General features: G+C 60.7%; 106 protein-coding genes, 1 tRNA gene and 6 pseudogenes. 59 read left to right on the top strand and 54 right to left on the bottom strand.

What is annotated here, in order from left to right; all coding sequences use genetic code 11:
* Positions 1-244: 244 nt before the first annotated feature.
* The 4 genes and pseudogenes from ACMGE0_RS06595 to ACMGE0_RS06580 form a co-directional block, all read left to right on the top strand.
* A pseudogene (locus tag ACMGE0_RS06595) lies at positions 245-361 on the top strand (IS110 family transposase); the annotation flags it as partial.
* Between the two features lie 109 nt (positions 362-470).
* Positions 471-926: a MerR family transcriptional regulator gene (locus tag ACMGE0_RS06590; RefSeq protein WP_436815050.1), complete on the top strand. Its 456-nt coding sequence runs from the start codon at positions 471-473 to the stop codon at positions 924-926.
* A 34-nt stretch (positions 927-960) separates the two neighbouring features.
* Positions 961-4041, top strand: coding sequence for an Eco57I restriction-modification methylase domain-containing protein (locus tag ACMGE0_RS06585; RefSeq protein ID WP_436815049.1), 3081 nt, complete (start codon positions 961-963; stop codon positions 4039-4041).
* Positions 4038-4733 (top strand): hypothetical protein, encoded by a 696-nt coding sequence (locus ACMGE0_RS06580; RefSeq protein ID WP_436815048.1) that lies wholly within the window; start codon positions 4038-4040, stop codon positions 4731-4733. Before ACMGE0_RS06585 ends, ACMGE0_RS06580 begins: the two co-directional genes overlap by 4 nt.
* A gap of 541 nt (positions 4734-5274) precedes the next feature.
* On the opposite strand, the gene ACMGE0_RS06575 is transcribed toward ACMGE0_RS06580, so the two are convergent.
* Together ACMGE0_RS06575 and ACMGE0_RS06570 are read right to left on the bottom strand one after the other, a co-directional pair.
* A complete protein-coding gene (locus ACMGE0_RS06575; protein WP_436815047.1) occupies positions 5275-6627 on the bottom strand; it encodes a sensor histidine kinase in 1353 nt (450 codons plus the stop codon).
* Complete coding sequence (locus ACMGE0_RS06570) at positions 6627-7349, bottom strand: response regulator (RefSeq protein ID WP_436815046.1); 723 nt, start codon at positions 7347-7349, stop codon at positions 6627-6629. The genes ACMGE0_RS06575 and ACMGE0_RS06570 overlap by 1 nt, the downstream gene beginning before the upstream one ends.
* Positions 7350-7543: 194 nt before the next feature.
* Between ACMGE0_RS06570 and ACMGE0_RS06565 the strand changes: the two genes are divergently transcribed.
* The 8 genes from ACMGE0_RS06565 (at position 7544) to ACMGE0_RS06530 (ending at position 15891) form a co-directional block, all read left to right on the top strand.
* The gene (locus tag ACMGE0_RS06565) at positions 7544-7846 is read left to right on the top strand and encodes a hypothetical protein (protein WP_436815045.1); all 303 of its coding nucleotides are present in this window, start codon (positions 7544-7546) and stop codon (positions 7844-7846) included.
* 46 nt (positions 7847-7892) lie between these two features.
* A complete protein-coding gene (locus ACMGE0_RS06560) occupies positions 7893-8570 on the top strand; it encodes an SH3 domain-containing protein (RefSeq protein WP_436815044.1) in 678 nt (225 codons plus the stop codon).
* Positions 8571-8820: 250 nt separating this feature from the next.
* Positions 8821-10038, top strand: a complete 1218-nt coding sequence (locus ACMGE0_RS06555; protein WP_436815043.1) for an efflux RND transporter periplasmic adaptor subunit — start codon at positions 8821-8823, stop codon at positions 10036-10038.
* A 13-nt stretch (positions 10039-10051) separates the two neighbouring features.
* Positions 10052-13195, top strand: a complete 3144-nt coding sequence (locus ACMGE0_RS06550; RefSeq protein ID WP_436815042.1) for an efflux RND transporter permease subunit — start codon at positions 10052-10054, stop codon at positions 13193-13195.
* A gap of 193 nt (positions 13196-13388) precedes the next feature.
* Positions 13389-13742 (top strand): hypothetical protein, encoded by a 354-nt coding sequence (locus ACMGE0_RS06545; RefSeq protein ID WP_436815041.1) that lies wholly within the window; start codon positions 13389-13391, stop codon positions 13740-13742.
* Between the two features lie 42 nt (positions 13743-13784).
* The gene (locus tag ACMGE0_RS06540; RefSeq protein ID WP_436815040.1) at positions 13785-14435 is read left to right on the top strand and encodes a DUF4410 domain-containing protein; all 651 of its coding nucleotides are present in this window, start codon (positions 13785-13787) and stop codon (positions 14433-14435) included.
* Between the two features lie 388 nt (positions 14436-14823).
* Positions 14824-15492: a hypothetical protein gene (locus tag ACMGE0_RS06535; RefSeq protein ID WP_436815039.1), complete on the top strand. Its 669-nt coding sequence runs from the start codon at positions 14824-14826 to the stop codon at positions 15490-15492.
* A 156-nt stretch (positions 15493-15648) separates the two neighbouring features.
* Positions 15649-15891, top strand: coding sequence for a cysteine rich repeat-containing protein (locus ACMGE0_RS06530; RefSeq protein WP_436815038.1), 243 nt, complete (start codon positions 15649-15651; stop codon positions 15889-15891).
* Positions 15892-16569: 678 nt separating this feature from the next.
* On the opposite strand, the gene ACMGE0_RS06525 is transcribed toward ACMGE0_RS06530, so the two are convergent.
* From ACMGE0_RS06525 to ACMGE0_RS06510, 4 genes are all read right to left on the bottom strand, one after another.
* The gene (locus ACMGE0_RS06525) at positions 16570-16932 is read right to left on the bottom strand and encodes an ArsR/SmtB family transcription factor (protein ID WP_436815037.1); all 363 of its coding nucleotides are present in this window, start codon (positions 16930-16932) and stop codon (positions 16570-16572) included.
* Positions 16844-17440 (bottom strand): class I SAM-dependent methyltransferase, encoded by a 597-nt coding sequence (locus tag ACMGE0_RS06520; protein ID WP_436815036.1) that lies wholly within the window; start codon positions 17438-17440, stop codon positions 16844-16846. Before ACMGE0_RS06520 ends, ACMGE0_RS06525 begins: the two co-directional genes overlap by 89 nt.
* An 8-nt stretch (positions 17441-17448) precedes the next feature.
* Positions 17449-17871 carry a prolyl-tRNA synthetase associated domain-containing protein gene (locus ACMGE0_RS06515; protein WP_436815035.1) on the bottom strand — a complete coding sequence of 141 codons (423 nt, stop codon included), beginning with the start codon at positions 17869-17871 and terminating at the stop codon, positions 17449-17451.
* 131 nt (positions 17872-18002) lie between these two features.
* Positions 18003-19202, bottom strand: a complete 1200-nt coding sequence (locus ACMGE0_RS06510) for an MFS transporter (RefSeq protein ID WP_436815034.1) — start codon at positions 19200-19202, stop codon at positions 18003-18005.
* A 76-nt stretch (positions 19203-19278) separates the two neighbouring features.
* On the opposite strand from ACMGE0_RS06510, the gene ACMGE0_RS06505 reads away from it, so the two are divergent.
* Positions 19279-19938 carry an ArsR/SmtB family transcription factor gene (locus tag ACMGE0_RS06505; protein WP_436815033.1) on the top strand — a complete coding sequence of 220 codons (660 nt, stop codon included), beginning with the start codon at positions 19279-19281 and terminating at the stop codon, positions 19936-19938.
* 315 nt (positions 19939-20253) lie between these two features.
* Here the strand turns inward: ACMGE0_RS06505 and ACMGE0_RS06500 are convergent, their stop codons facing one another.
* The 7 genes and pseudogenes from ACMGE0_RS06500 to ACMGE0_RS06465 all read right to left on the bottom strand — a co-directional run bounded on the left by ACMGE0_RS06500 (position 20254) and on the right by ACMGE0_RS06465 (position 25639).
* The gene (locus tag ACMGE0_RS06500; RefSeq protein WP_436815032.1) at positions 20254-21285 is read right to left on the bottom strand and encodes a chromate transporter; all 1032 of its coding nucleotides are present in this window, start codon (positions 21283-21285) and stop codon (positions 20254-20256) included.
* An 82-nt stretch (positions 21286-21367) separates the two neighbouring features.
* Positions 21368-21514, bottom strand: a pseudogene (locus tag ACMGE0_RS06495) (chromate transporter); the annotation flags it as partial.
* A gap of 387 nt (positions 21515-21901) precedes the next feature.
* Complete coding sequence (locus ACMGE0_RS06490) at positions 21902-22624, bottom strand: hypothetical protein (RefSeq protein ID WP_436815031.1); 723 nt, start codon at positions 22622-22624, stop codon at positions 21902-21904.
* Positions 22625-22964: 340 nt separating this feature from the next.
* Positions 22965-23774, bottom strand: a complete 810-nt coding sequence (locus ACMGE0_RS33710) for a hypothetical protein (protein WP_495885020.1) — start codon at positions 23772-23774, stop codon at positions 22965-22967.
* Between the two features lie 262 nt (positions 23775-24036).
* Positions 24037-24273, bottom strand: a pseudogene (locus ACMGE0_RS06475) (hypothetical protein); the annotation flags it as partial.
* A 283-nt stretch (positions 24274-24556) separates the two neighbouring features.
* A complete protein-coding gene (locus tag ACMGE0_RS06470; RefSeq protein ID WP_436815028.1) occupies positions 24557-25066 on the bottom strand; it encodes an Hsp20/alpha crystallin family protein in 510 nt (169 codons plus the stop codon).
* Positions 25067-25162: 96 nt separating this feature from the next.
* Complete coding sequence (locus tag ACMGE0_RS06465) at positions 25163-25639, bottom strand: Hsp20 family protein (RefSeq protein ID WP_436815027.1); 477 nt, start codon at positions 25637-25639, stop codon at positions 25163-25165.
* A 212-nt stretch (positions 25640-25851) separates the two neighbouring features.
* On the opposite strand from ACMGE0_RS06465, the gene ACMGE0_RS06460 reads away from it, so the two are divergent.
* Entirely contained in the window at positions 25852-26076 is a 225-nt protein-coding gene (locus ACMGE0_RS06460) for a hypothetical protein (RefSeq protein ID WP_436815026.1), read from the top strand.
* Positions 26077-26118: 42 nt separating this feature from the next.
* Here the strand turns inward: ACMGE0_RS06460 and ACMGE0_RS06455 are convergent, their stop codons facing one another.
* From ACMGE0_RS06455 to groES, 5 genes are all read right to left on the bottom strand, one after another.
* Complete coding sequence (locus ACMGE0_RS06455; protein WP_436815025.1) at positions 26119-28329, bottom strand: amylo-alpha-1,6-glucosidase; 2211 nt, start codon at positions 28327-28329, stop codon at positions 26119-26121.
* Between the two features lie 15 nt (positions 28330-28344).
* Positions 28345-29439, bottom strand: coding sequence for a glycosyltransferase family 4 protein (locus tag ACMGE0_RS06450; protein ID WP_436815024.1), 1095 nt, complete (start codon positions 29437-29439; stop codon positions 28345-28347).
* Between the two features lie 42 nt (positions 29440-29481).
* Complete coding sequence (locus ACMGE0_RS06445; RefSeq protein WP_436815023.1) at positions 29482-29949, bottom strand: hypothetical protein; 468 nt, start codon at positions 29947-29949, stop codon at positions 29482-29484.
* A 94-nt stretch (positions 29950-30043) separates the two neighbouring features.
* Positions 30044-31672 (bottom strand): chaperonin GroEL, encoded by a 1629-nt coding sequence (gene groL / locus ACMGE0_RS06440; RefSeq protein ID WP_436815022.1) that lies wholly within the window; start codon positions 31670-31672, stop codon positions 30044-30046.
* Positions 31673-31727: 55 nt separating this feature from the next.
* Positions 31728-32042 carry a co-chaperone GroES gene (groES, locus tag ACMGE0_RS06435; protein ID WP_436815021.1) on the bottom strand — a complete coding sequence of 105 codons (315 nt, stop codon included), beginning with the start codon at positions 32040-32042 and terminating at the stop codon, positions 31728-31730.
* Positions 32043-32322: 280 nt separating this feature from the next.
* Between groES and ACMGE0_RS06430 the strand changes: the two genes are divergently transcribed.
* Together ACMGE0_RS06430 and ACMGE0_RS06425 are read left to right on the top strand one after the other, a co-directional pair.
* Positions 32323-32595, top strand: coding sequence for an usg protein (locus ACMGE0_RS06430; RefSeq protein WP_436815020.1), 273 nt, complete (start codon positions 32323-32325; stop codon positions 32593-32595).
* A 94-nt stretch (positions 32596-32689) separates the two neighbouring features.
* Complete coding sequence (locus ACMGE0_RS06425; protein ID WP_436815019.1) at positions 32690-32980, top strand: hypothetical protein; 291 nt, start codon at positions 32690-32692, stop codon at positions 32978-32980.
* A gap of 271 nt (positions 32981-33251) precedes the next feature.
* Here the strand turns inward: ACMGE0_RS06425 and ACMGE0_RS06420 are convergent, their stop codons facing one another.
* The 6 genes and pseudogenes from ACMGE0_RS06420 to ACMGE0_RS06395 all read right to left on the bottom strand — a co-directional run bounded on the left by ACMGE0_RS06420 (position 33252) and on the right by ACMGE0_RS06395 (position 38644).
* Positions 33252-33731, bottom strand: coding sequence for a hypothetical protein (locus tag ACMGE0_RS06420; RefSeq protein ID WP_436815018.1), 480 nt, complete (start codon positions 33729-33731; stop codon positions 33252-33254).
* Positions 33728-34178: pseudogene (locus ACMGE0_RS06415) on the bottom strand (arginase family protein); the annotation flags it as partial. The gene ACMGE0_RS06420 and the pseudogene ACMGE0_RS06415, both read right to left, overlap by 4 nt.
* Before the next feature lie 28 nt (positions 34179-34206).
* Positions 34207-36354 carry a peptidase domain-containing ABC transporter gene (locus ACMGE0_RS06410; RefSeq protein ID WP_436815017.1) on the bottom strand — a complete coding sequence of 716 codons (2148 nt, stop codon included), beginning with the start codon at positions 36352-36354 and terminating at the stop codon, positions 34207-34209.
* Positions 36355-36357: 3 nt separating this feature from the next.
* On the bottom strand, positions 36358-37521 hold the full coding sequence (locus ACMGE0_RS06405; protein WP_436815016.1) for a beta-barrel domain-containing protein: 1164 nt from the start codon (positions 37519-37521) through the stop codon (positions 36358-36360).
* Between the two features lie 132 nt (positions 37522-37653).
* The gene (locus ACMGE0_RS06400; protein WP_436815015.1) at positions 37654-37899 is read right to left on the bottom strand and encodes a Blp family class II bacteriocin; all 246 of its coding nucleotides are present in this window, start codon (positions 37897-37899) and stop codon (positions 37654-37656) included.
* Between the two features lie 253 nt (positions 37900-38152).
* A complete protein-coding gene (locus ACMGE0_RS06395; protein WP_436815014.1) occupies positions 38153-38644 on the bottom strand; it encodes a hypothetical protein in 492 nt (163 codons plus the stop codon).
* Between ACMGE0_RS06395 and ACMGE0_RS06390 the strand changes: the two genes are divergently transcribed.
* The gene (locus tag ACMGE0_RS06390; protein ID WP_436815013.1) at positions 38634-40235 is read left to right on the top strand and encodes a cation:proton antiporter; all 1602 of its coding nucleotides are present in this window, start codon (positions 38634-38636) and stop codon (positions 40233-40235) included. The two genes, ACMGE0_RS06395 and ACMGE0_RS06390, sit on opposite strands and share 11 nt — an antisense overlap.
* Before the next feature lie 54 nt (positions 40236-40289).
* Here ACMGE0_RS06390 and ACMGE0_RS06385 read toward each other — a convergent pair whose 3' ends face one another.
* The 4 genes from ACMGE0_RS06385 to ACMGE0_RS06370 all read right to left on the bottom strand — a co-directional run bounded on the left by ACMGE0_RS06385 (position 40290) and on the right by ACMGE0_RS06370 (position 41358).
* The gene (locus ACMGE0_RS06385; RefSeq protein WP_436815079.1) at positions 40290-40505 is read right to left on the bottom strand and encodes a DUF982 domain-containing protein; all 216 of its coding nucleotides are present in this window, start codon (positions 40503-40505) and stop codon (positions 40290-40292) included.
* A gap of 92 nt (positions 40506-40597) precedes the next feature.
* Positions 40598-40777 (bottom strand): hypothetical protein, encoded by a 180-nt coding sequence (locus ACMGE0_RS06380; protein WP_436815012.1) that lies wholly within the window; start codon positions 40775-40777, stop codon positions 40598-40600.
* A gap of 28 nt (positions 40778-40805) precedes the next feature.
* Positions 40806-40994: a DUF1488 family protein gene (locus ACMGE0_RS06375; protein WP_436815011.1), complete on the bottom strand. Its 189-nt coding sequence runs from the start codon at positions 40992-40994 to the stop codon at positions 40806-40808.
* 76 nt (positions 40995-41070) lie between these two features.
* Positions 41071-41358, bottom strand: coding sequence for a hypothetical protein (locus tag ACMGE0_RS06370; protein WP_436815010.1), 288 nt, complete (start codon positions 41356-41358; stop codon positions 41071-41073).
* A gap of 449 nt (positions 41359-41807) precedes the next feature.
* Here ACMGE0_RS06370 and ACMGE0_RS06365 point away from each other — a divergent pair, with 449 nt between their 5' ends.
* The 3 genes from ACMGE0_RS06365 to ACMGE0_RS06355 are packed head-to-tail and all read left to right on the top strand — an operon-like array spanning position 41808 to position 46396.
* Positions 41808-42773, top strand: coding sequence for a class I mannose-6-phosphate isomerase (locus tag ACMGE0_RS06365; RefSeq protein WP_436815009.1), 966 nt, complete (start codon positions 41808-41810; stop codon positions 42771-42773).
* On the top strand, positions 42770-45058 hold the full coding sequence (locus tag ACMGE0_RS06360) for a glycosyltransferase family 4 protein (RefSeq protein ID WP_436815008.1): 2289 nt from the start codon (positions 42770-42772) through the stop codon (positions 45056-45058). Before ACMGE0_RS06365 ends, ACMGE0_RS06360 begins: the two co-directional genes overlap by 4 nt.
* A gap of 39 nt (positions 45059-45097) precedes the next feature.
* Positions 45098-46396: a glycoside hydrolase family 130 protein gene (locus ACMGE0_RS06355; protein WP_436815007.1), complete on the top strand. Its 1299-nt coding sequence runs from the start codon at positions 45098-45100 to the stop codon at positions 46394-46396.
* A gap of 82 nt (positions 46397-46478) precedes the next feature.
* Here ACMGE0_RS06355 and ACMGE0_RS06350 read toward each other — a convergent pair whose 3' ends face one another.
* From ACMGE0_RS06350 to ACMGE0_RS06330, 5 genes are all read right to left on the bottom strand, one after another.
* Positions 46479-46646 carry a hypothetical protein gene (locus ACMGE0_RS06350; RefSeq protein ID WP_436815006.1) on the bottom strand — a complete coding sequence of 56 codons (168 nt, stop codon included), beginning with the start codon at positions 46644-46646 and terminating at the stop codon, positions 46479-46481.
* Between the two features lie 83 nt (positions 46647-46729).
* Positions 46730-47122, bottom strand: coding sequence for a hypothetical protein (locus tag ACMGE0_RS06345; RefSeq protein ID WP_436815005.1), 393 nt, complete (start codon positions 47120-47122; stop codon positions 46730-46732).
* A gap of 73 nt (positions 47123-47195) precedes the next feature.
* On the bottom strand, positions 47196-48830 hold the full coding sequence (groL, locus tag ACMGE0_RS06340; protein WP_436815004.1) for a chaperonin GroEL: 1635 nt from the start codon (positions 48828-48830) through the stop codon (positions 47196-47198).
* Positions 48831-48880: 50 nt separating this feature from the next.
* Entirely contained in the window at positions 48881-49198 is a 318-nt protein-coding gene (locus tag ACMGE0_RS06335) for a co-chaperone GroES (protein WP_436815003.1), read from the bottom strand.
* Positions 49199-50365: 1167 nt separating this feature from the next.
* Positions 50366-50494 carry a hypothetical protein gene (locus tag ACMGE0_RS06330; RefSeq protein ID WP_436815081.1) on the bottom strand — a complete coding sequence of 43 codons (129 nt, stop codon included), beginning with the start codon at positions 50492-50494 and terminating at the stop codon, positions 50366-50368.
* Positions 50495-51114: 620 nt separating this feature from the next.
* Here ACMGE0_RS06330 and ACMGE0_RS06325 point away from each other — a divergent pair.
* From ACMGE0_RS06325 to ACMGE0_RS06280, 10 genes and pseudogenes are all read left to right on the top strand, one after another.
* A complete protein-coding gene (locus ACMGE0_RS06325; RefSeq protein ID WP_436815002.1) occupies positions 51115-52158 on the top strand; it encodes a helix-turn-helix domain-containing protein in 1044 nt (347 codons plus the stop codon).
* A 532-nt stretch (positions 52159-52690) separates the two neighbouring features.
* Positions 52691-53320, top strand: a complete 630-nt coding sequence (locus tag ACMGE0_RS06320; protein WP_436815001.1) for an outer membrane protein — start codon at positions 52691-52693, stop codon at positions 53318-53320.
* A 249-nt stretch (positions 53321-53569) separates the two neighbouring features.
* Positions 53570-57436 carry an autotransporter domain-containing protein gene (locus ACMGE0_RS06315; RefSeq protein WP_436815000.1) on the top strand — a complete coding sequence of 1289 codons (3867 nt, stop codon included), beginning with the start codon at positions 53570-53572 and terminating at the stop codon, positions 57434-57436.
* Positions 57437-57679: 243 nt separating this feature from the next.
* The gene (locus tag ACMGE0_RS06310) at positions 57680-58609 is read left to right on the top strand and encodes a DUF3363 domain-containing protein (protein WP_436814999.1); all 930 of its coding nucleotides are present in this window, start codon (positions 57680-57682) and stop codon (positions 58607-58609) included.
* Complete coding sequence (locus ACMGE0_RS06305) at positions 58537-59523, top strand: DUF3363 domain-containing protein (protein ID WP_436814998.1); 987 nt, start codon at positions 58537-58539, stop codon at positions 59521-59523. The genes ACMGE0_RS06310 and ACMGE0_RS06305 overlap by 73 nt, the downstream gene beginning before the upstream one ends.
* A 306-nt stretch (positions 59524-59829) precedes the next feature.
* A complete protein-coding gene (locus ACMGE0_RS06300) occupies positions 59830-60438 on the top strand; it encodes a hypothetical protein (RefSeq protein WP_436814997.1) in 609 nt (202 codons plus the stop codon).
* Positions 60439-60943: 505 nt separating this feature from the next.
* Positions 60944-62074: a TRAP transporter substrate-binding protein gene (locus ACMGE0_RS06295; protein WP_436814996.1), complete on the top strand. Its 1131-nt coding sequence runs from the start codon at positions 60944-60946 to the stop codon at positions 62072-62074.
* 59 nt (positions 62075-62133) lie between these two features.
* Positions 62134-62781 (top strand): TRAP transporter small permease subunit, encoded by a 648-nt coding sequence (locus tag ACMGE0_RS06290; RefSeq protein WP_436814995.1) that lies wholly within the window; start codon positions 62134-62136, stop codon positions 62779-62781.
* Positions 62778-64205, top strand: a complete 1428-nt coding sequence (locus ACMGE0_RS06285) for a TRAP transporter large permease (RefSeq protein WP_436814994.1) — start codon at positions 62778-62780, stop codon at positions 64203-64205. Before ACMGE0_RS06290 ends, ACMGE0_RS06285 begins: the two co-directional genes overlap by 4 nt.
* A 592-nt stretch (positions 64206-64797) precedes the next feature.
* Positions 64798-65171: pseudogene (locus ACMGE0_RS06280) on the top strand (transposase); the annotation flags it as partial.
* Positions 65172-65515: 344 nt separating this feature from the next.
* Here the strand turns inward: ACMGE0_RS06280 and ACMGE0_RS06275 are convergent.
* The 4 genes from ACMGE0_RS06275 to xylF all read right to left on the bottom strand — a co-directional run bounded on the left by ACMGE0_RS06275 (position 65516) and on the right by xylF (position 69160).
* Positions 65516-65592, bottom strand: a tRNA-Arg gene (locus tag ACMGE0_RS06275).
* 210 nt (positions 65593-65802) lie between these two features.
* Positions 65803-66588 carry an ATP-binding cassette domain-containing protein gene (locus ACMGE0_RS06270; RefSeq protein ID WP_436814993.1) on the bottom strand — a complete coding sequence of 262 codons (786 nt, stop codon included), beginning with the start codon at positions 66586-66588 and terminating at the stop codon, positions 65803-65805.
* Positions 66589-66602: 14 nt separating this feature from the next.
* Positions 66603-67946: a sugar ABC transporter permease gene (locus ACMGE0_RS06265; RefSeq protein ID WP_436814992.1), complete on the bottom strand. Its 1344-nt coding sequence runs from the start codon at positions 67944-67946 to the stop codon at positions 66603-66605.
* Positions 67947-68119: 173 nt separating this feature from the next.
* Entirely contained in the window at positions 68120-69160 is a 1041-nt protein-coding gene (gene xylF, locus ACMGE0_RS06260; RefSeq protein WP_436814991.1) for a D-xylose ABC transporter substrate-binding protein, read from the bottom strand.
* A 204-nt stretch (positions 69161-69364) separates the two neighbouring features.
* On the opposite strand from xylF, the gene ACMGE0_RS06255 reads away from it, so the two are divergent.
* Both ACMGE0_RS06255 and ACMGE0_RS06250 read left to right on the top strand, forming a co-directional pair.
* Entirely contained in the window at positions 69365-70591 is a 1227-nt protein-coding gene (locus tag ACMGE0_RS06255) for an ROK family transcriptional regulator (protein ID WP_436814990.1), read from the top strand.
* A gap of 4 nt (positions 70592-70595) precedes the next feature.
* Positions 70596-70808 (top strand): DUF3329 domain-containing protein, encoded by a 213-nt coding sequence (locus ACMGE0_RS06250; RefSeq protein WP_436814989.1) that lies wholly within the window; start codon positions 70596-70598, stop codon positions 70806-70808.
* Positions 70809-70868: 60 nt separating this feature from the next.
* Here ACMGE0_RS06250 and ACMGE0_RS06245 read toward each other — a convergent pair whose 3' ends face one another.
* Positions 70869-71336 (bottom strand): hypothetical protein, encoded by a 468-nt coding sequence (locus ACMGE0_RS06245; RefSeq protein WP_436814988.1) that lies wholly within the window; start codon positions 71334-71336, stop codon positions 70869-70871.
* Positions 71337-71454: 118 nt separating this feature from the next.
* Between ACMGE0_RS06245 and ACMGE0_RS06240 the strand changes: the two genes are divergently transcribed.
* Together ACMGE0_RS06240 and ACMGE0_RS06235 are read left to right on the top strand one after the other, a co-directional pair.
* The gene (locus ACMGE0_RS06240; protein WP_436814987.1) at positions 71455-71700 is read left to right on the top strand and encodes a type II toxin-antitoxin system Phd/YefM family antitoxin; all 246 of its coding nucleotides are present in this window, start codon (positions 71455-71457) and stop codon (positions 71698-71700) included.
* Positions 71697-72107, top strand: coding sequence for a type II toxin-antitoxin system VapC family toxin (locus tag ACMGE0_RS06235; protein WP_436814986.1), 411 nt, complete (start codon positions 71697-71699; stop codon positions 72105-72107). The genes ACMGE0_RS06240 and ACMGE0_RS06235 overlap by 4 nt, the downstream gene beginning before the upstream one ends.
* Before the next feature lie 6 nt (positions 72108-72113).
* On the opposite strand, the gene ACMGE0_RS06230 is transcribed toward ACMGE0_RS06235, so the two are convergent.
* The 4 genes from ACMGE0_RS06230 to ACMGE0_RS06215 are packed head-to-tail and all read right to left on the bottom strand — an operon-like array spanning position 72114 to position 75665.
* The gene (locus ACMGE0_RS06230) at positions 72114-72962 is read right to left on the bottom strand and encodes a transglutaminase family protein (RefSeq protein ID WP_436814985.1); all 849 of its coding nucleotides are present in this window, start codon (positions 72960-72962) and stop codon (positions 72114-72116) included.
* Positions 72963-72987: 25 nt separating this feature from the next.
* Positions 72988-73929: an alpha-E domain-containing protein gene (locus tag ACMGE0_RS06225; RefSeq protein WP_436814984.1), complete on the bottom strand. Its 942-nt coding sequence runs from the start codon at positions 73927-73929 to the stop codon at positions 72988-72990.
* Positions 73930-73941: 12 nt separating this feature from the next.
* The gene (locus ACMGE0_RS06220; RefSeq protein ID WP_436814983.1) at positions 73942-75351 is read right to left on the bottom strand and encodes a circularly permuted type 2 ATP-grasp protein; all 1410 of its coding nucleotides are present in this window, start codon (positions 75349-75351) and stop codon (positions 73942-73944) included.
* Complete coding sequence (locus ACMGE0_RS06215; RefSeq protein ID WP_436814982.1) at positions 75330-75665, bottom strand: hypothetical protein; 336 nt, start codon at positions 75663-75665, stop codon at positions 75330-75332. Before ACMGE0_RS06215 ends, ACMGE0_RS06220 begins: the two co-directional genes overlap by 22 nt.
* Between ACMGE0_RS06215 and ACMGE0_RS06210 the strand changes: the two genes are divergently transcribed.
* Both ACMGE0_RS06210 and ACMGE0_RS06205 read left to right on the top strand, forming a co-directional pair.
* Positions 75664-76554 (top strand): DMT family transporter, encoded by an 891-nt coding sequence (locus tag ACMGE0_RS06210; protein WP_436814981.1) that lies wholly within the window; start codon positions 75664-75666, stop codon positions 76552-76554. The genes ACMGE0_RS06215 and ACMGE0_RS06210 overlap by 2 nt on opposite strands.
* Positions 76555-76597: 43 nt before the next feature.
* A complete protein-coding gene (locus ACMGE0_RS06205; RefSeq protein WP_436814980.1) occupies positions 76598-77236 on the top strand; it encodes a nucleotidyltransferase domain-containing protein in 639 nt (212 codons plus the stop codon).
* Between the two features lie 199 nt (positions 77237-77435).
* On the opposite strand, the gene ACMGE0_RS06200 is transcribed toward ACMGE0_RS06205, so the two are convergent.
* Positions 77436-79229, bottom strand: a complete 1794-nt coding sequence (locus ACMGE0_RS06200; protein WP_436814979.1) for a DEAD/DEAH box helicase — start codon at positions 79227-79229, stop codon at positions 77436-77438.
* A gap of 310 nt (positions 79230-79539) precedes the next feature.
* Here ACMGE0_RS06200 and ACMGE0_RS06195 point away from each other — a divergent pair, with 310 nt between their 5' ends.
* On the top strand, positions 79540-79851 hold the full coding sequence (locus tag ACMGE0_RS06195) for a hypothetical protein (RefSeq protein WP_436814978.1): 312 nt from the start codon (positions 79540-79542) through the stop codon (positions 79849-79851).
* A 64-nt stretch (positions 79852-79915) separates the two neighbouring features.
* Positions 79916-80401 carry a type II toxin-antitoxin system VapC family toxin gene (locus tag ACMGE0_RS06190; RefSeq protein ID WP_436814977.1) on the top strand — a complete coding sequence of 162 codons (486 nt, stop codon included), beginning with the start codon at positions 79916-79918 and terminating at the stop codon, positions 80399-80401.
* Positions 80402-80467: 66 nt separating this feature from the next.
* Here ACMGE0_RS06190 and ACMGE0_RS06185 read toward each other — a convergent pair whose 3' ends face one another.
* A complete protein-coding gene (locus tag ACMGE0_RS06185) occupies positions 80468-80806 on the bottom strand; it encodes a hypothetical protein (protein ID WP_436814976.1) in 339 nt (112 codons plus the stop codon).
* Positions 80807-81254: 448 nt separating this feature from the next.
* Between ACMGE0_RS06185 and ACMGE0_RS06180 the strand changes: the two genes are divergently transcribed.
* Entirely contained in the window at positions 81255-84977 is a 3723-nt protein-coding gene (locus tag ACMGE0_RS06180) for a response regulator (protein ID WP_436814975.1), read from the top strand.
* A 69-nt stretch (positions 84978-85046) separates the two neighbouring features.
* Here ACMGE0_RS06180 and mnmC2 read toward each other — a convergent pair whose 3' ends face one another.
* Positions 85047-85790 carry a tRNA (5-methylaminomethyl-2-thiouridine)(34)-methyltransferase MnmC2 gene (mnmC2, locus tag ACMGE0_RS06175; protein WP_436814974.1) on the bottom strand — a complete coding sequence of 248 codons (744 nt, stop codon included), beginning with the start codon at positions 85788-85790 and terminating at the stop codon, positions 85047-85049.
* On the opposite strand from mnmC2, the gene ACMGE0_RS06170 reads away from it, so the two are divergent.
* The 15 genes from ACMGE0_RS06170 to ACMGE0_RS06100 all read left to right on the top strand — a co-directional run bounded on the left by ACMGE0_RS06170 (position 85789) and on the right by ACMGE0_RS06100 (position 95446).
* Complete coding sequence (locus ACMGE0_RS06170; protein WP_436814973.1) at positions 85789-86976, top strand: NAD(P)/FAD-dependent oxidoreductase; 1188 nt, start codon at positions 85789-85791, stop codon at positions 86974-86976. The genes mnmC2 and ACMGE0_RS06170 overlap by 2 nt on opposite strands.
* Before the next feature lie 122 nt (positions 86977-87098).
* A complete protein-coding gene (locus ACMGE0_RS06165; RefSeq protein WP_436814972.1) occupies positions 87099-87806 on the top strand; it encodes a DUF1045 domain-containing protein in 708 nt (235 codons plus the stop codon).
* A 109-nt stretch (positions 87807-87915) separates the two neighbouring features.
* Entirely contained in the window at positions 87916-88773 is an 858-nt protein-coding gene (locus ACMGE0_RS06160) for an AraC family transcriptional regulator (RefSeq protein WP_436814971.1), read from the top strand.
* A gap of 153 nt (positions 88774-88926) precedes the next feature.
* A complete protein-coding gene (locus ACMGE0_RS06155) occupies positions 88927-89595 on the top strand; it encodes an AzlC family ABC transporter permease (RefSeq protein WP_436815078.1) in 669 nt (222 codons plus the stop codon).
* A complete protein-coding gene (locus ACMGE0_RS06150; RefSeq protein WP_436814970.1) occupies positions 89592-89894 on the top strand; it encodes an AzlD family protein in 303 nt (100 codons plus the stop codon). The genes ACMGE0_RS06155 and ACMGE0_RS06150 overlap by 4 nt, the downstream gene beginning before the upstream one ends.
* A gap of 70 nt (positions 89895-89964) precedes the next feature.
* Positions 89965-90891 (top strand): allantoinase PuuE, encoded by a 927-nt coding sequence (gene puuE, locus ACMGE0_RS06145; RefSeq protein WP_436815077.1) that lies wholly within the window; start codon positions 89965-89967, stop codon positions 90889-90891.
* The gene (uraD, locus tag ACMGE0_RS06140; protein ID WP_436814969.1) at positions 90888-91385 is read left to right on the top strand and encodes a 2-oxo-4-hydroxy-4-carboxy-5-ureidoimidazoline decarboxylase; all 498 of its coding nucleotides are present in this window, start codon (positions 90888-90890) and stop codon (positions 91383-91385) included. The genes puuE and uraD overlap by 4 nt, the downstream gene beginning before the upstream one ends.
* Positions 91386-92408 (top strand): allantoicase, encoded by a 1023-nt coding sequence (gene alc, locus ACMGE0_RS06135; RefSeq protein ID WP_436814968.1) that lies wholly within the window; start codon positions 91386-91388, stop codon positions 92406-92408. It begins immediately after the preceding gene.
* Positions 92409-92465: 57 nt separating this feature from the next.
* A complete protein-coding gene (locus tag ACMGE0_RS06130) occupies positions 92466-92756 on the top strand; it encodes a nucleotidyltransferase family protein (protein WP_436814967.1) in 291 nt (96 codons plus the stop codon).
* 56 nt (positions 92757-92812) lie between these two features.
* A complete protein-coding gene (locus ACMGE0_RS06125; protein WP_436814966.1) occupies positions 92813-93097 on the top strand; it encodes a HepT-like ribonuclease domain-containing protein in 285 nt (94 codons plus the stop codon).
* 65 nt (positions 93098-93162) lie between these two features.
* On the top strand, positions 93163-93456 hold the full coding sequence (locus ACMGE0_RS06120; RefSeq protein WP_436814965.1) for a nucleotidyltransferase family protein: 294 nt from the start codon (positions 93163-93165) through the stop codon (positions 93454-93456).
* Positions 93453-93815 carry a HepT-like ribonuclease domain-containing protein gene (locus ACMGE0_RS06115; RefSeq protein ID WP_436814964.1) on the top strand — a complete coding sequence of 121 codons (363 nt, stop codon included), beginning with the start codon at positions 93453-93455 and terminating at the stop codon, positions 93813-93815. The genes ACMGE0_RS06120 and ACMGE0_RS06115 overlap by 4 nt, the downstream gene beginning before the upstream one ends.
* 10 nt (positions 93816-93825) lie before the next feature.
* On the top strand, positions 93826-94344 hold the full coding sequence (locus ACMGE0_RS06110) for an ureidoglycolate lyase (RefSeq protein ID WP_436814963.1): 519 nt from the start codon (positions 93826-93828) through the stop codon (positions 94342-94344).
* A complete protein-coding gene (uraH, locus tag ACMGE0_RS06105; RefSeq protein WP_436814962.1) occupies positions 94341-94697 on the top strand; it encodes a hydroxyisourate hydrolase in 357 nt (118 codons plus the stop codon). The genes ACMGE0_RS06110 and uraH overlap by 4 nt, the downstream gene beginning before the upstream one ends.
* Positions 94697-95446 carry a metallophosphoesterase family protein gene (locus tag ACMGE0_RS06100; RefSeq protein ID WP_436814961.1) on the top strand — a complete coding sequence of 250 codons (750 nt, stop codon included), beginning with the start codon at positions 94697-94699 and terminating at the stop codon, positions 95444-95446. The genes uraH and ACMGE0_RS06100 overlap by 1 nt, the downstream gene beginning before the upstream one ends.
* On the opposite strand, the gene ACMGE0_RS06095 is transcribed toward ACMGE0_RS06100, so the two are convergent.
* On the bottom strand, positions 95443-95850 hold the full coding sequence (locus ACMGE0_RS06095) for a type II toxin-antitoxin system HicB family antitoxin (protein ID WP_436814960.1): 408 nt from the start codon (positions 95848-95850) through the stop codon (positions 95443-95445). The genes ACMGE0_RS06100 and ACMGE0_RS06095 overlap by 4 nt on opposite strands.
* A 2-nt stretch (positions 95851-95852) precedes the next feature.
* A pseudogene (locus ACMGE0_RS06090) lies at positions 95853-96042 on the bottom strand (type II toxin-antitoxin system HicA family toxin).
* A gap of 113 nt (positions 96043-96155) precedes the next feature.
* Between ACMGE0_RS06090 and ACMGE0_RS06085 the strand changes: the two are divergent.
* Positions 96156-96908, top strand: a complete 753-nt coding sequence (locus ACMGE0_RS06085; RefSeq protein WP_436814959.1) for a hypothetical protein — start codon at positions 96156-96158, stop codon at positions 96906-96908.
* Between the two features lie 21 nt (positions 96909-96929).
* Here the strand turns inward: ACMGE0_RS06085 and ACMGE0_RS06080 are convergent, their stop codons facing one another.
* Positions 96930-98075 carry an alpha-hydroxy acid oxidase gene (locus tag ACMGE0_RS06080; protein ID WP_436814958.1) on the bottom strand — a complete coding sequence of 382 codons (1146 nt, stop codon included), beginning with the start codon at positions 98073-98075 and terminating at the stop codon, positions 96930-96932.
* Between the two features lie 307 nt (positions 98076-98382).
* On the opposite strand from ACMGE0_RS06080, the gene ACMGE0_RS06075 reads away from it, so the two are divergent.
* Together ACMGE0_RS06075 and ACMGE0_RS06070 are read left to right on the top strand one after the other, a co-directional pair.
* Positions 98383-98628 (top strand): type II toxin-antitoxin system Phd/YefM family antitoxin, encoded by a 246-nt coding sequence (locus tag ACMGE0_RS06075; RefSeq protein WP_436814957.1) that lies wholly within the window; start codon positions 98383-98385, stop codon positions 98626-98628.
* Complete coding sequence (locus ACMGE0_RS06070) at positions 98618-98899, top strand: type II toxin-antitoxin system RelE family toxin (protein WP_436814956.1); 282 nt, start codon at positions 98618-98620, stop codon at positions 98897-98899. The genes ACMGE0_RS06075 and ACMGE0_RS06070 overlap by 11 nt, the downstream gene beginning before the upstream one ends.
* Before the next feature lie 30 nt (positions 98900-98929).
* Here the strand turns inward: ACMGE0_RS06070 and ACMGE0_RS06065 are convergent, their stop codons facing one another.
* Genes ACMGE0_RS06065 through puuD form a run of 4 tightly spaced genes read right to left on the bottom strand, consistent with a single transcriptional unit; the run spans position 98930 to position 102199 of the window.
* Complete coding sequence (locus ACMGE0_RS06065; RefSeq protein WP_436814955.1) at positions 98930-99310, bottom strand: helix-turn-helix domain-containing protein; 381 nt, start codon at positions 99308-99310, stop codon at positions 98930-98932.
* Positions 99303-99599: a type II toxin-antitoxin system HigB family toxin gene (locus ACMGE0_RS06060; RefSeq protein WP_436814954.1), complete on the bottom strand. Its 297-nt coding sequence runs from the start codon at positions 99597-99599 to the stop codon at positions 99303-99305. The genes ACMGE0_RS06065 and ACMGE0_RS06060 overlap by 8 nt, the downstream gene beginning before the upstream one ends.
* A 33-nt stretch (positions 99600-99632) precedes the next feature.
* Complete coding sequence (gene guaD / locus ACMGE0_RS06055; RefSeq protein ID WP_436814953.1) at positions 99633-100976, bottom strand: guanine deaminase; 1344 nt, start codon at positions 100974-100976, stop codon at positions 99633-99635.
* Positions 100973-102199 carry a urate hydroxylase PuuD gene (gene puuD / locus ACMGE0_RS06050; RefSeq protein ID WP_436814952.1) on the bottom strand — a complete coding sequence of 409 codons (1227 nt, stop codon included), beginning with the start codon at positions 102197-102199 and terminating at the stop codon, positions 100973-100975. Before puuD ends, guaD begins: the two co-directional genes overlap by 4 nt.
* A 301-nt stretch (positions 102200-102500) precedes the next feature.
* Here puuD and ACMGE0_RS06045 point away from each other — a divergent pair, with 301 nt between their 5' ends.
* Complete coding sequence (locus ACMGE0_RS06045) at positions 102501-102860, top strand: hypothetical protein (RefSeq protein WP_436815076.1); 360 nt, start codon at positions 102501-102503, stop codon at positions 102858-102860.
* A gap of 66 nt (positions 102861-102926) precedes the next feature.
* Here ACMGE0_RS06045 and ACMGE0_RS06040 read toward each other — a convergent pair whose 3' ends face one another.
* Positions 102927-103814, bottom strand: coding sequence for a LysR substrate-binding domain-containing protein (locus ACMGE0_RS06040; protein WP_436814951.1), 888 nt, complete (start codon positions 103812-103814; stop codon positions 102927-102929).
* Between the two features lie 115 nt (positions 103815-103929).
* Between ACMGE0_RS06040 and ACMGE0_RS06035 the strand changes: the two genes are divergently transcribed.
* A complete protein-coding gene (locus ACMGE0_RS06035) occupies positions 103930-104157 on the top strand; it encodes a hypothetical protein (protein WP_436814950.1) in 228 nt (75 codons plus the stop codon).
* A gap of 17 nt (positions 104158-104174) precedes the next feature.
* Here ACMGE0_RS06035 and ACMGE0_RS06030 read toward each other — a convergent pair whose 3' ends face one another.
* On the bottom strand, positions 104175-105101 hold the full coding sequence (locus tag ACMGE0_RS06030) for a LysR substrate-binding domain-containing protein (RefSeq protein ID WP_436814949.1): 927 nt from the start codon (positions 105099-105101) through the stop codon (positions 104175-104177).
* Between the last annotated feature and the right edge of the window lie 282 nt (positions 105102-105383).

The following is a 105383-nucleotide window of genomic DNA, read 5'->3' as shown; positions in this document are numbered from 1 at the left end:
AGCGCCGGATACTGCTGCGAGGGCAGCAGCGGAGCCGAGAAGAAGGCTCTTGATGTTCATATTTGACCTCCAGTCAACGGAGGCCTATCTTCACACTGGCGGGCGGCGAGCCCTTCCCGCTGGCAAAATCCTTCCGGCTGCGCGTCTGCTGTTCACAAGAGTTGCCTTCCGCACCATCGGCGTGACGCTACATGAGCCTACAGTAAATTTCTAGGATGGCTTCCTCGAAGCCGACGTGCGGTGGCGGAAGTTCCTCGATCTGGAGAACGCCATCCGCCACTCGCTGAAGAGTTTTGGCATCAAGCTCGGCGGCTCCTCGCGCGGCAGGTTCGATCAGGCGGTGCGCGCGGCGGTGGCGGAAGGCTTTCCGGTAACGCTCAGCCGCTGAGATCCCCATCGTCAGACACTTTACCCATGCAAGTGGGTATGATACCCACTTGCATTAACGGGAAATTTTCGGATGAGATATTGTGCGACTGGTGAAAGCAAGCGAGGTGCAAAGGTTGACCGGACTTACGGCCGATCAACTACGCGAGTGGACCGCCCGGCGCGGACTTATCCAGCCAGATGCCAAGCCTCATGGACCGGGTTCGCGTGCGCTATATTCTTGGCAAACCGTCTTGCTGCTTCGCCTTGCGGTAGTCTTAAAGGAAGCGTTCCACGTCGAGCTGCATTCGCAACGCTCCCTATTCCTGGCCCTTTCGCAGCGCTTGGAAAAGACTTCGTTTCCGGCACTGCGCGGCGCGGCAATCGCGATCAACGCCGAGGGCAGCTTCGACATCGTGGATCCACGCCGGCTGGAGGCCGCTTCGAACGATCTGTTGGTGCTCCAACTCGACTCACACTTGGAAATCCTCTCGCGGGAATTCGGCCTGGTCGAGCCCATACGGCAGCTCCCCTTGTTTCCAGCGCGGGCGGTGATATGACAGCGCCGCTTTGTATCTCGCGAGAGACGCTCCGATGACGTCGTTCGAGGATTGGCTGAGCGATCTCGCCTACACGGACTTCCCAGAAGAGCTGTTTCGCCTCGGCGCGAGCGCCGGCGTGCGCCCTTATGCCTCGGAGATCGAGGAAATGCTCGCGCCGGATCGCGGCATTGGCGCGTCGGCCGTTTTTTGTGTCGGCGAACAGCCGGCCATTTGCTTCATCGACAATGCAACTCTCGAAGGGGATCGATACCAGAGGATTGAGCAGATCCGACAGAAGGTCTGGAATCAGAACCTGGCCTCGATCGTGCTCGTTCTCGGGACGGAAGAGCTCACTGCCTATTCTGTCAACGATCGCGAGGCCGAGCCAGACACGTTGGCACGAAGCGAGATCGCCGCGCGTGGCGCTTGGTCAGCTTATGAGGTGCAGTCGGGCTTCATCAAGGATCGCCTCTCGGAGTGGTTTGAACCCGAAGCACGCGTCGATCAGCGCCTGCTCGCCAATCTGCGTGAGGTCGTCAAAGCGCTAGTCAAGGCGAATTTGAATGCAACCGAAGCCGAAGCGCTCATGGCTCAGGTGATATTCCTGTGCTATCTGGAGCAAAGGGGGATTGTTGGTCCCGTCTATCGCGAAGCTCATGGGCTGGATGTCCTCGAAGCCTATGTGTCGAAGCAGGACGGGGCAGGGATCGATTCTTACCTCAAGCGGCTCGGCACCGATTTCAACGGTGATTTTCTCAGTTCGAGTGACGGCGGCGCACCCGCGTGGTCAAAACTTGGGAAATCTGCTTTTCGTGCGGTCAAACTGTTCCTTGAAGCCGTGGACTTCGAGACAGGACAAGGCTCGCTCTGGCGGTACGATTTCAGCCATATTCCGGTGGAGCTGATCTCCGGCATTTACGAAACGCTCCTAAAAGAAAGGCAGGGCGCACTCGGCGCCTATTACACGCCTCGCCACCTGGCGAACCTTGTTGCTGAACAGGCGTTTGAGGGGTTCGCGGATCCATCACGCTGCACTGTTTACGATGGTGCCTGCGGCTCGGGCATTCTGTTGACCACCGCCTTCCGCAAAATGCTTCGGCATGCCGAGGTCGTTCGTGGCAGCAAGCTTCGATTCGACGAGCGGGTCAGATTGATGCAGTCAAACCTGTTCGGTAACGATCTCGACGAGACGGCTTGTTGGATCACCGCCTTCAGCCTCTATCTGTCACTACTTGAAGGTCTCGATCCAGCGGACATCTCGCTTTTGCAATCAGATGCCGATCAGAAGCTCCCGAACCTCGTCGGACCGGGGCGCAACATCCAGAAGGGCACAGAACGGGGCGACTTCTTTTCGCCTGCCAATCCATTCGCCGGCAAGGCCAAATACGACATTTTCCTCTGCAACCCACCTTGGCGGGAGTCAGATGACGATGAGACGCCAACTTGGGAGGCGTGGTGCCGCGAGCAAAGCCCACCATATCCGATTGGCCGACGTCAGATTGCCGCGGGCTTTGCGTTTCGCGCGACAAGCTGTGTCAAGCCCGAAGGTGTGATCACCTTGATAATGCCGCTCAACCTCGTCGCAGGTGCGACGTCGCAATCCTGCGATTTCCGCCAGCGCTGGCTGGAAGACGCCCAATTCGAGCGAATTATAAACTTTGCCGACGTGAGGCGGCTGCTTTTCCCAGCGGCCAAGCACCCGTGCGCCGTAGTGCGTGTGCGACCGCGTCCGTCGGTCGAAGGTGTCATCGAACTGGCTGAAGAGCAGGTCGAATATTGGACGCCCAAAACAGACATCAGCTTGGCCCTTGGACGGCTGGCGCTGCACCCCATCGACCGCAAGCTCCTGACCGCCCGTGACATCTACGCGAAGCCATATCTGCTTATCTCTGCTTATTGGGGCGAGCAGGGCGACCTTAATCTCCTTCGCCGCCTGCAGAAATTCGGATCACTTGCGCAGACGATGACGCGGCGGTCGGAGCCTTGGCTTTCGGGCAAAGGATTCCACGCGCCTAACCAGAGTAATCCGAGCCGTTCACTTGGGCCTCTTGAGCCGCTAGCGTTCCTAGCGGCAGATCGCATACCGCGTGATTATCCGGTCATCGCAAGCGACGTTCAGCTCGACAAGGTTAGAGATCATTTCCAGGTCGTCGCCAGCCCGGGCGGTCGAAATGCGCGCCTCTATCATGGTCCACGCGTTATTCTGCCCGACGGGCTCACCGATGATTATACGATTCGGGTTGCATACACCGACCAGCCGTTTGCCTTCACCTCATCGATCGGCGCGATCGGCGGCGGTAATGACGACGCTGCGCTATTGAAGTTCCTGGCCGCGTATCTGCGTTCTCCGATCGCAACATTTCTTTTAATTATGACGGGTTATTCGGTGATCGGCGAGCGTCCGCGCGTCGCTATTGAGGACCTCAAGACATTCCCATTCTGCGCGCCCGACCGACACCCTGACCAGAACGCGGCGCACGAGATTGTCGCTAAGGTAGCAGAAAGCTTCGACGGTTTGGCTGTGGTCGACGAATGGCAGCGCGAACATGCCTATGCGACAGTGAAAACCACATTAGATGAGTTGGTGTTCGATTATTTCCAACTGTCGGCCAGCGATCGCCTGCTCATTCGTGACATCGTCGGAGTGGTAGCCGCCTCGATCCAACCGCAGGACTATGCGCGCCTGACCACGCCGCTGCTCCATAGGCCGGCAGCGTCAGAGATAACCGCCTATATCGATGTTCTTCTGGGCGAACTCGAAGCGTCGCGTCGCCGCTCCGGCGGGCGGGGGGCACTCAAGGTAGATGCGGTCGTTGACGGCACAAAAGGCTTTTTCGGCGCTGTACGAATTGGACTCAGCGGAGCCAGGGGGGACCACGTAAGCACCATCCGCTCGGACGATGCCTTCCGCACCTTGCTGACAGAGATCGAGGTCGCGCTCAGCAACCAGCTCGACAGAACCAATCGCGACGACCTCTTCAAAATGCCGAACGCGATGGTCGTCGGCGGCGACGCATTCTATTTCATCAAGCCTATGCGGCGTCGCTTTTGGCTGGCGCGGACAGCAATTGCGGACGCCTATTTGATTGCGCGTACAGTACAGGCCGCGGCGTGGGAAAAGCAGGCTTCATGAGTGCTACACCATCGGACGCCTGGTTCAGCGTCTTTCCCCCACCCCGAATTCCAGATGTGCTGGTTTATGTCACGCAGACTTGGGAATGGTTGCGGTTGAGCTACGCGGATGCAGTCGGATTCGACAAGGACGAGCCAGCACTCACTGACAATCTGTGCGAAGCGCTGGCCGATCAGGATCGACGCCTCAGTCATCGGATGGACTGTGACTTCCAGGCCGAGACATGGGAGTTACGTCGTGCTGCAGATGGGACAACATCACGGCTGGCACGCGCCGATATCAGAGTAATTCTAGGCGCGCCAGGGACGCCTCATTTCGTGATCGAATTCAAGAAGCTCGATGGATCGGCGAACGCGCGCTGGCGGTATTGCCATGATGGGGTCAACCGCTTCGTGGAGGGCAAGTACGCGGTGGGCCATGCGTTCGGTGCCATGTGCGGCTTCACATGTGCGCCCGTTGTGGCTGAGGCTACCGCTATGGCTGCCTATATTTCTGAGCCAAGCCGCGCCAGCGCGCTCATCTGCATCCCCAACGATTCGGGTGCGCTGACCACAACTCCCTCCGCCACCGATCCAGTTAGTGCAGCATTCGACACCCGGCATGGCCGGCCCACACTCGTACCCAGCGAACCCATCAGCTTGCTTCACGTTTTTCTGCCTTGCGATGCGGAAGGTGACGCACCGACAACGTAGCAACTGCTAGATGCCTGACCTAACGACTGCTTTGGAGAATTTGGACATGAGCAATTGATGTCCGAGAACAGGCGTAGAGCAGTCGTGGGCTTATGCCGCCCCACAGCAAACTTGAGGTCGAATAGCGGAAATGATTGCCGCTCGGCCGTACTGTTCACTGATGCCCAAACCCAGGACACAAAGGTGGCATCCACGGTCGCTCCCAGATTCCCTGGCAAGCCAATTTGGACCTGTTCCATTTCAGCAGTTGCAATTCCCTACCAGAAAACCCGGCGCATTTTTCAGCTATACGGCGAGATCTCGCGTGGCGCATGACGTTCTCCAGATCCCAAGGATGCTCAATACTCTCTAAGGGACGGCTGGGGCCCCCTGTTCGAGTGCCCCTTGGGCCCGGCGAGCCTCTGGCGATAGCCTTACCTGCCGATGAAGGCGGCCAGTTGACCTCCTAGACTTCGATCTTTGACCCGAACGAAGCTTTTCGTCACCGCTTTGCCATTGATGATGATCAGGACGTTCTTCCCGAATGGCAGATGAAACACGCCTACATTTGAAACCGTGGAATCTGAAACGTGACCCGCGATCCGCGACCTGATCGGCTTTCAAATTTCAAGATCCCACCGTGTGCCTCGACGAGATTTCGAACGACCGCGAGGCCGAGCCCGGCTCCTCCGGTATCGCGGCTGCGCGAAACCTCGGCGCGGACGAAGGGTTCCGTGAGAACCTCCCTTATTTCCTCGGGAATCCCCGGTCCCACGTCGTCAACGGACAGAACGGCATATTGTGGGGAGGCCGAGACGGTGAGGTGAGCGCTTTCGCCGTATTTGATCGCATTTTCGATCAGGTTTGCGATGACCCGGCGTAACGCCAGGCGATCTCCGAGGATTGTGATACCTTCAGCCTCCGAGGTAACGAGCAGGTCTACCGGCGCACCGGCGGAGCGGCGATCTTCAACTTCGTTACGGGCAACTTCGTCGAATTCCAAGAGCTCTTCCGACAGATCGCCTGCGCCCACACGCGACGCCAAAAGCGCGTCATCCAGCAGACGGATCATGTCCGCGATGTCGGCGATGGCGCGACGACGTTGCTGCTCGTCGGGTATCGAATCCACCCGCAAGCGCAACCTTGTCGCAAATGTCCGCACGTCATGCGAAATGCCTCCCAGCATCGCCATCCGTGCGCGCAGGAGCTGGGAGAGTCTGGTCTGCAGACGATCGAAGGCCACGACGAGCGCCCGGATCTCCGCCGATTGCCGCTTGACGTTCGGCAAAGCGATCGGGTTGCCATCCAGGTCCATGTGGTCGACGGCACGAGCAAGCTGCGTCAGCGGCCTGATCTCGCGAAAAAGGATGATCAATGCTATGAGCGCAGCGCCTGTTCCGATAAGCCCCGCTCCAATGCCTGTCGGAAGACCGAAAGGGGTAACGAGTAGGGGAGGGGTGCTCTCGATCACCAGAGTGTTCCCTGTTTCCAGTCCGATCCTGACTTCCAGAGCTTGGCGCGCCCGCGACCAGATGCGGAAAACGTTGGGCCTGTCGAGGCGCACAGAATGTTGAGATACGGTAAACGCTCGGTCGCGAAGATCCTCTGCGTACTTCCTGATAAGCTCCTCATCAACCACTTTGGCGGGATCAGCAAAGGGGCGCCGATTCGGGGTATCTTCTACCCGCACAGTCAGCGTCCGCGTATTCAAGGCAGCAAGGATATCGGAGCGCTGCTCCGGTGAAGCTGCTTCAACAGCCGATACGATCGCTGCGACCCGCCCAGGCGTCGGCCAGAAATTCTCTTCCTCCCAGTCGCGCCCGGCGTAGAAGCTGACGACCAATGCCAGCCAAACCGCGAGGAGTGAAACGACGACAATGGCCGTCAGCCGGCTGGCGAGCGTCAAGGAGCGCATCAGGGCACCTGACGGACGAGAGCGGTGAAAAGATAACCGCCATTGCGTATCGTGCTGATCAGGTTGGAACCCGGGCTCGCCGCATCAAACTTCTTGCGCATGCGCGATATCAGCACGTCGACGGTGCGGTCGAAGGGTTCGGCGGCACGCCCGTGCACCCAGTCGAGAATCTGGTCCCGGGTGAGAACCCGGCGTGGGCGGCCGACGAAGCAGGCGAGCAGGTCGAACTCGGCGCTGGTCAGCGCAAGTGGAATACCTTCGGCATCAACAAGCAAACGGGCATCCAGGTCGATGACAAAACGGTCGAAGGCGAAACGACGCATTGTCGAAGACATCGGAGCGGAGACGGCGCTTGCGCGCCGCAGGAGTGCCCGCACACGCGCGAGAAGCTCCCGCGGGCCGAATGGTTTGACGAGATAATCGTCCGCTCCCATCTCAAGCCCGACCACACGATCAATCACGTCTCCCTTCGCCGTCAGCATCAAGATCGGAATGTTGTTTGCGGCCCTGATCCGCCGGCAGATCGATAGTCCGTCTTCTCCAGGCAGCATGATATCGAGAACAAGCAGATCGGGCCTCATCCGCGCGAGCAACTCGTCCATTGCTACCGCATTGGCCGCCTCGCGCACGATAAATCCCTCTCGCCCAAGTAGATCCGCGACAAGGCTGCGGATCTCGGCGTCATCTTCCACGATCAGAACCGTCGGGCTTGCTTTTTCCATGACCAGTATTGTTGCCGTTCAACTCACGCAGGCGCAAGGGCCAGCTTCCCATTTTTACAAACGAACTCACCCCGTTAACAAACTGAAACAAAACGATATGACCCGTTCAAAGCGGGTTTACACGCGCACCCTAGCTTGCCTCTCACAGTCCGGCAGAGGCTGTGAGCTGACCACGACGCAAAGGAAAGTGGATCATGAAAAAACTCGCAAGCCTGACCCTGATGGCGACGGTGATGTCCGCTGCGATGATGGCGGAGGCCAATGCCTGGACCCGTGACGCTCACATCTACGGATGGCGCGGTCAGTCTTCCGTTCACGCCTCCGGCAGTTGCGGCAATCAAAATTGCTCCCGTTCGATCACCGGTACGGGACCCTACGGAAATAGCGTGACACGCCAAGGCTCGGCCTCTTGCGCAAATGGCACCTGCACCGGCACCCGCACAACGACCGGCCCGCAAGGCCGCTCGGTCACCCGCAATGCAACCGTATCGCGCTGATCGTCGATAGCAATTCGCGCATTGCGCCCCAATCAGGAGAAACCACATGAAATGCGTCAACTTTCTGGCAGCCGCGATGGTTGCCGGCTTGTCGGTCTTGTTGTCCGCAATAACCCCCACCAGCGCGGCCGCTGCCACGTCGGCTGTGGCGGTCACCAACGTGAACATGCGCGCCGGTCCAAGCACCCGCTATCCGGTCGTCATCACGCTGCCCGCGCGGGCCGCATTGACGGTCTACGGCTGCACGGCGAATACCTCCTGGTGCGATGTCAGTTGGGGCCGGGATCGTGGCTGGGTCGCCGCAAACTACGTGCAGGTGTTCTATCGCGGGAGCACCGTCGTCGTCACGCCTACGGTCGCCCCTGCCATCGGCCTCACGGTCGTCACCTTCAATCAGGCCTATTGGAACACCTATTATGCCGGGCGTCCCTGGTATGGCGAGTGGAACGTCTACTACGGCGGCTCAAGATCGGTGACGACGGGATGCAACGGCAATGGCTGCGGCGCGGCTGCCGTGACGCGCGGCCCCTACGGCGGCGGAAGAGCAGCCGCCGGCGGCTGCAATGACGACGGTTGCGGCGGAGCGGCGGTGACGCGTGGTCCCTATGGCGGCGGAAGAGCTGCCATCGGCGGCTGCAATGACGAGAAATGCGCCGGCGCGGCCGTAACACGAGGCCCCGCTGGAAACGTCCGGGTTCGGCACGGGTCCGTCACGCTGGATTGAGCAATCCAGAACCAGAGAAGGTCCAATGTGTGAGGGCTACGATCCGAAGATCAAGCGGTCGCGCTCAAGCACGATAGCCAACTGGTAATCCAAAAACGGGACTACACTTCGCTGGGGCCACCGCCCCCACCGCCCTCGGCTCCAGCGCAGCAGGCGTCCACGACGGTACCGCACCGTTGGGGCGCCTGCTGGCGGAGGCCCGATACGGGCCCGGGTCCCGGACGATCGCGCAATCAGGAAGATGTGTTAAATGCAAGGATATCGACACCATCGTGTCACACGATCGCGTCTGGTGGTCACGCTCGGTCTGGCGTTGATGGCAGCATTGCTTGCTGCCTGCGATGATGGCGGGAGTGGTAATGGGCAGACCGCGCCGCGCCGGACCGCAGTTGTGGCGCAACCGAAAACGGCGACCGTCACGCGTTATCTTTACGCGACGGGCACGACCAAGGCTCTCAACAGCGTCGATCTCGTTGCCAGGGTTTCGGGAACTCTCACATCCATCGACTACAAGGATGGCACGGAGGTCAAGGCAGGTCAGCGCCTTTTCCTGATCGAGCCTGATCAGTACCATGCCCAGCTGCAACAGGCCGAGGCAAGCGTTGAACAGGCACAGGCAACGCTCGACAATGCACAGCGTCAACTCAATCGCCAGGATCAACTCGCCCGGACGAGTGTGACGACCGAGGCCAATGTCGACAATGCCCGCGCGAGCAGGGATACGGCGAAGGCGCAACTCGATGCCGCCAAGGCCTCGCTCGTGCAGGCACGGCTCAATCTGGGCTACACAACGGTTTCGGCCCCATTCGACGGCTTCGTCACCGAACATCAGGCGGATGTCGGAGCCCTGGTGGGCACAGGCGGCGCGACGACGCTTGCCACGATCGTCCAGCTCGATCCCATCCATGTCTCCTTTTCGATATCCGATACGGAGATGTTGGAGATCCGCCAACAGGTCCGCAGGCGGGGACTGACACTGAAGGATGTCGGCAATGTCGACGTCGAAGCGGGCACGCAGATCGACAACGGCTTTCCGTACAAAGGCAAGCTCGATTATGTGGCGCCTCAGACTGTCTCCGATACCGGAACACTGTCGGTGCGGGCCGTTTTCGACAACAAGGACCGTGCTTTTCTTCCGGGCCTGTTCGTGCGCATCCGCATTCCTGTCGAAACGACCAAGGATGCTCTCCTCGTGTCCCCTTCGGCAGTCGGAACGGACCAGGAGGGGCGCTTCGTACTGGTCGTGAACAACAGCGGCGTGGTGGAACGGAAGTCCGTGACGTTGCTGGAGCGCAGCGGGGACCTTCAGCAGATCGAAGGATCGCTTTCAGCCGGCGACTGGGTCGTGACGAACGCTCTGTCCGGCGTGCGAGCGGGCGAGGTCGTGAGGACGCGGCAAACGTCCTTGCGAACCTCTCAGGATGAAATCCAGCAGGTGCAGGGCACAGCCGCCTTTGCCACCGATTGATCGGGCAGTCCTCATGTTTTCAAAGTTCTTCATCGAGCGGCCGGTCCTGGCCAACGTCATTGCCCTGCTGACGATCCTGATCGGCGCGATCGCCTTCTTTACCCTTCCGATCGCGCAATATCCTGACATCGTGCCGCCAACCATTCAGGTGACGGCTCGCTATCCGGGTGCGAGTGCCAAAACGCTGATGGACACCGTCGCCCTGCCGATCGAGCAGCAGGTCAACGGTGTCCCCGGGATGATCTACATGCAGTCGACCAGCTCGAGCGACGGCTCCTATTCGCTGACCGTCACCTTCGATATCGGAACGAATGCGGACGAGGCGCAAATTCTCGTACAGAACCGCGTCGATGCCGCTACTTCCCAACTCCCGAGCTCCGTCCAGTCCCAAGGCGTTACGGTGCGGAAACGCTCCACGTCCATTCTTGCATTTGTGACGCTGAGCGCTTCCGATCCTCGTTACGACAGCCTGTTTCTCGCCAACTATGCGAACATCAACCTGCGGGATGAACTCGCCCGAGTACCGGGTGTCGGTGACGTTTCCGTCTTCGGTGCCGGCGACTATGCGATGCGCATCTGGCTGGACGCCGATCGTTTGCAGGCCCGAGGTTTGCAGCCGTCGGATATTGTCAGCGCCGTCCAAACGCAGAGCCAGACCGTGTCCGGCGGGCAGATCGGCATGCCCCCGGTCGCGACCGGCCAAGGGTTTCAGACGGTCATCGATATCTCGGGCAGGCTCGATCAGGTCGAGCAGTTCGAAGACGTCATCGTCAAGACCGATACTGGGACGGGCGCCATCACCCGCGTGGGGGATGTCGCGCGGGTCGAGCTCGGCTCAAGATCCTACGGCCAGATCTTTCGCGTGAACGGACGGGCGTCCGCCGCACTCGCCATCAGCCAGCTTCCCGAGGCCAACGCCCTCGATGTGGCAAAGGCGGTCGAGGACCGGATGACCGAGCTGGCGAACGCCTTTCCGACAGGGCTCAGCTATTCCGTGCCGTTCAACACGACAACGTTCGTCAACGCGGCCGTCGATGAGGTCTACAAGACACTGATCGAGGCTTGTGTCATCGTGCTGGCTGTCATCCTGCTGTTCCTGCAGGATTGGCGCGCCATGCTGGTGCCTGCAACCACCGTGCCGGTGACCATCATCGGTGCGTTCGCGGCGATGAGCGCGCTCGGCTTTACCATCAACATGTCGACGCTCTTTGCCCTGGTGCTGGCAATCGGCATCGTCGTCGACGATGCGATCGTCATCGTGGAAGGTGCTGCACGCCACATGTCTGATGGTCTCTCCGGCCCCAAGGCCGCCGAGAAGGCTATGGAGGAATTGTTCGGGCCGGTGATCGGCATCACCCTGGTTCTCGTCTCGGTATTCCTGCCTGCCGCCTTCCTTCCTGGCCTGACCGGTCGGCTCTACCAGCAGTTCGCCCTCGTGATTGCGGCCACCGCGGTCATCAGCGCGATCAATGCCATCACGTTGAAGCCGGTTCAGGCGGCGTTGTGGATGCGGCCGATCAAGCCATTGGAGGAGCGCAATATTGTTTTTCGGCTTTTCGATCGTGGGTTCACCCGCCTGGAAAACGGTTACACCAGATTGCTGTCGAAGGTCTTGCGCTTTCGCCACCTCGTTACGGCTGCGACGGCGGTCATGGTCGCGCTCGCCTTCTTGGGACTGTCCCGCATTCCGACCGGCTTTCTGCCGATAGAGGACCAGGGCTATCTCGTGGCCGCCGTCCAGCTTCCGGCTGGAGCGTCCCTAGAGCGGACCGACAAGACGCTGACAGAGGTGGAGCGGCGGCTTCGCGAACAGCCCGGCGTCGCCAACGTCATCACCGTCGCAGGGGTTTCCCTGCTCGACAACAATGCGCCGCTCTCGAATGCCGGCATGGCCTATATCGTGCTGGAGCCATGGGATGAACGCGGCAAGGAGGAAAGCCTTCTGCCGATCTACAACGCGATCTCATCAAAGCTCGCCAATCTCGATGACGGCTTTGCCATTGCGGTTCCACCGCCCTCGATCCAGGGCATCGGCAACACCGGCGGTTTCACCATGATGGTCGAGCTGACCGATGGCAGCGGCGATTTCGAGCGGCTTTCCAATATCGCACACCAGGTGGCGAACCGCGCCCTCGATGATCTGCGGCTGCAGGCCGCACAGGTCAATGCCAACTTCAGTGCGCCTCAGCTCGGTGTCACGATCGATCGTACGAAGGCGGCCACGTTCGGTGTCGCGATCGGCGATATCTTCAATACGCTGTCCGGATATCTCGGGTCGTCCTATGTCAACCAGTTCACCCGGTTCGGCCATACGTTTCAGGTTTACGTCCAGGCCGAGGGCTCATATCGAAGCGTGGCGGAAGGCATCGCGCGGCTGAAGGTTCCGAACGCCTCGGGATCACTGGTTCCAGTCAGCAGCATGCTGACCGTCGAGGAAAAGGTCGGTCCCTCGCTCATCTCGCTCTACAACCTGCATCCGGCAACCTCTATCGTTGGGCGCCCGCAGCCCAATATCAGCTCCGGCGAAGCGATGGGCATTCTTGAGAATGCGGCCGCAGAAGTGCTTCCCATTGGCGCGGCAACCGACTGGACGGGGATTTCCTATCAGGAGAAACTTGCCGGCAGTCAGATCTATATCGCCTTCGGTCTGGCTCTCGTGCTTGTCTATTTCGTGCTCGCTGGTCAGTACGAAAGCTGGCTCGGGCCGCTTCCGGTCATTTTCTCCGTGCCGCTTGCGCTCTGCGGTACCGTGGCCGTTCTGTTGGCGCTCGGTCTGCAGAACACACTCTACACGCAGATCGGTCTTGTGTTGCTGATCGCTCTTGCGGCCAAGAATGCCATCCTGATCGTCGAATACGCCCGCGAGCTGCGGATCAAGGAGGGAAAGTCCCTGATGGAGGCGGCGGTCACCGCCGGGCGGTTGCGCTTTCGGCCGATTCTGATGACGTCGATCGCCTTCATCCTCGGCATGGTTCCGCTCGTTCTTGCCAGTGATGCCGGCGCGAATGCCAGCAAGTCGATCGGAATCTCGGTGGTCAGCGGCATGCTGATCTCGACGGTGCTGTCCGTGTTTGTCGTGCCGGCGCTTTTCCTCGTCATTCGCAATATCGAGGAAGGCTGGGCTTCGCGAAAGTCGAAGCCGCTCCCTGCGGGATAGCGTGTCGAGGCTGCTGCGCACCGAAACATTCATCACCTGCCGGAAACGTCCCAGGGCGGGGCGTCGAAAGCGCCGAGCCGATACAAATCGTAACAAAACGCTATCCGAGCGAAAAACGCCGGCGAAGTTCAGAACGGATATTTTCTCAGCTTCACGGCGTCAGCCGGTGCGGCGGAATTGAATGGAGAACAAGATGCTGAAGAAATTGCTGCTGGTGTTGGGCTTCGTTTCAAGAAGATCGTCCGTCACCAGGTCGGGCGTCGTCGGTGTGTTCCTTGCAATGTCTCCCTTGCTCATAGCAGCTGGAGTGGCCGAGAGCGCCGAGCCTGATGTCGAGGCGCTGCCGCTTGCCGAAATCTGCCTCCTCCCCGAAAACGTGGCTGGGAACACCTGTGCAGCCTTCTTCCTGGACAAAAACGGTTACCAAATCTGCCTGAAGGACGACATGAGCGGCAAGATCCGCTGCTCCGGCACGTTCAGCACCGATGAAGGCGATGAAGAAGAGGCGAAGCCAACCGGCGCCCCTTCCGATGATCGTAAAATCTGATCGTCAATTTCCCGGTAGATTCGCAAGCGGTGCAATCGATACATGTCCAAGTTTTCCCCTATCATCGCATTGGGAGCGGCCCTCGTCGTCCTCGCCGGTTGCGGCGCTCGCGTGACCATGACCGAATCCGCAAACATTCAGGGCAGCGAAGTTGATCTGGTGATAGTCGAATCGAAAGGTGGAACTGTCCTCGACGTGACCGAATACGGGGATGCAATGGCCGCGGCCCAGCAACTGGAACATTTGGTTTTGGCGGAACTGGCCAAGCGGGGTATCCCTGCCGCTGGCAAGGATACCCCCACCGGAGAGAAAAGCTTCGGTGCTGCGGGAACAGCGCTGCTCGCTCTTTCCGTTGCGAAAGCGGATAAGGGGAGCACCGCGAAACGCTTGCTGGTCGGTTTCGGCTATGGAAAGTCCGAGTTGCAGGTTGAGGCACAGCTTCTTGCGCCGACCATATCGGAACGAAAGCTGATTGCAGGATTCAGGACGCATGCGGGAAGCGGTTACAAGCCGGGTCTAGTGATGCCGCTTGGCGTGGGGGCTGCTGTCGGGGGTTATGTGGCCGTGTCGAGCGGGATCAACCTGGCGACGGGAATGGGCAAAACGCCAGATCGCGATATCAAGGCCACGGCCAGGGCGATCGCCAAGACCACCGCAGAGGCCCTGCGGGGCGTTTCCAACAAATCGATCTGAAGAAAGAACCATCGCCCACGTGAGGCTCCGGCTTCGCAGCGGAGATGCAGTGGCCCGCAATGCCGGCTGCCCTGATCAATGGATGAAGATGCCCACTCCAACCGACAAGTTGGTGGGGCCTACAACCGCTTAATCTTATGCTCGTGGCGCAGCCCGTCGACGAGGAGCCTGACCCTTGCAGCGAGCGCGCAGGAGTCCTTCGTCGTTATGGGCGTCTGTCTGACGAGATGCCGGACCGCGTCGACCAGGTCGTCCCTCCCGGTACCGACGTAGCCGTAATTACGCCATACCCAACCGCGCTGCAATCACGACAGCAGGCCACCGCCGTGCCGAGACCGGGCACTCACGGCGGGGGATGGCTTCGTAAGCATCGTCCTTCCGCTGCATATTGCCGGCGGATCCGCAACCGGAGCTATCCCGCCGACGCAACAAATCTTTACATTTCTCTACAGGAGCGAAATTCCACGGCAAACTGCCGCCTTCATTGTGCCGCCGTCGAGAAACAACGGAGTTCATTATGAGAAAAACAACACTGTTCTCGTTTGGCGTCGGCGCGCTGCTGCTTGCCGCCGTTCCCTTCGCAGGGATGGCCCAGGGACAGGATGCAGGCGCCTCCCGTCCTGAAGAGGCTTACGACTATCGGCAATATGGGGGTTCGGGAGACGGATTACCCAGCTTTTATGCTCTGACCGACCGCTTCAACGATCTGCGGTATTATTACACCGGCAAGGCAATCCGTTTCCGGCTGGCCGGCATGCTCTCGGCCCAAGAAACCGCCATCGGAATCCGTGCCGATCAACAGGATGCATGGCGGGCCTATACAAACGCCTTGCTCTCGCTCATCCCTGATCGCGATGCGGTCCTCTCCGTGATCGGTGCACCTGATGAGGACCCGAAGGGGCCAGAAGCCTTCGATCGAGTGGAAGCTCTTTCCGATGCCCTGGCCGCAAAGGCAGAAAAGGCGCAGGTGCTTAAGAGGGCGATCACCGATCTCCGCGCCAAGCTGACGCCGGAACAGCTTGAAGCAGCGCGGATGCCACGGCTCATCAGCGGATAACGTATTCGGCTGAGTTTCAGATATCCAATCGGAACGATCAGCCGCCGCCTTCGGCACGTACCCCCAGTGCCGGAACGGACGGGCTGCCGCACCATCGACCACACTGCAAAGCCCGTCCGCCTCATTTCATGCAAACTCGTCTTCAGGAGACCAAGAATGAAAATCTACATGACCGTTGCTTTCCTCGTTCTTTCCGGTGCGGCCAACGCCCAGCAGATCAGCCGCCAACTGGCGCTTGAGGTGCGTTCCGCATGCGAAGCTGACGTTCAGAAGCTCTGCAATGGCGTCCAGCCGGGCGGCGGAAAACTGATGCAGTGCCTCCAGCAGAATGCATCGAGCGTTTCGAAAACCTGCAGCGCGAGACTGATGGAGATTAAGGCTGCTCGACAGTCGAATTGATCTGAGCGACTAGCGGCGCCGGATAGAAAGGCATAGGCGTAAATTTAAATTCATGATGACCGGCCCCGTGCATGTCGGGACTGGTCCTTTTCGGTTGGAGCAATCGAAGATTTCTGACGCTAGAGACGCTCACACCTACTGGCGAAATCTCTGTTAGACCGCAGCAGGTATCCGCGTGTCGATCACGACTTGGCGTTCCGCTCGCACCGGGTCAGAAGTTGGCCATTCGAAGCGATCCGAACCTTTTCACCACCGCCGTTGACGCTACAACGCTTTTCCCTGCAGGCCCTCCTTTTCCAAGATGACGACGGCTCGCGCTTCTGGGTGTGGGTGGCCTGTTTGGCGCCCGGCTCTGGGGAGGAAGCGGATATAGATGAGGTAGCTCAGCAGCTCAATCAGCGTCTGAGTGACGATGACAGCCGGAAGAGCCGGCACGGCGCCGGGAATGGCCAGCCCCAACGGCAGCACGACGAGTGAATTGCACGTCGCGGTGCTGAACGCAACGGCCCGGCCGGCCGCTGCATCGAGCCGGAACAGACATTCCCCAACCGATGAGCGGCGCCATGATCGCAGAACCGATATAGATCGGAGTGACCCTCAGCGCTCCATCAATGGCAGACCCGAGTTGCGGAACGACAGAGGCAACTCGCGGATCCGGCCAAGCCCCTTTTCCTCCGGTCAATCGCACACGAAGGCGGTCGCTCGCTCGGTACATTTTGCAAAAAGCGCAATCGCCTTGGCGCAATAGGCGCAATGCCCCTGGCAGCAGTCGTGCATCAGAAAGGCGACGAGGTCGGACAAGGCTGGAAAGGTGGCGCTGTAGATGATCGACTTTCCGTCCCGCCGGCTCTCGATGAGGCCGGCATGTTCCAATTCCTTCAGATGAAAGGACGCACGCGGCCCGGATGCGTCGGCGAGTGTCGCAGCGGCTGATTCGGCGCGGTCGGGCCCCCTACGGCGCCGTCTCAAGCACGATGGCGTAGTGATAGGGAGGAAGATCGATAATCCGCACCGTTCGGAAACCTTCCGGCTCGACAACATCACTGACGGCTTGCGGGAGCATGCGCATGTCGGTTCGCGGACCACGAGGCTTGTCGAGCACCGTCGTTCGCTCGCGTGGCAGCGGATGCCAATTCACGATGCCGAACAGACCTTGAGGCTGGAGTACGGCTCGCACCGTGCGTGCCAGATCGGGTTGGCCGGGCACGCCGTGAAAGGTGTTGGCCATCAGCACATAGTCAACTGGTTCGGCCAGCAGTTTCGCAGCCGCGTGCGCGTCGGCGCAAATCCATCGCCGCACCGATGTGCCTTGCCGGGCGACTTCGGCCTTTGCCTGTTCGATCATCGCTGGATCGAGATCGAGTGCGTGGACCTTGCCGCCGACAAGCTTTGCCAGCGCCGCGGTAAAATATCCATCGCCGCAACAGAGGTCGAGCACCGTCATGTCAGGCTCGACGCCGAGCCGTCGCAGGACGCCTTCCGGATCGGGCCAAAGCGCGGACCACCAATCGCGATCGGGCATCGAGGTTGCTGGAAACGGCGGGCTCATCGGTCTGCTCAGCCGCTCGGCAACACGTCGAAGCGGACAAGCAGGGGCTCTCGGTCGCAGGAGCGGATGAAGCTCAAGAGTTCGGCCGGCTGCAGGCCAATGCTTTCGGTGTTGATCAGCGGATGGAAATTGACTTGGTCCGCGTCGAGCAGTGAGGCGTCGACCACGGCCGTGACGACACCGGCTCGGTCGTTGATCAGGCCGAGCGGAGTCAGTGCGCCCGGTTGCACGCCAAGCAGCTCGACCATGCGCTCGGCCGGCGCAAAGCCGAGGCGCCCATTGGCGCCGATCCGAGTGTAAAGCGTTTTGAGATCAAGAACGCGGTCTTCGTGTATCGAAAACAGAAACAGCCGGCCTTTCTTGTCTTTCAGCAGAAGGTTCTTGGTGAAGATGCCAGCCATCGCACCACGCAACTGCTTGCCTTCTTCCACTGTCTCATGAGCCGGATAGGGCACACTTGGCGCCGCAATTCCAAGCGAGGCGAGACGGTTGAAGAGGCGCACACGGGCCTCTTCGATTGCGTTTCCTGATCTGGGCGTATCGTTCATTTCCTTTGCCACTATCAGTCGGCAAGGGCTGGCGCGAGGTGACGGCGCTGCCGCCAACCGAGCCAGAGCAGGGAAAGCGCGGCAAGTGCGAGCCAAGGCAGCAGCAGCACGTTGAGCATCTGCCACCCGAAGGCCTGCAACAGCGCCACGGCGCTGAAGGAGCAGGCGAGCCCGACGGCAAAGATGGTCATGTCGTTCGTCGCTTGGGCGCGTCCCTTCTCCGCGACGGTATAGGTCGAGGTCAGCAGGGTGGTCCCGCCGACATAGAGGAAGTTCCAGCCCACGCCGAGCAGCACGAGTGCGGAGGCAAATGAACCGAACTCCAGACCGGTGAGTGTCATGAGCACGTGCCCGGCAAGGAGCGCGACGCCTGCCAACATGATGCGCAGCACCCCGAACCGCGCGATTAACGAGCCGGCGAAGAAGGACGGTAGGAACATGCCGAGCACGTGAAGCTGGATCACGGTCGCGGCCGTGGCGAGATCGTGATGGTGATGAACCATGGCGATTGGCGTCGCGGTCATCGCCAGGATCATGATGCCGTAGCCGGTCACTGCGCCGAAAAGCGCGACGAGATAGGCCGGTTGGGAAACTATCGTGCCCCATGGCCGGCTTTGCGCCGCCTCGGTAGGGTCAGCTTTTGGCGCCGGAACGTGTAGGCCGAGCAGCACGCCGGCGCCGATTATGGAGACGATCGCCATCAGCAGGAAGGAGCCGACATACTCCGGCTCAAGCAGAGGGCCGCCGAGTCGGCCGAGCATCGGTCCTGCGAGAGCCGCAACGATGCCGCCGGCCAGGACCAGCGAGATCGCGCGCGGTCGGAACGCCTCGTCTGCCACTTCGCTCGCGGCGAAGCGGTAGAACTGCGCGAATGCCTGGTACGCCCCGGCGAGCAAGGTGCCGAAAGACAGCAGCATGAGACTGTCGGCCCAGATACCGGCTGCTGCGATCAAACCACCCGCCGCACCAAGCAGCGCGCCGCCGACGAAGCCCATTCGCCGCCCGACCCGCGCCATCCACATGGATGCAGGGAAGGTCGCTGCGGCCGTCCCGAGAAACATCGTTGCGATCGGCATCGTCGCCAGCGCGGGACGCGGCGCAATCTGACCCCCGGCGAGACCGCCGACCGTCATAACGAGGACGGATGCAGTCTGGAACAGTGCTTGGGCGCTGGCGAGGAGCAACACCTGCCGGTGCATGGGGCGGCCGATCATCGGCAGGTCCTTTCATCAGTTTGCATAACTATTCAACTTATTGCTTAAATAGTTATCTGATGCTACAGTGCTGTCAATGGCAGGCGCAAAGAATCAACTTTTTGAGCAATTTGCGAATCTGGCCCGGGTGCTTGGGCACGTGCACCGGCTGGAATTGCTGGAGCACGCGTCGCAGGGGGAGCGCTCGGTCGAGCGCCTGGCACAGCTCACTGGCCTTTCGGTCGCCAATGCCTCACAGCATCTGCAGCATCTGCGCCGCGGCGGCTTCGTCCAGTCGCGTCGCGACGGCAATCGGGTTCTTTACCGGCTCGGCGAGGGTCCTATCCTGGAGCTCCTGTCGGCCTTGCGATGCTATGCCGAGCGAAGCCGTGCCGAAGTCCGTGAGATCGTTTCCGACTACTTCGACCAACTCGACCGACTGGAGCCAGTCTCGCGAGAGGACTTGGTCGGCCGGCTTCAGGGCGGCAGTGTGACCTTGCTCGATGTCCGCCCCGAGGACGAGTTCGCACTTGGCCATCTGCCGGGTGCGCTCAACATGCCGCTCGAGGAGTTGGAGCGGCGGTTGTCGGATCTTCCCAAGGATCAGGAGATCGTTGCCTATTGCCGCGGGCCTTATTGCGTTCTCTCCTTCGAGGCAGTCGCCATGCTCCGGGCCAAGGGCTATAGGATTAGAAGGCTCGAGGACGGCTTTCCCGAGTGGAAGGCGGCCGGTCTCCAGGTCGAGGCGGCTGCGTGACAGAGCCGGAAGCGCTGCTCTGGGAGGCTCGTCGGCAGAAGGGCTTGCCGCTGTTTCCGGTGTGAGACCGAAGCCGCCATTGAGGCCGCGGAGGCCTTTGACGCGCTCGCCATCGAAATGGAAGCGCGGCACTCTATGCCTTCGGCTCAGCGAACAGCCGATCGGTGGTTTGCTTTGCGCATGTCATCAACAGATGGCGCAGAGCGAAGGTGATTTCGAGAAAAGTGAAACTGACGGAATATCCGCTGCCCTTGAGGTTACAAGAGCGGTAGCTCTCGTTTGGGCGTCGGAGGACGACGCGACGCTTTCTCCGGATCATACATGATAAAGAATCTCGTTAGGATACTCTTGCGACCATTCTCGTCGGTATCGCCGCAGATACCGCGCGGCAATCAGCGGCAATTGGGATCGCCAGCTTAGGCAAGTCCGATCAACACACCGCCGAGCGGAAACTACAACGACGATCGACGGCGGGCGTTTCCAGGCCATGAGAAGAACGAAGCAGGTCAGTGCCAGCGCAAATTCGTACGGGTCGATGATCGCGCTCGTCCAGACCAGCTGGTAGAGGGCGGCACCAAGGATCCCGACGACGGCAGCATTTGCGCCGCGCATCACCGCCTGCGCGGTCGGCCGCGCGCGAAAAGCATCCCAAAACGGAAGCACCTCGATCAGCAACAGAAAGCCCGGCAGGAAGACGGCGATCAGAGCAATGGCTGCGCCGAAGAGCCCATTGGGTTCGGGGCCGAGCGCTGCGCCGAGATAGGCGGCGAAGGTGAAGAGTGGACTGGGCACGGCCTGCGCAGCGCCGTAACCCGCCAGGACCTGCCGGCTGTGACCCAACCGGGCTGGACAACCTCCGCTTCGCGGTGGCAGCACGACGTGGCCGCCGCCGAAGACGAGCGATCTGGCACGGAAGAAGGGATTGAAAACCGCCAAGCCTTGCAACGAGGTTGCCGCCACGATGATGGGCAGACCAACAATCAGAGCAATGAATAGCGCGAGGGCGATCGCGCCCCCAGTACGTGACACGGGAAAGCTGACATGACCCGTGATTGCATCGCTCTTGGACCGGCACAGCCACAATCCGGCAAGACCCCCAAAGACGATAGCTGCAACCTGCCCGATCGAACCTGAAGCGAAGATCACGATCAAAACCGCAGCGAGCGCAATACTGGCGCGTACCTTATCAGGGCGGAGGTTTTTGGCCATGCCCCAAACGGCCTGCGCGACGATGGCGACGGCGACCACCTTCAGGCCATGGATGATGCCGGAGCCGATCGGCCCGCAGCCGCCCCAATCGCGAACAGCACCAGCGGTATCGCCGAATGGAGCGTGAATGCGGTCCACGCGGCCGCTGCGTCCAGCGGTCCGCCGCGTGTAGTCCGAGAGCAAAGCCGACCTGGCTCGAGGCCGGGCCGGGGAGGAGCTGGCATAGCGCAACAAGATCGGCATAGCCCTTCTCATCGATCCAGCGCCTGCGTACGACCAACTCGTCGCGAAAGTAGCCGAAACGGGCGATCGGGCCACCAAACGAGGTAAGCCCGAGTTCAGAGGTCGCGTCCCCGGAGCCATACATGAGTTAGCCAATACCTTCGGCTGCTTCCTATATGCTTCCTGTTGATTTTTTCGGCTTGAATATTCGACGTAACCGTTTGAAAAATTGGCGCGCCACACCGGGCGATGATGAGAACTACGTTTACGCTATAGCCCTCTAAAAAACGTCGGAGAGTTGCGATAAGCTGCTGAAAACACATAAGATTATCCCGGCAGTCTTGCGGCCTCATTTTTGAGGTCTCAAGCCAACAGCTCTCCGCCAAATGAGCATAAGACGTAGATAAACGGGCATTCACCATCGACAGTTTCGTGCTCGGCCAAGTCTTATTGAGGCTCGGCTCCATCCATGGCTGGGACTTCTGCTGCCGCTCTTGCTTGGAAGGCTGTCGCTCGGCGATGGATCAAACTCTTAGTGCTCCCAATGGACCTCCGTCGCAAGGTATTCCCATATAACCGACCTCACCCGCAGACCTCGGCTTTCATCGATCGTGTACCGATAGGTGCCGCCCTGCACGACGTTCCAGTTTCGATCTCTGTCTAGGTCGGCGGCAATGCGGGTCATCATCCGACTGCCTACTTCGGGCCAAGGGGCTAAGCCGCCTGCGTCGCTCAGCCCTTCGAATTCAGCGCGTTCGTATTCCGACATGCTTTCCAATGGGCGAGCCCACACATGGAGTGGAGCTTCCATCTTTGGGTCGCCGTATTCGAAGTAGGCATGGCCGCGCGCGTTCCTCAGGACCACGCGATTGATGCGATCCATGTCTGGTTGCCAGACGAAGCGCGTCCCCCCGTCCGCCGTCGGAAACTCCCTCTTCGTCCGATCGATCATTGCGCGCAGGGCCGCGCCCTTGGTTAAAGCTCGCGCGGCGCTCGCATTCCTTTGCTTTTCGGGATCGGTCGAGCCGGCGAGAACGCAACTCAGGAACGTAACGGCATACTGCTCGTCCAGTGAGAATCCGTTGTTGCAATCACGACAGATCGTGACGACAGGGAGATGATGCGGGCGAGGTTTGACCAGCAAGCTTTTCGTAGGGACGTGATCCTCGGTCGTCTCGAGTTCGCCGAGCCACTTGGTGCAGTGGATACACCACGATTTCTGTCGGTCGTCGACGAATTCTTCGATTCTCTCCATCGCACTCTCCTACGCTTTGGATAAAGTAGCATGGGTGCGTGGGTGCATGGGAATCGGTGTGCGGGTATATGAAGGACGTGTGGGAGGACTGGAAACTCTACGAGCGCTTGGTCGCTCGGTTGATGGCGGATCAGGTGTCGACGGAGTTTTGCGTGACTCCGAACACTTCGATCCTGGGGGCGATCACAGGTATCAGGCGACAGACCGACCTCTCCAAGTTCGAGAACGTCTTCGACGATCACCCGCGCTGGGTAAACCTCGGCAGCCAGAAAAACTTCGCCCGCTACGCGCTGCGGGTCGGCAAGGAATGGGAGATGTCGTCCGACGGCTTCAACGAGTTCTATTTCAAGCGCGCCATCGCCCGCGGCATCCTGTTCCGCGCGACCGAGAAGCTGGTTTCGGTGCAGCCTTGGTATTGCCTGTCGATCTCCGCGCGGCTGTCGGCAAGGGAAGCACTATCATACAGCGCGCCTTGGCTGCCGGTAACATGCCAGATCTCGAGGAGCCTGCCTTGGCTGCGCCTGCTGTCGATGATGTTGTGCAGGGGCATTCTCTCATCGGTGGCAATCGGAGCCACGAGTTGCGAACCGATTCTGCCGCCATATTCGCGCAGATCGCTCAGCATTTGACCGATGAGGACGGGGGCCGCAAGGCCGCTGTCATGTCGGACGAGTTCGTCTGCCCTCCCGGCAACCACGTCTTGGAACCGGTTCGACACCTCGAACATGCTTTCGATCGCATCCTGCAACTCATTGAGCTTGAGCGAGGCGCGAGGAAGCGCCGCGACGCGATCGACCTTGGCTCTTGCCACGAGAAGTTGATCGCGGACACGAGCGAGCAGGTCTGCAGGGACCTGGTGGCCATGCAGTCCGAACGGCGGCTGTGATGGAGTGGCGAGTCGGGCAAGAGCGGCATCTGTGCGCGCGCGAAGTTCCGCCAACCGCTTCGCTCCGGCACCGTCAGATGATGGCTCTTCCGCCATGACGATATTGGCCGGACCGCGCTCGGCGGAAATGCAATTGGCCGCTTCCAGAATCTGCCGATAGTCTTGAAGATCGGCCAGGTTCTGCCGTGCAAGCGTGAAGGCGTGATATGACGGGGCAATAGCGGTGAACGCCAGAATAAATGTGCCAAGGATAGTAAGAAACACGCCGACAGAGAGCTTCGTCTCGAATCCTCGGCGAATCCTGGTGGATTCCGTGTTGGAGCTGTTAGCGTTGTAGCTCCTATCTGCCTCGACTGTCGGTCGCGCGCATTTCCGAAGAGATCCGAGAGCATGTGTCAGCACTGTGAACTTGTGACGTCGTATCTTCGTAATCCTCCAGTACGCAGCCGTCATTTCGACCCATTCAATCCCTTCCAGCCTTAGTTTTGGTGAATAGATTTGGTTAGGACTCTATTGAGATAGGGTATCATTCCACCTGCATGGTGAGATCAAGGTGTGCGGGCAATTGATTAAGGTGGTATCTGGAGATTATGTCGCAACCTGGCGGCCCGGCAGCCTTGGCGGCATCCCCGAACGAGACCAGCTTGTTGTTCCGTTCGTCCCAGAGCACGAGCCTGACGCATTGCAGGCTCTGCCAAAGGGTTGTGTGGCCGATATCGCCGAGTTCGGGATGGTCACGCAATATCTCCGGCAGCTTGTAATAGGAAGCTGGGCGCTTGATTGTCACAACGCCTCTCTCCCGAACGAGGTTGGTGAGATTTGGTCAACAGTTGAGCCGTCTCTCTCCGTGCTCAACAGCGCCCTCGGGAAACAGCGAGTGTCCGGAGGAAAGGTAACATGCCGGTTGTCGTTCGAAGCCGCAAACCGGAAGCCGGTGCGCATGCTTTCGTGGTGCGAACCTCCGACAGTCTCCATCGTTCATCCCTCCTTGTTGGCGAAGGATGCCGGCGGCCTCCATAAGGCGACCGCCGGCCGGATTGGATCGATCAGCTCTTGATGGCGATGCGCTTGACCTGCGACTGCGCCTTCTCACTCTTCGGCAAGGTCACGGTCAATACACCATTCTTGAAGCGCGCATCGACCTGGTCGTCCTTGACCTCGATGCCGAGCGGGATGCGGCGCTCGAACCGGCCGTAATAGCGTTCGGAGAACTGGCGATCCTTGTCGTCCATCTCAGAACGCTTTTCGCCCCTCAGCGTCAGCACGCCGTCGTTGAGCAGGACCTCGATGTCCTTTTCTTCAAGGCCGGGCACTTCGGCGGTCACCTTGATCTCCTTATCGGTATCGGAGACCTCGACATTCGGCCAGCCAGTGCTGAAGGCGGAGCCGTTTCCGAAGGATGACAGGCCGCTACCGAAGCCGCGGAAGACGTCATCGAACAGACGGTTCACCTCGCGATGAAGCGACAGGAACGGATCACGGTCGTCATCGCGCAGGAGGCTCGGAACCTGGTTGCCGTTGTTGCGGGTCCAGGGAATCAAATCACGAACACTCATGTCTCTTCTCCTCTCCGTTGGTTCAGTTGGCAAAGCTTTCCCGCGGGCGTCGGGCATCGCTCGACGCCTTGTGCGCGTGTTGCGCCGATGGAAGGCTTAAGCCGCCTGCTTCCCGGCCTCGATCTGCTTCGTCTCGGCCTTCGGCAGAGCCATGTCGGTTGCGATCTCGATCTGGCGCGGCTTCATCTCTTCCGGAATCTCGCGCTTGAGGTCGATGGTCAGCAGACCATTTACGAGGCCGGCACCTACGACCTTGACATGGTCAGCGAGTTCGAACCGGCGCTGGAACGACCGGCCGGCAATGCCGCGATGCAGATACTGCACGTCTTCAGCATTCGCCTTCTGGCCCGAGACGACGAGCATGTTCTGCTCTTGGGTAATCGCCAGCTCGTCCTGCGAGAAGCCCGCCACTGCCATGGCAATGCGATAGTTGTCCTCGCCGGACTTGACGATGTCATACGGAGGCCAGCTGTCGATCGTATCGATGCGGTTTGCAGCCTCGAGGGCGTTCAACATTCGGTCGAAACCGATGCTCGACCGGAACAGGGGAGAGAAATCGAGGTTTGTCCTCATAGCCATATCCTCCTTTGAAGCAACATGGAACGAGGGGACGCCAAGAGAAACCGGCGTCTCCTGGACTTCGTCGATCCTAATGGGCAATCGACAATATTAATGTAATTCAGTGGCTTGTGGTTTCAAGAGGCGTCGAATTTCGTGAGTTGAAAAATTGATTTTTTTGCCGCCGTCACCACATCGGAGGAGAGACAGAGAGAGGAGCAATGGACATGCCAATGACTTCAGACGACGTCATCACCATTCTTGGTCCTGTCGACGAAACTCTCGTGGCCGATGTCATCGCGACAGGTGCGACGCAGGCTGAACTCGCCGAGGCATTCGCATGGGTCAGCAATGATGAAGCCTTGATCGGCGAAGGACGGCATCTGCCGGCAGGCAGAGTGGCCGCGCTCGTCGAGCTGCTGACCGACGATGAGGAGGAGCAAGCCGATTAGCCCGGCCGGCAACGCTGCCCGTCGGCGCAATCGTCGAACCGGTCATGCCATCGTGAGCACTCGGACATCGCCCCTGCGGTCGATCACGTCGACGACGACACGGCGGCCTGACCGGCGGAGGACAACATCGGCCGAGCCATTGCCGATCAGCAGATGCCGCAAGGTAACCTCGTCGAGGAAGGCGGGAAGTTCCGGCTCATTGAAGCTGATCTGCAATGCGGTCGGATCGAAATCGAGACCGAGGCAGGATTGTAGCAGCGACAGCGACGCCGCCGCAGCCCAGGCCTGCGGTGAGCATGCGACCGGATAAAAGGTCGGGCCCTGTGCGCGCTGCCGTGGCAGTCCGCAGAAGAGTTCGGGAAGCCGGCGCAGGTCGATATAGGTCGAGGCCGCGAACAGTCCCTCGAATATTCGCGCGGCTTCAGCGCGATAACCGTAGCGGGCAAGTCCGCTGGCGATCAGGGCATTGTCGTGCGGCCAGATCGAGCCGTTGTGATAGCTCATGGGATTGTAACGCACCTCGGTCGAGGGAATGGTGCGGATGCCCCAGCCGCAGAAGGACGAGGCGCTCATCAGCGTGCGGGCAACCTGTTTCGCCCGTTCCGCGTAAGCAATGCCGGTGAAGAGTGCGTGGCCGGCATTCGATGATCGGACGCGGCAGGGGCGTTTATCTCCGTCGAGCGCCAGGACATAAGTGCCGAGTTCCTCGTCATAGAAGCTTGTGTCGAAGGCGCGGCGCAGGCCTTCGGCCCGCGCGAGAAAGCGTGCGGCCTGTTCCGGCCGGTCGAGCACGCGGAAGATTTCCGCCGCCGCCTGCCAGGCGCCATGGACATAGGCCTGAACCTCGGCAATGGCGATCGGCCCCCTGGCGAGCGTTCCGTCCGCATGGAAGACGGAATCGTGGCTGTCTTTCCATGCCTGGTTGATCAATCCTTCTTCTGTTAGCCGTCCATACTCGACGAAACCGTCGCCGTCGCGGTCGCCATGCTCGTCGATCCATGTCAGCGCCGCCTCGATATGCGGCAGAAGACGGTCGATGGTCGCAAGATCGCCTGTCCGTTTGAGATATTGGCCGGCCAGCGTCACGAACAAAGGCGTTGAATCGATGCTGCCGTAGTAGCGCCGGAAAGGAACTTCGCCAAGTTCGGCCATTTCTCCGGCACGTACCTCATGCAGGATCTTTCCGGGCTCGGCGTCTGAGGCGGGGTCCACTTCGGTGGCCTGGTTCGCCGCCAGATGCCCAAGAACACCGCGTGCGATCTCTGGATCGAGCCAGAGCGTTTCCAACGCGGTGATAAGGGCATCCCGGCCGAAGACCGTGCTGAACCACGGAATGCCGGCATAAGGGTAAGGCCCTTCCGGCTTGTCGGTCATCAGCATGTAAAGGTCGGAAACGCTGCGTCGCGCCACCTCGTTGAAGATCTCGTTCGATGTCGCGATTGCAGCCGCCCGCGAGGACGAGGCGCGCAAGGCGCGGCGGGCATCCCGCAGTGCAAGAAAAAGCGATCGGTGGCCCGACCGCTGTGCGCCGGTCTGATCGCAACCTATCTCGATAAACAGCGATCGGGCTTCGTGCGGCGCCAGATGGAGATCATAAATGACATGGCCGCTCCCGAGCTCGTTCGGCTGTGGATCGAAGGAAAGCCTGGTGGTTCGCTTCCGATCGTCCAGGCCGACATAGGAGAGCAAGATCGAATCCTGCTCCACGACGGCGGGAAAATGCCGCCCCCTCCTGGCTCTCGCTGTTCCCCGCACTTCGAAAAGATCTGCGAAATCTGACGCGAACTCGATCCCGATGCCCACTTGCCGTGGCTGGTCGTCATAGTTCCTCACGCTCAATCGCTCGTAACATCGTGCATTCCAGAGGAAGCGAGATCTGCGCAGGTGGATCAGGTCATGCTCCAGAACGAGCTTTCCCTTGTCATCGAAGAGATCGGGATTGGTGAGATCGCAAGTCAGTGTCGCATTGTCGTCGCGTAGCGTCGATGACAACAGCATCGGCCGCCTGTTGTTGATCGTCAGATAAAGATGCGAGAGGTAGCGCGTATCGCGGTGGAAAAGGCCCTCCGGACTCCCAGGCCCAGAAAGCGCGTCGCCATTGTGATCGAAGACGGCGAAGGTGTCGCCGTGCTTCAGGGTGCGCGGCCGTTGCTCCTGCAGCGACGCGGAAGCTGGAATGAAGAACTGCGCTATCGGCGTCCCCTGGCCTGCCGGCTCCGGGACTGAATTGCTGCCTGCAGAAGCGATCGGCATGATGGCCTCCGGTTTCTATGCCACGATTTGAAGATCAAGGGCGCGGCCGTTGGCGCGGCGAAGTTGCGCAGCCTTTGTCCGGGTGCCGGGCAGCTGCCGATAGATGTCGAGATAGTCCTGCGCCATCCGTTCAGCGGTGAAACGCTTCTCGAAAGTGGCGCGTACCTTCCGCCGGTCAAGCCGCAGCGCCCATTCGACATTTTCTGCAGCCTCCGTCACGCTGTCGACCAGAATGCCGGAAACGCCATTGTCGATCACCTCCGGCACGGAGCCGCAACGGAAGGCGATGACCGGCGTGCCGCAAGCCATGGCCTCGATCATGACCAGCCCGAACGGCTCAGGCCAGTCGATCGGGAAGAGCAGCGCGCCGGCATTGCCGAGGAAAGCCGCCTTCTGATGTTCATTGATTTCGCCGATGAACTCGACATTCGGATGGCTCTTCACCATCGGCTCGATCACCGTTTGCCAGTAGGCCTTGTCCGCGTTGTCGATCTTGGCGGCAATCTTCAGCGGCAGGCCGGCCTTCGCTGCGATCTCGATCGCCCGATCCGGACGCTTCTCGGGCGAGATGCGTCCGAGGAAGGCGAGGTAGCTGCCTTTAGGTTTTGCCGTGAAGGGAAGGAGATCGGCCGGCAGACCATGATAGACCGTTCCGGACCAATTGACCGGCGGCATAGGGCGGCGCTGGTCGTCGGAGATCGATACCAGCGGAATATCGAAGAAAGCCTTGTAGAAAGGCTTTAGGTCCGGCAGGTCCAGCCGGCCGTGCAGCGTCGTGACCGTGCGGTCGGCAAAATCCCGGATCAGCGGAAAATGCAATAGATCGATATGAAAGTGCAGCACATCGAATTCGTGCGCCCGCCGCCGGATCTCCTCCAGCATCACGACCTGATGCGGCAGATGGTCCCTGACGGCCGGGTTGAGCCGCAGCGCGACGTCCGAGCAGGCCACCAGCCTGGCGTGGGTGACGGAATCGCCGCTGGCAAAGAGTGTCACGTCATGGCCTAGGGCGACAAGTTCTTCGGTAAGGTAGGAAACGATGCGTTCGGTTCCTCCATAGAGCTTGGGTGGAACACTTTCGGCAAGCGGCGCGATCTGAGCGATCTTCATCGGCAAGACCTCCTCTAATGAGCAAAGAATCGTCGGTAAAAATCATGCCCTCGTCCTCGGCAGGCACGCGGCAAGTCGGATGGAATGTCTAGATCTCAATGGCTGTCGGTGACGCTCTCCTTTCCGGTAGCTGCACAGACCAAGGCTGCCAAACCGGGGCACTTTCGGTTTCCGGCGATGGGGCCTGTGGACATTGAAGGGAGGAGACGAGCCTTGCTCCTCGCATTGCTCATCGTCCTTGTCCAACGTCTTCAGCGCTTCAATGATCTCGTCATAGGGGACGGCTTTATCCGTGCCGGGATGAAGTCGAAGGGCCGGGATGGACTCGATGGCAAAGATATCGGATGCCCACGACGCGAGAATGGCCCGCTTCTCGTCATTACCGATGTCGTCGGCGGCAAGCACATCACGCGGGTGATCGAAGTGTTTGGCTGGATGAAGCAGATGCGCCGCGCTGATCGCGGCTGTGGCATTCTCCGGTATCGAATTGCTGATGCTTTCCTTTCTCATGGCCTCGCTCCATTGACCTTGACCGATGGAACTTATTCAGCGGTGGGGTGAGGCTCGCCCCTCAAGGTGGGCCGAGCCTCTGGCAGCAAGCGCCTTAGAAGTCCATGCCGGCGCCGGCGGGCAGGGCCGGAGCAGCTTCCTTCTTGGGCTTTTCGGCGATCATGGCTTCCGTTGTGACCAGAAGACCGGCAACCGAAGCGGCATCCTGGAGCGCCGTGCGCACGACCTTGGCCGGGTCGATGACGCCCTGAGCATAAAGGTCGCCGTATTCGCCGGTCTGGGCATTCCAACCGTAGGAGAAGTCCGTCTTCTCGCGCAGCTTGCCGACGATGACAGAGCCTTCCGCACCGGCGTTCTCGGCGATCTGGCGGACCGGAGCCTCGATCGCACGGCGAACGATCTCGATACCGACCTTCTGGTCCTGGTTGGCGGCGGCGAGATTGTCGAGCGCCTTGACGGCACGCAGCAGCGCGACGCCGCCGCCCGGCAGGATGCCTTCCTCGACGGCTGCACGGGTGGCATGCAGCGCATCGTCGACGCGATCCTTCTTTTCCTTCACTTCGACTTCCGTCGAGCCGCCGACGCGGATGACGGCAACGCCGCCGGCGAGCTTGGCCAGGCGCTCCTGCAGCTTCTCACGGTCGTAATCGGAGGTGGTCTCCTCGATCTGGGCGCGGATCTGCGCAACGCGGCCATCGATTTCCGCCTTGGAACCGACGCCGTCGACGATGGTGGTGTTTTCCTTCTCGATTGCTACCTTCTTCGCCCGGCCAAGCATGTTCAGCGTGACATTCTCGAGCTTGATGCCGAGCTCTTCGGAGATCACCGTGCCGCCCGTCAGGATGGCGATGTCTTCCAGCATCGCCTTGCGGCGGTCGCCGAAGCCAGGCGCCTTGACAGCAGCAATCTTCAGGCCACCACGCAGCTTGTTGACGACCAGGGTCGCAAGGGCTTCGCCTTCGACGTCTTCAGCGATGATGAGGAGCGGCTTGCCGGACTGGACGACCGCTTCCAATACAGGGAGCATCGCCTGCAGGTTGGACAGCTTCTTCTCATGGATCAGGATATAGGGATCGTCCAGTTCGACCCGCATCTTGTCCTGATTGGTGACGAAGTAGGGCGAGAGGTAGCCGCGGTCGAACTGCATGCCTTCGACGACTTCGAGTTCGGTCTCGGCGGTCTTGGCTTCTTCGACGGTGATGACGCCTTCGTTACCGACCTTCTCCATTGCTTCGGCAAGATAACGGCCGATCTCGGAATCGCCATTGGCCGAGATGGTGCCGACCTGGGCGATCTCGGAATTGCTGGTGATCTTGCGCGCATTGGCTTTCAGTTCCTTGACAACGGCGTCGACGGCGAGATCGATGCCTCGCTTCAGATCCATCGGGTTCATGCCGGAAGCGACTGCCTTGGCGCCTTCCTTGACGATCGCCTGGGCAAGCACGGTCGCGGTGGTCGTGCCGTCGCCGGCCAGATCATTGGTCTTCGACGCCACTTCGCGCAGCATCTGGGCGCCCATGTTCTCGAACTTGTCTTCCAGTTCGATTTCCTTGGCGACGGAAACGCCATCCTTGGTGATGCGCGGGGCGCCGAAGGACTTGTCGATCACGACGTTGCGGCCCTTGGGGCCGAGGGTGACCTTTACCGCATTGGCCAGCACATCGACCCCTCGCAGCATGCGTTCACGGGCATCGGTGTGGAACTTGACTTCTTTCGCAGCCATTTCTTTAACTCCTCAATAGGCAGCTATCTGACTGATGGTTCGTGGCGTTGATTGCTCAGGCAGCCTTTTTCTGCTCGGCCTGGGCTTCGATGATGCCCATGACGTCGCTTTCCTTCATGATCAGCAGGTCTTCGCCATCGATCTTGATCTCGGTGCCGGACCATTTGCCGAACAGAATGCGGTCGCCTGCCTTGACGTCGAGCGCCTGGATCTGACCGGCGTCATTGCGCGCGCCGGGACCGACGGCGACGACCTCGCCTTCTTGCGGCTTTTCCTTGGCGGTATCGGGGATGATGATTCCGCCTTTGGTCTTCTCTTCGGATTCGACCCGGCGGACGAGAATGCGATCATGGAGCGGTCGGAACGACATGTTTTCCTCCGATGGACAAACAATAATGACGTTGTTCCCCCCACCGGACCGGATGACCAATCCGGGCGGGTACAAAACCTCGGTCGAGCGTTTTGCGCGAAATGATCTGGTTTTGCGATTTTTCGATTTCAAGAGGATGAAACGAAAAAAATAGCACTCATACCTATATGCTGCTAACTAGCTGGAAAGGAACAACAAACTGGCGTGCGGCGTTGGAAAAGCCGTTGATGGCCACAAAATTTTGCGCCAACTTGGAAGTGTCATGAAACGGAGATGAAGCATGCAATTCTCATCGGATCTGGAACGGCAACTGAACGGCTACGGCCTCACTACCGCACACATCCTCTACCGCATTCCCGATTTCGAGTCCGTGCTGCAGACCTACGTCTGGCAGGACTACGATCTGGCTCCCGATTTTCCCGAGATGCACAAGTTCCTGGACTTCTGGCAGGCCAGCCTTGATGGGCCACTGCATTCCGTCCGCTACACCCATCAGCGCCTGATCGGTCCCAACGAATGGCGCAGCGTAGAGGGCGAGTTCAAGCTGCACTGAGACTTGAAACGGAAATTTTCCCTTCCTAGCTCTTCGACGACCGAGGCTTGATGAGTTCGGTCGATATCCCACGTCTGTTCAGAGTGAGACTGATATGGAAGAGAAGATCAAATTCATCAAAGACCTCGACATTGAGGAACGCGAGGAGGTCCTCTCCGATATCGCCCGCGCCCTCGAAAGTACAGCACGTGAGGCCTTCATCGAAGGCGACAGGCACTTTGCGGCGCTTTCCAGCAATATGGCACAGATAATCCGCGTCAACGCTGACGAACTTGCCAGAGATAATTCTCAAAATGCCGAGCGCGTATTGCAGCAGGCGACGGCTATGATCTCACAGTTCAATGCGATACATCCCTACAGGATGATGAGTTACTCTCTCCATTAGCGCACTCTTGTACGTTTTTAGTTAGAGTTCACTTCGGACCAACCCCGATAGCTGATTATGCTGCCAACTTTGGTATTGCGTGTTCCACCAATCGCAGGAATTGGGTGTTGCGAGCCCCGGAAAACGCCCTTCGCCAGAGGCGCTTATCGCGCGCGGACCGCTCCGGCTGATCGCAACGGCAATCAGCGCTGCGGCGAATGACGGAACTCTGATACGCCTGATCTCTGATCCAATGACGGATTGAAGCCATGGCGCCGAACGTTTCGAGAATCTAGCCTCTCAACGTTGGATAGTCCCAAGATGCTTGTAGGCGATTGCGAGCTTCCTCCAGCAGGTCGCTGTAATCTGCCTTGAATGGGGCAACCAGCTGCGTCTCCAGATCGGCTAATAACCCGTGTAGCACCGCGCCTTCGGCAGTGCTTTCAAAACACGATGCTTCTGGCGTAGGCGCGCTACCTTGTTCGCACCACCGAGAGAGCAAACCAAAGAGGAACAGGGCTTCCTCTGGAGAAAGCTGGATCTGCACACCATCGGGCGCTGGCTGTTGTTCGTCTGTCATCAAACTATTTGGCACCGGTCGTGAAGGGCCGCAATGGGCCGGAGTGAAAATCCGTTGTCGGGCGCATTTGTCGGGTGGCTGCCGTTCAGCGACGATTTTAATTCGTTCGAGGCAGAAATTGATGAAGCTATAATTTGCCATGCAGAATATACACTGCTGCGCCCGAAAGGCAGAGTTGCTCGCCATGTTCATGACGCGGCCGTTCCAAGCGCTGCAGCTATTGCGTCAGCCAGGCCGCGCCCGGCGATGCCATCTTCGTCAAGGCGCGGGTTGTAGATGTTGATTTCGATGCCGACTGCCTTGCCGCTCCCCATCGCGATCCGGATCGCGGTCACGAGCTCCTCCCACGATAACCCGCCAACCGGCAAGGAAGTCGATAGCCGGCATGATGGCGTCGTCGGGGCAGTCGGCGTCGAGATGGATGAAGAAGCCGTCCAGTTCCGGACGCGTCAGGTGGGTGATCGCTTCGCGCGCGGCAGCCTCGATCCCCATCGCGCGGAGGGCGGGCAGGTCAATCGCCTTGAGCTCTTCGGGCAACGGCTGGCTTCCGTACTCCTCCTGATCCTCGTGATCGCGATATGCGAACGCGACAGCGTCGTCAGGAGGGACCAGAGGACGGCGACCTTCGACGTCGATCAGGAGCGCCGCGAGTGTGAACGCGTTCTTGTCAGACCTTCAGGGACAACCTGGAACTGGCATTAGGGCCACCGGGGGTGCGAACATGAAGTCCCTCCTCGTCCAGATGCAGGACCTTGTCTGCGGCCGCGATGGTCTCAAGTCTGTGGGCGACGACAATACGGGTGATACCAAGCGAACGAACGGATTGATTGACACGCTCCTCGTTCGCCACATCCATGTGAGAAGTTCCCTCGTCGAGAAACAGCATCCTGGGCTTGCGATAGAGAGCACGTGCCAGAAGCACACGCTGCTTCTGGCCACCCGAGAGACTTGAGCCCATGTCGCCGATCAGCGTCTCGTATTGCATCGGCATGCGCAGGATTTCGTCATGAATGGCGGCGGCCTTCGCGGCCTCCATGATCATGGGCAAATCGCGACTGTCATCGAACATCGCGATGTTGTCCGCGATCGAACCGGCGAACAAATTGTCGTCCTGCAGGACGGCGGCGATCTGATCATGGAAGGTCTTGTAGCCGAATTGCGTCAAAGGAATGCCATCGATCAGGACCTCGCCCGTATCAGGTTCGAGCAGGCCAACGAGAATCTTGAGGAGCGTCGACTTGCCAGCCCCTGAAGGTCCGGTAATCGCGACATGTTCCCCAGGTCGCACGGTGAGATCAAGATTGCTCAACACGAGAGGATCGGTCGGGGAATATCTGTAGGAAACGTTTCTCAACTCGATCCCACCTTTGAGTTCGGTGACAACGTTCGCGCTCGGGCCAAAGCTCCTGTCATCCTCCTCGAGGGCGATGTCTGACAACCGTTCCAGATGCAATCGGAGCATCAGGAACGCCGTTGCCTGGTCCACGAGATTGCCTGTCTTTTCGAGGAACTGCCCTTTGTAGGCAAGATAGGCGAATACCATGCCGACGCTGAACCCGCCCTGCATGACGAAGCCAATCGCCAGCCAGATCGTCACGACGTTTTCAAGACCGAAGATTAAGGCGTTCGCGGTGCCCTGCCAAATACCGACACGAGACAGGCGGATATTCGCGTTGATCGCATCGGTCAGCAGCGTCTGCCATATGGCGTGCCGTATCGTCTCTCGATTATGGAGACGAAACGTTTGAATGCCCCTGATCGTCTCGATCAGGGCTGTCTGTTCCTTGCCCTGTGCGATGATGCTGCCCTCCTGGGCGCGACGCTCCAGCGAGAAGGATATGATGCGAACGATAAAATAGAGCAGGAACGCGGTCAGAGCGATCAGAGCCAGTTTGGCGCTGTAGAAAAACATGACCACCAGCGTGCTCAGAGCGAGAACTCCATCCACCAGCGCGGCGGCGACGCCCTCGGTCAACAGCCTCTGGATGGGCACAACGGACTGAAACCGGGATAGAATATCGCCGACCTCGCGCTTCTGGAACCACTCGAGAGGCAATCGGAACAGTTTCCTGGCAACATTGGAAGCAATGCCGAAGCCCAGCGCGGAGCCCGCTGCCAGGATTACGAAGGAGCGGAGGAAGGACGCGCAGGCGTTGAAGACGGTGAAGAGACCGAACCCCAGCGCCAGAACCACAAGAAGGTCCTTGTCGAGCGCGGGCAGCGCGGTGTCGATGCCTATCTGCAGGTAGTAGGGCAATGCAAGGACGTAGACCTGCAGGACCACGCTGAGAACGACTACTTGAGCAAAGGAACCGCCGAGACCGTGGATGCCGCTCCACAACTGCGACCAGCGAAGGATCGTGCGCTGCGTCTTCCTCTCGAAAGTCTCGTTAGGCCGAAGTTCCAGGGCGACGCCGGTGAAGTGTCCAGAAAGCGACGACATGTCCAACCAGTCGCTTCGTCCGACGGGATCGTGAATCAGTACCTTGCCACTCGCGACCCGTTCGACCACGACGTAATGATTCATGTCCCAGTGCAGGATTGCAGGCAGAGCCAGATTCGAGAGCTCGTCCATCGGCAGTTTCACCGCACGCGGTGTCAAGCCGATCTGGTCGGCCACCTTCATGAGACTACCAAGCGGAGCGCCTCTCATGGATGGCGTGAAGCGTCGGCGCATCGTTGAAAGATCGACATCCAGGCCATGGAAGCCGGCGATCATCGTCAAGCAGGCAAGCCCGCACTCGCTTACTTCGGTCTGGCGCACCAGCCGAACGCGAGAGGTCGAGAAGAAGCCGGTCTGAAGAAAGGCCGACATCGTCTATCTCCGCTGCAGAGCAAACAGGGGTTCAAAGAGCCATTCGAGGAGAGACTGACGTGCGGTGGCGATGCGAGCCGATAGGGTCATCCCTGGAAACAGGGCCTGGGATTTGCCGAACGCGAGAATATCCTGGCGCTCCAGATCGACGGTCACGAGATAGTTGAGATTGACGGTATTGCCATTCGTCCGCTCCACCGGGCTCTTGGAAAGGCTCGCGACGCGCCCGGAAATGGTGCCGAAGCTCTCGTATGGAAAAGCGTCGATCGCCAACCGAACCTCCTGCCCGGGTTCAACGAAGCCGACGGCACTGTTTGGAACGTCTAACCGCGCATGGAGTACAGCGTCGCTCGGCACGATGCTCATGAGTACCTGCTGGGTGTTCAACGGTTCGCCGGTCTTTGCGGTAAGCGCTGATATCGTTCCGGCAACGGGCGCCCTGATGACATAGGCGCGCGACTGTTCATTCGTCGCGATGCTGCGATTGATGTCTTCGCGTTGCGACTGAAGCGCCGCCTTTTTCTCGCTCGCCTTGGCCTTTATCTGGTCAAGCATCTGCCGTGCGTCGGAAAGATCGGACCGGCGTTCGGTCAACATGCCCTCGAAGGCGGCCAACTGCTGACGCCGCTCGGTGAGTGCGTCTTCGCGAAGGATCACGTTTCGCTTGGGAACGATGCCCTTGTCCGCCAAATCCTCTATACGCGCCAAATCCCGTTCGTTCGACTTGATCAACTCCGCCTGCAAAGCAATCTGGCTCTGCAGCTTATCAATCTGCACCCGAAAGCTTTCGACTTGAGCATTGAACTGGGCCACCTGAGCGGTTTCGTCATTCTCCACTTCCGACATTTGGGTATCGAGACTTGCCTTCTGCCGTTCAAGCATCTGCGCGACTTTTTCAGAAGCGGATTCGCCCGAGACGAGGAAATCTTCCGACCGCACCGCGATCAGTTCCTGCCCTTCCTCGACTTGGTCCCCGTCATTGACCAATAGGTTCATCACGACACCCGCACGCGGGGGGACGATCGCCGCGACACCTTTATCCGGCACGATGACGCCGGTTGCGGTCACAATCCGGGCGTAGCCCGCAAAGGATAAAAAGGACAGGGCAGCAAGAAGGGCACTGGCCATCAGGTAACCGGTCATATGCCAGCCAAGCGGCACGGCCATCGACACAGATCCCGCTAGCCGCTGGGACTGCTGTTCGATCGCCTCTCGTCGAAACAGGCTCATGCGGAGCTGTTCATATTTTTACAATGTCGGGAAAGACTCTTCGCCGCCGGCGAAGAGTCGAATTGGCCGCTAGGCAAAGGCTCTCGATAGCCTATAGAGCCCGTATCCGCCAACGGCTACCGCACCCACGGCGAGAGCTCCGACGCCAAATGCCGATAGGCCGACACCAGCGCCGATGGCCGCGGCATAGCCCAAGGCGCCGCCGCCCGCCAGTGCGGCGGCTCCATCGATGACATTGCGAACCGGTCCAGTGACCGACCGGCCACCAGATACTTGTTCTATCTCAGTTTGTGAAAGTTCTTTGATACCCTGCACTTAACTCACCATTCGTTTGTTTCAGGAAGGTACTCAGAGCACGCGCGTGCGCGGGCAACCTACTCAAGCCCTATGTCACAGTCAATTATGTTGTACTTGAGCATGTCGCGTCTTCTACTCGAAGGCCCTCCAGACTTGTTCATGGGTGATGGATACAACGTCTCGTACTCAGCATCTTCCTTATCCTAGCAAGGCCGTTCGTGCCCCACCGGCTACGGTTGGTCAAAAGGCTGCGTGGCACGAGGGCGACGAACTAACGCTGATCACTGCCAAACTGACCTTTGTTGAAAGATCCGAGAAAAGACTCGCAGCATCGTATGGGCGGTAGTCGCGATCGGGACAACAAGCGCATGGGTCGCAGGCTCAACCCAAGGACCTCCTGGTAGGGAAAGTTGAATCGCGACGTCAGATCCTCGACGATTTTGGGACGGCCGAGCTCAGCCGTTTCGGCGAGAGGCCAGTTGGGGTCCGAGTCTTTCATATCGATGCTGTTCGGCGCAGCCGCGCTCTCGCCGAGCCCGGCGTATCGGCCAGGGGTGCGTGGTGCCTTCATCGCCGAGACGATAGAGTAGGCAAAGGGGACGTCGGCTGACTTGGCCGCGAAGACATCAACGGCATCGGCGGAGACCTCCTCCTCGGAGCGAGCTGCTGAGATGCGTTCGGCGAGCGCTCGCAGTGTACGCTCACGCCGTTCCCCGATAACTCGGAAAGTTGTCTCTACGACGGCGTTGAAGATGCCTTCCATCCTGCCGTCTTCTCCGCGGATGGGGGCGCTAGGGACGTGTAGGGCAGGAGATCAAAATTACCAGACCGGCAAGTATGACTGCCGAAAGATCTGGTTCGTGCTCGCTCTCCGGTTGCCGAACCCATTTAGTGGCTCATTTGACGATGATTTCGTCAGACGGATAAACGCCTCGCAAGACGTCATCCAAATGGCGCTTCACGCAGGCATTGCAAGCGCACGCAACGCTCTGCAGTCCATCCACGCTCAAGACGACCAGCCTGTCCCGACGGGTATCAAGCAATCCGCGTCCCTTGGCCGTGGCTTTCGCGTTGGCGGCTATTGCCCGGCGGACCCGCATCCCCAGGCGTATGATGCGCATTCTCGAAGGGGAATCGCTGCTGAACGAAGCTTCGGGCCTGGTCTGTTTGCGATTTGCGGTCGCAGCAATGCTGAGTGGTGGCTTCTCTCTTGGCGACACCCGCGGACGTTTTTCTGGATCGCATCCGGCGGCATCATCGTAGGCACCGCGGTGACATGGACAATCGTTCGGGTGAAGGATTGGGTGTCGCGCCACTTCGGAGAAGAAAGCGGCTCGCAGATAGTGATCAGCCTGCTTATCCCGTTCGGGTGTTATCTTCTGGCGGAAGAATTGCACTGCTCCGGTATCCTCGCCGCAGTTGCTGCTGGCGTAACAATGAGCGTGACTGAAACCTCAGGTCGCGCGCTGCCTGTAACCCGTATCCGCCGAAATACCGTTTGGGATATGATTCAGTTCGCTGGCAATGGCATGATATTCGTACTGCTCGGAGAACAACTCCCTTCCATCGTCGGCGGGGCGGCGGCGGCAGTACAGTTGACGGGTCACGAAAACCCGTGGTGGCTTCTGGCCTATGTATTCGCTATCAACGTAGGCTTGGCCTTTCTTCGTTTTGTCTGGGTTTGGGTGTCGCTCCAACTCACGCTGTTTCGTGCCGGGCAAAGGTTTGCGCGTCCTGACTGGAGAATCGTGGCCGCTATGTGCTTTGCGGGCGTCCGGGGCGCGATTACGCTCGCGGGCGTTCTAACCCTTCCCCTGACCATGACGGACGGCAGCCCCTTTCCGGCCCGTGAACTCGTAATCGCACTGGCAGCGGCCGTGATCATCATATCGCTCGTTGTGGCAACGGTCGCGCTGCCATTACTGTTGAGAGGCCTGAGAATGCCCGATGAGCCATCGTCCGATGTCGAAGAAGACGCAGCCCTGGTAGCCGCTGCAGAAAGCGCGATTGCGGCGATCGAACGCCGACAGCATGCGATGGCGTCAGGGCGAAAGGATGCTGACCTTTACATTGCCGCCGCCGCGCGAATAACCGATCCTTATCGCGACCGCATCGCAAGCCGCCAGGAAGGCTCCGCGGCTGATCAGACTCGCTATAACGAGGTGATTGAGCGCGATCTGCGTCTGAGGGCGCTTCAGGCGGAAAGGCCGAGATATTCCACTGGGCCCGGGTGGGTAAGATCGGAAGTCACACGGCAAGCAAGCTCGTGCGCGAATTGGATCTGCTGGAGACTCGCCTTGGCGGCGGATTGCTCTCTACGATTGCGGTCTGTTTTCCGCCCCGTCTCAGGCTAATGGCCACCTGCACCGACCTCTTCGTCAGCTGTACAGACGGGTAATTGGACGCAACTATCTCGATCGCATCTGGGATTCGGCGCAAGCGGCGAGGAAATCTTCGCGCATGTCCTCCGCTGTGATCTCGTTGCGGAGGGCCGCGTGGCAGCGCCTTCTCGCTCGGCTGTAACAAGGGCCATACTGATGGGTGATGTTTTCAGCCAAATAGCGCAGAGCATCGCGAGGACCACGAATTTCCACCTTCGGACAGCCAGCCAGATCTATGGGCACCGGTAGATGCCAAACTGTAGAAAGGCAATCATAACCACCGGATTCATCTGCAGAAACTCCGAGGCAGCATGCGTGGATGATCGTTCGTTCCACTATCGGAATCTGCCGGCGTTTCTCAGCAAGTCGATCTCCTTGGCGATCGGTCCCAGCAGTTTCCGCAGGCGATTTTCTTCCACTTTATCGAGGCGAAATCGCTGCGCAAACTCACTGACGTACCAGATTTTTTCTTTTCCAGGTCGGCCGATTTTGCCGGCAGGAATGGGATATTGCATAACGAGATCCTTTGGGCACGAAATGCATTCACCGGAAGTGTTCGAGATCAAGGGTGATCGTGCTGTTGCGGGTTGCTGCATAGACCGCCTTTGCGACCTTCAGAATTCGGGGCCGGAGCGCATCGAACGAGGCAAGATAATCGTCGACACTCGCGGTTCGTTGCGACAATTCGCCAGCTAGCACTTCTGCGGGGACATAAAAATGAACCTCGAACATGCCGTCATGCCCGAGAAAGCGAACCTCCTATGGGCTTCATCATAACTACGTGCCGAGTTTGGGAAGGAAAGAGACACTAACGACCTCCTTCATCTTGCCATCGATCGATGGCTTCGTTTTTCGGTGGAGTTTCAGGTCGGCGATCGGATGCAAGCCCACTATCTCGATGTTCCAGAGCGAACAGCAATGCTTCCCTTGTTCTCTTCCCGTTTCGGAATTCCGAATTCAAGAAGACCAAGGCTTCATGTTTGGCGTCTGAACTGGCTTCGACCGCAACACCTCTGAACCCTGCAGTTCTCAAGACATCCCTGAGCATCGCTATGTTGACGGGGTCGATGTATTCGGGTGACGGATTGGAAGACATGCCGTCCTCCTTTGTTGGGGCGGGGGGAACACCCTCGATGGCAGCGCCCGTGAAACGAGCTGCCATTGTCAGTATATATCGTGCGTCATTGCCTCAATTACAAGTAGAACCGGAAAATTCCCATGGGAGTTTGGGCGCAGAGGCGTGTGAGATTATCCAGCGGAGTTCAAATTAAATCCCTAAATGCGTATAGTATAAATGAAGCGCCTTGTAATTTCCCGTCACAGGTACATATTCGTTAAATGAAATGACGGGCTTAATTTGCGAAATTATTCGACGTCAAATCCATATTTGTGATTCTTCTTCTTGAAGAATCTGGCGGCAATCGTCCGATCGAAGCCGACAATTTGTTTCGGTTACGTGAACTCCCGGGCGATCCGATGCCCGAAGGAAGGCTGCTCCGATCTCAGATCGTTCCGATCTTAGCGGTAGATCCAGGAGGCCTCATCATGACATTCGAGCACGCCAGCGTGCGGATCGCCCGCAAACCGTGGGGCAGCCACGATCTTATGCCTTGGAGCCGCAGCGGCGACCACGACGCTGTAGCCGGCGAACTCAGGTTTGATCGAAGTGAGGCACAAGCGCCCGATCCCGCCTTGCTTCTCAAGCTGCTCTTCACGAAGCAGATGCTGTCGATCCAGGTTCACCCGGATGATGCTTTCGCGCAATCGACAGGCATGGCCAACGGGAAGACGGAGGCATGGTACGTGCTGTCTGCGGAATCCGGCGCTAAGGTTGCTGTGGGGTTGACGCGGACGGTGACTCAGGCGGAGTTGCGGACTGCGATCGCCGACGGTTCGGTTTCTGATCTTGTGCAATGGAGAGGCGCTGCCGCAGGCGACGTATTTTTCGTTCCGGCCGGAACCATCCACGCCATCGGCTCCGGTCTCGTCATTGCCGAAATCCAGCAGAGAAGCGACTCTACATTTCGTCTTTTTGACCCCGGGCGTGCGCGCGAGCTGCATGTGGACCAAGCCGTCGCAGTGGCCGATCTGGGGCCGGCGGAAACGGAGGCTGCTGCCCCTATACGTCTTACGCATGCAAGGACGCAGCTTGTATCGTGTGCCTTCTTCACCTTTGAGCGGATCGACCTTTCTCCAAATGCGAACTGGGAGCTGCTGGCCGACCATGAGACCTGGGCTCTGGTCATCGCCGGCGATGCAAATGTCGGATCGATGCATGCCGGTGTCGGCGATGCGTTTTTTGCCGACGCGGATCGAGTTGCCATAAAAGTCGGAGCAAATGGCCTGACGGCTTTGCTCGCTTATGCCGACAGTGCGCCCGAGCCAGGCCTGCTCCGCGATCTCGATGCCCGGGACAGAGATCTTCCGGCCCGCCAGGATTATATCGAGGCACTCATTCATCATGAAAAGCCGGCAAACTTGCCGTTCCGCTCGACGGAGGGGCAATCATGACCAAGTTCAGGAATATCGCGTTCATCGGCAACTCGCTTCCCCGCCGCTGCGGCATCGCGACGTTTACCACCGATCTGCAGCAGGCCGTTTCAAATTCACCTGGGAGGGTGGGGACGGCGATCGTGGCAATGACCGACCATGGTCACGCCTATGACTATCCAGCAAGCGTCTGGCTTCAGATCCCAGACGAGAAGCTCGACGATTATATCCGCGCGGCGGAAGCCCTGAATGCCGGCCGGTTCGACGTGGTATGCCTGCAGCACGAATTTGGAATTTTTGGAGGCGAAGCAGGAAGCCATATCCTCACACTTCTCTCGCGGCTCGACATGCCGGTCGTCACGACGCTTCATACGGTTCTTGCCGCACCCAGCCCGGCACAACGCAAGGTCCTGGCACGAATTGTCGAGAGTTCAGCCAAGATCGTCGTCATGGCAGAGAAAGGGTGCGCGCTCCTGCGTGAGATATACGGGGTTCCGGCTGAGAAGATCGTGGTGATTCCCCATGGGATTCCTGAGATCGCCTTCAGCGAGCCGGCTGTCGCAAAGGCAAAGCTCGGGTTCGAGGGCCGGTCCGTTATCCTGACCTTCGGCCTGCTCTCACCCAACAAGGGCGTCGAGGTCATGATCGATGCGATGCCCCGGATCCTGGATAGCAGGCCCGACGCCGTCTATGTCGTGCTTGGTGCGACCCATCCCAATCTCGTCTTTCGTGAGGGTGAAGCATATCGCGAAAGCCTGATCGCGCGCGTGCGAGCTCTCGGGATCGAAAGCCATGTAGTGTTCCTCGATCAATTCGTCGACCAGGCAACGCTCTTGGACTTCATTTCCATGTGCGACGTCTATACCACGCCCTATCTGAATGAGGCGCAGATGACGTCGGGCACGCTGGCCTATAGTTTTGGCCTCGGAAAAGCGGTCGTTTCGACCCCTTACTGGCACGCTTGCGAACTGCTGGCCGGCGGACGCGGCATTCTGGTGCCTTTCGGTGATGCGAAAGCCATCGGCAACGAGATCGCCGGACTGCTGATCGACGATGCAAGGCGGGACGCCATGCGTACGCGCGCTTACGCCAGCAGCCGGCCGATGACGTGGCAAAGGACGGCGGAGCGTTATCTCGGTTTATTCGAGGAAGCGGTCCAACGCAGGCCTCTCCCCAATGCGCTGCTGCCGGGAAGTCGGAACGCATCCACGCGGAAACCTGCTGGCCCGCCAGAGCCGCAGCTCACCTATTTTCTCTCCATGTGCGACGATACCGGACTGTTCCAGCATGCCGTCCACTCGGTGCCGGATCGCTCACATGGTTATTGCGTTGATGACAATGCCCGGGCCCTGCTTCTGGCGAGCGCTCTCACTGGAGCAGGCGAAACACCTCTGCCGGAGCCATTGACGACGCGCTTCGCCTCCTTCGTGCAGCACGCCTGGAATCCCGACAAGAAGCACTTTCGCAACTTCATGGGCTTCGACCGGCGTTGGCTCGAGGACAAGGGCTCCGAGGATAGCCATGGCCGGACGCTCTGGGCGCTTGGAGAATGCGCCCGCGGTGATAGCAATCCGTCCCGGCGGACCTGGGCTGCCACCTTGTTTTCCGAAGCCCTGCCGACCGCCGAAGGTTTTCGCTCGCCGCGCGCCTGGGCCTTCACGCTGCTCGGGCTGGACGGATATTGCGAGGCATGTGAGGAGGACGTCTTCGCCCAACGCATGCGGCGGCTTTTCGCGGATCGTTTGATGGACCTCCTTGCTCGTGTGGAGACGGAGGATTGGGTCTGGTTCGAGGAAGGTCTTTCCTATGACAATGCACGCCTGCCTCAGGCGCTCATCCTCACTGGGCTTGCCGCTGAAACTCCTTCCTACACCGCTGCGGGACTGAAGACCTTGCGTTGGCTGATGACTCTGCAGACGGCGCCCCGCGGCCATTTCAAAGCAATCGGCACGGACGGTTTCAGCGATAGACGAATGCCGCCCCGAGGGTTCGACCAACAGCCCCTGGAAGCGGCAGCAACCATCTCCGCCTGTCTTGCTGCGTGGCGTGCCGATCGCGGTGCCGAATGGAGGACCGATGCTGCAGGTGCATTTGCATGGTTCCTGGGGGCCAATGATCTGTCATTGCCGCTCGTCGATCTCGATACGGGAAGCTGCCGGGACGGGCTGCACCATGCGCGCGTCAATGAGAACAGAGGCGGTGAATCGGTTGTGTCGTACCTTCTGGGCCTCATCGAGCTTCGCAAGCTTGCACGCCTAAACGACCAGCCGGCGGCGCTCACTCCGCTTCGCACCCTGAGTGCCTGAAGCTCTCTTTTAAATCCAGTAGGATAAACCGAGGTTACTTTGTCACAAGCCACCTTTCTGAACCGTCAGGCTCTTTTCCTGCGACCTGACTCCACGCGCGTCGTAGTCCGGCCATTCAAGCCTGCCATTGAACCGCGGGATTTCAATCCGACGGACAAGACCCGGGCAAATCATATCGTCGACCGGGTCCTGGCGCTTGATTCAGAGACGGCGGAAAGCCTGCTCGCGGATGTGCTGGAAAATTTTGAGGGGCGCCACCGAAACCTGCTCGCGACGTTTGAAAATCGGGCACGCGAGATGGAGGAGGCATTCGCGGCTCATGTCGAGTTCTCGAAGGTGCAACGTCAACTCATAGGCGCTTATTTCCTTCACGAATATTCCTTCGAAGCGTCGGCACTCTTCAACCCCAGTATCGTTATGCATCCGGATCAATCAGGCGCGCCGCAGGGAAGCCGGCGTTTTATCCTCAGCCTGCGCGCGGTGGGGGAGGGACATGTATCCTCCTTAACGTTCCGCACCGGGTTGATTGCGGCGGATGGAAGCGTGGAGATCGAGCCGACCGCGCGGTTGGCGTCCACTCCTACCTTGCACACACGGATATCGGACCCGCTTGGGGAGCCTATCGAAGTAAGCTTCAGTTCGCAGCAGCACATCAGCGAGCGGGTGATTTTTCCCATCACGCCGGCGCAATCGAACGGTATCGAGGATGCCCGTTTCGTGGAGTTCCGTGACAATGGATCCAGCACGTTCTACGCAACCTACACGGCCTATAGCGGCAAGGCGATCCGCTCCGAATTGCTGGAGACCAGCGATTTCATATCTTTTCGCATGACCCCGCTGAAGGGTGCCGCGGCGAGAAACAAGGGAATGGCGCTGTTTCCGCGCAAAATCGATGACCGCTATGCGATGATCGGGCGGCAGGATAACGAGAACCTCTATCTCATTTATTCCGATGATCTTTACACCTGGGACGGAGGAGAATTGATCCTGCGGCCTAAATTTCCATGGGAGTTCGTTCAGATGGGAAACTGTGGATCGCCGATCGAGCTTGACGAGGGATGGCTGTTGCTGACCCACGGGGTCGGCCCCGTCCGCCGATATGCGATCGGTGCGGCGCTTCTCGATAAAAAAGATCCATCCAAGGTTCTCGCTCGCTCAAAGGAGCCGCTGGTCCGGCCGGAGCCCTCCGAGCGGGAAGGATACGTGCCCAATGTCGTCTATACCTGCGGCGCGATGCGCCACAACGACCAGATCGTCCTGCCCTATGCGGTCTGCGACACGTTTTCGAATTTCTCGACGATCAAGATTTCGGACCTTCTCAAGACGCTCGATGGCTGAGGAGCCTGCGTCTTGCCAACCGCGTGGAGGGATGGACCGAAGGGGCAGGTGCTGTAGCAGTGTACTCCACCTGGAGGCTCCTTCAGATAAGGCGATCTTCTCCGGTGGCTGATTGAGGACGTCGACGCGTGCTGTCCTTGGCCGGTTTTTTGTGCTCTTCGGCTGCGGCCTCCGGGATTTCGTCGAATAGTTTGTCTTCGACTGTCTTCGGCAATGGCTGAGGAACTGCCTTCTTCTCAAAACGGATCACTCGTTTTCTCCTGCTCCGGCATACGGAGGAAGCGCTCCGGGTATGCCGGAGCGCCAAAGCGGTTTTCGGGAAAGGGGTCTCGCTCAGACGGACAGAGCGGTGGCGCAACCGTCAACACTGCGTCTGTCCGGGGATGTCTGCCCCGGCATTGTCGCCCAGCCACCGGCTTCGATGAACTGACGCTTCTTGTAGCTATCTGGAATTGCCTTGAACTCCATGAGTCTCGAAGTTGCATCCGGCGCAGCATTGAAACGCTCGACGCATACGGCGGACGCAAGCTCACCCCGGGCAATGTCGCCCGCGGCTTCAGCCGCCGTGAGGGAGGTGCCGCCCGTCACCCAACCGCCCCATGTGAATCCAACGATCATCGTTGCGGCCGCGGTCATGAGGCAGGTCCAAACGAGGATCGTCTTGGACGGTTGGTAGTTGTCGAAACGCTGGAAGATCGTTGCGTTGCCACTGCTTTGCGTTGCCATTGGGGTTCTCCTGTCGATTGTTGTTGGGTTCCGCCGCCCGGGAATTTCCGGCTATACGGCTCAGGCACTGTCCTCAGTATCCCATGCCGCCCATGCCGCCGTTGCCGGCCGCCAAGATGGAATCTTTTGCTGGGATGTCGGCAATCATCGCCTCGGCGGTGATCAGAAGCGCTGCGATCGAGCCGGCGTCCTGCAAGGCAGTCCGGACCACCTTGGCGGGGTCGACGATGCCGGCCTTGATCATATCGACGTAGGTTTCTGTTTGCGCGTCGAAGCCCTGGTTGTGACCCACGCCGTCAGTGAGTTTTCCGATGACGATCGAACCCTCGACACCGGCATTGTCGGCGATCTGCCGGATCGGGGCTTCGAGCGCTCTGAGCACGATCGAAATCCCCGCCGTCACATCGGCGTTTTCCCCGGCCAGCCCGGTCAGGACCGCCTTCGCCCGTAGCAGGGCCACGCCGCCGCCGGGAACGATACCTTCCTCGACCGCCGCACGGGTGGCGTTGAGCGCATCGTCGATACGGTCCTTCTTTTCCTTGACTTCAATCTCGGTCGCGCCACCGACGCGGATCACCGCAACGCCGCCAGCGAGCTTCGCCAGCCGTTCCTGCAGCTTTTCCTTGTCGTAGTCGGAGGTCGTCTCCTCGATCTGCGCCTTGATCTGGCCGATGCGTGCGGCGATCTCGGATTTCTCGCCTGAGCCGCCGATGATCGTGGTGGTTTCCTTGTCGATCAGCACACGCTTGGCGCGCCCGAGCATGTCGAGCGTGACGTTCTCCAGCCTGATGCCGAGATCCTCGGAGATCGTCTGGCCGGCCGTCAGAACGGCGATGTCTTCCAGCATGGCCTTGCGGCGGTCGCCGAAGCCTGGAGCCTTGACTGCGGCGACCTTCAGGCCGCCGCGCAGCTTGTTGACCACAAGGGTCGCCAGCGCTTCGCCTTCGACATCCTCGGAAATGATCAGCAGCGGATAGCCGCTCTGCACCACGGCCTCGAGGATCGGCAGCATCGCCTGCAGATTGCCGAGCTTCTTCTCATGGACGAGGATATAAGGGTCCTCCAATTCCACGCGCATCTTCTCGGCATTGGTCACGAAATAGGGCGAAAGATAGCCGCGGTCGAATTGCATGCCCTCAACGACATCAAGCTCGGTATCGGTCGTCCTGGCCTCTTCGACCGTGATGATGCCCTCGTTGCCGACCTTGTCCATTGCCTTGGCGATCATCTCGCCCACGGTCGCGTCGCCATTGGCGGCAATCGTGCCGACCTGGGCGATCTCGCTCGATGAGCTGACCTTCGTGGCGCGCGCCTTGATTTCCGCAAGCACCGCCGCAACGCCGAGGTCGATGCCGCGCTTCAAGTCCATGGGATTCATTCCGGCCGCGACCAGCTTGGCGCCTTCGCGGAAGATGGAGGCTGCGAGCACTGTCGCGGTCGTGGTGCCGTCTCCGGCAAGGTCGTTGGTCTTGGAGGCGACTTCGCGCACCATCTGCGCGCCCATGTTCTCGAACTTGTCGGCGAGCTCGATTTCCTTGGCGACCGAGACGCCGTCCTTGGTGATGCGCGGCGCGCCATAGGACTTGTCGATGACGACGTTACGGCCCTTGGGGCCGAGCGTCACCTTGACGGCGTTGTTGAGTAATTCGACGCCGCGAAGCAGGCGGTCGCGGGCGTCGGTGGAGAAGATGATTTCCTTGGCAGACATGGTCTTTGGTCCAGTTCGGTCTTTGAGATGCGGGATCGGAATTCGACGGATCAGGCGGCCTTGTCGGCGGCCGTTCCGGTCCTTTCGACGATGCCCATGATGTCGGCCTCCGTCATGATCAGAAGGTCTTCGCCGTCGATCCTGACCTCTGTCCCGGACCATTTGCCGAACAGGATGAAATCGCCGGCCTTGACGTCGAGCGGGATCAGTTTGCCGCTTTCGTCACGCAGGCCAGATCCGACGGCGATCACTTCGCCTTCCTGCGGCTTTTCCTTGGCGGTATCGGGAATGATGATCCCGCCCTTGGATGTGAGATCGCCTTCCGCGCGCCGGATGACAACGCGGTCGTGGAGGGGACGGAATGTCATGGGAAATCTTTCTACGGCCGGCGCATAGGGCGGCTGTACTCGTTACATAACACCTCTGGCAATCGATTGATAGGATTGCCAGGAAATATTATTTGTGAAGACGGTATGTTATAATTTACATTGTTGTCTGTATTATTGCATGGTGGTAAAATATTTTTTGTTTCAGTTTCTATTTCCTGCAGAATTGTTGATTAAACTGTCCAAGAAATTTGGGAATCAGTCTAGCGTATCAAGTTGATGCGCAACAGAACTTGTTGATTTGGCCGATCTACCTTTCGTGGGACCAGAGTCCTATGGCTTCCGTCCACAGCATCCTCGCCACGCCAGTCGCAGCCCCGCCACCGGCTCCAGCGGCATCGCAACCGTCAACCCTCTGGCTCCGAAGGCAATCTCATGAATGACAGGCTCAAAGGCACTGTCTCGGACTTTCAAAATCGACACCGTATGTTTGTATCGAGAGTTGATCTCACATGGCGCGGCATGACCAAATTATCCAGAAGGCTGGAGATTTCCGGGCCTGGGGCGGGACACATGCAGCTCCCGGACGATCTTCTTCACCGACCAGCCCGGCACATGGAAGGCCCGGCGAACACGCGCAATCGTATCCACTCGCTTCAACTCTCCCTCCATCCGCCAGAAAAAGACGGATGGCCAGACGAAACAGGTGGGGGGTCAAAATTGGACGCCGGTCACCCCGCCAGAAGGTCAATATTCCACGCCGAAACACAAACAACCGCTCGATCACCAGGGACAGGCTTGAAGCCCGCGTGCTTGCAGGGCTCAAGGAAAGCTCGTCTCACCCGAAGCCGTTGCCGAGGCGGTGGGGAGGCGGCCGAAGCGCTGCGTTCCCTCATCGGCGAGATCGTGCTCTTCCCGGCGACAGGTGGGTGAAGTCCATGCCGAGCTACGCGGCGAGCAGTTCGGCATTCTCGGCCTCTCAAAAGCCGAGGAAACCCGGACGCATCGCGTTCTTATGCCAGCTGTCGAAGCAAGCCCCCGCAACCAGTTCAAGCATAAATCAATCGCCATCCCCGTCTAACCAAGGGGGATTTTTGCGTTTCGGCACCACGCAAGGCATGCTGCGACCACCCGGAGATAACGGTGCGCGCACCGCACGCGGCGCCAACCTTGCTCGAGTTCATCGAGCCGGCATTCTCACCGCTGGTCCTATGTGGCCTCCCAGACCTGGTTCAGTATCCTGGCCGCCAGCGCCGCCTTGTCCTGCGGCAGGAAGCGACCATAGTGCTCCCGCACCACATCCGGCGTATCTGCGAGGCTATCGAGAGCGCCAAACATAGCGTTTGGGTCACGGTTGCCTTCGTTGACCCGCAGTTCGTCATGCCAGATGGCCGGGGAACGCTGCTTGATGTGCTAAACCGCGCGGCGGAGCGAGGCTTGGACGTACGCGTTATATTCTGGCGTCCCGACGCAGTTTCGGCGGGCTGGGGACCACCTTTTCTGGGACACCCGATGATCACTCCCTTCTCAGAAAGCGAGGAGCACGTTTCCGTATTCGCTGGGATCGAGCCCATCCGGAGTTTTGCCACCATCAGAAAAGCTGGCTGATCGACGCAGGCCATTCGACGGAAGTGGGTTTCGTTGGTGGCATCAACTTAACCTTCGGCCTTTATGAGCGAGGCCAAGCTGGAGAAGGGCACCGGCACGACACGTATCTTGAAGTGCAGGGGCCTTCCGCAACAGATAAGGGTATCGCAATACAGCCGCCGCACCTGGCAAACCACCCGCATACCTCCAGTGGAATCGCAAGGTCGTTTCAGCATCGTCGGGCGCCTGCTCGCGCGATCTGGACCGAGTTGCTGCGTAGGCTCACGCAGAAAATCAGCTGTCTCAGTTAGTCAATACGTGCAAAATGCGGCCATCACCTATAGCGGGCAAACTCATTTGTAGGGGCGGACATGTTCGAAAATTCAGGCGGCAAAGAGTTGAAAGATCTCCGTCCGACACTTGTGGTTAAAAAAGACACCCGTAAGATGCCCTTGAAACGGGCTCTCGACTTTTGGCAGGAAACCGCCGGCTCGCTTTATGACGTGAACATCTCTCAACCCGAAGCATTTCATACAACGCATTGTACGTTCCGGCTGGGTGAACTCCTGCTGACTTACTGCGTCAGCGTCGCCCAGAAACTGAGCCGTTCCAGCTATCGCGTCGGCGCAGACGGCTACGATCATTTCGAGGTTCAGTTTTTTCTGGCAGGCCACTGGAGCCGTCAGGACGGACGACAGGAAGCACAGGCTGCACCGGGAGACCTGATCATTCACGACGCAGCGCAGGCTCATGCGGGATCGGCAAGCGATTTTGCCAATCTGACCCTGTTCGTTCCCCGATCGATGCTGGCCCCTTTGTTGACCAGTCCAGATGAACAAAATATGAGAGTTCTCTGCGCTGACGAGCCAATGGTAGGGCTGCTGCGCAATCACATGGACAATCTTTGGCGCGTACTTCCGCTTCTCGATGAGCGGCAGGCAGCGGCGCTCGCGCTGCCGACCGTCGAGCTCATCGCCGTTACGCTCAACGGAATAAAAAGACAGGATGTATCGCGGGGGATATCTGTCGCGCAGCTTGGTGAAATCCGCCGCTACATCGATGCGCATGCGCTGGATCCGACTATTGATCCGGCCGGGATTGCCGCTGCGTTTGGTATCTCGTTGCGCAAACTCACTTATCTGTTTTCGGGCGATGGCGGGGTGGCAACCTATCTTCAAAAACGGCGACTGAACCTGGCACGCGCGGCGTTGCGCGATCCAGCGCAAGCCCACAAATCGATCGCGGAAATCGGGCTTGAGCATGGCTTCGTCTACGCTCATAATTTCACACGCGCATTCCAGCGCCTTCACGGGCTGACGCCGCGCGAGATCCGCGCCGTCGCGCAAAGGAACTGGATGACGGGAACGCACGAATCGCGAAGCTGGTTCGATCGAGCCGCTTTGTGGGGAAGGTAACGGCCCCTATCTGTTCCCTCGAGAATGCCATCTTGCGCGCCGTGAGTATTTTACCGGGTCCAGTTTGCGCGCTGGGATAGATTCACTTCGGTCCACATGTAGCTTCTTATATTCGTTTCAGAATTTTGATTTTTTAGCCTCGATTTGCGCAACGGATCAGGGGCCTCGTCACCGTCGACGCACCAGAACATTGTGACCGCACGACGGATTCAGTGACGAGTAGAACAGGGGATAGTCCGCCTATGGATGGAAGAGTCGCGTGTATCATCGCCAGCACGCTTTTGTTTCCTCGGCTATCAAGATGCTTCATCACGAAGAAATGTATCAGCCCTGATCTGCTGCCAGGCATCATCCGACACGGGGAGAAGCTCAACCAGGTCAGTGTGCCCAATGCACGATGGCGCTGGCTTGCAGGTCTCGTCTCGCAAGTTCGCGACTCGGCGTCGGGCAATATCGAAGTGATTCTGCGGATTGCCAGTCTGCGGCGCCTCCCAAGACTAAACAGATCCATCCGGAATTGGAGTATGCCACTATGAAAAAATTCTTTCTTTCCGCCTTCATCGCGCTCGGGGCGTCAACGGCACATGCGGCTGATGTCGTTGCTGAACCGTCTTCGCCGCCGGTCGCATTTGAAGCGCCCGCCTTTACCTGGTCAGGCGCATATCTCGGCATTCAGGGCGGTGGCGCCTGGGCCACCGGAGAGTTTTCCGGTTTCGGGATATCCAGCACCGAAGATGCCAACGGTGGTCTTTTCGGCGCTTTCGCGGGCTACAATTACCAGTTTGGCAACAATCTCGTGGTCGGCGTCGAAGGCGATATCGAATATAACTGGAACGAACAGGAAATCTTCGGAGCCGAATTCGGCACTGACTGGGCAGGCTCGGTGCGCGGTCGGGTGGGCTATGCCTTCGATCACGCGCTCATCTATGCCACTGCGGGCTGGGCGGCAACGCAGGGTTATGTCGATGTTCCGGGTCTTGGCAAAGACGAGGCCACCTTCGACGGTTATACGCTCGGCGCCGGCCTGGACTATGCTTTCACCAACAATGTGTTTGGCCGCGTCGAGTATCGCTACAACGACTACGGCGACAAGGATCTTCAGGGCGTCAACGTCGATGTCGACCAGCACACCGTTAAGGTCGGTCTGGGCATAAAATTCTAGTAGCCACGAGCGAAGAGAACGAAGTCCACCGCAATTGGAAAACGCACCTCTGTTCGCTTCCGGGGATCATCAGGCTTCCGTGGCAGTGGGTCTTACCCGTTTGATTTTGCCAGTCCGCCTCGGGGACCGGCGGTAGGCGCCTGCTGCGGTGACAATCATTGGGGGCGCCGGTTCGATCCGCAAAAAGGCTGCTCATGTGCGTCAACGAAGGCTGCGGGCCTTCTATTTCCGAATGAGCTTTGCATCCGTATGATCCTCATAGAGACCTTTTTCCTCAAAAGTCTGCGCTTCCATGCCTTGCGTCAGGTTTCATCGCCGGCGTGGGAGAAGCTGAGATGCGGCTTGTCAGTATTTCTGCTGGCGGCGCTCATGCTTTTATATGGCGCCCCGGGCCAAGCCGCACCGCCTGCCATCACACAACATCCCCAGGACGTGACGGTGGCGGCCGGGCAATTCGTTACTTTTTCCGTCTCAACCAGTACCAGCGATGCGACGTATCAATGGCAGGTCAGCACGAATGGCTTTGATTTTTCCATAATTTCAGGCGCTACCGAGAGTACGTACACCTTCAAGCCCGTTCGCGTGAGCGAAACAGGCACGCGATATCGCGTCGTGGTCAGCAAGGACGGTGAGAGCGTTTACTCAAGCCCGGCAACGTTGACCGTCACCAAGGCCGCTTCGATAGTGCTGGTGGACGAACTGCCGCAAGGCAGGGTCTACGGCCAGTCGGTCCAAATAAAGGCGATCGTCATAGGGACAAGCGCCCAGCCGCATGGCGAAATCACCTTCATGGACGGAAACACAAGGATTGGCGACGTCTCGTTCGATACCAGCAATGGGGCCAGCCTTACGATAACAACCAACGAACTCGGTGCTGGCCAGCACACCATCACGGCAGTCTATTCAGGCGACGAAAACCATGAACCTGGCGTTAGCAGCGGCGTTGTCATCGATATCGCCAAGGCAGACCAAAGCATCTATTTCGACACTGTTCCGCCTCAGCAAGCAATTGTGGGTCAGACATATGAAGTGACCGCGCACGCGATGCGCGTAAGCCAGAGCGTACCCATTGAGGTTAAGGGGGAAAGCGGTGACATCTGCACGGTTTCGAATGGCGTCGTCACTTTTCTGAACGTTGGCACTTGCGTGTTGAGCGCCCAAAATATGGGAGACGCCAACTTCAACGACTCCCAAAAGGCTACACAGATGGTGCCGGTGATTGCGGCCCCTGCCCATCCACCACCGGCCGTTACATCCGTTTCCGTGCCAGCCAATGGCTATTACGGAACCGGCGACAGGTTGGATTTCACCGTCAGCTGGGGCGGAAATGTCGACGTTAACACGGGGGGAGGGACGCCCTATATTCCTTTGACGATTGGCGCCACAACGCGCCAGGCCAGCTATCTGTCAGGCAGTGGAAGCAGCGCTTTTGTTTTCACGTACGCGGTCCAGCCGGGGGATGTAGCGCTTCATGGCGTATCGCTTGGTTCGGGGATCGTGGCGAACGGCGGCACCATCCGGGACTTTCAGGGCACTGATGCGGATCTCACGCTCAACAACATTGGCTCGACCAGCTTAGTACTCATATACGCTGTAAACCCCGAGGTTGTTTCAACCAGGGTGATCGGTAGTCCTGACCCCGACGCCGACAGCGTGACGTTCGAAGTCACGTTTTCCGAGCCGGTCACGGGGTTTACCGGATCCGACCTGGTACTAACGTCAAGCGGTACCGCCTCCGGGAGGCTGGGGGTATTGCAGACCTCGGACAACATAACCTATACCGTTCAGGTCGATGATATATCCGGGTCAGGCACCCTTCGTCTTGATGTCCTGGCAAACGCGGTCGACAACGTCGGGGGCAACAGCAATGCGGCTTTTACCGACGGAACACCCTTGGCCGTGGGGCGCTCGATCGCTCTCACGCCGTCCGACGGCTCGACCTTGTCGAATGGCCTGGTCGGCACTGCCTATAACGATGGTTCGATTTCCGCGACCGGCGGTGTCGGCACCATCACCTTCAGCGCCACCGGCTTGCCGCCGGGCCTTTCGATTGATCCTGCGACCGGCGCGATCACGGGAACGCCGACGGCCGATGGCACCTTCACCGTTGCCGTTACCGCAACCGGAGCAACCTCCGGCACGGCCACCGCGAGTTATACCATCGTCATCGCGGCCGCCCCGCTGCCCGTCTCCCTGGCACCCGCTGACGGCTCTACCTTGACTGCGGGAGTCGTCGGAACAGTGTACAGCAACGGTTCGATTTCCGCGACCGGCGGTGTCGGAACCATCACGTTCAGCGCCACCGGCCTGCCAACCGGTCTCGTCATCGACGGGGCTTCCGGTGCGATCACGGGAACGCCAACCGCAGAAGGTGCCTTCACCGTCAACGTCACTGCAAACGCTGCAATCTCAGGCTCGGCTTCGGCCCGCTACGCCATTGTTGTCGCTCCTGCTCCACCAGTCCTGACGGGGATTTCTCCTGCAACCGGTTCAACGATGGGCGGAACCGCGCTCACGATCACCGGCAATCATCTGACCGGCGCGACTGCAGTGATGCTCGGCAGCGTGGCCGCAACCAGCATAAAAGTTGTCAGCAATACCCACATCACCGCGATCGCACCGGCCAATGTCGCGGGTTCCGCCGATGTCTCAGTGACCGCGCCGGGCGGTACAGCCACTCTGACCGCAGCTTTTACCTATATCGCTCCCGCTCTTACCTTCTCGCCGGCTTCAGGCTCAATTCCAGGAGGGACCGCCGGCGTCGAGTATACCCGGGCTGTTTCGGTAACGGGCGGCACTGCACCCTATAGCTTTTCGGCGACCGGACTGCCGGAAGCAATGGGCATCGATCCGCGCACCGGCACGATCCACGGCTTGCCGACCACGCCGGGGACCTACACTCTCGTCGTCAAAGTACGCGACCAGAACGGGCTGAGCGGCACGGCGACCTACAGTCTGACGCTTGGCGGCATCTATCGTCCCGATCCGTCGCAGGATACGGAGGTGATCGGCCTCATCAACGCGCAGGCGCAGGCTGCTCAGCGTTTTGCCACCACCCAGATCAGCAATTTCAACGATCGCCTCGAGCGACTGCACAGCGACCAGAGCCGACATGCTCAATCGCTTGGTATTCGCATCGGCGTCACACAAGACGCCGACCGGACCGAGCCTATAGGATCTGAGGAGGATAGACCGGACAGCGATCCGGCCGGTCGTACCATGGGAGGAAGGCCCCACAAAGAACCAGCCGCGGAAGTCGGCACCGCGGCGCAGCCGCTGAATGCCGTGTTTGGCGACACGGCCTTCTGGTCTGGCGGCTTCGTCAATTTCGGGACCAGTGAACGCGGCAACATCGATCTCGGACACACCCTCATCGGAGTGAGCGGCGGCGTCGATCATCGTTTTGCGCCGGACTTCGTCGCCGGCTTCGGTCTTGGCTACGGTCGTGACAGGACCGACATCGGTTCAAGCGGCACGACAAGCACTGGACAGGCATTCAGCGCTGCGCTCTACGGCAGCTATCATCCCGCACCCTTCTATCTCGACGGTCTGCTCGGGGTGAGCCGTCTCGACTTCGACAGCACCCGCTATGTAACAACGACCGGCGACTTCGCCACCGGAAGCCGGGATGGGACACAAATCTTCGGATCGCTGTCGGCCGGCTATGAACACAGACAGGAAGGCCTGTTGTTCTCCCCCTACGGGCGGATCGAGGCCGCTCACACCCGGCTCGATGGCTTTACCGAGACGGGGGCGGGACCGTATAGCCTGGCCTTTGGCGGGCAGACCTTCGATATGCTGGCGGGCGTGCTCGGCATGCGTGCCGAACACGCAATTCCGATGGAGTGGGGTGTTCTCAACACACGCGGACGGCTGGAATACACGCACGATTTTTCAGGCTCGAGCCAGGCCAGCATGGGATATTCCGACCTCGGCACCATGCCCTACACGCTTGATCTCGACCGCTACATGCGCGATTACCTGACGGTCGGGCTTGGCGTTGACGCCAAACTCCAAAACGACATGACAGTCAGTTTCGACTATCGCACAGCCTTCGGCTTCGACGGCACGGCCCAGAACCACACATTCGGTATTCGTATTGGCGGCAATTTTTAGGACAACGACCTACTCCTGTGGAAAACGACTGCAAGCTTGCGTACTGCGTCTCCTCGCCGCCGTCGCCGCCCGCGCCGATCCTGAATGAGGAACGCATCAATGCGCTTGGCAAGATCGCCATCGTCATCTACGGCAACCACGCGCTCCGGGTGTCGGTGCCTGCAATGCAAGACGTCTTCGGGCGCATCATCGCCGATCGCGGTATTCACAACGTCAACAATGAACGGGAGCGCGGTGAGCACCATGTTCCCGCGTCGCGTCGTGGTCAAGGCGCGGGTGGTGAAGCTTGCGCCGCAGCGCGGCGCATCCCGTGGGGCACGGTTCAAGGCAACACCCGCCAAGGCCGTCGATGCGCACCTGCGGTATCTCGAACGCGACGGTGTGACGCGGGACGGCGAGAAGGGCAGGGTCTATTCGGCCATCGAGGACGAGGCCGACGGCAAGGCCTTCGTCGAGCGCGGCCGTGACGACCGGCATCAGTTCCGGTTCATCGTCGCACCGGAGGACGCCATCGACATAGCAGACCTGCGATCCTTCACCCGTGATCTGATGAAGCAGATGGAAAGCGATCTCGGAACGACAGTCGACTGGATCGCCATCGACTATCATAATACCGGCCATCCCCATACCCATGTCATCCTTCGCGGCATCACCGACGATGGAAAGATCCTCAATATCGCCGGCGACTATATCGCCCATGGCATCCGTCACCGGGCACAGGACCTCGTCACCCTGGAACTGGGACCGCAGACGGAACTGGATGTCGCGGCGAAGCTCGGCCGTGAGGTGGATGCCGAACGATTGACCCGGCTGGACCGGATGCTTGCCTCGGAACAGCAGGAAGGCGGCATCATTGATCTGCGGCCCCATGCCGAGGAAAGCTATACCGTGCGGGCCAATCGTCACCTGCTGATCGACCGGGCCAAGCGGTTGGAAAGCTATCGTCTTGCCGAGGAGATCGAGCCGGGCAGGTGGTTGCTTCGTTCCGATGTGGAGCAGACGCTGCGCGCACTTGGCGAGCGCAACGATATCATCAAGACGATGCATCGGGCCCTGGAGGATCATGGGCTTGCCGACGAACGAGGCGCCAGCCAATACGCATGCACGGGAGGAGCATCACCGAGCCTATCGTCGGCCGGGTGCTGGACAAGGGATTGGCCGGCGACGAGATGAGCGACCGGCTGCATCTGGTCATCGATGGCACGGACGGACGGACCCACTATGTGGAAACCACGGAGATCGGAAAGCTGGAAGAGATCGGCAGGGGCCATATCGTCTCGCTTGATCCAATCCCACCAAAAGCCGAGCGGAGGGCATCGGACCTCAACATCGCAACGGTGGCTGGAAACAATGACGGCATCTATCGCCCGAGCCAACACCTGGAGCAGGCAAGGCAGAAGATCGAACGGATCGGTGGTGATCCCGAAGCCTTCGTCCGTTCGCATGTTCGCCGGCTTGAAGCGCTGCGCCGTGCCGGTCATGTGGAGCGCATCAATGCCGATGAGTGGAAGATCCCCGACGACCTTCCCGAGCGCGGTATGACCCATGATACCGCAGGCCGGGGCAAGGATTTTGCCATCCGCACGCTGTCGACGCTCGACCTTGACCGGCAGGTCGGCAGTGATGGTGCCACCTGGCTCGACCGGGAGCTCGTCTCATCCGACCGCACCCCGCTGTCCGATATCGGCTTCGGCCGGGACGTCAGCGAGGCGATGGATCGCCGCAAGCAGAGCCTTGTCGACCAGGGGCACGCCATGTCGCTCGGCAACGGTCGCATCCGCGCACCGAGGGACTTGCTGCAGCGGCTGGAGGCAGTGGAGGTCGACCGAGTGGCCCATGAACTCGCAAGCCAGCGGGGCCTGAGGTACATGCCCAGTCAGCCGGGGGAATATGTCACGGGTAGGCTCGTCGGCTCCGCCAATCTCGCCAGCGGGCGGTATGCGATGATTGAGGACGGGCTTGGGTTCCAGCTTGTGCCGTGGCAGCCGGTGCTGGAACAGCGGATCGGTCAACATCTCTCCGGCGTCATGCGGGACGGTGGCGGCGTCGATTGGAGCTTCGGCAGGAAGAGAGGCTTGGGGTTGTGAACGCGGCGGCTACTCCGCCGAGCGCGCCTCGCTCGTATCGGATGCCCTGGCGAGCCTGACGCCCGCACCCTTTCCGTCGCTCTCGGGGATGAATTCGACGCCGGCGGTTTCAAGAGCGGATCGAATTTGATCAATCGTGACTTGCTTCAAGGCTTCCCCGCGTTCGAAACGGACGACGGTGTTGGATGACACACTAGCGAGCCGTGAATCTTCAACGTGTATTCTCCGTCCATTGCAGACGGCCAATAGCATGTTGCTGCACGCTATTAGCCTGACCATAACCCAAGTTGTTAGGGAACTCGGATCATGGCTGATTCCGACAATAGCAGAACTTTGCCCACCGTCACACGGCGACGGCTGCTGTCCACCTTGGCTGTGTGGCTGGCAGCGCAGACCAGCAGTGCAGATCAGGAGCGGATTGAAGAAGGAGCGGGCATTGGAGATGACGATCAGGTCCTGGCTTTGTGGCAGCAATGGATGGCAGCACATGGAGAGGTGGAGCGGCTTTGCGAAGCCCAGCAGCGGCTTGAGAGTCAGATGATGAGGCATGTCGGCTTTCCGGATGTCGAGATCGCTCTGACGGACCACGAAGCTCCTGTGCCAGCCTTTTCGATGGAGGAGATAGATTTGCTGCTTGGCGACGGACCGGAGCGGGACGAGATACGGGCCACAGCGAAGTCGACTCTGGCGAAGAAAGGAAATGGAACATGCTTGATCAGAAACTTGGCTATAGTCGCGCCAAGAAGGCCGAAGCAAGGGCATTTGCGATGCGAGATGATCGGGCGCATGCTCTTTGGGCAGAGTCTCCCAGGTCTCTCGCCGGTGTTGCTGCGAAGCTCCACGTCATTCTCTGCATGGGAAGGGAAGATTGTCCGGATGACGAATTCCCTTGGCCGCAGATCAGCGCTGCCGTGATGGATGTCGTAGCCATCGGGGGGGCAATAAATGAAAGTTGTCGTGTTAGAGGCGATGACCGCTTTGCGCCGTCATGTCGGTCATAGAGGCAATTGTTGCCGCTCCCCGAAAGCGGCCATAGCATTGGTTTGACGAGACGACATCTGTGCGCCATGTGTGGACGTCGGCTCTCGCCGGCTTAATCGACTTGGGACGAAGGCGATTAAAAACGAGCACATGGTTCCAGTTCATCGTCGATGGGCGAAAGCAGCTTTTTCTTCTAAGCTGAGGTAGGCCAGACAACGCGGAGCAGCGGTACTGTGCCTTGGCCGTTGGATCACAGCCCCAAGCTGTCATCAACAACGCTTGAACGTCTGTCACAATTGCAAAAAGTGTGCATAATTGAGAAATGAGAACAATCAGTTGTTGATACTGATCGCGAAAAGGTTGGGAGCCCTCTTCTTCAACTTAGCAGACTATCGGGAAATGTAGGGAGAATTCGACAACAATTCAGGGAGGAAGAACAATGAACAAAAAGGCAGTATCGCGTCGAGAGTTGCTGGGAGCATCTACGCTCGTTGGAGTAACCGCAGTTGGGGCTCTTGCCGCCCCGGCCGTGCTTGCCCAGGCACCCACCGTCATTAAAATGCAAACATCCTGGCCCGCGTCGGACATCTGGATGGATTTTGCCCGCCAGTACGTCGAACGGGTCGAACGAATGTCCGGCGGACGCCTGAAGTTCGAACTAATGCCTGCCGGTACGGTCGTCGGCGCGTTTCAGGTGCTCGACGGCGTCAACGATGGCGTGATCGACGCAGCCCACACCGTTCCCGTCTATTGGTACGGAAAGCACAAGGCAGCTTCCCTCTTCGGCACCGGGCCGGTATTTGGCGGCAGCGCAACCACCATGCTCGGATGGTTCCATCAAGGTGGCGGCAAGGATCTCTACCGAGAACTCACCCAGGACATCATGGGGCTGAACCTTTACGGCTTCTATGGCTTCCCGATGCCCGCGCAGCCGTTCGGCTGGTTCAAGAACCAGGTCGCGACCGTGAACGACGTCAACGGCCTCAAATATCGTACGGTCGGGCTCGCCGCCGATCTCATGCAGAATATGGGCATGAGCGTCGCTCAACTTCCGGGCGGCGAGATCGTGCCGGCAATGGAGCGAGGTGTCATCGACGCCTTCGAGTTCAACAATCCCTCCTCTGACATACGGTTTGGTTCGCAGGATGTCGCCAAGAACTACATGCTGTCGTCCTACCATCAAGCGAGCGAATCTTTCGAGTTCCTCTTCAACAAGGATGTGTTTGACGACCTTCCCGACGATCTGCAGGCGATCCTGGAATATGGCGTGGAGGCAGCAAGCACGGCGAATACAGCGTCCGCGATGGACAACTATTCAAGCGACCTTCAAAAACTCCAGGCCGAACATGGCGTGACCGTGCACCGCACTCCAAAGGAAATTCTGGATGCTCAACTGAAGGCCTGGGATGAGATCATCCCCACGCTTGAAGCGGATGTGTTCATGAAGAAGGTGCTCGACAGTCAGCGGCGGTGGGTGGAGAGGGTCGTGTACTACGAATTGATGAACTCCGCCGATCTCGCACTCGCCTATGAGCACTACTTCCCCGGAAAATTGAACCTCGGAGAATAGATTGTGAAGGCCCGGTATTTCCGGGCCTCGTCCCTCATCGAGGTTAGGGAGGCGCTTGCATGCTCCGTTACATTGCATTCGCCGACGATTTGTCGGCGTGGTTCGGCAAGGTGTTCGCGTGGGGGATATTCATCATGGCCTTCGGCGTCGGCTATGAGGTTGTTGCACGCTACCTCTTTCGCGCGCCGACCCCCTGGGCCTTCGATCTGAGCTACATGCTCTATGGAACGATCTTCATGATGGCGGGAGCGTATACCCTCTCGCGTGATGGCCATGTGCGCGGCGACTTCATCTACCGGCTCTGGAAACCGCGCACGCAGGCCAGGCTGGAACTGGTGTTGTACTTCATCTTCTTCTTTCCCGGTATAACCGCGCTTGTGTTCTCGGGCTGGAAATATGCCGAACGCAGTTGGCGCTACCTGGAGCTCAGTTCCAACAGTCCCGCCGGTGTGCCGATCTTCCAGTTCAAAGCCGTGATCGTCGCCGCCGGCATTCTCCTGTTCCTGCAGGGCGTTGCGCAGGTCTTCCGCTGCATTCTCTGCATAAGGACGGGCGAATGGCCGAAGCAGGCCGAAGATGTCGAAGAACTGGAAAAGGTACTGCTGGAAACAAAAAGCCTGGACGTGCTCAAGTCCGAGGACGAGGGTTTCCTTCCGTCGCGGGAACTTGACGCTGGACGTGAACCACGGGATCAGGACGCTCAATGACGGATGCACATATCGCCGTCGGGATGCTCCTCATCCTGATCCTCACCATCTTCCTCGGCTTCCCGGTGGCGTTCACCTTGATGGCTCTGGGTGTCGGCTTCGGATACTATGCCTATTTCGATGCCGGCCGCATGTGGCGCGGCTATGACCGCGCGCTCGAATCCGGCGGCGATGCCTTTACACTGGCGGAGACCTGGATCGGCGGCTTCTTCAACAACCGGATCTTCGATCTGTTCGTCAACCAGACCTACTCGGTCATCCAGAACGACGTGCTGACGGCTATCCCGCTGTTCCTGTTCATGGGCTACATCGTCGAGCGAGCCAACATCGTCGATCGGCTGTTCTCGACGCTATTCAGCGCCACGCGCCGGGTGCCCGGCTCGATGGCGGTCGCCGCCCTGGCCACCTGCACACTCTTTGCCACGGCAACCGGCATCGTCGGGGCCGTGGTGACGTTGATGGGACTGCTCGCCCTACCAGCGATGCTGAAGGCAAAGTATGACGTGCGCTACGCGACGGGCGTGATCTGCGCGGGCGGCACGCTCGGGATCCTGATCCCGCCTTCCATCCTGCTGATCGTCTATGCGGCCACCTCCGGGATCTCGGTTGTCCGAATGTATGCGGCGGCGCTCCTGCCCGGCCTCGCCCTGGCGGGGTTTTATCTCATCTATGTCGTGGTGCGAGCAATCCTGCAGCCGCAACTGGCGCCGCGGCCAACGAAAGAAGATGTGGGCGAGCACACGCCGGTCCAACTCGCCTGGATGATGCTTACATCCTTCGCGCCGCTCGCCTTTCTGATTCTTGCGGTGCTGGGTGCCATTCTCTTTGGCCTGGCAACGCCGTCGGAAGCCGCCGCAATCGGCGCATTGGGGGGGCTGGCGCTTGCTGCGGCCTATCGGGCGCTGACCTGGCAGCGACTGAAGGAGTCGGTGTATCTGACGGCGCGAACGACCGCGATGGTCTGTTGGTTGTTCGTCGGTTCGGCGACCTTCGCGTCGGTATTCGCCTATCTCGGCGGCCAACAGTTCATCAGTGACTTCGTGACCGGCCTGGACATGTCGCCGCTGATGTTCCTGATCCTGGCCCAGATCATCATCTTCATTCTCGGCTGGCCTCTGGAATGGACTGAAATCATCGTCATCTTCATCCCGATCTTCATTCCGCTGCTGCCGCATTTCGGGATCGATCCGCTGTTCTTCGGTATCCTCGTGGCAATCAACCTGCAGACGGCCTTCCTATCACCACCCATGGCGATGTCGGCATACTACTTGAAGGGCGTCTCGCCTCCGCATGTCAAACTGACCGACATCTTCCGCGGCATGATGCCGTATATGTTGATAGTCATTCTCTGCATGGTGGTCATCTATCTGTTCCCGAGCATCGTCTACATGCTCCCGAATCTACTCTATGGAGGGCAGAGATAACGCAGTGTCTGGCCCATTCCGAAAGGATAGACCGATGAACAGAAGCCGGTTTTTTGCAATATTTGCATTCGTGACGCTTGTCGCGTTCTGCGCGGTCATCCTGGCGTTTGTTCCACGGTTCGATTTGGCCGCTGCACTGCTGATCGGGATTGTCCCTGCGGGGTACGACATCTGGGATCAGCTCTTTCGGCTACGCCCGTCGAAATCGTCTGGATAGACCGCAATCGTTCAACCGCCGCCCTTTCGTGACGGCAATCCGCTGCAAAAAGCCCGTTCGTCCATCGACCTACGGGCTCTTGGCTTGGAAATTGATCACCCATGGCCTCTCCCTGTGAAAGCGAGAGGCTCCGTCGTTACGCGAACTTCCGGTTAACTCGCGTCGAGAAGGCATCGGTGCGCGGCGTCCGCGATGAGCGCCAAATCGAGCCGTACGTCATACTCGTGGTCTACGACTGCTCCGGGCCGATCCCGGACCTTCGCACCGAGGCCCCGCATGTCCGCTTTCGTGCTAGGTGTCCTCGCAGCGGACGGTCCGCCGTCCGGCCCCCGAGCGGTCGTGCGGCACGTCAAGGCGGCTACGTAAGGCTTTCGTGCCGTAGTTGATGTCCTTGGCCTGCCAGTCTGCTTCGAGATCGATTCAGGCCAGCGAAACGACATGGCAACCCGCCTGCGATCTGGTCACAGCGTTGGTCAAGGGCAAAGTTCTTTCCGGCTGGAGCCTACGACGCTGCCAACCTCCACGACATCATTCTCGACGGAGGCGACGAGCCGGTCATTCCGTCGCGTCGTCATAAGAAAATATCAGAAACAGCACGACAGGACCGCCTACCGCAATCGCTGGGGCATCGAAAGCTTCTTCGCCAAGCTCAAGCAGTGGCGGCGCATGACAACCAGATATCACAAAGCTGGCCGCCAATTACCTCAGCCTCGCGCAAAATTGCCAGCATCATGCTCGGGCTTAAATGATCTAAATCGTCACTACAACCTAAATCGTTCGGAACCTCAAAGCCGGAATATACGGAAGGTAGTTGATCGAGTCTTCAATCCGAGAGACATGGCAAACGCTGCCGTCGTCGAAGAGCGTCGCGGCACGGAAGCTGACACATGGGTTTGGGGAAGTTGTCGAAGTGGCTTTGCACGTTAGCTGTGAAAGACGTCGGCCCTGAAGCTAACGTAATCTGCCTAAATGCCGCCGCCCCGCCACACCCTCGGAGTTCTCCACAAGTTCGCCTTGATCTTTAGCTGCTTCCTATATGCTTCCTGTAGCGCATTTTCAGCTTTAGCGATCCACAGTAACTGTTTGAAAATATTGGCGCACCCGACAGGATTCGAACCTGTGACCTTTGGAATCGGAATCCAACACTCTATCCAGCTGAGCTACGGGTGCTAACCGCAAAGACGATGATGACTCGCCTTGTCCGATGGCAGGTACTTAACCCAGGATGACTGCCGCATCAATCGTCAATTTCAAAGAGCGCCAATTTCAGGGGAATGAGGGAACCCGGAGGGAAACCGGCTCCGCCCTCGCGCACTTTTTGATGGCGGCGGATCGCGAGGGGCGGGCGCGGCGCGATTTTCCAAGCCATTTTTCCAGCGATCAGGCCACTTTCATGGCGCCCGGGCCCGGTGAGGCGCCGGGCGGCACCTTGCCCAGAATGATCATGCCGAGCACCTCGTCCTTGGTGACGTCCCCGGTGCGGGCGTGGCCCACCACCTTGCCGTTCTTCATCACGAAGACGCGGTCGGCGAGGTCGAAGACGTCGTGGATGTCGTGGCTGATCAGGAAGATGCCGATCCCCTCGCGCTTCAGCTGCTTGATCAGGTCGCCCACCTGCGCCGTCTCCTGCGGTCCGAGCGCCGCCGTCGGCTCGTCCATGATCAGGATACGGGCGTCGAAGAGGATCGCGCGGGCGATCGCCACCGATTGCCGCTGGCCGCCCGAGAGCGCCTTTACCGGCTCCTTGAAGCGCCTGAAATTGGGGTTCAGGCGCCCCATCACCTCGCGGGTGCTGGCTTCCATGGCGACGTCGTCGAGCGTGCCCCATTTCGTCCTCAGCTCGCGGCCTAGATAGAGGTTGGCGGCGGCATCCACGTTGTCGGCGACGGCGAGCGTCTGGTAGATCGTCTCGATGCCGTATTTCTTGGCGTCGCGCGGATTGCGGATCTCGGCCGGCTCGCCGTTGATCAGGATATCGCCTTCGTCCCGCCTGTAGGCGCCCGAGAGAATCTTGATCAGCGTCGATTTGCCGGCGCCGTTATGGCCGAGAAGGGCCACGACCTCGCCGGGGAAAAGATCGACCGAGGCGTTCTCGACCGCGTGGATCCCGCCGAAGGAGATGGAAATGTTCTTCATTTCCACGAGCGGAGTGGTTTGTTCCGTCACGATGAAAACTCCTGTTACTTGGCCTTGGCGCGGTAGACGGTATCGAGCCAGACGGCGAGCACGAGCACGGCGCCGACGACGATGCGCTGGAAGGGCGTGTCGATGCCGAGCAGCACCATGCCGGATTGCAGCGACTGCATGAGAAGCGCGCCGAGCATGGCGCCGGCGATCGTGCCGACGCCGCCCGAAAGCGAGGTGCCGCCGATGACGGCCGCGGCGATCGTATAGAGCTCGTCGAGCTCCCCTTGCGCGTTGGTCGCGGCATTCAGGCGGGCCGTCGAGATCGCCGCGGCGATGGCGCAGAGGACGCCCATCAGGGCGAAGATCTTCACCGTCACCCAGCGGGTCTTGATGCCGGCAAGCTCCGCGGCTTCCGGGTTGCCGCCGATCGCGAAGACGTAGCGGCCGAAGCGCAGCCTCGTCGCGATGAAGGTCATGACGATGCCGACGGCGATCGCCATCAGCACCGGTACGGCGATGCCGTGGGAGATGAAGAGGCCGCCTTCCGGCCAGGCAATGCCGTTGGCTTCCGCATAACGCCGGGCGATGTTGATCGGCCAGTAATAATCGTTGGCGATCGAGACGACGCCGAGCACGATGATGCAGCCCAGTCCCGCCAGCACGTATTCGGCCCAGATCGGCCGGCGTGGGAAGTGGAAGCGCTTGCGCTGGCGGCGGCCGTTGACGATCGCCGCGACGATCGCGAGACAGGCGAGAACGCCGACGATCCAGCTCCAGGTGGCGCCGATCGAACCGTCAGTGCCGCCGCCCATCAGGCGGAAGTTGGCGTCCATCGGCGCGACCGTCTGGCCGCTCGTCACATACCAGGTGGCGCCGCGCCAGACGAGCAGGCCGCCGAGCGTGACGATGAAGGAGGGGACGTTCAAAAAGGCGATGATCGAGCCCTGAAAAGCGCCGATCAGGCCGCCGACGACGAGGCCGCCGGCAAGCGCGATCGCCCAGGTGGCGGGGTGGTTGAAGCCGAGCACCTGCGGCAGCAGCTGCGCCTGCAGAACGCCCATGATCATCCCGGTGAAGCCGAGGATGGAGCCGACGGAAAGGTCGATGTTGCGGGTGACGATGACCAGAACCATGCCGGTCGCCATGACGGCGACGGATGCGGTCTGCACCGAGAGAAACCACAGGTTCCGCGGCGTCAGGAAAAGACCGCCGGTCAGGATGTGGAAACCGACCCAGATGACCAGCAGCGCGCCGATCATGCCGAGCAGGCGCGTGTCGATCTCGGTCGCGCGGAAGAAGCGCGCGACGAGATTGCCTTCCGCGCGTCCGGTTCCTCCCGACGTCGTGGAATTGCCCGATGCCGTGGAATTCGTCGTGGAATTAATCGTGTCGGCCATGTCCTGCCGTTCTCCACCTTGTCTTGAGGCATTACGCGCGGCACTGATGCCGGCACTGCCTCCCATGACGCTTCGCCGCATCCCGGCGGCCGCATCATCTTACGCCGAAAACCGACGCCGCGGCAGACATGCTGCGGCGTCGGACTGCTTTATCGATCCGGAATGGTCCCTGCTCAGTTGCAGGCGGCGACCGTGCCGGCCTTGACGCCTTGGCAGGCTTCGGCCTTGCTGATCCAGCCGGCGTCGATGACCAGGTTCAGGTTGTCCTTAGTGATCGGCTGCGGCTTCAGGAAAACCGATTGCATCGCCTGCTTCTTCGGACCGCCGGTGAAGGTCTGGACGTTCGGGATCTCGCTCATCTTCTTGCCCGATGCGAGGGCGAGGGCGATCTCGGCGGCATTCTTGCCGAGCTCGCGGCTGTCCTTCCAGACGGAAACGGTCTGGGTGCCGAGCGCCACGCGGTTCAGTGCCGCCTTGTCGGCGTCCTGGCCGGAGACCGGAACGGAGCCCGCGAGCCCCTGGGCATCGAGCGCCGCGATCGCGCCGCCGGCGGTGCCGTCGTTGGAAGCCACGACCGCATCGACCTTGTTGTCGTTCTTGGTCAGGAACTGCTCCATGTTCCGCTGGGCGTTTTCCGGCTTCCAGCCGTCCGTATAGGCTTCGCCGACATTCTTGATCTTGCCGGCGTCGATTGCGGGTTTCAGCACTTCCATCTGGCCCGAGAACAGGAAATCCGCGTTCGGGTCTGCCGAATTGCCCTTGATGAAGACGTAATTGCCTTCCGGCTTCACCTTGAACACGCCTTCGGCCTGCATGCGGCCGACTTCCTTGTTGTCGAAGGTGATGTAGAAGGCGTCCGGGTTCTCGATCAGGCGGTCGTAGCCGACAACGGGAATGCCTTCGGCGCTCGCCTTTTCGATCGCCGGGCCGATCGCGTCGGAATCCTGGGCGAGCACGATCAGCGCATTGGCGCCCTGGGCGATCAGCGATTCGACGTCGGTGAGCTGCTTGGCGGCGGAAGACTGGGCGTCGGCGGAAATATATTTGGCGCCGGCGGCTTCGAGCGCCTTCTTGATCGCAGCTTCGTCGGTCTTCCAGCGCTCTTCCTGGAAGTTCGACCAGGAGACGCCGACGACGACCTGCTGCGCCATGGCTGCGGTATGCATGGAAACGAGGATGGCCGCGCCGGCCATCAGCTTTACGAACGATCTCATAATGTCCTCCCGAGTGACGGCGGATGGGCCACAAGCCTCCGTGCTCTCCCCCCGCCGGATGGCCTGCCGGAGAAAGCTTCCAAGCTTTTTTCTCGACAGTCGAGAAATGAGATGTCAGAGATTTGAAAGGCTGTCAATCGGCACTTGTGGAGGACAAGGCACTGCCGTATCGACAGGAGGGAGCGAGGAGGAGCGGCAAGCGGAATGCTGGCGAAATCGAGCACGGAACTGGTCCGGCAGCAGAACAGTGCGCTGGTTCTGTCGGCGCTGCGCCGCCATGGTCGGCTCGCGCATACGGAAATTTCGGATGCGACGGGTCTGGCCTCCGCCACCGTCTCCGCCATCACCGCCGATCTGGAACGGGCCCGCATCATCGAGAAGAGCGAGCAGCAGGCGGTTTCGGGCCGCGGCCGGCCGCGCGTGCTCTTCAGCCAGCGGCGCGGCTGCGGCTATCTCGTCATCGTCATCATCTCCTCCGACAGCATCCAGTATTCGCTGGTGGACTATGCCGGCACGCTGCTCGACCGTTTCGCGGAGCCGCGCGGCGAGGGGGGGACCGCGGCCTTTCTCGCCTCCGTCTCGGCGGCCCTGACCCGCGCCGTCACCCGTTCGCGCATCGATCCGGGCAGGGTGCTGCTCGTTTCGATCAGCAGCAAGGGGCTCGCGCATCCGGCCGATCCGGTGCTCGTCTGGTCGCCGGTCTTCGGCGCCCAGCCGGTGGATTTTGCCCAGGCGCCGACCGATGGCTGGTCGGCCAAGGTCATCCTCAACAACGAGACGCTGCTGGTCGCCGGCGCGCTTCTCGAACGGGAAGCGAAGAGGAAGGGCGACGGCGAGCCGGTGCTCGCGGCGCTGTCGCTTGGTCACAGCATCGGGCTCGGGATCGCTAGGCGGGGAGGCGCCGGCGTGCCGGAGATATCCGCGCCGAATTTCGGGCATATGCTGCATATGCCGAACGGCGGGCTCTGTCGCTGCGGCGCGCGCGGCTGTGTGGAGGCCTATGCGGGTTTCTACGCCATTTTGCGCACCGCCTTCGAGGTGCCGATGGATACGATCCCGGCAAAGTTCGTGCCGGTCGCGGAGATCGACAAGATCGCCACGGGCGCCCGGCAGGGCAACCGCATGGCGCAGTTCGCCTTCCGTCAGGCAGGCGTGGCGCTCGGCAACGGGCTCTCCCGGCTGTTGAGCCTGCACGGGCACATGCCGGTCTTCATCACCGGCCCGGGTACCCGGCACTACGATCTCCTGCAGGCGGGGATAGAGGAGGGGCTGTCACAGACCCAGGTCGTGCGGCTCGGCGGCATGCCGGGCCTGCTGGTCGTGCCGGACGAACCTTCGCTGGTGTTCGAGGGGCATCTCAATCTTGCGTTTTCCATCGTCGATCAGGATATAATCGCCTCGCGGCCGCATATGCAGGCGGCCGGGGAGTGACCTCATGATCGATCCGAACCATCCATTCTACGAACCGCTCTGGCGGCGGCTGCTCATCCCGGTCGTCTGCGCCGTCTGGGCGGCGTTCGAGCTTTATACCGGCGAACCGATCTGGGCGATCATCGTCGGCGCCATGGGGGTCTACGCCACCTACAAGCTGTTCATTGAAAAGCGCAAGCCGCCGACCCCGAAGCCGCTGGACGAGAAACAGGAATAGCGCATGCCGCCCGAAAACGGTCGCCGGTTTTGGGATAACCACATGCGAAAAAAGTCCTGATTACCGCCAGAAAAGCCCCTTGATCGCCGTATCGATCAAAAGATTGGCGGTCTTCATGCGGATGTTGGCGTTCTCCCGAAATTCAGGAGCGACGCCGTCCGGGTGATTGGCCTTGGCGAACCGGCGTCGCTTTTCGGCGAGTGTGGCTTCAGTGTCGGTTGCGGTGATTGCAAGCTCGCCGGCGATTTCCTCCACCGTCAGCCGAAGCAGGTGAGGGGGGATCGGGGGCGCCGCCGCAGGCTCTTCCTCGTCGGGTGCGGGTTGTTCCAGCTCAGGTAGTTCGGGCAGAAAGGCGAAATAGGCTTCGGTATCGCCTGCCGCCGAAGGCCCTTCATTCGTCGGCGCGACGAAACCCAGGCCAAGCCCCTTGATGCGGAAGCCCGTCTCGGTTCCTTCGGCCACCTCCTCGTCCTGTTCTTCCCTCAAGCGCGTCAGCACCGACTGGAAGACCGATTGTCCGAACAGCATGCCTCACCCTCTTGTCGTGAGGCGGGAGGAGAACATGCGGAGGTGGTGCAGGGCTTGCGGCTATTGAATGAGACGGAAAGTGACTATATTTAGGTATATGTGTACAGGAGATGTGGTCATGAAGTCGAAAACCGTTGCCGCAGCGGAGTTCAAGGCAACTTGCCTGCGCCTTATCGACGAGATGAATGAAGATGGTCAGCCGATTACGATTACCAAGCGTGGAAAGCCGGTTGCCGTGCTGACGCCCGTGCGGAAAGACAATGCTATCAAGCCGCTTTGGGGGCTGATGGAAGGGACGGTTTCCCGCTACGATGACCCCTTCGCGCCGGCGATCGACCCCGGCGAGTGGGACGCTTACAAATGATCCTGATCGACACCCATGTGCTGGTATGGATTACTAGCCGCAATCCAAAGCTTGGGTCCCGTGCAAGGGACATGCTCGACACCGGTGATGCAGGAGAGGTGTTTGTTTCAGCAATTACCCCGTGGGAAATCGCGCTCTTGGATAAAAAAGGCCGTCTGCCATTGGGTATGGAGGTGTCACGATGGCTCGATGAAGTGCTCGGGCATCCGCGTATAAAATTGATTCCGTTGGAGCCTGCTATTGCGGTTGAAAGTGTTAGATTGCCCGGCGACTTCCACAATGATCCGGCGGATAGGATCATTGTGGCTACGGCGCGCCATCTCAGCGTACCGCTGTTCACCGCCGATGAGGCTATTCTTGCTTACGCTGCGCACGGTTATCTTAGCGTAGTCGACGCTACGGCTTAGTTATTCCTATGACTGGCTTTGGCTTTGACCGTTCTGGCTTTGCGTCTGCCCTGCCGATACGGTCAATGACACTTTGAGATTCTCTCCGAAGCTTCCGCGTGTCGGGCCGATGCGCATGCCCGAGACCGGCGCGCAGTCGCGGTAGCAGAGGCCGGAGGCGATCCGCACGTAACGGTCGTCGGGGCAGATCTTGTTCGCCGCGTCGAAACCGACCCAGCCGAGCCCGGGCAGATGCGCTTCCGCCCAGGCATGGGTCGCCACCTGCTCGGTCGTCCCCTCCATCAACAGATAGCCGGAGACATAGCGGGCGGGAATGTCGAGTAGCCGGGCGGCGGAAACGAAGATATGCGCATGGTCCTGACACACGCCGGTCTTCGCGGAAAGCGCCTCTTCGGCACTCGTCTCGGTGTCCGTCGTGCCGGGCGTATAGGCGACCGCCTCGTGGATCGCCTCCATCAGCGCATGCATCTGGGCGAGTTCGCTGTCGCCTTTAAGACTTCTTGCCAATTCCTTGATAAGCTTTCCAGGTTTCGTCCGCGAGGTCTCGCGCAGGAAGAGCCAGAGCGGGCAGAAGCCCTGATGCGGGCCGTAGACGCCGGCGCGGTCCTCTGTCTCCACCTCGCCGGAGGCCACGATGCGGATCGTGTGCTCCGCGCCTTCCACGGAGACGAGTTCCGTGCGGTTGCCGTACTGGTCCGCATAGCCCGCTTCGATTCTGGCGCCGTCGACCGTGATCGCCCAGTTCAGCACCTTCTGGCCCGGTCCGTCGACCGGGGTCAGCCTGAGGCGCTGCAGCGAATAGGGCACCGGTTCGTCATAGAGATACTCGGTCGTGTGGGAAATTTTCAGCCGCATGTGCGTCTTTCTGCCAGTCTCTGGCCTACTGATAGAAACGGTAGCCTTCGGAAATCTCGACGCTGAGCTGGTTGTTGCGGCTGACGAAATCTTCGAGGAATTCGTGCAGGCCGTGGTCCATGATGTCGGCGATCGTGCCGCGCTTGAGAATGGAGTGGATGGCATCAGCCGTCCCATGCGCCTTCAGCCGTTCGCCATAGGTTTCGGCGAGATAGCCGAGATTGCTGACGATCTTCTCGTAGCAATAGGCGAGAGAGCGGGGCATCTGCACCTTGAGGATCAGGAAGTCGGCGATATTGGCGGCCTGGTACTCCCCGTCATAGACCCAGCCGTAGGAGCGCTGCGCCGAAACGGAGCGCAGGATCGATTCCCACTGCATGTTGTCGAGCGCCGAGCCCACCTGGCTCACCGACGGCAAGAGCACGTAATATTTCACGTCGAGGATGCGGCTCGTATTGTCGGCCCGCTCGATGAAGGTGCCGATGCGCGAGAAATTGTAGAGGTCGTTCCTGAGCATCGAGCCGTGAAAGGCGCCGCGGATCAGTCCGCAGCGATGCTTGATGACGTCGATCAGTTCGGGCAGGTCGGCGGGTTTCAGCTTGCGGGCAAGCCCGGCCTTCAAGTCGATCCAGGCCTCGTTGGTGGCTTCCCAGGTCTCGCGGGTCAGGGCCGTGCGCACCATGCGGGCGTTGTTGCGGCCCCACTCGATGCAGGACATGACGCTCGACGGATTGGACCGGTCGCGCAGCAGGTAGTCGATCGCGTCCACCGCCGTCAGTTCGGCATGCACTTCCGAATAGGCCTCGCGCACGCCGGCGCTTTCGAGCACGCCGTGCCAGTCCTCGTCGGAGGAGCCGGCGCGGGTCAGCGAGACGCGCAGGCCGGCATCGACGAGGCGGGCGATGTTCTCGGCCCTCTCGATGTAGCGGAACATCCAATAGAGGCCGTTTGCAGTTCTTCCGAGCATATGACTACGACCTCAATCTTCCAGGACCCAGGTGTCCTTGGTGCCGCCGCCCTGGCTGGAATTGACCACCAATGATCCCTGTTTCAGCGCCACGCGGGTCAAGCCGCCGGGAATGATCTTCACCTTGTCGGAGACGAGCACATAGGGCCTGAGGTCGACATGCCGCGGCGCGATGCCCTTGTTGACGAAGATCGGCACGGTGGAAAGGGCGAGCGTCGGCTGGGCGATGTAGTTGCCCGGCTTGGCTGCGAGTTTTTCCGCGAAATCGGCGCGCTCCTTCTTGGTCGCGGTCGGGCCGACCAGCATGCCGTAGCCGCCGGAACCGTGCACCTCCTTGATGACGAGCTCCTCGATATGCTCCAGCACGTATTTGAGGCTTTGGGGTTCCGAACAGCGCCAGGTCGGCACGTTCTCGAGCAATGCCTTGCGGCCGGTGTAGAACTCGACGATCTCCGGCATGTAGGAATAGATCGCCTTGTCGTCAGAAATGCCGGTCCCGGGCGCGTTGGCGATGGTGATGTTGCCGGCGCGGTAGACGTCCATGATGCCGGGGATGCCGAGCGCCGAATCCGGCCGGAAGGTCAGCGGATCGAGGAAATCGTCGTCGACGCGGCGGTAGAGCACGTCGATCGCCTCGTAGCCGCGGGTTGTGCGCATCTTCACGCGCCCGTCGATGACGCGCAGGTCGCCGCCTTCCACCAGCTCGACGCCCATCTGGTCGGCGAGGAAGGAATGTTCGTAATAGGCGGAATTGTAGATACCCGGCGTCAGCACCGCGACGCGCGGCTTGCCCTTGCAGCCGGGCGGCGCCAGCGAGGCGAGCGACTGGCGCAGCAGGCGGGGATAGTCCTCGACGCGCTGCACCTTGTTCAGCGCGAAGAGTTCCGGGAACATCTGCATCATGGTTTCCCGGTTTTCCAGCATGTAGGAAACGCCGGAAGGCGTGCGGGCATTGTCCTCCAGCACGTAGAACTGGTCCTCGCCGGTGCGCACGATATCGGTGCCGACGATATGGGTGTAGACGCCGCCCGGCGGCTTGAAGCCGATCATCTCCGGCAGGAAGGCGGTATTCTTCTCGATCAGTTCGCGGGGTACGCGCCCCGCCTTGATGATCTCCTGCTTGTGGTAGATGTCGTCGAGGAAGGCGTTCAGCGCCAGAACCCGCTGCTCAATGCCCTGGGCCAGCTTGCGCCATTCGCGGCCGGAGATGATGCGGGGAATGATATCGAAGGGGATGAGCTTTTCGGAACTGTCCGCGTGTCCGTAGACCGCGAAGGTGATGCCCGTCTTTCTGAAGATGTTTTCCGCGTCCTGGGTTTTGCGGAGCAGGTGGGCCGCATCCTGGCCCGTGTACCACTCGTGGTAGGTCTTGTATGGCGGTCGCGGAAGATTTTCCGTGGTCAACATTTCATCAAATGCCAAAGGCGCGTTCCCCGGTTTTTCGACCATAAGAGTACAACGCAGATAGCAATGCAAGAACCGTGCACAGTTGCCTGCGCAAATTCCGGCGTGTCGAAAAACTCGCCCCCCGGACGTAAATGCACCGCTGTCGGCGGCGCGGGCATCCTGCCTTCGAACGGCATGATCCTTTCTCTGCCTTCAAAACCATCAACTGCCCAAGTGCTGTTCAAGCGGCGTTCAACGTTGCGATCAGTTTTTCTGCTTTGACCATCAATCCCGCCGGGCATAGAGAAACGCGACCTGTCTCCCGCAGAATCGGCCGGAAATCCCCTCATGCTCGATCGCCTGGCTCCGGCCCTCTTCGTCTTCCTCTGGTCCACGGGCTGGATCGTCGCGAAATATGCGGCCCCCCATGCCGATCCGATAACCTTCCTGGCGGCCCGGCATGCGCTGGCCGCGGCCGCCTTCTTCATCGTCTGTCTGATCGTGGGGGCGAAGTGGCCAAGGAGCCGAGGGCAGATCGGCCATGCGATCATCTCCGGCGTCTTCCTGCACGGGTTTTATCTCGCCGGCGTCTGGTATGCGATCGGGCAGGGCGTGCCGGCGGGCCTCTCCGGCATCATCGCGGGGCTTCAGCCGCTGCTGACGGCCATGGTCGCACCGCTGTTCCTCGGCGAGCGTCTCCGGCCGGCGCAGAAGCTCGGCCTGGCGCTCGGCTTCGCGGGCATCCTGCTCGCGATTTCGCCGCAGCTTCTCGACGTTTTCGACCGCGGCCTGGCGGGGCTCGGCTTTCCGGTGATCATCAATCTGGTGGCCATGACCTCCGTCACCTACGGAACGCTTTACCAGAAGCGGCACCTGCAGGAAGGTGACCTCTTCTCGATCGCCACGCTGCAATTCGTCGGCGCGCTGATCGTCACGATCCCGCTTGCGCTGGCGCTCGAAAACCTGCGTTTCGACTGGACGCATGAGGCCGTGTTCGCCATGGCCTGGTCGGTCTTCGGCCTGTCCATGGGTGCGGTCGGCCTGCTCCTTTATCTCATCCGCCGCGGACAGGTGTCGCGGGCAGCCTCGCTCATCTACCTCATGCCGCCGGTCGTGGCGATCGAGGCGGCGATCCTCTTCGGCGAGCCGTTGACGCTGCCGATGATCGTCGGCACCGTCATCGTCGTGGCGGGCGTCTACATGGTGAACAGGAAGGCGAAAACGGAAGCGGCCGGGTAGGGCGCTCTGCCAAGGCCGCGGACCACGAATGGAGACCGGGTTCATGCCGCCATATCCGCCAATCGATCACGGCGCGTGGTCCGCCTGGCACCCGGCCGAACTCGCGCGCCGGCTGAGCGCCATGTCGAAGCCCTGGTGCGTGGTCGGAGGCTGGGCTCTCGACCTCTGGCACGGGTACGAGACCCGCCGGCACGAGGACCTCGAATTCACCATCCTGCGGAGTGATTTCAGTGCCTTCCGCCGCTCCCTCGAGGGCATGCGGTTCTACACGGTCGGGAACGGCATCGTGGAGTATCTGCCTCCGGATGCAGAGCCGCCGACGCATATCTGGCAGATATGGTGCCAGGACATCGCGGAAGGACGCTGGCGGGTGGATATGATGATCGAGCCGGGAACGCCGGACACCTGGATCTGCAAGAGAGATGCATCCATTGCTCTGCCCCGTGCGGAGATGGTCGGCAAGACTGCCGAAGGCATTCCCTATCTCAAGCCCGCCGCGATCCTCCTGTTCAAGGCGAAGTATCGGCGCCCGAAGGATGAGGCCGATTTCGAAAATGCGTCTGCGAAGCTGACAGCGGCGGAGCGGGACTGGCTGAGAGCTTGTCTCGACCTGCTCCATCCCGCCCACGACTGGGCGAAAAGGCTTCGCCGGCATTCCGAAAACGAAAACGGCCGGGTCTGACCCCGGCCGCCAGATTGCTGACGAAGGCGAGAACTTCTCTTCCGTCATGCTCGGGCCTGTCCCGAGCATCTGCAAACCATTGATATTTATAGATCCTCGGCACAAGGCCGAGGATGACGCCGAGTAAGACGGAGGTTCGTCAACAGGCTGACGGCCGGGTCTGAACCCGGCCGCTTGTCATCGTCGTTGATAGGCTGATTTACGCCCGGCTGCGCCTGCGGCCCTGCTGGCCGCCAGTGCGATGATCTGGACGGTTGTCGCTGCCGAACTTCACCGGACCGCGGTTTTCACCCTGGTTGCGGCCCTGGCCGCCATTGTGAGCCTTGCGCTGGTTGCCGGACTCGTGGGCGCCGTGGGCTGCGTGTTCGCGCTTGCCCTGGCCCTGACCGTGATGCCCCTTGCCTTGGCCGCCGTTGCGGTGGGGACGTCCTTCCGCGCCGTTCTGAGGACCGAACTGCTTCTTGGCCGGACGGAAATCCGAGGTGGAGGCGAGATCGCTGTCGGCTTCGAAGCGCGGTGCTTCCTCGCCGCGGCGTTGGCCGCGAAAGTCCTCGTTGCGGCGGTTGTCCCGGTTCGGGCGGTCGCCTCGGAACGGACGGTCCTGACGCTCGCCGCGCTCTTCCGGACGGCCGGCGAATTCCGCGACATCGCCTTCGGGACGCGGGCGGCGGGCCGGGCGTTCGCGACGTTCCGGACGGCCTTCGCCGTTTCCACGACCTTCGCTACGGCCACGGCCCTGACCATTCCCGCCACGGCCGCGATTGCCGCCGCGGTTGTTGTTGCCGCCGCGCGACGGGCGGCTCAGCCCTTCCGGACGTTCGCCGGAGGCGGTGGCGATCTCGATGCCCATCAGGCGTTCGATGTCGCGCAGGAGACCGGTTTCGTCCGGGGCGCAGAAGGCGATCGCGATGCCGTCGCGGCCGGCGCGGGCCGTGCGGCCGATACGGTGCACATAGGCGTCCGGCACTTCCGGCAGGTCGTAATTGAAGACATGCGTGACGCCCGGGATGTCGATGCCGCGGGCCGCGACGTCGGTCGCCACCAGCACGCGGATGTCGCCCTCGCGGAACGCCTTCAGCGCCCGCTCGCGCTGCCCCTGGCTCTTGTTGCCGTGGATCGAGGCGACCTCGAATTCGAGGTGTTCCAGATGCTTGGCGAGCTTTTCGGCGGTGTGCTTGGTGCGCAGGAAGACCATGGCGCGCCCGTCCGGGTTCTCTGAGAGCGACTTCTTCAGAAGCTCGGTCTTGTCGTTCTTGCCGGCGACGAAGTGAACGTATTGCTCGACCTTGTCGGCAGCCTTGCCGGGCGGGGTGACCGAGACCTGCACCGGATCCTTCAGAAAATCGGCGGCGAGATCGGCGATGGCTTTCGGCATGGTAGCCGAGAAGAGCAGGGTCTGGCGCCTGGCCGGGACCATTTTCGAAATCTTGCGCAGGTCATGGATGAAGCCGAGGTCGAGCATCTGATCGGCCTCGTCGAGCACGAGGTAACGTACGGCAGTCAGGCCGATCGCACGACGGGCGATGAGGTCGAGCAGGCGGCCGGGCGTCGCCACGAGGATGTCGGTGCCCTTTTCGAGCTGCAGCTGCTGCTTGTTGATCGAAGCGCCGCCGACGACGGCGTTGATCTTCAGGGGCGTATTGCGGACGTAGCTCTTGAGGTTGACGGCGATCTGGTTGACCAGTTCGCGGGTCGGAGCAAGGATGAGCGTGCGGGTTGTGCGGTTGTCGGGACGCTTCGGCTCTTTCACGAGCATCTCGATGAGGGGGAGACCGAAGGCGGCGGTCTTGCCGGTGCCGGTCTGGGCAAGGCCGATCATGTCGCGGCCTTTGAGAAGTTCGGGGATAGCCTGCGCCTGGATCGGCGTCGGCGTTTCGTAACCAAGCTGAGAGAGGGTGGCTACGATCTGCTTGGCGAGGCCAAGCTCGTGGAAATTCGTCAAGTCGAATACCTTTTCGGGGGCGCCAAGAGCCATCGCCCGGGTCAGCACCATGCTGTCCGGCTTGCCTCTGGCGTCAAGAACCCCGCGTGAAGTGGGAACTTGTAAGTTGGAAATTGCTTTCCAGCGCTTAAACCCTCGAGGGTCGAGGGCGATCTATCTGTGCGCCTTGTTCCTTCTTCGCGGTTCTATTGACGCGGGGCCAGCTCACGCGGCGGCCGGAAGGTGAAAGCTGAAGCGCATTTGGTAGGTTTCAGGGCAAAAGTCAAGTGAATGTTTCGCAACTGCGAAACGTGGGATGACGAACAGGTTTTCTGGATTTGTGTGCGTTTTTGTTTTATTCTACACACAAAGGAGTTCCTTCATGACCGCACGCAAGGCCCGCAAGACCATTGCCTCAGCCGAGACGGATAACGTTGTCCGGCCGATCTCCCGCGCGGCCGTGGTCATGGAGGATGCACGCCGTGCCGGGCTTCTCGACGGCGAGGCTACGGAGCATCTGAGCGTGCGCCTGCCGAAGGCACTCGTCGATGCCGCCAAGATCGAGGCCGGCACGGACAAGCCGACGGAACTCGTCAGAATAGCCCTCGCTGTGCTGGCCAAGCCCGATCCCTCTGTAAAGTTTCTTTTTGAAAATTACGGCAGGCTTGGAAAAGACCACACGCTTGACTATTGATTTTTCTGCTGGCCTTCGACGGATTAAGCCTGAGAAAAGGCGAGGCCAACTGAGGCCCCGCCCGATGGGGGCGCTGCTTTCAGCGTCAGAATATCTTGCCGATACGCCAGCGAAGATCGTGCCGGACACGAATGTCTATATACGCTTTGCCGCGGGCTCTCTTCCCTTGCCGGTCCGGGCGCTCATGCTTGAAAGTCTTGCGTTCCACTGTTCTGTTTGCATTTCGGAACTGGCAACAGGCGTTGCGAACGCAGACCCATATCATCCTGGTTGGCGAGAGCTTCGCGATCACTATAGCGACTTCGTCACAACCATTCCCGCTGCCCGCCTCCTCACGCCCGATCCGCAAATCTGGACCGAAGCGGGGCTGATCGCCGGCACGCTGGCGCGCACGCAAAATTTCAAGCCGCATCAGCGCAAGGAATGTCTGAACGACGCGCTGATCTTCCTGACGGCGGCGAAGGCGGGCCTGCCGGTGCTGACCAGCAACCGTGACGAGTTCGACCTCATCCAGCAACTCGCGGCGCACGGCCAGTTCATCCATTACTAAAACGCAAAAGCCTGCTCCCTGGAAAGGAGCAGGCTTTCATGCTGACGCTGCGGCCGATCGGCCCAGTCAGTAGCGCGGGCAGACGCGGGCGCGGTAGGCATCGCCCCATTCGTTCTCGACCCATTCGTAATGGCAGCGCGGTGCATACTCGGCACGATAGTAGGTGCGATGGTAGACCGGCGGCGGCGGCGGGGCGTATTCGTATTCCGGCTCGACATAGACGGGCCGCTGCGACCCGGCGATGATCGCGCCGCCGATGATGCCGCCTGCGAGGCCGGCCGCGACGCCCGGCCAGACATCGTGGTGGCGGTCGCGGGCTTCAGCCGCGGGGGCAGTCGCCGTCAGGGCGCCTGCGACGGACAATGCGATGAGGCCTGCCGATAGGGTCTTTTTCATTACGGACATGGTCGTGTTCCTTTCCCCTTTTGTCGATCAAGGGCACCCGGGAAGCGTCGTGCTCAAAGGCGGCGGATTGATGGAGGCGGGCCATGGCCCTATCTGAACGGCTGTTCAGCTTGGTGCCGTCTAAGGTTGATTTCCGCCGATGCGAAGCAATCGCCGGTCGGCATTGCGTCGGCAATGTGGCGGCGGTGAGGAAAACCTGGGGCGGTCTTGAATCATGGTCCCCACGCGACTTTCGGCGCTTGCCGACTCGTCCCTATTCCTCCTCGATCGGGGTCGCCGATCCGAAGGGAACGTCACGCGGCTCCGCGTGGAAAGTCGGATAGCCGTCTGAATTGCGAACCTTCGCCCGGCTTCAACAACACGTTGTTAACGCTCGCCATGGTTTCATCAATTAATTTGAGGGCAAACGAATCGAAGCGGCAATTGGCCGGCGCGGCGGAGTGGCACGGTGGAGACGGAAAGCGAACTCTTGAAAACGGCGTGCGAGCGGATCAACGATCTCGCCGAACCCGCCTTCATCAAGGACAGCGCGCTCACTTACGTGGCGGTGAACGCGGCTTATGCGCGCCTTTTCGGCATGCAGCCGGACGAATTCGCCGGCAAGACCAGCCGCGGCCTGTCGGGCGCTCCGGAGGATGCCGACCGCAAGGAGAAGGAATGCCGGGCGATCGTGTTCGGCACGGACGAAACGGCGTTCTGCTTCGACCGGTCCGGCGTGATTCGCCATGAAATCCGCATCGAGCGCTTTCTCACCGAGGAGGATCATACCTATCTCTTCGGGTCCTTCGTATCGGCTCCGGACCTCGGCGCCGCTCCGGAAGTCAGGGGCGAGGCCCGGCCTGCGGCGGTTGCCAAGACGGGACCGATCTCGCTTTTCAACAGCACCCTACTCGACGACGCCCTCGACATGCTCGAAATGGGCATCGGCATCTACGACAAGAACAACGCGCTGCTCTACTGCAATTCGCAGCTCATCGATCATTTCTCGTCCATCTCAATCGACCTCAAGCCGGGCATCACGCTTCGGGAAATCCTGGGGCATGCCTACGATCGGCGGCTGCGCCTGTCGCCGGAAAGCTTCGGGCCTCGGGCGCCGGACAAGGACGCGTGGATAGCGCAGCGGATGAAGCCCTTCGAGCTTCCCTATTCGGAAAGCATCGACGAGCTTGCCGACGGGCGATGGCTCAGAAGCGTGAACAAGCGGCTGGAAAACGGCCTGCTGATCGCCATCAGGCACGACGTGACCGAATTCAAGGAGCAGGAGATGCTCCTGCGCACGCAGGTCTCGGAGACCATGCTGCTGCGCGCGGTTCTGGAAGACCTTCCGGTTCCGGTCTTCGTCCGCAACGGCGATCGTCAGCTCACCTATGCGAATGCCGCCTACGAGGCGATGCTGGGCGCCCCGCGCGAGCAGTTCCTCGGCAAGACCGAGACGGAGATGTTCCCGGATGCGGCCGAGCGTTACCGGCTTGAAAACGACCGGGTCATGGAAGGCGAGGAGATCGACAAGTCGGAGGATGTCGCCTTCCCCGACGGCTCCGTCGTTCCGGTCATCACGCGCCTGCGCCGCATCACGACCGAGGACGGCGCCCATCACCTCGTCGGCTCGCGCACGGACGTCTCCCTCATCAAGGAGGCGCAGAACAAGGCGGAGAAGCTCAGCCAAGACCTGGAAACGATGCTGAATGCCATCCCCGTCGGGATAGCCATTCTCGATGACGCGTTCGATTTCGAATACGCCAATCCGAGCTTCTATGATTTCTGGGACGCCGGCGAACAGTTCGATCTGCCGGGCCGCTCCTATCGCGACTTCCTCAAGGTCAATTTCGAGCACGGCATCTATTCCGGCTCGGCCCGGAGCTTCGACCAGATCTACGACGAGCGCGTCGCCGCGCTGAAGGAGGACGTCGACCGGCCGCCGATCGAGGTGAAGAGCCGCAACGGCCGGACCCTGGTGATCTCGGGCACGCGGCTTTCCGGCGACAAGACGCTGCTCACCTACATGGACATCACGGCGATCCGCAAGCGCGAGCAGGAGGTGCACGAGGCCCGTGCCGCGCTCGAGAGCCACGGCGCGTTGATGCGCGACGCGACGAGCGCCATGTCCCAAGGGCTGCTCATCCTGCATGACGGCGCGGTCATCTTCTCCAACGATGCGCTGACGGCCATGCTCGACATCCCGGCCGAGATGGTGATGTCGGGAGGCCTGTGGCGGGATATCTTCGGCTATTGCGTCGAGCGCGGCGATCTCGGCGCGCCCGAGGAAGCGGCGGAAACGCTGAAGGCCTGGGAGGAGAATGTCGCGGCCGGCAGGCCGGTGCACGCGTCCTTCCGTATCGGCGGGCACAAGTGGATCCAGGTGGAGGCGAACCTCACCGGCAGCGATCACTGGCTGGCGGTCTTCACCGACGTCACCGAAATGAAAGGCCGCGAGGAGGATCTGACGCGTCTCCTGCAGCGGGCGGAGGCGGCCGACCGGGCGAAATCGGAGTTCCTGGCCAATATGAGCCACGAGATCCGCACGCCGATGAACGGCGTGCTCGGCATGGCGGAACTGCTCGCCAAATCCAATCTCGACACCCGCCAGAAGACGTTCATCGACATCATCGTCAAGTCGGGCAACGCGCTGCTCACCATCATCAACGACATCCTGGATTTCTCCAAGATCGATGCCGGCCAGATGAAGCTCCGCAAGGCGCCGTTCGATCCGGTGGAGGCCATCGAGGACGTGGCGACGCTGCTTTCCTCTTCCGCCGCCGAGAAGGATATCGAGCTCATCGTCCGCGGCGACGCCTCGATCCGCGAGACGGTGATGGGCGATGCCGGCCGCTTCCGCCAGATCATCACCAATCTCGTCGGCAATGCGGTGAAGTTCACCGAAAAGGGACATGTCTTCATCGACCTCATCTCGAAGCCGATCGGCCCGGGCGAGATGATGCTGTCGGTCCGCATCGAGGATACCGGGCTCGGCATTCCGGACGAGAAGCTGAAATCGGTCTTCGAAAAATTCTCGCAGGTGGACACGTCCTCCACCCGCCGCCACGAGGGCACCGGCCTCGGGCTCGCGATCACCGCCGGCCTCACGGAACTTTTCGGCGGCCACATCGATGTGGAAAGCGAAATCGGCCGCGGTTCGGTCTTCACCGTGCATCTGCCGTTCCAGGTGGTCAGCGAGCGCAATGTCCAGACGGCGCTGCCGATCAATACGAGCGGCGCACGCATCCTCGTCGTCGACGACAATGCCGTCAATCGCCGCATCCTGACCGAACAGCTCAACATGTGGGGCTTCGACACGGTCGCGGCCGAAAGCGGCGCCGAGGGCCTGGCGATCATCCGGGAGGCCGCCCGCATCGGCGTCGTGGTCGACGTGATCGTGCTCGACTATCACATGCCGGAGATGAACGGGCTGGATTTCGCAAGGCAGATGCGGCGCGATCCGCGCTTCGACGGCACCGGCGTCGTCTTCCTGACCTCCATGGACATGGCGGGCGACGACAGCACCTTCGCCGCCTTGAACATTCAGGCGCATCTGATGAAGCCTGCCCGCGCCAATCTTCTGCGCAGCACGATCATCGACGTGGTCCGCTCCATCCGCACCAAACGGCGCGCGCTCGAGAACCTGCAGATCGCCCCCCGGCCGCAGCCGGCCGCAGCCGTTCCGGCTGCCGTGCAAGTCCCAACGCCCGCTGCTGTTCCCGTTCCGGCGCCGGCAGCCTCCCCGGCGCCGATCTTCGCCGCAGAGCCGTCCTCGACGCCGCCGGTCCGCTCGGCGGCGACGCTCGACGTGCTGGTCGCCGAGGACAACGAGGTCAACCAGATCGTCTTCACCCAGATCCTGCAGACGACCGGCTGGCTTTTCCAGATCGTCAAGAACGGCGCCGAGGCGGTCGACGCATGGAAGGAGCACGATCCGGCGGTGATCCTCATGGACGTGTCCATGCCGGTCATGAACGGGCATCAGGCGACCCGGAAAATCCGCGAGATGGAACAGGAAACCGGCACCCATACGCCGATCATCGGCGTCACGGCGCATGCGCTCGAAAGCGACCGGGAACTCTGCTTCCAGGCGGGCATGGACGATTATCTCTCCAAGCCGATCAGCCCGGAGGCGCTGGAAGCCAAGATCCGTACATGGCTCGGCGGGGCTGTGATGACATCGGTTTCGCAATAGGCCCTTCCGCCTCGTCCAGATCGCGGCGGAGAATTCCGGAGCCGAAGGAAGGCTCCGCCGGCGGGAAGATCATTTCTCCCCGCACAACATCTCGCGTTTTCCCGCGAAGCCGGGGCGGCGCTCGACCGTGAAGCCCGCGGCCTGAAGGTTGCGGCGCACGAAGCCGGCGGCGGCATAGGTGGCGAACGTGCCGCCCGGCACGGTTGTCTCGTAAATCGCCTGCATCAGCTCGGGCGACCACATGTCCGGATTGCGCGACGGCGCGAAACCGTCGAGGAACCAGGCGTCGAAACCGGGGTCCGCGTTCGCGACGCCCTCCAGCGCCGGGCCGCACACGACTGTCAGCCGCGTCTGATCGTCCATATCGAGGTCGATCCTGCCGGCAGGATCGTCCGGCCATGCCGCCGTCAGCGCCTTGCGTTCCGCATCGATCTCCGGCCAGCGGGAGAGCGCCCGGCCGATTTCGTCGCGTCTCATCGGGTAGAGTTCGAAAGACATGAAATGCAGCCGCGCGCCAGGCTTGCGGCGGAGTTTCCATTGCCGCCAGGTCTCGCAGAAGTTCAGTCCGGTGCCGAAGCCGAGTTCGCCGATCCGGAAGCCGCGTTCTTTCGGGTCTCCGGCCGGTGACCACCGTTCAGGCAGGCCGTTGCCGGCCAGAAAGACATGGCCGCACTCCAGCCGTCCGTCGGTCCGGCAATAAAAGTGATCGCCAAACTTTTGCGAATAGGGCATATCGCCGTCGTGCCAGTCGAGAGGCTGGCGGTCCGGCATCTGGCCGGCGGTTGCAAGAATGTCGGGATCACGGTCGCTCATGGGACATGCGGATAATCCTGCCCGCCCCGGGGGTCAATCGGGTTCTCCCGCGCGGGCCGATCTCGTCATCCTCGGCGGCGGCATCATGGGCCTCTGGGCGGCGGTCAAGGCGGAGCGCCTCGGCATCGGGACGGTGCTCGTCGATTCAGGCCCGTTGGGGCAGGGGGCGAGCGGCGGCCTGCTCGGCGCGCTGATGCCGCACATGCCGGACAAGTGGAACGACAAGAAGCAGTTCCAGTTCGAAGCCCTTCTGTCATTGGAAGACGAGATCGCCGACATCGAGGCGGCGACCGGCATCGCCTGCGGCTACCGCCGCTCCGGCCGGCTGATCCCGCTGCCGAAGCCGCATTTGCGAACGATCGCGCTTCGCCATTCGGCCGACGCCGAAACCCATTGGCGGCAGGGCGGCCGCCGTTTCCACTGGCATGTCGTCGACCGCCCGCCGCAAGGCGGCTGGCCCGATGCCTCTTTTGCCGGTGCCGGCCTCGTACACGACACCTTTGCCGCTCGGGTTTCGCCCCGGAGCCTCGTCTCGGCGCTCGCCGCCTTCCTGCGTTCGTCCAGGCATGTCCGGATCATCGAAGGCCTCGAAGCGGAGCGGATCGAGCCTGCGAGCAACAGGATCGTTTTCCGGAGCGGGGAAAGCATCGCCTTCGGCCATGCGATCGTCGCGGCAGGTCATCGTTCCTTTCCGCTGCTGGAAGCCATCTCGCCGTCCCTGCCGCGTCCGATCGGCCAGCCGGTGAAGGGGCAGGCGGCGCTGCTCAGGGCCGATACCGATCCCTCGCTGCCGGTGATCTTCCTGAACGGGCTTTACGTCGTCGCCCATGAGGGCGGCCACGTCGCAGTCGGCAGCACCAGCGAGGATGCTTTCGAGGATGCCTTTTCGACCGACTTCCGGCTCGAGGATCTCATCGCCCGTGCCGGGGCGCTCGTGCCGGCGTTGAGGAATGCGCCGGTCGTCGAACGCTGGGCGGGCCTGCGTCCCAAGGCGATCGACCGCGACCCGATGGTCGGACCGCATCCCGATCACCCGCAAGTGATTGCCCTCACGGGTGGTTTCAAAGTCAGCTTTGGGCTCGCCCACAGACTGGCGGACGCGGCGCTTGCCGCCGTAAAATCCGATGAAATGCGGCTTCCGGCGTCATTCACGCTGGAAAATCACCTGTCCGTCGCTTCGCGTTAAGCGCGAATTGCTCAACCCTCCGTCGTCAATCTGTCACGCAAATCACTTAACCCCCTGCGCAGGGATTGTTGAGCAATGCGTAAAACATCAGGGCCGGGAAGGGAAGCACGAGAAGGTGACGCATGCGCTATGCCATTCATTTCACGCCCCCGGCTCATGACCCGCTGACGCTTGCGGCGGCCCAATGGCTCGGCCGCAACGCCTTTTCCGGCGAAGCCATGGAGCCTCCCGCGATCCGCGGCATCGGCATTCACGACATCGCTTTCAATACCGCGCTGCCGCGCCGCAACGGTTTCCATGCGACGCTGAAGGCGCCGTTCCGTCTCGCGCCCGACGTCACCGAACCCATGCTGCTGCGGCATCTGATGCGGTTTGCCGGCGCCCACGATCCGTTCGAACTGCCGAAGCTGGAAGTCGTGCGGCTCGGCAATTTCTTCGGCCTTGCGACCGTCATTCCCTGCGAGGCGATGCGTTTCCTCGCCGCTTCCGTGGTGCAGGAATTCGATGCCTTCCGTGCGCCGCTCACGGAAGCCGAGCTGGAGCGGAGCGATCCCGGCGATCTCTCCGCGCCGCAATTCGCCAATCTCCACCGCTGGGGCAATCCTTACGTGATGGACGAATTCCGCTTCCACATGACGCTGACGGGGCCGCTCTCCGCCGTCGAGATGCCGCGTTTCGAACTGGCGCTCAGGGAATATTTCGATCCCTATCTCAGGAAGCCGGTGGATGTCGCCAATCTGGCGCTTTTCGTGGAACAGGAGCCCGGCGCGCCCTTCCAGGTGCATTCCCTGCATCCCATGGGCCGGGTGGCCGCGCGGAAGATCGCGTGAACTTCCAACGCATGCCGCCCGAAAGTGGGTTTCGGGGCGACGGCATGCGTAAAAGCTGGCGATCACTTTTGTTCAAGAAGGCAGCGCACGAAAATGCTATACCGGCGAGATGCAGAACATCTCCCAGGAACAGGCTGCCGATCACATGCCGCTGGCGCAGGCGGAAACCACGCGCTTCTGGCGCGACAGCCGTTTCGGCGGCATGGAGTGCCTGACGGCCACCTTCCTGACCCACGAATTCGCCCCGCACGCGCATGACACGTTCAGCATCGGCGCGATCGAAAGCGGCAGTCAGGTGGCGACGATCCGCGGCGCGCGCGAGGCTTCCGGGCCGGGCGATCTCTACCTCATCAATCCCGGCGAAACCCATGACGGCGCACCCTCGGGCGGCGGCTACCGTTACCGGATGATCTATCCGGACCTGTCGCTCCTCCGCGAGATTCTCGAAGACGTCACGGGCAAGCCGTTCCACGGCACGCCGGCCTTCGGCAGGCAGATCCTCCATGACCGGAAACTCGCCGGCGCCTTTCACGAGGCGCATCGCACGCTGGAGGAGGGGTCCGGCGCGCTGGAGACGAGCCAAGCCATGTTCCTGGTGCTGGACGCCATGTTCCGCCGGCACGGCAGCTCGATCATCATCCCCACCGACTCGGCGGAGCGGTCCGCGGTCCGCCGGGCGCGCGACTATCTGATCGAGCACTATGCCACCGATGTCGGACTGGAAGAACTCGCCGCCGTCGCGGGGCTCAGCCGCGCCCATCTCATCCGCGCCTTCCGCAAGGAATTCCACATCACGCCGCATTCCTTCCTGACCGACATCCGCATCAGGATGGCGCGCAAGCGGCTGCGCGAAGGCGGCCTGCCGGCGGAGATCGCGCTTGAATGCGGCTTTGCCGACCAGGCGCATTTCACCCGCCATTTCAAGGCGCGCACGGGCCTGACGCCAGGGCAGTACCGGGCGCGATAATGGCTGTCTCCGGTCGGTGACGGTCGTCTTGCGCGTGGCTGCATGCATCACTTTCGTTCAAGACGGCCCCTTGCCGACGCTTTATCACCTCCGCTCCCAACGGAGGTTTTCGACGTGAATGACAATGCAAGATTTCGGGAATTCCTCGACGGCATGCGGGCGATCGCGCCGCTAATCGCCGCTGTGATCCCGATCGGCCTCGTGTTCGGCGCGGTGGCGGCCACCAAGGGCCTCACGCCGGCCGAAGCGGGCCTGATGAGCGCGCTGGTCTTTGCAGGCGGCTCGCAATTCGTGGCGATGGACATCTGGACGCATCCGGCATCCTGGGCGGGCGTCGGTTTCGCCGCGCTGCTCGTCAACATCCGCCACGTGCTGATGAGCGCGTCGCTCGGCACGAGGATGCAGGCCTTCGGTCCGGGCTCGCGCTACCTTTCCATGCTCTTCCTCGCCGACGAGATCTGGGCGATGGCCGAGTTCCGCGCAAAGGTGGCGAAATTGACCCCTGCCTGGTTCTCCGGTCTGGTCGTCCCCTTTTATCTCGCCTGGACTCTGTCGGGTATCGCGGGCGCCGCCCTCGGCGCCTTTCTCGGCGATCCTGTCGTGCTCGGGCTCGACTTCGCCTTTCCGGCTGTCTTCATCGTGCTGGTCATGGGCTTCTGGAAGGGACCGGAAACCGGCGCCGTGCTCATCGCCAGCGGCGCGGCCGCCGTCCTCACGCAGCATTTCGTGCCGGGCGTCTGGTACATCGCGGCGGGCGCCGTCGCCGGCCTTCTCGCCGCCGTCGCCACCGGCGGTCGCCACAGCGTCGAGGCGGCGTCATGAGCGTCGATTTCGCGACCCTTCTCGCCATCCTCGCCATGGCGGCCGCCACGATGCTGACCCGCGTCGGCGGCCTCTTCCTCATCCGCTACGTCTCGCTCGAAGGCAGCCGCCGCAAGGCGATCGAATCGATCCCGCCCGCCGTCCTGATGGCCGTCGTCGCGCCGACCGCCTTTGCCGCCGGCATTGCCGAAACAATCGCCTGCGCGATGACTGCTTTTGCGGCACTTCGCCTGCCGATGCTCGTTTCCGTGGCACTCGGCGTCGCCTGCGTGGCCTTCCTCCGTGCGCTCGGCATGTAAGTCCACGTTTCTATCTCGACATTCGCGGAAAGGGTGCGCTACCGTCGCTGCGAATGTTCGAGGTGAAATGATGCAGGGACAAGATTATCCGCGCGACCTGATCGGCTACGGCCGTTCTACCCCCGATCCCAAATGGCCGGGCGGCGCCCATGTCGCCGTCCAGTTCGTGATCAACTACGAGGAAGGTGGCGAGAGCTGCATTCTCGACGGCGATCCGGCCTCGGAATGCCTGCTGTCGGAAATCGTCGGGGCCGCGCCCTGGCAGGGCCAGCGCAACCTCAATATGGAGTCGATCTACGAATACGGCTCGCGCGCCGGCTTCTGGCGGTTGTGGCGCCTGTTCACCGAGCTGAAAGTCCAGGCGACCGTCTATGGCGTGACGCTTGCCATGGCCCGCAACCCGGAAGCCGTCGCCGCCATGAAGGAAGCGGGCTGGGAGATCGCCAGCCACGGCTACCGCTGGCTGGAATACAAGGATTTTCCGGAGGAGAAGGAGCGCGAGCACATCCGGGAGGCCGTGCGGCTGCATGCCGAGCTCGTCGGCGAGCGACCCTACGGCATGTATCAGGGCAAGCCGTCCGACAACACGCTGCGCCTCGTCATGGAGGAGGGCGGTTTCCTCTATTCCTCCGACAGTTACGCGGACGATCTGCCCTATTGGGTGCCGGGGCTGGATCGCAAACCATTCCTGATCATCCCTTACACGCTTGAAACCAACGACATGCGGTTCGCGACGCCGCAGGGGTTCAATGCCGGCGACCAGTTCTTCAACTATTTGAAGGACGCCTTCGACACGCTCTATCAGGAGGGCAAGGAGGGCAGTCCGAAGATGATGTCGGTCGGCCTTCACTGCCGCCTCGTCGGGCGTCCGGGCCGCGTGGCGGCGCTGCGCCGTTTCATGGAATACGTGCTCTCCCACGACAAGGTCTGGGTGCCGCGCCGCATCGAGATCGCCAACCATTGGCACGAGCATCACAAGCCGGCGGGTGAGCTTTGAGCGCGCGGGCCGATTTCATCGAAAAGTTCGGCGGCGTGTTCGAACATTCGCCGTTCATCGCCGAGCGCGCCTATGATGCGGGCCTCGTCTTCGTGCCCCTGACGGCAAAGGGCGTGCATGCCGCGCTCACTTCGATCTTCCGCAAGGCGAGCCGGGAAGAGCGGCTCGGCGTGCTGCGCGCCCATCCGGACCTCGCCGGCAAGCTCGCGATCGCGGGCGCGCTCACCGAAGACAGCAGACAAGAGCAGGCCGGCGCCGGGCTCGACCGCCTCACGCCAGCCGAACATGCCCGTTTTACCGAACTCAACACCGCCTATACCGAAAAATTCGGCTTTCCCTTCATCATCGCCGTGAAGGGGCTCGACAGGCAAGACATCCTGACCGCCTTCGAAAAGCGCATCGATAACAGTGCCGAGGAGGAGTTCGAGACCGCCACGGCCCAGGTTGAAAGAATCGCGCTTCTGCGCCTGCAATCCATGCTTCCGGAGAATTGAATGACCGAGACGACCGACAACACCCTGCCATCCTTCGCGATCGGCGCGATCAACCTCGCGTCGGCGCGCCTCGGCGCCAGGGGCCTCTATGCGACCGACGAGTTCTTCGCGCCGCTCGAACGCATGCTCAACGATGCGCCGGCGAGCTTCGACCCGGATCTTTACGACGACAACGGCAAATACATGGACGGCTGGGAAAGCCGCCGCAAGCGCGTGCCCGGCCATGACTTTTCGGTGGTCAAACTCGCCATGCCCGGCCGCATCTTCGGCTTCGACGTCGATACCAGCTATTTCACCGGCAACTATCCGCCCCATTGCTCGATCGAGGCCGCGTTCGTCGAAAACGGCGACCCGACCGACGCCACCCCATGGACGGAAATCCTCGGCAAGTCGGCACTCGGACCCGGCGCGCACCACTTCTTCGAGAATGCGGGGAAGGAGAAGGTCTGGACGCATCTTCGCCTGCACATCTATCCGGACGGCGGCATCGCGCGCCTGCGCGTCTACGGCTCGGCGCATTTCGACTGGGAGAAGGTCGGCCCGGGCGAGGAGATCGATCTTGCCTATATCTTCCACGGCGCCAAGGCGCTCGCCTGGTCGGACGCCCATTACGGCCATCCGGACAAGATGCTGGGGCCGGGCCGCGGCCTCAACATGGGCGACGGCTGGGAGACGAAACGCCGCCGCGGGCCGGGCCACGACTGGGCGGTGATCCGCCTCGGCCGTCCGGGCACGATCAAGCGCGTCGTCGTGGACACGCATTTCTTCAAGGGCAATTTCCCGGACACCTGCGAGCTGCTCGGCGCCTATCTGCCGGAGCTCGGCGATACGCTGACCGAGGCCGAGATCGCCGCGTCGGAGGGCTGGAAACCGATCCTGCCGCGCCAGAAGCTTGAGATGGACCATGTCCACGAATACGGTGCCGGCACCGTCGCCGATATCGGCCCCGTCACCCATGTGCGCTATGCCATGCATCCCGACGGCGGCACCATGCGCCTGCGGCTCTATGGTACCAAGGCGTGAGTTCTTTCCTCACGACGTTCCGTCGCCTATATTGACGGCATCAGGAGTGACGCCGCCATGAGACCGTCCGAAGTCTTGGAGAAGAACCGGGAGATTATCCGGGAGATCGCCGCCCGCCGGCAGGTCTCCAATCCCCGTGTCTATGGCTCCGTGCTGCGCGGGGAGGACAGGCCGGATAGCGACCTGGATATTTTGGTCGATCCATCGCCCACGACATCGCTTGTTACGCTCGGCGGGCTTCAGGGCGATCTGGAGGAGGCGCTTGGAGTACCGGTCGACGTGAAGGTCCCCGGCGATTTCCCGCCGAAAGTGCGTGAACGCATTATTGCGGAAGCTGCCGCTATATGAGTGTGGAGCGCCTCGAAGCCTATCTCGATCGGATGATCGTCGCGGGAAGCAAGGCCATGCGCTACGTCGCAGGCATGGACCGGGACGCATTCGTCCGTGACGAAATAAAGCAGGATGCAGTCATCGCGAATATCATGGCGATCGGCGAGTGCGTGACGAAGATCATGGAGCGATTTCCGGATTTCGCCGTCGAACATCCGGAAATTCCCTGGCGGGATATCCGGAACATGCGAAATCGCATTGCACATCAGTATTTTGAAGTCGATATCGACACCGTCTGGCGTACGGTTACGACAAATATACCGGAGTTGGTGCGTCAGCTCGATTCGATCCGAAGCTGAGGAAGCCGCTTCTTTCCCCGATACGTTCCGTCGCCTATATTGACGGCATCAGGAGTGACGCCGCCATGAGACCGTCCGAAGTCTTGGAGAAGAACCGGGAAGCGATCCGCGAAGCGACGAAGCGCTTCAACGCGGCGAACCCGCGCGTCTTCGGTTCCGTCGCCCGCGGCGAGGACGGCCCGGACAGCGATATTGACATCCTCGTCGATGCGCTTCCCGGATCGACACTTTTTACGCTCGGTGGCCTGCAATACGAGCTGGAGCAGATGTTCGGCGGCATCAAGGTCGATCTGTTGACGGAAGGCGGTCTTCCTGCCCCCATTCGTGACCGCGTTCTTTCAGAAGCAAGGATCATATGACGGCCGACCGTTTGAAAGAGTATCTCGACCAGATGCGTTCTGCCGCGCTCAAGGCCCAGGAATTTGCGGCCGACATGTCGAACGAAGCATTTCTGGGCGACATGCGAACGCAGATGGCGGTCGGGATGGCGCTAGTCCTGATCGGCGAGGCCGCTTCGAGGATCATGGCGAACTATCCAGATTTTCCTGTCGATCACCCGGAAATACCGTGGTCGCAGATAAAAGGCATGCGGAACTTCGTCGTTCACGACTACTATGAGCTTGAACTACCGATCGTGCTGGAGACTGTGAAGAAATCCCTACCGGCACTCGTTTCCCAACTCGATTCCCTTCACAACTGGCATGCTCAAGGCGAATGACGGGGGGCGAATGACCAAAGGGAATGACGTGACCGAATATCTCGAAATCCTGCCGTTAAGCAGGCAAGCCTTCGCGCCCTATGGCGATGTCATCGAGGCCGATCCTTCGACCATGCGGCTGATCAACGGCGGCACGACGGAACGCTACCATGCATTGGCGGAGCCCGTCGTCGTCGGCGAACCGGTCCGCCTGATCTTCAACATCTTCCGCAGCCAGCCGAGGCAGTTTCCCTATGCCGTCACCATGATGGAGCGGCATCCCTTCGCAAGCCAGAGCTTTACGCCCCTTTCAGGCCGTCCGTTCCTGGCCGCCGTCTCGGAGGATGAAGAGGGCAGGCCCGGCAAGCCCAAGGTCTTCCTTGTCCAGCCGCACCAGGGCGTCAACTATTTTCCCGATGTCTGGCACCATCCCCTGATGGCGCTCGGTGCCGTCAGCGACTTCCTCGTGGTGGACAGGGACAACCCGTCGGAAAACTACGAGGAGTTCTTTTTCGAGAAACCTTACTTCATCGCGGAGCCCCGCCCATGACAGGCCTCACCACCCATGTCCTGGACACGGCGAGCGGCACGCCCGCGCAGGGCCTGACAATCGATCTCTACCGGCTGGCGGGCGACAGGCGGGAGAAGATCAAATCCGTCGTCACCAACAGCGACGGGCGTGTGGATGGCGGCCCGATCCTGATCGGCGAGGCCTTTGCCGTCGGCGAATACGAGCTGGTCTTCCATGCCGGGGATTATCTTCGCGCCCGAGGCATCAAACTCACCGAACCCGCTTTCCTCGACACAATCCCGATCCGCTTCGGCATTTCGGATGTCACCGCGCATTACCACGTGCCGCTGCTCCTTTCGCCCTATGGGTATTCCACCTACCGGGGAAGCTGATGCGTTTTGCCGCCATCGCAGACGTGCATGGAAACTGCGCAGCGCTGGAAGCGGTGCTGGCCGACATCGCCGCGCTCGGCATCCGCGACATCGTCAATCTCGGCGATTGCTTCAGCGGCCCTCTGGATGCCGGTCGTGCCGCCGATCTCATGCTGCTTCTCGACATGGAGGGGACCCAGACGGTGCGCGGCAATCACGATCGCTACCTTCTCGAAATGCCGGTCGCCGCTCTCGGTGCCTCCGATGCGCATGCCCATCGGCAACTCGCGCCCCGGCATTTCGACTGGCTGCGCAAGCTGCCCTTCAGCATGGTCTATCGCGACGACGTCTTTGTCTGCCATGCGACGCCCATGGACGACAATCTCTATTGGCTGGAGAAGGTTTCTCCCGAAGGGCATGTGTGCCTGAGGCCGCAGGAGGAAATCGAGGCTATGGCGGAGCGCATAGAGCAGCCGCTGATCCTGTGCGGCCACAGCCATATTCCGCGGGCCGTGCAGCTTTCCGACGGGCGGCTGATCGTCAATCCCGGAAGCGTCGGCTGCCCGGCCTACGACGACGACCAGCCGGTCCTCCACAAGGTTGAGACGGGTCATGCGATGGCTTGCTATGCGGTGCTTGAAAAGACGGGGAAGGGCTGGGTGCCTCAGTTCCGCCACGTGGCCTATGATCACATGGCGATGTCGCGGCTTGCGGCCGAAAACGGCCGGACCGACTGGGCGACGGCGCTGGCGACGGGCAGGGTTGGCTAGTTGGGCGCCGTGTTCCGCTCGATCTCGTGCGACGCGGCACGCGCCAGAAAACCGGAGCGGGAGAGGCCGTTCGCCTCCGCAAAGCTGTCGATCCGCTGCAGGATATCTTCCGGCAGCGTGATGTTGATGCGCACGGCCTTCGCCGTTTTCGTCTTCAAGCTTACAAGGAACGCTACCGCGTCGCGGTTGTCAGGGTCTGCCATCACGCTTTCCAGGCTTGTCGGCTCGGGAATGGTCCCGCCATCCTCGACCATGCCTTCCACATGAAAGGCGAGCGCTTCCTCGGCCATCCGGCGGGCTTCGTCCAGCGTCGAGCCAGCCGTCACGACGCCGGGGAAGTCCGGGAAAGAGACGCCGTAATCGCTGTCCGCTTCCTTATGGATAAGGCCGATATAGTTGTTCATTGTCACCTCAATTTCAGCCCGGCCTGCTTCTCCATGCTGCGCAACGTGCCGAGCGGAATATCGCGCTTCGGGTGTGGAACGGTAACGCGCCCTGGCTTGTGAGGATGCCTGAATTGAAACGTGGCTGCCTTTTTGGCCCACTTCGATCCAGCCATCCTTGCGCAGCAGCGCGATTACCTCGGCGCTTTTCATCGTTAAAGTCTATACACATCAATACACAACATCAAGTTCGATGCGCGCCCAAGGAAACCTTTCGGAAATCCTTGGGTCGGATACTTCTCCTCGATTCGACAGGAGAGATTCCCATGGCCCAATCGCGCGGAAAATCACGCTCACGGCGCAAGAGCGGCAAGCGGGCGTCGGGCGGCTCCAATTCGTCGCTCTGGCCCTGGCTCGCTATGCTCGGCGTGATCGGCGGCGGTATTGCGCTCCACGACAATTCGGCCGCCGCGCGCCGTTTCGTGGCGGGCCTCACGGCCGGAAAGCCGGTGCAGGTTGCTGCGAAGCCGACATCCGCTCCCGACAGGCCGGTTCCGCCGAAGCCCGTGGCCTCCGCCTCCCGCCGTCCGGTGACGCCGAAGCCGGCGATGCAGCCGGACCAGAGCCATACCGCTGCGATCATCCCGCCGGCGCCTATCGGCAAGCCGATCGCGAACGAGGTTTCAAAACCGCCCGAAACGCCGAAAACGGATGAACGGCTCGCCGGCGCCTACCAGGCGAAATTCTTTCTCTGCGGTTCGGCCAAGCAGGACGATTGCGTCGTCGCCGCCGACCGTTTCGTCTTCCACGGCCAGAAAATCCGCCTCGTCGGCATCGAGGTGCCGAATATCAAGAAACCTGCCTGCGAGGAGGAGCGGATCAAGGCGAGCGATGCGGAACTGCGCGTGCGAGCCTTCCTCGATTCCGGGCCGTTCGAACTCACTACCTGGCAGGGCAACGACGCGGAAATCGACGGCCACAAGCTCAGGCAGGTGACGCGGAACGGCATCTCGCTGTCGGATGTTCTCGTTCGCGAAGGTCTTGCGCGCAAACCGGGAGCGAAAGGCGGCTGGTGCTAAGCCGCTCACCCAGCGCCGAAGTCAGAACGGCACGTTCGCGAGAATGTTGCGGTCGATCGTCTGGATGTCCCGCTTGCCGCAGAGCGCCATGGTGATGTCGAGCTCGTTGCGGATGATTTCCAAAGCCGTCGTGACACCATCCTTGCCCATCGCGCCGAGGCCATAGAGGAAGGGCCGGCCGATATGGGTGCCGCGGGCGCCGAGCGCCACCGCCTTCAAGACGTCCTGGCCGGAGCGGATGCCGCCGTCCAGATGCACCTCGATCCGGTCGCCGACGGCTTCGACGATCTTCGGCAGCATGCTGATCGAGGAGGGCGCGCCGTCGAGCTGACGTCCGCCGTGGTTGGAGACGATGATCGCGTCGGCGCCGGTATCGGCTGCGGCGCGCGCATCCTCCTCATCCAGAATGCCCTTGATGATCATCTTGCCGCCCCAGAGGTCCTTGATCCAGCGGATGTCGTCCCAGGAAAGCCTCGGGTCGAACTGCTCGGCCGTCCAGGCGCCGAGCGAGGAAAGGTCGGAGACGTTGCTCGCATGGCCGACGATATTGCCGAAGCCGCGGCGCCTGGTGCCGAGCATTTCCAGGCACCAGCGGGGCCGGCTGACGAGCTGCATGGCGCTGTTCAGCGTCCATTTCGGCGGCGCCGACAGGCCGTTGCGGATGTCCTTGTGGCGCTGGCCGAGGATCTGCAGGTCGGCGGTGACGACGAGGGCCGAGCATTTCGCCGCCTTGGCGCGGCCGATCAGCCGCTCGATGAAGCCGCGGTCCTTCATCACGTAGAGCTGGAACCAGAAGGGCTTGGTCGTCACCGAGGCGACGTCCTCGATCGAGCAGATGCTCATGGTCGAGAGCGTGAAGGGAACGCCGAATTCCTCGGCGGCCTTTGCCGCGAGCATCTCGCCGTCGGCATGCTGCATGCCGGTCATGCCGGTCGGCGCGAGCGCCACGGGCATGGCGGTCTTCTCGCCGATCATCGTGGTTTCCAGCGAGCGGTTGGTCATGTCGACCAGCACGCGCTGCCGCAGCTTGATCCTGGAAAAGTCTTCCTCGTTCGCGCGGTAGGTTCCTTCGGTCCAGGCGCCGCTGTCGGCATAGTCGAAGAACATTTTCGGCACACGACGCCGTGCAAGGGTCTTCAGGTCGGCAATGGTCAGCGGCTTGGACATCGTATCGTTTTCCTCCGGAATGTTGTCGGAGAACTACCACATCCAAGGCATATCGCCAGCGGATTCATCCGCTTAAGCCGGTGTTTTTGGAAGGCGGGTTCGGGCGTCGGGGCTGCCCCTAACGGGCGATGCGACAAGCAGCAGGATGAGCCCAACTCGTCGCGGGAGTGGGGGTTCCATCACATCGGTTTCGAGACGGGGCTCGGTCAGCGCAGGTGGCTTCATCGACTCGCCTTGAAAGGTATGTTATTTAGCGCTCAAATCAGTACCGGAAACCGTTCAAAATTCAGTCTCATGGAAGCGCGCTATGCAACGCATCGAAGCTGAGGTCGCCGTCAGCGTCTCCGATCTGAAGAAGAACCCGACAGGCATCGTCGAAAGTGCTACGGGCGCGCCCGTTGCCATTCTCAATCACAATCGGGTCATGGCCTATATGGTGCCTGCCAGCACTTACGAAGCGATGATCGATGCCCTCGACGACCAGACGCTCGTCGAGATCGCCAAGACACGGGCAGGAGAAAAGGGCGTGCCGGTCAATCTCGATGACCTATAGGCTGGAATTCCTGCCATCCGCACGCAAGGAATGGGATAAGCTCGGCGCGACGCTCAGGGAGCAATTCAAGAAGAAGCTGGCGGAGAGGCTGTCGCGTCCGCGCGTGCAGGCGGACGCGCTCCAAGGGATGCCCGATCATTATAAAATCAAGCTTCGCTCGGCCGGATATCGGCTGGTCTATCGCGTGGAGGACGAGAGGATCACGGTTGTCGTCGTCGCCGTCGGCAAGCGTGAGCGTTCCGAGATCTACAAGGTTGCGAAGAAACGTTGAAGTGGCCAGCAGCGCAAGCTTGTCGGGGGATCAGGCTGCATCCTTCTGCGAACGAACGGGTTGAATCAGCACCTCCGCCGGAATGCCCAGCTCGCTGTGCAGCCGACGGATCATCTCAAGCGAGAGGGGACGCTTGCGGTTGAGGATTTCCGCAACCCGGCCACGGCTGCCGAGTATCGGCTCCATGTCCTTGCGCGACAGGCCCTGCTGCTCCATGCGGAAGAGGATCGCGTCGATCGGATCGGGCAAGTCGACCGGATAATTGGCGCTCTCATAGGCTTCGATCAACGTCGCCAGCACATCCAGCCGATCTCCTTCCGGGGTTCCGCTCTCGGCGTCCCAGAGAGTTCCGAGGAGCGCCATGGCTTCCTCGTAATCTGCTTCTGTGCGAATAGGTTTCAACTCAATCATGGTCCACCGTTGCGGCGTCGATGTTATCGTAATCGCGGTGCGTGCCGATCCATTTGATCCAGACGATCGATCGCTTGAAATCCACTGCCGTGATCAGCCGATAATCGTTCCCCTTGATGTTGAACACGACACGCTCTGCGTTGACGATGCTCGCATGCGCATAGCGTCGCTTGATGTCAGCGGAAGATCTCCATTCAGCCTTGCTGACTTCATGAAACCACGAGTCAAGCGCCGCTTTCAGAGCAGGTCCGCCTTTCCGGCCATTAGGGCTTTCGGCGAAAAGTTTCAATGTCCGCCGGGCTATTATTCTCATGGAAGGCTATCATGCTCCCGAATCGGGTGCAAGCAATCGGTCTTTCATCGCTTCCCCCGCCACATAAGTCTCCACCACGGCGCGGTCGTCGCCCATGGTCTGCAGCAGGAAGAGCTCTTCGGCCAAGGTCTTCACGGTTTCCATGCGCAGCTTCATCGCCGGCGTTGCGGCGGCGTTCAGCACCACGACGTCGGCGTCGGTGCCGGGCTCCAGCGTGCCGATACTGCCTGTCATGGAGAGCGCCTCGGCATTGCCGCGGGTCATCAGGTAAAAACTTTCGAGCGGGTTCAGCCGCTCGCCCAAAAGCTGCTGGATCTTGTAGGCCTCGTCCATCGTCTTCAGCATCGAATAGGCGGAGCCGCCGCCGATATCGGTCGCCACCGCGACGCGCACCGGCTTTTCCCGCCGCATCAGCGCCTTCATCGGAAAGAGACCGGAGCCCAGGAAGAGATTGGAGGTCGGGCAGTGGACGGCGACGGCGCCGGCTTCCGAGAGTGTGTCCGCCTCACGCTCGGAGAGATGGATCGCGTGGCCGAGCAGCGTCTTCGGCCCCAGCAGTCCGTAATGGGCGTATATGTCCGTGTAGTCCTTCGCCTGCGGATAGAGTTCCAGCGTGTAGCGGATCTCCTCGTGGTTCTCGGAAAGATGCGTCTGGATGAAGAGGTCCGGAAACTCCTCCGCCAGCGCCTGGGCGGCCTTCATCTGCGCCGGCGTCGAGGTGATGGCGAAGCGCGGGGTGATCGCCACGTGGTTGCGCCCTTTGCCGTGCCAGTCGGCAATGACCTGGCGCGTCTCGTCATAGCCCATCTCGGGCGTATCGAGCAGGCCCTGCGGCGCGTTGCGGTCCATCATCACCTTGCCGCCGACCATGCACATGCCGCGCTTCAAGGCTTCGGCGAAGAAGGCATCGGCGGATGTCTTGTGGACGGAGCAATAGGCGACCGCCGTCGTCGTGCCGTGGCGCAGGAGCTCGTCGTAGAAATGTGTCGCGATGCGGGCCGCATGCTCGCTTTCGACGAAGCGGCATTCCTCCGGGAAGGTATAGGTGTTCAGCCATTCCAGAAGGTCGGCGGCATAGGACGCGATCACCTGCATCTGCGGAAAATGCAGGTGCATATCGATGAAGCCCGGCAGGATCAGATGCGGCCGGTGGTCGATCTCCTCGATCTCTTCCGGCGCCTCGGCCCTCACCGCCGCATAGTCGCCGGCCGCGACGATCTTGCCATCCGCCAACAGCAGCCCACCGTCGTGCTCATAGCTGTAGCTGTCCGTATCGGTCAGGCCGAGCGGCGCCCGTTTGAAGGAGAGGAGCCGTCCCCTGATCAGCTTATTGGGGATCAGTTTTTCGGTCATTCGGATATCGCGCTTTCATACCAGGCCGTGATGAGCCTGCGCTCCTCCGGCGAAATGCCGGTGACATTGCCGGGCGGCATGGCGTGGCTCAGACCCGCCTGGATATAGATTTCCCGCGCATGCGCGGCAATCTCCCGGTCGGTCTCCAGCTTTACCGATTTCGGCGTGAAAATGACGCCTTCATAGACGGGCTCGGCCGCGTGGCACATGGAACAGCGCGCCTGGATCACATCCCGCGCCGCGCCGAAATGGGCGTTGCTCGCGAATTTCTGCTGGATCGGCGTCATGGAAGTCTCCGTCTCGCCGGTCAGCACCTTCGGCACGGTCGAGAGCCAGATGATGACGATGAAGAGGATGACGGTCGCGAGCCACGTCCAGGTGGGCCGGCCCTTCCGCGCATGCGTCGTGTTGAACCAGTGCCTGATCGTCACGCCCATCAGGAAGACGAGGGCTGCGATCACCCAGTTGAAATAGGTCGCGAAGGCCAGCGGATAGTGGTTGGACAGCATGAAGAAGATCACGGGCAGCGTCAGGTAGTTGTTGTGCAGCGAGCGCTGCTTGGCGATGACGCCGTATTTCGGGTCCGGCGTGCGGCCGGCGATCAGGTCCGCCACCACCACCTTCTGGTTGGGGATGATGATGAAGAAGACATTGGCCGACATGATCGTCGCGGTAAACGCGCCGAGATGCAGGAAGGCGGCGCGGCCGGAAAAGACCTGCGTGTAGCCCCAAGCCATGGCGACCAGCACGATGTAGAGCACGATCATCAGGCCCCAGGTGTTCCTGCCGATCGGCGACTTGCAGAGCTGGTCGTAGATCACCCAGCCGAGCGCCAGCGACGCGACCGAAATGCCGATCGCCTGCCAGGGAGTGAGGTCCAGCACGGTCCGGTCGATCAGGAAGAGGTCCGCGCCGCCGTAATAGACGATGCAGAGCATCAGGAAACCGGAAATCCAGGTGAAATAGCTCTCGTATTTGAACCAGGTGAGGTGCTCGGGCATCTCGGCCGGCGCCACCAGGTATTTCTGGACATGGTAGAAGCCGCCGCCGTGCACCTGCCATTCCTCGCCATGGACGCCAGGCGGCAGATGCGGACGCTTCACGAGCCCGAGATCGAGCGCGATGAAATAGAAGGACGAGCCGATCCAGGCGATCCCGGTGATGACATGGAACCAGCGGGCGGCGAGACTCAGCCATTCCCAGGCGACGGCATATTCATACATTCAATCTTCCCCTTTTTGCCCCCCGACTCGTCACTCTGCGAAAAAAAATCACAAGAGGAAAGGGATTATCGCTGGGTACATTTTTGTTCCCCTGACGGAACCGATCATGAAGCCTTCGAGTTCACCTGCGCGTGATCCTCCAACTTCACCAATGTAGAATGTTCTTACTTGTGCATTGCAATAATTGGGGTTAGCCGGCTAAGGCGACTCACGTATGATGACAGATGCAAGTCAAACCGGTGAAATCCGGGTATTGCGTGAAAGCTCGCCGGGGGTGGCATCATCAACGGAGACTAAGCTCATGCGTGGTATTCTGACAGGTGTGGTGATTGCGTTTGCGTCTTGCATGAATATCGGTCCGGCGGCGGCCCATGAGGCCCATAGCCCGACCGGCGTCACATGGAAATACGATGGTTTCTGCTGCAACGGCGACAACCATTCCGGCGACTGCCAGATGATCTCGACGAAAAACGTCAAGGTCACCAAGGGCGGCTACGAAATTTCCCTCGGTCCAGGCGATCACAGGCTGATCACCCGCCCGCACCATTTCACCTTGCCGCAAAGCCAGGCGCGCCGCAGCCAGGACGAGGAATATCACCTCTGCCTTTATCCGACCGAAGATACGCTCCGCTGCTTCTACGCGCCGGACATGAGCTATTGAAAACGGTGATCGGAAACCGGTAGGCGGTTTTCCGTCCGGAAGTGCGGCGGACAGAAAACTGGCTGACTAGTTCGGTATGGTCTTGAGCAGGAAATCGCGGAAGGCCCGGATCTTCCTGGAATTCCTGCGGGCTTCGGGGTAAACGAGCCAATAATCGGTGCCGTCGTCGCTCAATAGGTCGAACGGCTGGATCAATCGCCCGAGCGCCACATCGTCGGCATAGAATTCGGGCCTCAGAATGGCGACGCCCTGGCCGGCAATGGCCGCCGCCGCCTCGAAAGCCTGAACGCCGAATTTGCTGCTCGGACGCCCGCCGAGGTCCACGTCCGGCATGCCCGCTGCCGTAAACCAGATGCGCCACCACGGATCGCCGGGATCGATGATCCGGAGCTTCAGAATATCTTCAGGCGTTTTCACGCCGCCGACCGTCGCCGCAAGGTCAGGGCTCAGCATCGGCGTGAAATGGCTCTTCATCAGGAAATGGGCGCGCAGCCCCGGCCATTCCCCCTTGCCGGTGCGGATCGCCACGTCGGCTTCGGTTCGTGAAAAGTCGATGACCTCCTGCGAGGTCTCAAGCCTCACCGCGATCCCCGGATTCTCCAGTTGGAACGTTCCGAGATAACGCGCCAGCCAGCGGGAGGCGAAGGTCGCCGTCGAATGGATGATCAGCGTGCCTTCCGACGTGTCGCTGAGATTGGTGACCGCCTCGGTGATGATCGAAAAGGCCTCGGTGATCTTCGGCGCCAGGCGCTCGCCCGCGTCGGTGAGCGAAACCTGCCGTGGCCGGCGCAGGAAGAGCTGTTCGCCGATCGTGTCCTCAAGCAGTTTGATCTGATAGCTCACCGCCGTCTGGGTCAGCCCCAGTTCCTCTCCCGCCCTGGTGAAACTCATCTGCCTGGCGGCGGATTCGAACACGCGCAGCGCATTCAGCGGGAATTGCCTCGACATCTTCATAGATAAGCTCTCTTGATCCATGGTGGCGGTAATTCGATTGGATTACAGCCATTTGAAGGCGCAAATTACCCCTACATCGATCAAATGAAAACGGGGTATCCCGAGGAGACAGGAGATGTTTTCGACTCTCAACCTCACCTTCGAACGGCTTCTGCCGGGGTTCGCTTTTGCGGACATGATCCGCCGCCGGCTGGCGGTGCGCCGGAATGGTCTCGATCTCGAGGAAATGCCGGAATCCTGGCAGCGCGACATCGGCCTGATGGACGGCCGCGACCGGCGCGGGTCATCCGACGAGGGCGCCTTCCGCGCCGCCCGGCTCATCTATTCGCAGCGGAATCTTTAAGCGCCACCGTGGGCGCCTTACGCGGCGGGTGGCGTCTCGACCGCCTTCATCGCCGGATCCTGGGCGAGAGCCGACTGGAGCCAGACGTGGAACGCCTTGATCTTCGGCGCGTTGCGGCGCGCCGGCTGATAGACGAGCCAATAGATCTTGCCGTCGCCCACGCAGAGATCGAACGGCTGGACGAGCCGTTCCGTCGCCAACTCATCGCCGAAGAAAAACGGACTGAGCATGGCGACACCGTGACCCGCGATCGCGGCCTTCGCCTCCAGGTCGAGCGCGCCGAGGGCGTTGAGGGTGGTGCGCCTGATCGGCGCGGGATCGATCCCCGCCGCTTCGAACCACTCCCGCCACCATCCTCTGGTATCGGAAATCCAGGGCAGCCTCAAAAGGTCCGCCGGTTCCCGGATGCCGCCGGCGCTTTCCGCCAGCCGGGGCGCCAGCATCGGGGAGTATTCGAGCCGCAGGATGGGATGGCAGATCATGCCGTCCAGGGGCTCGGAGGCTATATGAATGGCGACGTCCGGCGCCGTGCGCTGCTGGTCGGTGGCATCCATCTGGCGCAGGAGGCGGACCGCGATCTGCGGATGTTGCGCCTGGAAGGCGACCAGTCGCGGCGAGAGCCAATGGGAGGCGAAGGTCGGCGGCGAATGGATCTCAAGGGTTTCGTCGGCGATGCTGCGGGCCGATTGCACCGCGTCGCCGAGCAGCGTGAACGCCTCCGTCACCTTGGGCAGCAGGCGCCGGCCGGTTTCGGTCAGTTGCAGCGCCCGCGGTTTGCGCAGGAAAACCGTGTCGCCAAGATGATCCTCCAGAAGCTTGATCTGATAGCTCACCGCCGTCTGGGTCATGCCGAGCTCTTCCGCCGCGCGGGTGAAATTTTCCAGGCGGGCGACCGCCTCGAAGACCCGAAGCGCATGGAGCGGAAACCGGCGCGATAATTTCATCGATAAGCTCTCTTGATCGTGACCGATTGTATTTGAATTGGAATTTCCCGGCAATCGGCTGCATTCATCACCGCATCCATTCAACCTTCCTGTCGATGTGGAGCGATCATGCTGTCCGCAAACGCCTTTCCCATGCCGTTGAAGTCGGCGCGTCCTGGCCTCTTCCGGCGCGGGCTTCTCCGGTTTTTCCGCCGTCTCCTCCGGCCCGCGCGGCCGCGGGTCCCGATGCTGCCGGACGATCTGCGCGGTGATGTCGGGCTTCCGGAAGCTGCGCCGGAAAGC

The organism is Neorhizobium descurainiae, assembly GCF_051400715.1.
In the GTDB taxonomy this organism is placed as follows: domain Bacteria; phylum Pseudomonadota; class Alphaproteobacteria; order Rhizobiales; family Rhizobiaceae; genus Neorhizobium.
This window is presented reverse-complemented; position numbering and strand designations above follow the sequence as displayed.

Excerpts from the sequence above, each read along its gene's own strand:
- ACMGE0_RS06560 (WP_436815044.1), top strand. The coding sequence starts at position 7,893 with ATGAAATGCGTCAACTTTCTGGCAGCCGCGATGGTTGCCGGCTTGTCG.
- ACMGE0_RS06365 (WP_436815009.1), top strand. The coding sequence starts at position 41,808 with ATGACATTCGAGCACGCCAGCGTGCGGATCGCCCGCAAACCGTGGGGC.
- ACMGE0_RS06210 (WP_436814981.1), top strand. The coding sequence starts at position 75,664 with ATGCTCGATCGCCTGGCTCCGGCCCTCTTCGTCTTCCTCTGGTCCACG.
- ACMGE0_RS06570 (WP_436815046.1), bottom strand. The coding sequence starts at position 7,349 with ATGGAAAAAGCAAGCCCGACGGTTCTGATCGTGGAAGATGACGCCGAG.
- ACMGE0_RS06575 (WP_436815047.1), bottom strand. The coding sequence starts at position 6,627 with ATGCGCTCCTTGACGCTCGCCAGCCGGCTGACGGCCATTGTCGTCGTT.
- ACMGE0_RS06395 (WP_436815014.1), bottom strand. The coding sequence starts at position 38,644 with ATGGAAGGCATCTTCAACGCCGTCGTAGAGACAACTTTCCGAGTTATC.
- ACMGE0_RS06315 (WP_436815000.1), top strand. The coding sequence starts at position 53,570 with ATGATCCTCATAGAGACCTTTTTCCTCAAAAGTCTGCGCTTCCATGCC.
- ACMGE0_RS06540 (WP_436815040.1), top strand. The coding sequence starts at position 13,785 with ATGTCCAAGTTTTCCCCTATCATCGCATTGGGAGCGGCCCTCGTCGTC.
- ACMGE0_RS06310 (WP_436814999.1), top strand. The coding sequence starts at position 57,680 with ATGTTCCCGCGTCGCGTCGTGGTCAAGGCGCGGGTGGTGAAGCTTGCG.
- ACMGE0_RS06170 (WP_436814973.1), top strand. The coding sequence starts at position 85,789 with ATGGGACATGCGGATAATCCTGCCCGCCCCGGGGGTCAATCGGGTTCT.
- ACMGE0_RS06370 (WP_436815010.1), bottom strand. The coding sequence starts at position 41,358 with ATGTCTTCCAATCCGTCACCCGAATACATCGACCCCGTCAACATAGCG.
- ACMGE0_RS06470 (WP_436815028.1), bottom strand. The coding sequence starts at position 25,066 with ATGAGTGTTCGTGATTTGATTCCCTGGACCCGCAACAACGGCAACCAG.
- ACMGE0_RS06390 (WP_436815013.1), top strand. The coding sequence starts at position 38,634 with ATGCCTTCCATCCTGCCGTCTTCTCCGCGGATGGGGGCGCTAGGGACG.
- ACMGE0_RS06230 (WP_436814985.1), bottom strand. The coding sequence starts at position 72,962 with ATGCGGCTGAAAATTTCCCACACGACCGAGTATCTCTATGACGAACCG.
- ACMGE0_RS06100 (WP_436814961.1), top strand. The coding sequence starts at position 94,697 with ATGCGTTTTGCCGCCATCGCAGACGTGCATGGAAACTGCGCAGCGCTG.
- ACMGE0_RS06320 (WP_436815001.1), top strand. The coding sequence starts at position 52,691 with ATGAAAAAATTCTTTCTTTCCGCCTTCATCGCGCTCGGGGCGTCAACG.
- ACMGE0_RS06040 (WP_436814951.1), bottom strand. The coding sequence starts at position 103,814 with ATGAAGATGTCGAGGCAATTCCCGCTGAATGCGCTGCGCGTGTTCGAA.
- mnmC2 (WP_436814974.1), bottom strand. The coding sequence starts at position 85,790 with ATGAGCGACCGTGATCCCGACATTCTTGCAACCGCCGGCCAGATGCCG.
- groL (WP_436815004.1), bottom strand. The coding sequence starts at position 48,830 with ATGTCTGCCAAGGAAATCATCTTCTCCACCGACGCCCGCGACCGCCTG.
- ACMGE0_RS06380 (WP_436815012.1), bottom strand. The coding sequence starts at position 40,777 with ATGCAATATCCCATTCCTGCCGGCAAAATCGGCCGACCTGGAAAAGAA.
- ACMGE0_RS06580 (WP_436815048.1), top strand. The coding sequence starts at position 4,038 with ATGAGTGCTACACCATCGGACGCCTGGTTCAGCGTCTTTCCCCCACCC.
- ACMGE0_RS06460 (WP_436815026.1), top strand. The coding sequence starts at position 25,852 with ATGCCAATGACTTCAGACGACGTCATCACCATTCTTGGTCCTGTCGAC.
- guaD (WP_436814953.1), bottom strand. The coding sequence starts at position 100,976 with ATGACCGAAAAACTGATCCCCAATAAGCTGATCAGGGGACGGCTCCTC.
- ACMGE0_RS06035 (WP_436814950.1), top strand. The coding sequence starts at position 103,930 with ATGTTTTCGACTCTCAACCTCACCTTCGAACGGCTTCTGCCGGGGTTC.
- ACMGE0_RS06265 (WP_436814992.1), bottom strand. The coding sequence starts at position 67,946 with ATGGCCGACACGATTAATTCCACGACGAATTCCACGGCATCGGGCAAT.
- puuD (WP_436814952.1), bottom strand. The coding sequence starts at position 102,199 with ATGTATGAATATGCCGTCGCCTGGGAATGGCTGAGTCTCGCCGCCCGC.
- ACMGE0_RS06155 (WP_436815078.1), top strand. The coding sequence starts at position 88,927 with ATGCGGGCGATCGCGCCGCTAATCGCCGCTGTGATCCCGATCGGCCTC.
- ACMGE0_RS06425 (WP_436815019.1), top strand. The coding sequence starts at position 32,690 with ATGGAAGAGAAGATCAAATTCATCAAAGACCTCGACATTGAGGAACGC.
- ACMGE0_RS06550 (WP_436815042.1), top strand. The coding sequence starts at position 10,052 with ATGTTTTCAAAGTTCTTCATCGAGCGGCCGGTCCTGGCCAACGTCATT.
- ACMGE0_RS06185 (WP_436814976.1), bottom strand. The coding sequence starts at position 80,806 with ATGTCCGTAATGAAAAAGACCCTATCGGCAGGCCTCATCGCATTGTCC.
- ACMGE0_RS06290 (WP_436814995.1), top strand. The coding sequence starts at position 62,134 with ATGCTCCGTTACATTGCATTCGCCGACGATTTGTCGGCGTGGTTCGGC.
- ACMGE0_RS06190 (WP_436814977.1), top strand. The coding sequence starts at position 79,916 with ATGGGGGCGCTGCTTTCAGCGTCAGAATATCTTGCCGATACGCCAGCG.
- ACMGE0_RS06520 (WP_436815036.1), bottom strand. The coding sequence starts at position 17,440 with ATGAGCCCGCCGTTTCCAGCAACCTCGATGCCCGATCGCGATTGGTGG.
- ACMGE0_RS06130 (WP_436814967.1), top strand. The coding sequence starts at position 92,466 with ATGAGACCGTCCGAAGTCTTGGAGAAGAACCGGGAGATTATCCGGGAG.
- groES (WP_436815021.1), bottom strand. The coding sequence starts at position 32,042 with ATGTCGTTCCGACCGCTCCATGATCGCATTCTCGTCCGCCGGGTCGAA.
- ACMGE0_RS06330 (WP_436815081.1), bottom strand. The coding sequence starts at position 50,494 with ATGTTTGGCGCTCTCGATAGCCTCGCAGATACGCCGGATGTGGTGCGG.
- ACMGE0_RS06335 (WP_436815003.1), bottom strand. The coding sequence starts at position 49,198 with ATGACATTCCGTCCCCTCCACGACCGCGTTGTCATCCGGCGCGCGGAA.
- uraH (WP_436814962.1), top strand. The coding sequence starts at position 94,341 with ATGACAGGCCTCACCACCCATGTCCTGGACACGGCGAGCGGCACGCCC.
- ACMGE0_RS06110 (WP_436814963.1), top strand. The coding sequence starts at position 93,826 with ATGACCAAAGGGAATGACGTGACCGAATATCTCGAAATCCTGCCGTTA.
- ACMGE0_RS06450 (WP_436815024.1), bottom strand. The coding sequence starts at position 29,439 with ATGAAGATCGCTCAGATCGCGCCGCTTGCCGAAAGTGTTCCACCCAAG.
- ACMGE0_RS06295 (WP_436814996.1), top strand. The coding sequence starts at position 60,944 with ATGAACAAAAAGGCAGTATCGCGTCGAGAGTTGCTGGGAGCATCTACG.
- ACMGE0_RS06225 (WP_436814984.1), bottom strand. The coding sequence starts at position 73,929 with ATGCTCGGAAGAACTGCAAACGGCCTCTATTGGATGTTCCGCTACATC.
- ACMGE0_RS06120 (WP_436814965.1), top strand. The coding sequence starts at position 93,163 with ATGAGACCGTCCGAAGTCTTGGAGAAGAACCGGGAAGCGATCCGCGAA.
- ACMGE0_RS06160 (WP_436814971.1), top strand. The coding sequence starts at position 87,916 with ATGCAGAACATCTCCCAGGAACAGGCTGCCGATCACATGCCGCTGGCG.
- ACMGE0_RS06360 (WP_436815008.1), top strand. The coding sequence starts at position 42,770 with ATGACCAAGTTCAGGAATATCGCGTTCATCGGCAACTCGCTTCCCCGC.
- ACMGE0_RS06200 (WP_436814979.1), bottom strand. The coding sequence starts at position 79,229 with ATGGTGCTGACCCGGGCGATGGCTCTTGGCGCCCCCGAAAAGGTATTC.
- ACMGE0_RS06490 (WP_436815031.1), bottom strand. The coding sequence starts at position 22,624 with ATGGAGAGAATCGAAGAATTCGTCGACGACCGACAGAAATCGTGGTGT.
- ACMGE0_RS06215 (WP_436814982.1), bottom strand. The coding sequence starts at position 75,665 with ATGAGGGGATTTCCGGCCGATTCTGCGGGAGACAGGTCGCGTTTCTCT.
- ACMGE0_RS06080 (WP_436814958.1), bottom strand. The coding sequence starts at position 98,075 with ATGTCCAAGCCGCTGACCATTGCCGACCTGAAGACCCTTGCACGGCGT.
- puuE (WP_436815077.1), top strand. The coding sequence starts at position 89,965 with ATGCAGGGACAAGATTATCCGCGCGACCTGATCGGCTACGGCCGTTCT.
- ACMGE0_RS06065 (WP_436814955.1), bottom strand. The coding sequence starts at position 99,310 with ATGATTGAGTTGAAACCTATTCGCACAGAAGCAGATTACGAGGAAGCC.
- alc (WP_436814968.1), top strand. The coding sequence starts at position 91,386 with ATGACCGAGACGACCGACAACACCCTGCCATCCTTCGCGATCGGCGCG.
- ACMGE0_RS06245 (WP_436814988.1), bottom strand. The coding sequence starts at position 71,336 with ATGCTGTTCGGACAATCGGTCTTCCAGTCGGTGCTGACGCGCTTGAGG.
- ACMGE0_RS06285 (WP_436814994.1), top strand. The coding sequence starts at position 62,778 with ATGACGGATGCACATATCGCCGTCGGGATGCTCCTCATCCTGATCCTC.
- ACMGE0_RS06030 (WP_436814949.1), bottom strand. The coding sequence starts at position 105,101 with ATGAAATTATCGCGCCGGTTTCCGCTCCATGCGCTTCGGGTCTTCGAG.
- ACMGE0_RS06505 (WP_436815033.1), top strand. The coding sequence starts at position 19,279 with ATGGCAGGCGCAAAGAATCAACTTTTTGAGCAATTTGCGAATCTGGCC.
- ACMGE0_RS06205 (WP_436814980.1), top strand. The coding sequence starts at position 76,598 with ATGCCGCCATATCCGCCAATCGATCACGGCGCGTGGTCCGCCTGGCAC.
- ACMGE0_RS06510 (WP_436815034.1), bottom strand. The coding sequence starts at position 19,202 with ATGATCGGCCGCCCCATGCACCGGCAGGTGTTGCTCCTCGCCAGCGCC.
- ACMGE0_RS06585 (WP_436815049.1), top strand. The coding sequence starts at position 961 with ATGACGTCGTTCGAGGATTGGCTGAGCGATCTCGCCTACACGGACTTC.
- ACMGE0_RS06255 (WP_436814990.1), top strand. The coding sequence starts at position 69,365 with ATGCTGGCGAAATCGAGCACGGAACTGGTCCGGCAGCAGAACAGTGCG.
- ACMGE0_RS06240 (WP_436814987.1), top strand. The coding sequence starts at position 71,455 with ATGAAGTCGAAAACCGTTGCCGCAGCGGAGTTCAAGGCAACTTGCCTG.
- ACMGE0_RS06235 (WP_436814986.1), top strand. The coding sequence starts at position 71,697 with ATGATCCTGATCGACACCCATGTGCTGGTATGGATTACTAGCCGCAAT.
- ACMGE0_RS06115 (WP_436814964.1), top strand. The coding sequence starts at position 93,453 with ATGACGGCCGACCGTTTGAAAGAGTATCTCGACCAGATGCGTTCTGCC.
- ACMGE0_RS06250 (WP_436814989.1), top strand. The coding sequence starts at position 70,596 with ATGATCGATCCGAACCATCCATTCTACGAACCGCTCTGGCGGCGGCTG.
- ACMGE0_RS06045 (WP_436815076.1), top strand. The coding sequence starts at position 102,501 with ATGCGTGGTATTCTGACAGGTGTGGTGATTGCGTTTGCGTCTTGCATG.
- groL (WP_436815022.1), bottom strand. The coding sequence starts at position 31,672 with ATGGCTGCGAAAGAAGTCAAGTTCCACACCGATGCCCGTGAACGCATG.
- ACMGE0_RS06195 (WP_436814978.1), top strand. The coding sequence starts at position 79,540 with ATGACCGCACGCAAGGCCCGCAAGACCATTGCCTCAGCCGAGACGGAT.
- ACMGE0_RS06555 (WP_436815043.1), top strand. The coding sequence starts at position 8,821 with ATGCAAGGATATCGACACCATCGTGTCACACGATCGCGTCTGGTGGTC.
- ACMGE0_RS06430 (WP_436815020.1), top strand. The coding sequence starts at position 32,323 with ATGCAATTCTCATCGGATCTGGAACGGCAACTGAACGGCTACGGCCTC.
- ACMGE0_RS06125 (WP_436814966.1), top strand. The coding sequence starts at position 92,813 with ATGCGCTACGTCGCAGGCATGGACCGGGACGCATTCGTCCGTGACGAA.
- ACMGE0_RS06375 (WP_436815011.1), bottom strand. The coding sequence starts at position 40,994 with ATGTTCGAGGTTCATTTTTATGTCCCCGCAGAAGTGCTAGCTGGCGAA.
- ACMGE0_RS06565 (WP_436815045.1), top strand. The coding sequence starts at position 7,544 with ATGAAAAAACTCGCAAGCCTGACCCTGATGGCGACGGTGATGTCCGCT.
- ACMGE0_RS06085 (WP_436814959.1), top strand. The coding sequence starts at position 96,156 with ATGGCCCAATCGCGCGGAAAATCACGCTCACGGCGCAAGAGCGGCAAG.
- ACMGE0_RS06095 (WP_436814960.1), bottom strand. The coding sequence starts at position 95,850 with ATGAACAACTATATCGGCCTTATCCATAAGGAAGCGGACAGCGATTAC.
- ACMGE0_RS06305 (WP_436814998.1), top strand. The coding sequence starts at position 58,537 with ATGCACGGGAGGAGCATCACCGAGCCTATCGTCGGCCGGGTGCTGGAC.
- ACMGE0_RS06410 (WP_436815017.1), bottom strand. The coding sequence starts at position 36,354 with ATGTCGGCCTTTCTTCAGACCGGCTTCTTCTCGACCTCTCGCGTTCGG.
- ACMGE0_RS06420 (WP_436815018.1), bottom strand. The coding sequence starts at position 33,731 with ATGAACATGGCGAGCAACTCTGCCTTTCGGGCGCAGCAGTGTATATTC.
- ACMGE0_RS06165 (WP_436814972.1), top strand. The coding sequence starts at position 87,099 with ATGCGCTATGCCATTCATTTCACGCCCCCGGCTCATGACCCGCTGACG.
- ACMGE0_RS06150 (WP_436814970.1), top strand. The coding sequence starts at position 89,592 with ATGAGCGTCGATTTCGCGACCCTTCTCGCCATCCTCGCCATGGCGGCC.
- ACMGE0_RS06070 (WP_436814956.1), top strand. The coding sequence starts at position 98,618 with ATGACCTATAGGCTGGAATTCCTGCCATCCGCACGCAAGGAATGGGAT.
- ACMGE0_RS06455 (WP_436815025.1), bottom strand. The coding sequence starts at position 28,329 with ATGCCGATCGCTTCTGCAGGCAGCAATTCAGTCCCGGAGCCGGCAGGC.
- ACMGE0_RS06465 (WP_436815027.1), bottom strand. The coding sequence starts at position 25,639 with ATGAGGACAAACCTCGATTTCTCTCCCCTGTTCCGGTCGAGCATCGGT.
- xylF (WP_436814991.1), bottom strand. The coding sequence starts at position 69,160 with ATGAGATCGTTCGTAAAGCTGATGGCCGGCGCGGCCATCCTCGTTTCC.
- ACMGE0_RS06545 (WP_436815041.1), top strand. The coding sequence starts at position 13,389 with ATGCTGAAGAAATTGCTGCTGGTGTTGGGCTTCGTTTCAAGAAGATCG.
- ACMGE0_RS06075 (WP_436814957.1), top strand. The coding sequence starts at position 98,383 with ATGCAACGCATCGAAGCTGAGGTCGCCGTCAGCGTCTCCGATCTGAAG.
- ACMGE0_RS06300 (WP_436814997.1), top strand. The coding sequence starts at position 59,830 with ATGGCTGATTCCGACAATAGCAGAACTTTGCCCACCGTCACACGGCGA.
- ACMGE0_RS06325 (WP_436815002.1), top strand. The coding sequence starts at position 51,115 with ATGTTCGAAAATTCAGGCGGCAAAGAGTTGAAAGATCTCCGTCCGACA.
- ACMGE0_RS06445 (WP_436815023.1), bottom strand. The coding sequence starts at position 29,949 with ATGAGAAAGGAAAGCATCAGCAATTCGATACCGGAGAATGCCACAGCC.
- ACMGE0_RS06530 (WP_436815038.1), top strand. The coding sequence starts at position 15,649 with ATGAAAATCTACATGACCGTTGCTTTCCTCGTTCTTTCCGGTGCGGCC.
- ACMGE0_RS06525 (WP_436815037.1), bottom strand. The coding sequence starts at position 16,932 with ATGTTGTCGAGCCGGAAGGTTTCCGAACGGTGCGGATTATCGATCTTC.
- ACMGE0_RS06345 (WP_436815005.1), bottom strand. The coding sequence starts at position 47,122 with ATGGCAACGCAAAGCAGTGGCAACGCAACGATCTTCCAGCGTTTCGAC.
- ACMGE0_RS06405 (WP_436815016.1), bottom strand. The coding sequence starts at position 37,521 with ATGGCCGTGCCGCTTGGCTGGCATATGACCGGTTACCTGATGGCCAGT.